We start from the raw sequence: 114961 nt of genomic DNA, 5'->3' as shown, positions 1-114961 counted from the left end.
GCCGGATGCGCGGCGATGCGCGCGAGGACGTCGGCGAGCCAGGCCTGCGGATCGACGCCGTTCATCTTCGCTGTGACGATGAGCCCATACATAGCGGCGGCGCGCTCGCCTCCACGGTCAGACCCGCAGAACTGCCATGATTTTCGTCCCAGAGCAATTCCCCGCAGTCCACGCTCGGCTGCATTGTTCGAGACGCAAACGCGCCCGTCGTCGAGGAACAGCGTGAAGGCCGGCCATCGCTTCAGCATATATTGCATCGCTTTGGCAAGATCATGTCCACGCGAGAGCTTGGCGACCTGTTCGCGCATATAGCTCTCGAGCGCGTCGACGAGAGGTCGGCTCGACGCTCGGCGAACGGCGAGGCGTTCTTGCGCGCTCTTGCCGTTGATCGACCTCTCGATCTCGAACAGCGCATCGATGCGGCGCACGATCTCTATCGCGATCGGCGACAAAGGAATCTCCTTTTTCCCCGCCGCCTTGCGACGGACGTTCGCATCGATGTCGGCCATGACGAAGAACGGGCGCCGCGCGTGCGCCCAACACGCCGCTTCGAGAATCGGACCAGGCTTGCGCTCCGCTGCATACAGCTTGTTGTAGCCGTCATAGGCGTCCGCTTGCAGAATGCCGGAGTAGTTCGCCAAATGGGTCTGCGGATGTTCGCCTTTGCGATCACGCGAGTAATAGAAAATCGCAGCGGGCGGTCCGGCGCCGTCGAAGGGCGCATCGTCGCGCACATAGACCCAGCAGCGGCCGGTGTCGGTTTTGCCCTTCGCCAGCACGGGCACGATCGTATCGTCGCCATGCAGGCGCTCGGCAGAGAGAACATGCTCTTCTATGAGAAGGCGCAGTGGCTCGAGCGCGGCGCAAATGGAGCCGATCGCATCGGCCATGGTCGACAAAGCGATCGGCGCGCCTTCGAGCGCATAACGATCCGCCTGACGGTTCAGCGGCTGATGCTGGCCGAACTTCTCGAAAGCGATCATCGCCAAAAGGCTCGGCCCCGCCCAGCCGCGCGGAACGACATGGAATGGCGCCGGCGGCTGCGTGATCTTCTCGCAGTCCCGGCAGGAGAACTTTTCCCGCACGGTCTCGATCACTTTCCACTGACGCGGCGTCGTCTCCAATGTCTGCGTCACATCCTCGCCGAGCTTGCGCAGGCGCTGGCCGCCACAGCAGGCGCAGCTCGTCGGCGCCTCGATCACGACGCGCTCGCGCGGCAGGTGTTCCGGGAAGGTGTTGCGCTCCGGCCGTTTGCGCGCGAAGCCGGCGACCGCCGTCGTCTTCGCGACCGCCTGTTCCGCGGCGATCTCGTCTTCCGTCGCGCTCGCTTCCAGCTCTTCGAACATGAGCGCCAATTGCTCGAGAAGACGCGCCGACCGCTCCGATTTCTGCCCGTATATCTGGCGCTCCAGCTTGGCGATCTGAAGCTTCTGCGCGGCGATCAGCGCCATGTCTTCCGACGCCTTCGCGCGCGCGACGGCGAGCTCGGCTCTCAGCGCGGCGTTTTCGTCCAACAGGGCTTTGCCGATGGCGTCCATATAGCGAGTGAATCACAAATCTTTCGATTTGTGGCGCCCCAAAATGCGTCCGACCCCAGCTTTTTCGCTCATCCCGCGCTTGCTGGACGCCATGTCGATTGCGGATTTCGCCAATCAATTCCCTCGAGCATATAGGCCATCTGGGCGGCCGAAATCGACACCGCGCCCGCGCTCGCCGAGGGCCAGATGAACTTTCCACGGTCGAGCCGCTTGGCGTATAACGACAGGCCGAGCCCGTCGTGCCAGAGGATTTTTGCGAGATCGCCGCGGCGCCCGCGGAAAATGTAGAGGTCACCGGCGTGAGGATCGCGTTGCAACTGCTCTTGAACCTGAAGCGCCAGGCCCTGCATGCCGCGTCGCATATCCGTATGGCCGGTGGCGATCCAGACCCGGCAACCCGCAGGCAAGGGAATCATGAGCGCAGCGCCTTCAAGGTCGCAGCGATCACGGAAGACGGCGCCGTGGCGCTGATCTTCACACGCACGTCGTTCAGCTCGACTTCGACGACGCCGGCCGCGGATTCTTGCAGCGGCTGTTCCTGTGACGTCGCCACTCGCGGAGCGGGCTCGATGATCACCGGCGAAAATCCGCACACAGCGGCGCTCGCCTCCCGCTGCGCCGCGCGCCGCCATTTGTAGACGAGGCTCGTGCAAACATCCTCGCGCCGCGCCACATCGGCGACCACCGCGCCCGGCTCGGCGATCGCCGCCAATATCCGCGTCCGGTCTTCGTTTCTCCATCGGCGCCGTCGTTCGCCGCCCGTGATCAATGTCATCCGACCCATGCTGTGCAGCTTGCCTCGCTCATAAAGCCGACTTAGCTGCGCAGCTTCGCTCTATTCCATCGATTTTGAAAAGGCGGCCCACGGCGTAGGGATACGGCGTGCCGATGGAAAATCCCGTTCTCGATGTCGATCCAGGATCTGGCCGGTCCGCGCTCCCAAGACGCAGTCAGAATCGCCCCCGGGCGCGAGCCCGTGTAGAGGCCGAGGATGAGGAACCGACAAAGGTGCCGCAGAGGGCGCTTGTCGGTCTGCGCGCCTTCCTGAACCTCGCGAGTGCGCCAGCAAATCCACAAGAGCCGCGCAGCTTCGTCTCGCGTCAACCAGCGCTGTCGCGCCTTGCCTCGTTCAGGGAGAACCACACGCACAACGCCGCGGTGATATCCTTCTTTCGCATGATGATTGATTGCAGAGCGCAGATCTTCGAGGTCGCGCTTCGCTCCTCCACCCTTGCCACGATTGCCGCCGGGGCGTTCGTCGCATCCCTTGCCGTATCGGTCCGCAGCATATTCACGACAGAGCGCGCCGGTGATCTCGTCGAGCCGCCTATGTCCGAAAAAATCCAAGAGCCGATCGCACCGCTCGGCAGTCTTCTGCGGACGGGCATGGCCTGGCGCGACGTCATCCAGATAGATTTTGATCACATCTGCAATGCGAATCTCAGACAGACCGCGCTCTCGCCTTGCCGGCGCGTATTTCGAGGCGATGTAGCACGCGAGTCGCCTTTCAGCTTCCTCGCGCTCTCCCGCGCCGCATCCAGTGCCAATTTGTCTGCCTGCGTCCTTGATGAACCATCTTGCGGCCTTGACGATGGCTCCAGAGCCATCTCTACGGGCCGGTCGCAACCATAGATGGGCTCCTTTGCTGGGACGCGGCACAGATCGAACATCCTTTCTATTTCGGCAATCGAAGTCCAGTCCTTCCCGGCGACTCGCCATATGACGAGCAAACCTTGCTTCGCCTGTTTGCGGAGAGTCGCGGGGCTGATGTTGTAGCGGGCAGCTGCTTCACGTAATCGAAGCCGCGCGTTGATATCGATAGTGTGGGGGAGCTGTGTCATCTAAGCGTTTATAGCGACGAGAGCACGCGATGCACAAAATTCGTCGAACGATGTTTCGGCTTCGTCGACCAACCCGATGCGACAAACGGCAAAATTTTTTTGGAATTTCGCGGCTGTCCGCACCGCCTTCGCTATAACGCGCTTGTGAGCGGTTCGGCGTCCAGCCCCCGCGCTATTTTCCTCGCGCCATGGAGATTTCGAGCTTGGATGAACCCGTCGGTCCAACCCTTCGCCACATTCTTCGCAGTCCTCCATCGAAGATGCGCACTGACGTCGCCGAATGGCTGAACCAATGGCGCTTCGATCGATTCATCACCCTCGCCACGAACGACCCTGTGACGTTCGATGGCCCGCATCGCGGACCCGCTCTCATACGAGATCGACTTCGCGCATGGGACGCCCGCATCAATAGGAAGCTAATTGGACCGAAATGGAGACAGCGCCGCGAAGACCGCATTCGAGGCTTCTACTTTTTGGAGAAACCCGTCAGCAATCCCCATTGGCACGGGCTCGTCCAATTCTTCCCGCCTTGGCCGGAATGCCGAGAAGAATACGAGCTCCAATTTGATCTCTGTTCTCCGGAGATCTGGAAGCAGCTCGTTCCGACTGGAACCGTAGATATACAAAAGATCGTTTGCCAGCGTAGAGTGATAGAATATGCTGTAAAAAGCTTAGATAATAATATATCATATAGTAATTTCGTTATCCCTGACGAATTCTAAAAAATAGGGGCCGGGGATTGACTTGGTTTGCCGCTTGCGACGCTCGGGCGACCCTCTTCTCGGAAATTTGCAAAACCACTGCGGCGTTAGTAGGCTGCAATGGTGTCCTATTGCGGTCAATAGGTGTTGAGAATGCAACACTGAGTTAGACAAAAACGCGATACCTGACACTGACTTTAGAATGCACTGCATGAGCGGACGTGATAGAGCGTGCCACTACCTACATATAGAGATTGCAACGAACATAGGTAAACGGAAATCACAATACGCTTAACACGCCGGTTTTTGTAAATATACTAATATAGTATTAATTTGAAATGACGAAGCTTAACAACTAGCATATGGTTAAAAATCCATTTATTTCGTGCATATGTTAAGCAAGTTATCGATTTTAAGTTAAGACGGCACCGAAAATGTGTAGACGCCTACACCCGTCATTCGGCCAATGTCATCTAGCGACTCATGATAACTTAAGAGAAAGCTCCGGGTCAGGACGGGCTTGCCGAACAAATATCCAAATATACAGTGCCGCATAAATGATCTGGCATATTGGAATAGCAGCGCTGTCTGATTATTTCATTTCGGAGTAGCCTCGGATATCGTCTCGATAGGAAAATACTACCCAAATAGCATATGTGTCGGCTGCCTTTCACGTCCAATCTCTCACACCCCGGCTACGCAGCGCCTGTGCCATCAAACGCCACGGTTCCAGGGTCGCCCCGAGACGAACACCACGCACCGGCCACCGCCCAATATCAACGGGCATGACGGTCAGCTCGCCGGCGCTGGCGCCCATGATGCGATCGTCTCATCCACCTTGGATTTGACCATCTTCCTCGCCACGTCTCGGTTCATTCCGCTCGCGAGCAGACCTTCATATTCCGTGAGCGTATGCCGGACGTAGCAATCCATCGTGATGCCGACGGCTTTTCCGATGTTCGCTTCGATCCAGGCTCGACCGGCAACCCGAGCCACAATGGCGCCTCGATGCTTCGACGGACAATTTGGATGGTGTAACCGCATGTGCTTCAGCACCTGCGGTATTTTGAACCGGGACCTATCAGTCGAGCGCAAGTTAGTAGAGTCGGCCATTTTTCACCGCAAAAATGGGCATTTTTCGCAGGGCGAATAATTCATAAATAGCACATAACATCTAAAATCAACATATATTTTTATATGTTTAAAGAGTGTTATGTTTTGCTATTATCTCCGCTATCGTATGTTAAGTCAGTAATGACTTATATTTGATAATAAGTATATTTTCTGTATATGAATTTGTGTGCGGTATATTTCAGCTTCTGTTCTAAATAGAGGCGCGTCTTCCATCGGTGCTTGGAAGGTGTTCGAAAACAAACTGATATGTTCGCCTCACTTTTTCGTCCCATATTTTCCTGTCATAAGCCAGCTCTTGCCGGATCGTCTCTCAGACATCTGCTTTTTCCGCCTCGCACAGTCGCCAGTCGATTATGAGCTCTTCTCGCTCGAGCTTGGCGAGCAGTGAGCGGGCGATCTTCACGTTCATCTCCTCGGCCTTCGTCGGTCTCGGCTCGGACGGGTGAGGATGTCGAAGACTGCCAGTTCCTCTTCGGTCGGCCCCTCTTGGAGGTGACGCCGCTCTTCCTCGTTCAACGCCCGGGCGAACGCCATGAGCTCCTCGAACAGAGGCATCAGATAAGCGACGCCCCGCGCCTTGAAAGCGTCCTGTGTTGGCGCGGCGAGGCGGGCTGCTGGGCCGCGACTTCAGCTGCTTCTCTGCCTCGGCGAAGCACCCGTCGGCATAGCGCAGGAACAAGAGGTCGAGCACCGGGCGGGAATATTCGGAAGGCTTCAAGCCAGAATTCGCCCGCAGCTGGTCGGCCACCGACCGCAGCCGCCTCTCCGTCTCCGCATCGTCCGAAGCCATATGGCCCCCGCAACTCGCTCGCGGCCATCTTGCCCGTGTCCAGCCGGAAAGCAATATGGTCGAAGAGGCAAGTCTGGCCGAGCCGAAGCGTCCGCTCCTCGACCTGCTGGTGAGGTTATCGAAAGCCCAAAAAGGCGCGCCGGAGGCATGGCGACATAAGGGTTTTTGTAGCCGGCTGGAGCAACTGCGCAAGCGAAGTCCTAGAAAAATCATAAAATATCCTGGGGGATGCAGCCTGGGACCAGCGCGGCGCGCTCGGCAATCCCTATCACCATCCCGTTCGTCACGAGATCGCATCTCCCTCCGCACGATGGAAGGCTTTGATAGTTTGACCGTCGCTTTTTAACGAGCACGGCTAGGCTACTCCGGCTCAAGCATTTGCCCGGCGATCAGAATGAAGTCAAGAACGCTGTAGGGCGTTCGTAGAGACGATCGTAGTGCTTGCGCTACCATGCTAGTGCTTCGGTAAAATAAACGAATGAGCAACGCTTATAGGCCCAGTAAACGACATGCCCACATTGGGGCCCCGCCAAGAAACGCGGTAGGGTGAAGACCTCAGCCTCTTTCGCGGCGGAGTCCCTGACTCCTACTAGCCGCGAACGCCGTAGAGGCTCGTCTTCGCAAGTGACGCCGAAACTCACATAGCCGGGAGCAGAGGGGGGTGCGTTCCGTAATTGCAAGTCGATAATAAGATATATATCTATTCTATTTAATAGAACTATATACTATCGAGTTGCAATAACGGAACGCATCCCCCTCGCGGCTCCCAAAAATCCCGGTTCATGCCCGGATGAGGCCTCGGAGAAGAATCTGGTTTGCCACGCGATGAAAAACACAAACGCAGCCGCGAGCCGGTAGAGCGATGAATAGTCGCGGCGCTACCTCCCCAGCCCGGGAGAAAAAATAACGCACATGTGACGCTTATTCGTGCAGCAAACAGCTATCCGGGGTCAAGGAAGCCTGTAGGTTTTGGGAGTTCAGTAGAGCGACAAGGAAACCGGGTAGATTCCGAGCGCGAGCCTCCACCGAATACGACGATCACGCTCCAGAAGTAAGGGGGACGGCCCGAATTTGATAGAGCTGGCAATCTCGGACGCATCCCCTCGGCCTTCAAACTTCGAAGTCGGCGAGCAGAGCATCGATCCGGTCTTGGTCCACACTGCGAGCACGAGCGATCGCTCGGTGTGGAACCTCCGCCACCCCTCGGTCGATCACAGACGGCTGCCAAGGTCCATCCGGTCCTTCCAGCTTTCCGATCAATGTCAGCCGATTGAGAGCCCATACGCGTGTCTGGCCGACCCGATTGGCCAGGAATACGGCGCCGACGCGACTCGAAGGTTTGGCGCGCTGCGCATGAATATATTGCACCCACACGCTAATGATCTCTTTTTTACGACCACGGAGCGCCCGTCCTCGTGGATGCTGGCTCGCGGTGAATTCGCAGAGCGACTGATATCGGTTAATAATCTCTTCACGCGTGATGCGCACTGTATCGAACCGTCGTCGGCTTTCGTGTAAACGACGGCTATGGAGGAGCGACCAAGCTCGCGAACGCGCTTCCCCTCTCAATCTGCCATCGAGATTGGAATCAACCAATCCGCGTTCAATGGCGATGGCGGTCAGCTCGGCTTCGATTTCCGGAGTTGTCGACGTCCTTCTCCTCGCGGGCATTCGCACGCTTTCTTTGTGGCGCAAGTTAGAATGGTGAAGCCGATCCTTGGTGAACCATATCGCAGCTAAAACGTCCATGGAGCCACTCCCCGTCAGTTGAGCAACTGAGGTTATAGCGGGCCGACAGGCTGGCGCGTTTTCGCGCTGGGGCAGCCGCAGGATAACCTTGCCCTCGCCATGGCTGCGACCCGCTCTTGCTGACGAGGCGCATCAATGGTCCCGCATCCTCCTCACAAAGCCAACGAGGGAGCCTGGTTAGATCAAATATACTCTTGAACAAGCTTCGCGATTGTGATCTAATATTCAAGCCTTACGCGCAGCGCCAAAGCCAACAGCCAAAGCACCGCCGGTGACAATCGGCTCGGTATCAATCGTCGGGCAAAGACGGCAGGGTTGATATCTAAATCGCGCTACTGTGGGATGCTCCAAAGCGCTCGGATAGTCCTTAAGTTGAAGATCGACGGAGCCGGGGTGGCGAATAACCTCGTAAAGCAGTCAACAGGCACATGGCTTCCGCTGGCGCATGTGTGAGGGGCGTAGCGAAACTTTAATAGCCGAGGGTTTTCTTCTACGAGAGTCCTTGTTTTTCCTCGGTGAAGTTTTGTTCGTTACGTAATCTCTCTCCGGTAAGCCGGACGGAACTCCCAGACCAAGTTTTAAAGCGCTTCGGCGTTTTTTTAAAACCTTGGCCTGGGAGTTTCGTTCGTCCGGAGGGTTTATATTTATAAGTTTTCTTACTTAAACGCCGCGGCGACAAAAAGAGCCGCCGCGGCGGTTTTTGTTTTTTCCAATTTTCCGCGGGATTTAATTGACCACAAACTCTACCGGCTCCGACATAGCGTTTGACGAAGCAGGACGCGCTCGCACCTCTGCGGCCTTTCGGGGCCTTAAATGGAATTCAAATAGCTCGGACGGATCATTAAATTTTACCCGTTTTGCGATAGCCGTCCGGGAAACTCGCGCGTTCGGTGAAAGTAGACCTGTGTCATGGACTCTACTCTGCCGGGCCACGCCACGGAAAATGCAATTTTGTCGATCTACGCATTACCAAACAGCCACCCGTGCTTGTTTGATCACGGCCTCCCCCAGCTCTCCTCCATAGCGCGTCACTCCGAACCGTTGACAAATAAGCCGCCTCCGAAATGTCGGTCGCGGCCGATCAAAATTGGTCCTGGAACGGCTCGAGAAAATCGCAGAAGCGCGGTTCCCGCCAGTCCCCCGCGACCGCCGCCGACCTCGACGATCGATATCTCGGGCCTCGGCAGGCCGTTACGTGCTCGTTCGCTGCCGAGATCCTCGGCGAACGCCAGGCGCGCGTCGCCACGCTTCTGGTGTCGCAGAACCCTATAGCGGGTGGCGCTCAGCCACTCTCGCGACGGCGCGAACACGGGGTCGACACGAGGATCGACGGACGCCGGCGACAGACGCAGCAATCCGGCGACGCCGGCCCGTAATTCGATGAATCCGCTCATGGCGCTTTCGAGCCGTCGCCAGTTCTCGGTCTCTCCCGACCGCCGATTTCGCCGCTCGAGCAAATGGGGCGCGAGGATCAACAAGCGACGGCGAGCCTCGTCGAAAACGCAGGCAATATGCTGATGAGCGCCTGAGCGAGCGGGATTCCCATCCTCTTCGTGGCCCGTGAAAAAAAGGGGCAGCTCCTTTTCACTCGGCAAACGGGGCGTTCGCGCCATTATGGCGCGACGTAGAGCGCGGGCGACGTCGATAGGGTCGGCACTCGCCGAGAGACCGCCGTCGATCGAGAACGCGAGCACGCCGTCCGAATGGGCTGCCTCGGGCGCCATGAGGCCGAGGCCGAGCCAGCGGCCGTCGCCGATGACGAGCGGCCCAAAAACCGGAGCAGCGAAAGTAATCTCGACATGCCATAATTGCGCCGGCTCGAATCGCGCGCCCGCGAAATTCTCGGCGCGTGCGCCATTGGCGTCGAAAGGCTCGCGCTGAACTCGAATGGCGAGAGCCGTCTCATGGACGCCTTCATGGCGAAGCGCATCCCGCACGGCGTGCGCCGCCGCCGCTTCCGCCTCCGAGCGAGCGAAGCCGCCGCCTCGTCCCCATCTTCGGCCGACGGGTAGAGCGGCCGGCGTCACGCTGCGCCAAACCGACGCCGCCTTCTCTCCTTCGGCCGCGTAGCGCCTGAGCATAGTGCGGTCCGAAGCAGGAACGAGCGACCAGCTCATCCCCTTGTCCGGGGCGCCTTTCGCTTCGTCTCTTCCCGAGAAAGCCCACTCGATGTCGTCGACGGGCAAGGGACAATTCGCGGGAACGGCGACCAGGACCCGGCGAATGGCGCGGTCGGCATGAACGAAACCGACCGAGGGAAGCGGAATGATCCTGATGCGGCTCGTCTTGTCGGCATCGGTCGCGCCACGGCCGACGAAGACGGGCTCGACGAGCGCGGCCCGCGGCGGCGGAAGCGCGCGGCACAGCCGAGCGGCCGCGGCGTCGCGAAGCGTGACGACGAGAGTCGCGGTCTTGGTGAGCGGCTGCGGCGCGAAGAGCGGATCGCTCTTCTCCACCTCGATGCGGCGGATGTCATAGAGCAGAAGCCGCGCCGGGCTGTCATAGCCGATGATACGAATAAGTGGCTTGGGTGGTTGCGCGAAGACGCGACCTCCCGCGCTTCTTTTGCCGGCGCCGACAGCATCGAGAAAACGATGGCGGAAGGCCTCATGGCGGAGCATGAGGCTGTCGAGGGAGCCATTGGTCGGGCAGGCGAGAGGCAGCGCGCCGCGCGTCGGGGCTGGATAATGCGCGCGCCCTTCGAGATCGAGGCGATGCGTCGCTTCATCGTCCAAGATCACAGCCTGCGCATGCGCCATGTCGACGCCGCGGCCGAGCTGATAGAGCCGCTCCGCGATCGAGCCGATCTGCGCGGCGAGAGCGTGCGCAGGGTTCTCATCGAAGGCCCAGAGATAATGCAGCGGCGCGTCGGCGTCGAAGTAGCGCGGCTTGATCGTCTTGCCGACTCGCAGCTCGCCGACGCGCGTCGGATCGCCGTCGACCGCGTCGAGATCATTATTGGGCACGAAATTGACGAAGCCCGCGCCCTCGCGCGCCGGCGGCGCGAAGATGACCGGCGGAGCGAGAGCTTCGAGCCATCGCAGAGCGCGAATATCGTCCTCATGGAGCCGCGCGCCGCGCGCGGCTCCGGCGACGAGCGCCTGAAACAGCCGCGCGGGGGAGGGCGGCCATTCCGGCCGGCCGTGATAGCGCCCCTCGACGAAGCGCACGGTCACGAGAAGAGCGGGCATGGGCGCGGCCTCAGGCGGTCTCGGTTTCCTTCTCGGCCTTTTTGGCTTTTTTATCCGCCTTCTTGGCGTCTTCCTTAGCGCGCCCCTTGTCGAACGAGACGATGCGCGGCGATGCGACGCCGAAGGCTTTCGCCGCGTCGCTGGCGTAAGCGAGCGCCGCATCGCCGGCGAGATCGATCTCGACGCGCGCGCCATTGCGATCGATTCGCCTCCACCGCGCCGGCGCGTCGATGTCCGGAACGAGCAGGCAACCTTGACGAAGGAAGAGATCGAGCGGCGCCGTGGCGGCGACGAGCGAAAGGCCGAGAATATAGCGGCGCAGGGCTTCGCCGTTTTCGCCCTGCAAGCGTCGCAAGGCGACGAGATTGACAGTCACGTCGCGGCGGATCGGCCCGCGCGCGATGACGCCGCCGGGCGCTTGCCCTGCGGGAACATGAACGAAGCCGCGCTTGGCGAGCGGGCTCTTGGGATCGCCCTCCTGCTTGGCCTTTTCCTCCTCGCCGAACACGTCGAGCGTGGAGTAGTCGACCGCGGGATTATATTGCGCCGAGCGGCGCAGCACATCGACGTCGAAGGCGCGGATCGTCGATTGCACGATACGCGGCAGCTTCGCCTGCGTGTCGCGCGAGTCCCATACGCCGAACACGAGCGAGGTCGGCGAAAGCCGCGCAATGGCCGAGGAATCATTCGCGTCATGGAACAGCTCGAAGGCGTCATGCGCGCTCTTGCGGAGATCGAAGCCGTCCGCTGCGCCGATGCAGCGCACGATGGCGTCGCCGAGCCTGTGGCCCGCCTCGAGGATGGAGATCGATTTCTCATTGCCATAGGCGATGTCGATCTGCGGCACGAGATGGACGTAATCCGGCTGCTTGAAGATCGGCTCGATGCGATTCGCCTGCGCGCCGACGCTGTCGATGGCGGCGACCTTGGTCCCATCGCCGAGCGTGTCGATATTGTAGCCGATCTCCGCATAGGTCGGCGGGAAGATCGGCGCATCCGCGCCTTCGACGGGAAGCAGCTTCTGCTCGAGATGCAGGGCCACCGGCCCCTTCGGATCATTCGCCCAGGAGTCGAGAATGCGCGAATCCAGAACCGTCATTGTGGCGTCTCCTCGACGTGGGTAATGCAGCGAGCTTGATTTTCCTGCCCCGGCCAGCCGAGGCGCATCAGAAAGCTTCGCCGCCGGAACGGAAGCTCGGCGCCGCCGAGCGCGGCGCGCAGAAGCATGGCGTCGACGCGGTGAGGCGGATCGTCGAGCGTCATGACGCCATAGCGATAAGTCAGCTTGTCGATCCGCTGCGGCCGCGCGTGAGTGAGACCGATCGCCGCGAGCAGTTCGACGAGCGGATAGCCGACCATCTTAACATCGGTGTGATCATTGGGCGAGAAGCCCGCGTCGAGCGGGATATAGTCGCGCCGCCAGTCCAGCCGAAAGCTGCTCGACTGCGGCGCGGCGGCGGCGAAAGGGTCGGCGAGGTCGATCGTCATGCCGCTCTGAACGAGCCCGAGCGCGTCGCGCGCGAGAGCGGCGCCCGGATAGCCGCCAGCGCCGGCCCAGAATTTCACATTGTCGCGCCGCGTCGCATCGCCCCAATAATCGATAATAATCCCCCTTTCGCCGTCGCCGAGCAGCGCGGGAAGGGTCGCCGGGCTGTTGGGGTCGGAAAAGGGAAAGGCCTCGCCGCGGCGAAGGCGCAAAGTCTCGACGTCCCACTTCTCCGTCGAGTTCCGCGAGCCCTCGGGGGCGAGCGCGTGCGCTTGCGCTCGTGAGAGAAAACCCACGACCTCGGCGAACGCATTCTCCGCGCCCTTCGCGCGCAGCAGAAAGCGCGCCGGGCCGTCGCGCCAGACGAAGCCGCCTTCGGCCTCGCCGAGCAGGGTTTCGGCCGCCTCGAGAAAGCCGAGGCAGGCGAAGACCTGGCCGGGATTGAACAGATCGACGGGAATTTCAGCGGGCGCTCGCATCGCCGCCTCCCGCTTCGTTCTCTCGAGAGGCCTTCTGATCCGCCGCGCGCAACAGCGCCTCCCACCAGGCGAGGCCCCAGGGACCCCAGCGCTTTTGCAGCCGCGCGAAGCGCAGCGCCACGCGGCGCGCGCGCTCCTCGAGAACGGAGGGCGGCCCGTCGTCGCAGCCGCGCGTCTCTATGACCGGCCGCGCGCGGCCGTGATGCGCGGCGACGAGATGCAGCACGAGATCGCGATGCTCTTCCGACAGGAGGCGAATCGTTTCGTCGGTCTCGGCGCGGCCCAGAGAGCCGAACTCATGGCGATAGCCGTCGAGAGTGGGCTGATGGATCGGGCCGCGCGTCTTCGCGAGCTCGGAGTCGAGCCCGAAGTCACGGCGATCACGCGCCGCGTTGAACGCGCGCTGCCAGCGGTCGGCGCGCTTCCCTTCATCGTGCAACCTACCCGCGAGGGAGAGGGCCTCGCTATAATGCGGCGGCAGAGCGAGCGCCGCGGCGATGGCGTGCGCCGTCGTCTCGACGCAGGCCTGATGAACATCGAGCGTCTGCGGAGTCGTGCGAATAGAGCGCGCATCCTCGCCGCCGCCGCCGCCGAGAGGTTCGACGACGAGAGACTCGCGCGCCTCGCCATCGCCGTCGACCATTTTCGGAAAGCGATAGTCGCGCGGGCGCGTCGTCGCGCCGTCGTCGTCGCCGGTCTGCGCCCGCACGCGAAAGCCGATGATTTCACTCCATTCGGAATCGTCGTCGGCGCAGATGATCGGCGTATCCGCATCCTTGCCGAGCGCGCCGAAGTCGGACAAGCCGCGCAACCGCGCATCGAGCACGAGCGTGTGGCCGATAATGTCGCGCTCCAGCGCCTCCATCTGTCTCTTGTCGCGCGGCTTCGCCAGCTCGGACAGCGAATAGGCGGTGAAGCCGTCGCGCCCGCCGAGCGCGAAGCAGACGATATCGTTGTCGGCGGGAAGATCGTCGTCGTCCTTTCGCCGCACATTCTGAGTCGCCGTCGCGCGAGCCCGCAGCCAGTCGAGAACGCGCCGCGTTTCCGCCTCGAGCAATTCGCTCGCATGGGGCGGCGCGACCTCGAAAAACTTGTCGACCTCCGCCGCATATCGGCGCGGATCGCGCGGCTTGTCCTCGCCCACGGCGCGTCGCACGGGAAGCCATCGCCGCCACAGCAGCGTCGTCTGCGGCTCCTCCTCCTCGATCCAGCCGCGCAACCAGGGCGCGATCTCGGGCCGGCCCTCATGCGTCTCGAGCGAGGTGAGCGACCAAGCGTCGACGAGCGCACGGGTGAGCGCCGGGCGCAATGGCTCGGGGGTCGTCGCCTTCGTCACGCGGTCGGTCGATTGTCGCGCCAGCACGCGCAAGGCGCCGGGAGATGCGTCGAAGCCGTCGCCGAGCTTCGGCAGATATTCGAGCGCTTCTCGCGCGCGAAAAGGAAGCCGCGCGCGCTCCTCCTCCGCCGTCGGCTCCTTCGGGTTCTTCGGCGCGGGCTCGTCGGCGTGGCAGAAGACGAGGACCTCCGACGACGCGCGCTCGCCGCGGCGATTGACGCGGCCGAGGCGTTGCGCCATGCGCTCGAAGGCGACGAGGTCCGAGATCATGTGATCGGCGTCGAGATCGACGCCGACCTCGCCGGCCGATGTGGCGACGAGCACGGCGGGCTTCGTCTCGCCGCGCGCGCCGATGAAGCCGAGCTCGGTCAGACGCTTTTCCGTCGCCTCACGCTCGCGCATGCGGCGACCGCCGGTAAGCGTCTCGATCTCGGGGGCGGCAGCCTCAGCTTTCTTCGCGAGCTTGCCCAGCGCCTCGCGAACGCCGTCGGCGCTCGGCTCGCCCTTCTTCTTCTCGCGCCGATCGCAGAAAACGACGACGCGCGCGGGCTCTTTGGTCGCGAGATCGAACGCCGCCTGCGCGAGCTGCCCGTCCGGATCGGCCGCGAGCTCGCGGAAGACGAGGCGCTTGGCCGCCCTCAGGCGCTTTTGCACAGCTTTGTCCTCCCGCTCGTCCTCGAGCGTGAAGGGCGCGCGATCGAGGCGCCGAGCATCGGCGCGCAGCGTCGCCGACAGCGGCAGCAGGACGAGGCGGCGGACGAGCCTCGCGTCGTCCTCGTCTTTCGGCCAGAGGGCGGCGTCCGTCTCTATGGCGCGCAGCAGATGCGCGAAGGGCGGAACGAGATGCGCCTCGTCGAGCAGCACCAGCGTATCGACGCCGAGAAAGCCGGCATGATAAGGCCGCATCTTGCGCGAGACGCCATAGCCCTCGAACAACAGCCGCGAGCCGATCATGTCGACGGTGCCGACGACGATCGCCGGCGCGGTGGGATCGTCGAGCCAGGCGCGATTGTCGGCGAATTGTCCGCGCAACGTGGAGATGGGGAGACGCCCGTTCCCGAGCCGTAGGCCTTCGCGCAAGGCGGCGGCCTCGTCGCTCGCGAGATTGTCGCGCAGCTTCTCGGCCTCGCGCGTCGCCTGATCGACGACGGCCCGTCGGTCGACGACATAGACGAGCCGCCGCGGCAATGGCGCGCCATGCGCCCGCGCGATCAGCCACAGTGCCATCACCGAGGTCTTGCCGAGCCCCGTCGGCACATCGACGGCGCTGGGGGTTTTGCCGTGGGCGAAGAAATCGTCGTAGAGCCGCCTCTGCCAAGAGAAGGGCGAATGGCCGGTCAGAGTGTGGAAATTAGCCTCGAAGGACATGAGAAACCCGGACGGCTGCAATGACCGCGAGAAAGCGCGCACATTCGAGCGCGACAAATGGCCGAGGTCAAGGAGGGCGCGCTGATGATTCACAGGCGAGCGGCCTGCGCATGAGCGCAAGCCGCCGAAAGTTCTACGCGAGCCTCACCGGCAATTGTCCAGGGCGAGCAGATTGTTCCTCCAAACCCCGTCGGCCCGAGTCTGGATGAATTTTCGTTTCGACACGCCTTCGCGCACCTCGACGTAGACTCGCTTGCCGCCCTCATCGACATAGTAGCGGCGCAGACGACTCTCGATATGCGCGATTACCGTTTCGACCGGCTCACGCCATCGACCTCCGACACTGTTCGGCCCACCGACCTGGGTAATGTGCTCATGCGTGCTTTCGCGGTGAGGCTTGATGACGCAATCGATCCTGAATTCTTGCATGATTTTTCCTTTCAAGTTCAATGGCCTTGCCGAAAAATCACGCCGTGATAGTATGCAAGCGTGCTTACCAAGCATCTATCCCGGCGGGCCCTGCGGCCACAGTCGGGCTAACGGCGCCATGTTCCCGCATGGCGCCGTTTTTCTTTTCGACGGAGCCAAGCTACAGGAGTCGAATCGACTTGTCTACGACGTTCATTGAGACGAACAGCGGTATGTCGCTCATTCCACCCATTAGATCCATTGACCCTATTACGTTGATGCCTCACATAAAATGTGGCCGGGCATCTCCCGGGCGCACGCCCGGGCCTCATTGAAGCGTCTCAATGAAAGTCGTAACGTGACACGCTAATGCAAATTGCCCGGTGTGCCTCTCGCATCTTAGGGTGCGAGAGGCACCAGCATTTTTCTCGTCTGAGGCCCTGAGGTATGTCTGCGCTCACCATCGACACCCTCGCCGTCGCGCAAGCTCTGCGCAAGCGGGGCTTCACGGAAGATCAAGCTACCGGCGTCGTGGAAGCTATGGTGAGCATCGACGCCGGCGCGCTCGCCACCAAAGCGGACGTGCGCGATCTCGAGGTCAAGATGGAAAAGATCGAGACGCGGCTCGAGGGAAGAATCGACTCCAGCGCCGCCAACCTCAAGGTCGACATCCTCCGCTGGCTCGTCGTCACGCAGATCGCCCTCGGCGGCTTCCTCTTCGCGGCGATGAAGCTCACGCGCTGACGCCCGAGCCGGCCCGCCTCTCGCACCATCCTGCGCGAGAGGCTTTTCAATGACCGATTTCGACACACGCAAGACTCCCGCGCAGGGCGAATTGCCCCTGCATGCGCCGCCCGCCGTGCGCGACGAAACTCTCGTCCCGGCGCGCATGATCAACGAATGGCTCTATTGTCCGCGCCTCGCTTATCTCGAATGGGCGCAGGGCGAATGGGCCGGCAACGCCGACACCGCCGCCGGCAAGCGCGCCCATCGCGGCAGCGACAAGGGCCGCGCGCCCGCGCTTCCGGCGCCGGAGGCGCTCGAGGAAAAGCCGTTCAAGACGCGCCGTCTCGCGCTCGCCTCCGAGACGCTCGGCCTCGTCGCCGAGATCGACGCGCTGGAGGCGGAGGACGGCTTCGTCGTCCCCGTCGACACCAAGGTCGGCAAGCGCCCGCATGTCGCCGAGGGCGCCTATCTGCCGGAACGGGCGCAAGTCTGCGTGCAGGGCCTGCTGCTGCGCGAGGCGGGCTATCGATGCGAGGAGGGCGCCCTCTGGTTCGCCGAGAGCCGCGAGCGTGTGCGCGTTCCCCTCGACGAGGCGCTGATCACGACGACCTTGCGCGCCGCCTCCGAGCTGCGGCTCGCGCTCGCCTCCGGCCGCACGCCGCCGCCGCTCGACGCTTCGCCGAAATGCCCGCGCTGCTCGCTGCTGCCCGTCTGCCTGCCGGATGAGGTGAACTGGTTCCGCAAGGGCGCCATCCCGCGCACGCCGCCGCCGCCCGCGAGTCCGGCGCTGCCGGTCTATGTGCAGGTTCCCGGCGCGCGCATCGGCAAGAAGGACGCGACGCTCGTCGTCGAGATCGAGGGCGAGGAGAAGCGGGTCGTCGCGCTCGACGAAATCTCCGAGCTGGCGCTCGCCGGCCCGGTCAGCCTCTCGACGCCCGCCATGCACGAGCTGTTGCGTCGGGAAATTCCGGTCGCCTGGATGTCCTCCGGCTTCTGGTTTCTCGGCGCCACGGGAGGGCAGGGGCCGCGCAGCGCGGCGACGCGCACCGCGCAATATGCGGCGGCGGCCGATCCCGCGCGCCGTCTCGGCTTCGCGCGCGATCTCGTCGCGGCGAAAATCCGCAATCAGCGCACGCTGCTGCGCCGCAATTGGCGCGGCGAGGCGGAGAAGCGCGCCGCGCCGCTCGACGCTCTGACCGGCCTCGCCGATCGCGCCGCCCTCGCCACTGACGCGAGCCTGCTGCTCGGCCTCGAGGGCGAGGCGGCGGCGGTCTATTTCCGCAATCTCCCGCTGCTGTTCACCGACGCCGTGAAAGCCTTGCCGGAATTCGCCTTCGAGCGGCGCAACCGCCGCCCGCCCGCCGATCCGGTCAACGCCTGCCTGTCGCTCGCCTATGCGCTCTTGACCCGCAGCGTCACGGCCTCTCTGACCACTGTCGGCCTCGATCCGTGGAAGGGCTTTTATCACGTCGAGCGCCCGGGCCGCCCCTCGCTGGCGCTCGATTTTCTCGAGCCGTTCCGTCCGCTGCTCGCCGATTCCGCCGTTCTCACCGCGCTCAACAATGGCGAGGTCTCCCCCGGCGATTTCGTCTATGGCGCCGGCGGCTGCAATCTCTCGACCAAGGGACGGCGCGCGCTGGTCGAAGCCTATGAGCGTCGGCTCGATCAGGAGACCACCCATCCCGTGTTCGGCTATCAGCTCTCGATGCGCCGGCTGCTGCATGTGCAGGCGCGGCTGCTGGCGCGCTTCCTGCTCGGCGAGATCGCGAGCTTCCCCCACATCGTCCCCCGCTGAGTCCCGAGGCGACACAAGAGGCGACACATGGCTCTCCCTCGCCGAACCAATTCGGAACATTCCTACATCGTCGCCTATGACATCGGCGATCAGAAGCGCTGGCGCCGCGTGTTCAAGACGATGAACGGCTATGGCCGCTGGGTGCAGCTCTCCGTCTTCCATTGCCGGCTCGACGGGTCGCGACGCGCGCAGATGGCGATGACGCTGGAGACGCTGATCGATCCTCGTGAGGATCACATATTGATCATGGATCTCGGCCCGGCGGAGGATGTCGATTTCGCCGTGGAGAGCCTCGGCAAGACCTTCGCGCCGATCGAGCGACGGGCGATAGTCATCTGACCCGGTTCACGCTAAGCTGCCGAAGGCGCGCGAGCGCTCCGACGGGGCGGATTCGCCGGGGAGCGCTCGCGCTTGTCGCAATTGGTTGTTTTTGCAAGGCTGTTTGTCATCGTGAGCACCTCGGGCCGACGCTCTGGCGACGGCGGACGAGCGGCGGCGATCCACCGCTCGCAAACGAAGGTCTTCGGGCTTTCGAATCCGCCGGCTGCGAGCAGGCGGTATTTCCGGGCTTCACCGCCCGGACCTCATTGAAGCCCGCAGGTGAGCCTGCGGATCGCGCGGTGCCTGCATAGTATTTCCGGGCTTCACCGCCCGGACCTCATTGAAGCCCGGTGAACGTGCCGTGAATCATCCCGTAAAACATGATGTATTTCCGGGCTTCACCGCCCGGACCTCATTGAAGCATAGAATCCCTTATATCCATCCGTCGGGTCGCCGAGTATTTCCGGGCTTCACCGCCCGGACCTCATTGAAGCACAACAAGTCTCTTGCGTTTGGAGATGCGGGACAATGCGTATTTCCGGGCTTCACCGCCCGGACCTCATTGAAGCGCGGAGATCGCCATCACCGCGCCGATCGACGCCGCCGAGGTATTTCCGGGCTTCACCGCCCGGACCTCATTGAAGCGGGTAGAGAGAGCCCTTCCGCTCCACGATCTTATATGTATTTCCGGGCTTCACCGCCCGGACCTCATTGAAGCGTGGTAAGCCTGCGATTTGGTGCCCCGGCGCTCGATGTATTTCCGGGCTTCACCGCCCGGACCTCATTGAAGCCCGAGACGGCGGCGGACGATTCGGACCCCACGCCGCGTATTTCCGGGCTTCACCGCCCGGACCTCATTGAAGCTTCATCGAAGATGTCCGCATCAGGAACCCGCACGCAAGGTATTTCCGGGCTTCACCGCCCGGACCTCATTGAAGCGTGTTTACGCTTGTGTCTCTCATAAGAAGCTATACTCGGGTATTTCCGGGCTTCACCGCCCGGACCTCATTGAAGCGGGCGCGACGGATCGATCGGGTTGACCTTCTCGCCGGGGTATTTCCGGGCTTCACCGCCCGGACCTCATTGAAGCATCCCCAGGAGCAATGTCGCGGTCGTTCCTGTCGCGTATTTCCGGGCTTCACCGCCCGGACCTCATTGAAGCGATGGAGGGATAATAGGCACGCGATGTAGCGACTGGTATTTCCGGGCTTCACCGCCCGGACCTCATTGAAGCGATCCGTAAGCTCTGGGGCCGCATGCGCCTCGGCGGCAAGTATTTCCGGGCTTCACCGCCCGGACCTCATTGAAGCTGACGAACTGCTCTCCGATACCAACCTCTTCGGCGGTATTTCCGGGCTTCACCGCCCGGACCTCATTGAAGCAGGCGGCCAAGGACGGTATCTTTGAGAAGTCGATTCCCGTATTTCCGGGCTTCACCGCCCGGACCTCATTGAAGCTGGCTGTTCTTCGTGATGATCATCATCTCGCCGACAGGTATTTCCGGGCTTCACCGCCCGGACCTCATTGAAGCACGCCCTCGGATCGTGCCCATGCATCCGCACCCTCGTCGGTATTTCCGGGCTTCACCGCCCGGACCTCATTGAAGCAGCTCATAGACGGCTTCGCAGCGCAGATCGTCGCTCGTATTTCCGGGCTTCACCGCCCGGACCTCATTGAAGCGTCACGGGGATATCTGCGGTCTTGCCGCGGACGGCGTATTTCCGGGCTTCACCGCCCGGACCTCATTGAAGCTCGATCTTCGGATCGAACAGCTCGACCCCGTAGTCGTTGTATTTCCGGGCTTCACCGCCCGGACCTCATTGAAGCGTCATCACCCGATTGCCCGTGCCAGTCGCAGCAAGTATTTCCGGGCTTCACCGCCCGGACCTCATTGAAGCGCAGGGTCCGCAGACGTCGCTTTCAGGTTCGTCGCGTCGTATTTCCGGGCTTCACCGCCCGGACCTCATTGAAGCGACGCGCAGCTTTCTCATGCCATCGCCGAGTTGAATGGTATTTCCGGGCTTCACCGCCCGGACCTCATTGAAGCACGATGGGCCGCCATGCGATTACGCATAGCGCAACCGAGGTATTTCCGGGCTTCACCGCCCGGACCTCATTGAAGCCACGAGGCGTAAGCTCGCGCGGGCCGGACGGACGTTGTATTTCCGGGCTTCACCGCCCGGACCTCATTGAAGCCTTGGCGTAGGTGAATGACCAAATCTCATCGCACTGAACGTATTTCCGGGCTTCACCGCCCGGACCTCATTGAAGCCTCGGGCGATGTTAGCCCAAGTTCCTGCTTCACCGCCGTATTTCCGGGCTTCACCGCCCGGACCTCATTGAAGCGATAGGCTCTGAGCCCGAGGCCGATCCGCTCGGCCATAGTATTTCCGGGCTTCACCGCCCGGACCTCATTGAAGCGCGGCGGCTGCGACGGCGGCGGCTTCCGCATCGAGAGGTATTTCCGGGCTTCACCGCCCGGACCTCATTGAAGCTCCCCGGTGCCGCGGGAGACATTGGCGACCGTCGCGGAGTATTTCCGGGCTTCACCGCCCGGACCTCATTGAAGCGTCGAAGAAGGAACGACCTACGGCAAGACCCAGTGGGTATTTCCGGGCTTCACCGCCCGGACCTCATTGAAGCCTCGCCTACGGGCTCGAGGATCTCGTGATGCAGCTGGTATTTCCGGGCTTCACCGCCCGGACCTCATTGAAGCCCCGCCACAGCGGCGGCGCGTTCGGCCATGATTCTCCGCCTCGACGAAGCAAGCGTCGCCACAGCGCAGAGGCTGGGCTTCGGGACGGAATGTTCGGAAGCACAAGAGCGTCCGTCACACGGGCGTCGGTGCTGCGAAAGCCCAATAAGGGGAGCCGGCCTGGCGCCGCCGCCGCGGTTTTCGTAGCCACGCCGAGGTATGGATGTCTTAGAAAACTGCTCGATTCCTCACGGGGGTCGCGCCTGTGCTCGGAGCGCGGGCGGCTCCTGCTCCCGGCGCCTCGCGCCGCCCCGGCCCAACGCTATGGCGCAGAGAGCGCATCGGCGATCGTCGCGGCGACGTCGTCCGCGAGCACGACCCATGTCACCGCTCCTCGCGGATGAACATAGGGGACCGGCCGAGCGAGCGAGACCACATCGGCCAATACCCAAGGGATGCGCCAGCGGCCCTCGAAGGCGGCTTTCTGGCGCTCGGCCGGTATGCAATGTCTCGCCTCTGCGGCGGCATACGCTTCGAGGGATACGATCGCAGGCTCGCAGCCGATCAGATCGGCGAGGCCCACCACCAGACCCGATCCTTTCCGGATCAGGGCGAAGCGGCCGCGATGCGTCGTCCTCGAGGAGCGCATCTCCCAGCTCTTGCGGCCGGAGAGGATCGCGCCGATCCATGGCTCATCGACGATCAACCCTTTCATCGTCTCCCTTCCTTCGCCTCATGCAGTCCGCTCGCATCCGTCCGTCGCGAGAACGAGCGCGCGCGATCGAGAGAGGAGGGGAGGGCCGTCCGGCTCGGCAATGGCTCGGACGGCGCTGCCTATCACCTCTCGTCGGTCGACGAAAGCGCATCGCCTTCTGTCCGACCGAATGCGTGAAACGACGCTCCGAGAAGGTCTTGCATCGATATTCGACGCGCTACGGGACGCTGGAAGATCGCCATGGATCGACGATCGCGACTTCGCACCCCTCGAAATCGCGGACATTCCGCGTCGCCACCGCAGCTCCTCGGGCGCGGGCGATGGCGGCGATCTGGCAATCGGCTTCCATGATCGGCTGGCCCGCCGCCCGACGGGCCGCGGCGATGGCCGCATAAGCTTTGGCCGCACCGCTGTCGAATGGCAGGATGCGGCCCGCGAAATCCTCGCTGATCATGATGTCGATGGTGGCGGTCAGGCTATCGCGGCGCTTGCCGGCGGGAAGAATCGCCGCGCCCGTGCGCAGCTCGGCTTCACTCACCGCGCTGAAAAACAGCCTGGTCGAGTCCTGTGCGGCGAACCAGTCCAGGACCGCCTTCGCCGGCTTCGATCGCATCAGCTCGGAGACGACATTGGTGTCGAGCAGGATAACGGCGTCGCTCATGAGAATGACGGCGGCTCGCGCATCGGGCCGCGCGCGGGAAGCTCCAGCTCCACGCCGCCGATGGCGGCGAAGCGAGCGTGAATGGCCTGACCGAGATTCTCGGGCGCTACGACGCCGCTCACCGCTCGCCGTAAAATTTCGCGCGCTTCTTCCGCATCGTCCGAAGCCATATGGCCCCCGCAACTCGCTCGCGGCCGTCTCGCGCGTGTTCAGCCGGAAAGCAATATGGTCGAAGAGGCAAGTCTGGCCAAGCCGAAGCGTCCGCTCCTCGACCTGCTGGTGACGTTATCGAAAGCCCTACAAGGCGCGCCGGAGGCATGGCGACATAGCGATCGTAGCGTGCTACTGTTTGAAATTGCGACATTTTTTGAGGGGAGCTCGATAAGCGAACGTTGTCCGAAAGTTGCAAGATCGAATGTCAGTAAACAGACAGCGCTTTATCCGATTACAAACAAATAAAAAATTATTGACAGGAGGCTCCGCTTCGCCTGGTTATATAACCACACTACCTAATGAGACGCCCGAATGCAGATGCGCTCCCTCAACCCATTCTTGCCGAAACGCGCGAAGAGTCAGTCGATCCGTTGGCGAACCGGTCCTTCTGCTGGAAAGACGGGCATCGTTATCGAGCCTGCGTCGCCCGTCCCAGTTCAGACGATCGCGCCGGCTCCGGACGTCGACTATCGAAAGGACCCGCGCGGCCGCAAGCCCAAGCTCTGCGCCGGGGAGAAGCCTGCGCCACGCGCCGACGAAAGTCGCGATCCGGCGCGTCCGCGCTATTTCTCGCCGCCGTCCTATCCGGACGCCGGCAAGATCGACTTCTGCAGCGGCGGTCTGCACGGCCGCAGCGTCGCCAGCTGGGCGTCCGCGCTCGACATGATTCCGCTCGATCACGGCCCGGTGGGCTGCGGCGCCTATGGGCAGAGCCTTCGGCTGCGCGCGCCCGGCTTCGCTCAAGGGATCGAAAGCTTCAGTGCGCTGCATTTCTGCACAGATCTTCGCGCGGACGATCTCGAGGACGGCGGCGACGAGCGGTTGCGACGCGCTATGAGCGAAGCCGTCGAATTGTTTCCGCTGGCGCGCGGCTTCGCTGTTACGAGCGAGGACCCCGTGGCGCTGCTCGACTCGAACGTGAAGGGCATTGCGAAAATCGAGATGCGGCGAACGCAGAGGCTCGTGCTGCCTCTCGACACCTACAAATCTTGGGCGGTCGAGACAGCCGCCGCGCTGCAGTCCGCCTCCCGGATCTTCAGCCGCCCCTCCTCGAAGAAGATGCACGTGGCTCTGCCCTACGCGCGCGAAGCGCCGGCGCTCGTCTGGATCGTCTCCAAGCTGCTCGCCGATATGGGCATTGAAACGGTTCACGAGATCACGCAATCCTCGAGCCTAGATCTCGCGCGCATGAAGGATTGCCGCTTCATCATCGGCTTCGCAGGCGCCGTCGATGTGATGGACGAGGACATGCGCGGCGGCTATGCGGATCTTTTGCGTCAATGGCTCTCGACGCCGATCATCTGGACCTGCTTCGAGAGTCCGTCCATGACGACGGCTTCGTTGCGCGCGATCGGTGAGCGTCTTGATCGCCGAACCGCGCGCCGCGCCGAGCAGACGATCGCGCGTGGAGAGGCGCTGGTGCGCGCGACCATCGAGCGCTATCGCCCGCGTCTGCGGAACAAGCTCATGTTGCATTTTCGTCCGATGACGGAGACACAGCTCGAGCCCTATCGTCTCTTGGGACTGCGCATCGGCGACGCCTCCGGCTGGATCGGCAAGACGGGCAAGCGCCGAACGCCGCGCCTCAGATGCGACGCCGATCATCCCGACGAAGCGGCGATCGACTCCTATCTCGCCGAGGCCAAGCCCGATCTCGTCCTGCATTTCGGCGACGGCGAATCGCGCGGCGAATATGAATGGCGAAAGCGCGCGCAGGTCGCTCTGCCCTTCTCTCCCTTCTTTGATCGAAAAGGCAACGCCTTCTGGGGTTACGACGGGTTCGCCTGTCTCGCGGAGGCGCTCGATAAAGCGACGAACGCGACCTGGCGACGCATCGTCGCGACGCCCTGGAAACAGCGCGCCTAATTTTTCAGCTCCACAAAAACCCGGAATATGATCGCTGTCGTCACGGCATCGACGACACGCGTCTGTTCGCACGAATCTTCGAGAGGTGAGAACATGGCCGAGAAGCATCGAACGAGTAGGTCCGACGCCGAATTCCTCCGCTTTGCGCGCTTCGCATGCGTCGCCGCATCCTTCGCGAGTGTCACGACGATCGCACGCGCCGAGAGCCGCCGAGCGCAGGATGCGGACGGTCCGACATCGCTGCCGCCGATCGACGTCGCCGCGCCCGTGCGCACGCCCGACCAAGCGTTGCAGAGCGACGGCTCGGCCGCTGACGGCTATGCAGCGTCGCTTATTTCCGGCGTCGGTCCCTTTACTCAGAGGCGCATCCTCGACACGCCGCTCAATGTGAGCGTGCTCTCGCGCGAGCTCGTCGACAATCTACAGGTCTACACTCTCACCGATCTCGCGAAGGTGTCGCCCTTCCTCCAGAATTACGTGCCCGCGAGCTATACCGATTCGGCTAGCGTGACGATACGCGGCTTCGGCACTGCGAGCTTTGGCTCGAGCAGCGGCGTCATGCAGACACAGGACGGATTCAAGACGCTCGGGTCCAATGTTCAGGACCTCGAGGACAAGGAGCGCGTCGAAGTCGTGACGGGCGTCACCGGCTTCTTGAACGGACAAAATGCGCCAGGCGGCATGATCAATTTCGTGCAGAAGCGTCCCACCGCGACGCCGCTCGCCAATGTGACTCTCGGCGCCTTCAACAACTCGTCCGGCTATGTCCACGGCGACTTCGGCGGGCCAGTTCCGGGACATCCGGAACTCGGCTATCGCGTCAATATCGTCGAGCAATATGGGCCGACTCAAATCTCCGATCAGACGATCAACCGCCAGCTCGTCACCGCGGCGCTCGACGTTCATCTCGGCCCCGACGCGCTCTGGCAGATCGAAGCCGGCTACCGCAACAATCTCATCCATGCCCTCGAAGCGTCCTGGGGAGCCTATTACGACACGCCCAACTATCCGGGGGCGCCTGATTCCTCGCGCGATTGGAGTCAGAAGTGGACCTATAATCACAAGCAGATCGCTCACGCCGACACGACGCTGGCCGTGAAGCTCGCGCCCTTCCTCGGCTCGCGAACCGGCTTCCGCTTCGCGGATCAGCAGTCCTCCTTCCTCGCGACCGAGAATGACTTCGTCTCCGCCGACGGCGCCTATGATCAGACGGTCTGGGCCTCGGACGGGTTCCACACCTCGAGCATGTCGGCCTATCAATATCTCGACGCCAAATTCGACAGCTTCGGCGCGGCTCATACGCTCACCGTCGGCGTCAACGGCGTTTCGCAGAATTTCACGGTTCCGCGCAATTGGTGGTCGGAGGACACGCCCTATTATCCCGGCGCCAGCAGCGTCTTCGCCGGACCTGTCTATATCGCGAAACCTGCTTACTTCAACAGCGTCGACGCATCGGCGCAATTGCGGCAGACCACCCAGAATTTCAATCTTTTTATCGGCGATCAGATCGACATCACGCAATATCTGACAATCATGGCCGGCGTAACACAGGCCACGGTCAAGCAATACACCTATAATCCGCAGACCAATGCGCGACAGTCCGCCTATGACCGTTCCGCATGGGTTCCGGCGGCATCGATCCTCGTGAAGCCCACCGACTGGCTCTCGACTTACTTCTCCTATCTCGAAGGATTGGATCAGGGACAGATCGCGCCCAACAACGCCACCAACGCCGGCGTGGTTCTGCCGCCGACGCGGTCCTCCAGCTATGAGGCGGGCGTGAAAGCCAAGCTCGGCGGCGCGCTTCTCACTTTCAACTATTTCGACACGGAGCGCGGCTATGCTTTCACCCGCTTCAATGGCGACGGCACGCGCACGCTCGTTCAGGACGGCCGCGAACGCCACAATGGCGTCGAGCTGGGAGTTTCCGGAAAAATCCTCGAGGGTTTGACGCTGCTCGGCGGAGTGACCATCTTCGATCCGCGCGTCTCCAACGCCACCAACGCCCAGCTCGAAGGCAAGCGCCCCTGGGACGTAGCCAATCATATGGTGAAATTCTATGCCGAATATGATCTGCCCTGGCTCGCCGGCCTCACCATGACGGGCGGCGTCAACCATGTCGGCAACTTCTATTCGGACATCTACAACACGTTAAAAGTTCCAGCCTACACGACATTCGATCTCGGCCTGCGCTATCAGACGGTTCTCGCGGGAACGCCGTTGATCTTCCGCGTCAACGTCAACAATGTCGCGGACACGCACTATTGGCTGACTGACAGTTATCTCGGCGCGTCGAGAACCGCCGCCTTCTCGGTCGCTGCGAAGTTTTGACCGGTCATGCGCAGAGGCCTGCGAGGCGAATCGATCGAGGAGCCGCCGGCGAACCGCCGGCGGCTCGGCGGCGCGAGCCTGTGCTTTTGTGTCTGCCTGCCCTGCTTTCTCTATGCGCTAATTGGACCGAGCGTCGCGCCGCGCAAAGCCGGATCGAGCATTGCGAGCATCGCCGGCGCGCCGATCATGCTCGATGGACCTGCGCGGCGCGCGGTCATCTACGCACCCGTCGCCTGGCACTATGCGACGCTCGACGGCATCGAACATATCGCCGGCCTCCCTGTAGAAGGGGAGACGAACGAGCTGTCGCGTCGTCTCCTGCGTTTCGTCTTTCCAGATGCTAGCAGGCTCGCTCATGCGCCGACACGGGGGGAAAGCGCCATTCCAGGCGACCCCGAAGCTTTTCTCGCGCTACACGCCGACGCCGCGCTCTCGTGGAGCTGGATGGCGAGCGGACTGCGCGCGCTCGGCGCGCCGGTCGTGCCGCTCGACGCCGACCCCGCACGCACCAATGCGACGAACATGGAAGAGACGTGGCGTCTGCTCGCCGATGTCTCGCGACAACGACCACGTTTCGACGAGCTCGCTCGACGCTATCGGCGCGAGATGAACGAGGTCATCGCGACCGTTCCTCTATCTGGCGCCCCTCCGCGCGTCGCCTATTTCTATCAGCTAGAGCCCGTCGTTCTCGCCGTCTCCTGGACGAGAATCGCCTCGCTGCTCGAGATGGTCGGCGCGCAGAACATCGTCCGCACGGAGCGATTTCCACAGAAGGAGGAGCTCATGGCGCTCGCGCCCGACGTGGTCGTTCTATCGGGCTTCATCGAGAGCGACGCCGTTGCGAGCTTTCTCGCTGATCCGGCCTTTCGCTGCCTCCCCGCCGTCAGGACGCGCCGCGTCTATCGGGAGCCGATGGGCGGGGCGCGAATGGAGGGACTGCTCGAAGAGCCGCTGATGCTGCAATGGCTCGTGGAAATCCTCTATCCTGAAAAGATGGCGCCGAAGATGCGGGAGAAGTTCTCGCGCGCTTATGAGGAGGCGTTTGGCGTCGCATTGTCCGAAGCGGCGCTCGACGAGGCGCTGAGCCTCGAGGAAAATGCGCGAGCGCGCGACGGCGAGCGCTTTGCGCGGACACCGGAAAACGAGAGACGTTGAAATGGGGCGCGAGATCATCATCACCGGCATCACCCTGCACGCGAATGGAACGACCTGCTATCATCATTGCCGCTATTGCCAATTGCGTTCCTACAAAACATCGGGCGTCCTCTTCCCGCGCTATCTCGCGCTCATCGAACGCTTCGTCGCTTGGCGCGCCGCGCATCGTCCCGACTTTGAGATCTGGCCGTGGTTCGGCAATAGTGACGATCATGACGACGAGACCCTGGAGGGAGTGCAACGCATCGACGAGATGCAGAATTGGGTCTCACGTAACGCTCTGCTCGGCGGCGTCGCCCATCGCACGCGAACAGAGATGCGCGAATGGCTCGAGAAGCGACGCCGACTTGGCGTCGACACGATCGTCGCGACCTTCAGCGGTCATGGCGACAAACATGATTATTGGAACAATATGCCCGGCAATTATCAATTCCAGATGGAAACGCTGCGTCTCGCACGCGATATGGGCTTTCGCCTCCAGCAGCGGGTGATTCTGCTCCGCGACAACCTGGCCTCGCTCGAGGCGTTGTTCGACGAATTGGACGGCGTCGGGGGCGCGGATAGCGAACGCTGGTCTCTTCCACTGTTCTATTCCGGCTTAGCGCGGCGCCTCGAAGCCGAGCGGCTGACGCGAAGCGATTTCGAGATGCTCTCGCCCCGGGTCAGAGCCAGCCTGCGCTCTGATTACGCAAATTGGCGAAGCGAGCGGGAATGGATCGAGTTCGTCCGCTCGACGCCCGCGGAAGCCGAGGAAATGGCTGTTGATCTTCGCCTCGACGAAGAGGCGCTGAGCTGGGCCGAGGCCCGCTCGTGCGAGGAGGTCGTGGTGGAGCTATCAGAAAAATGGCGCACCGCTTATCATGCGGCGCCATCGCGACAAGAACTCTGCCTCGTGTCCGGCGACGAGCGGAACGACAGAGTCTATTTCAATGTCGGCCAGATGGAGAAGGCTTGGTTCGATCGCTATCGAACCACCGGCAACTGCGATTTCGATCTGCGCTCGACGCATTTCTTTTGAATGGCTTCGAGCGCTCTAGATTGGTGTCGAGCAGGATAACGGCGTCGCTCATGAGAATGACGGCGGCTCGCGCATCGGGCCGCGCGCGGGAAGCTCCAGCTCCACCCCGCCGATGGCGGCGAAGCGGGCGTGAATGGCCTGACCGAGATTCTCGGGCGCTACGACGCCGCTCACCGCTCGCCGCAAAATTTCTCGCGCTTCTTCTTCCATCGAATGGCCATGCTCGGCCGCTCGCACGCGCAGGCGACGCATCAAATCATCGTCCAGATTACGGATAGTGATGCTCGCCACGACGGCCTCCAGAAGGACCTGTCGGCAAAGTAAGCAATGATTGCATCGCAATCAAGCTCGACCCGGCCTCGATGGAGCCGGTGACGCCAATCCGACGCCCCACGGGCCACCGATTGACCACCGATAAGCCGGAACTAAAAGCGAACGGAGCCTCGCGAGACCGGCAGAAAATCAACGGTTTCGAACGCGATCGCGCACTGTCCCACCGCTCATAACGGTCTGGTTGCAGGTTCGAGTCCTGCCCGGCCCACCAATAAAAGCATTGTTGTCGCGATCATTACCAATCTCCGCGGCGCGGCGCGGCGGCGGTCAAATGTCGCTCTGCCCTTCGACCGGCAAATCGGCGGCGCCGAGCGCGACGAAGCGATCGAGCAGCCAGGCGGCGGCCGGTCCCGGCGGAGCCTCGCGCCGCCAAATGCACGAAAAGCGATAGAGGCCGCCCGGATGATCCGGCATGGCGAGCCGCACCAATGCGCCCGACGCCAGATCGCTCGCGACCATGTACAGAGGCATGTTTCCCCAGCCGACGCCTTCGCGCAGCAAGGCCTGCTTGGCGCCGAGATCGGCGAGCCGCCAGCTGCGCGGGCTGATCACCGAGAAGTCGCGCCCCTCGGTGAAGCGCGAGCGATCGGTCAGCACGAGCTGCGTATGCTCGCGCGCAGCTCCCGGCGGTATGTGCGCCATGCGTCCCAGAGGATGATCGGGAGCGGCGACAGGCGCCAGCGCCACCGATCCGGCCGCTCTGCTCTCGATACCCTCGACGCCGAGCGCGAGCGGACCCGACACGCCGATCATCGCCGCGCCGTCCCGCACCATCGCCGTCACCGCGCCGAGCGCCTCCATATGCAGCCGCAGCTGCACCGTCGGAAATTGCTGCGCGAATTGGCGCAGCACGCCGCCGACCCGCTCCGTCGGCAGCATCACATCGACGGCGAGATCGACCTCCGCCTCGAGCCCATCGAGGAGGCCCTTCACCTTGGCGCGCAGATCGTCGACGCCGCGCGTGATCGCCCGCGCCTCCACCAGCAGCGCGCGTCCCGCCACGGTGAGCCGCGGCTTGCGCGTCCCTTCGCGTGCGAACAATTCTATGCCGAGCTGCGCCTCGAGATTGGCGATCCCATAGCTGATCACCGACACGGCGCGATTGAGCCGCCGGGCCGCGCCGGCGAAGCTGCCGGCGTCGACAATGGCCAGAAAGATCGTCAGCTGATCGAAGCTGGGCGCGCCCGGTTGCGTCACTTTTCGACTTTCTCGAATAGTTCGACCGAAATTATCCGACTGAACAGAAGGGCCCGCAACCCTTAAATCCCGTCTCCACGACAGCGGCCGATCACGCGACAGGAGATTTGCGAGATGATCGAACTGAGACCCTTCGCCAGCCTCGGCGGCGCCGATCACGGCTGGCTCGACGCCAAGCATCACTTTTCATTCGCCGGCTATCATGATCCCGAGCGAATGCATTGGGGCAATCTGCGCGTCTGGAACGACGACACGATCGCGCCTCGCTCCGGCTTTCCGACGCATCCGCATCGCGACATGGAGATCGTCACTTATGTGCGCGAGGGCGCGATCACGCATCAGGACAGCCTGGGCAACAAGGGCCGCACCGCGGCCGGCGATGTGCAGGTGATGAGCGCCGGCTCGGGCGTCGCGCATTCCGAATATAATCTCGAGAATGAGACGACGCGGATCTTTCAGATCTGGCTGTTGCCGAGGGCGCTCGGCGGAGCCCCCGGCTGGGGCTCGCGGCCCTTCCCCGAGGGCGAGCGATCGGGCCGTTTCGTCACGCTCGCCTCTGGATATGAGGCGGACGATGACGCGCTGCCCATCCGCGCCGATGCGCGGGTCGTCGGCGCGACGCTTCTTTCCGGCGAAACCGCGGATTATCCGCTCGGCCGGGACCGCAAAGCCTATCTCGTTCCGGCGCGCGGCGCCGTGCGGATCGACGATGTGCGGGTGAACGCGCGCGACGGCGCCGCGATCAGCGATGTCGAGGTCCTGCGCGTCACCGCGCTGGAAGACAGCGAGATCATTGTCGTCGACGCCGTGTGACCATCGGCCGACGCCGGCCTTCGACGATCGCGGCGGACGACGGCGGCCGCGTGAACTCCAGCGCCAGAGTGAGGCCCAGGCCCGGCGCCGACGATGAAGACGTCGGAGGCGGGCGTCCCGATAATGTCTAGTAATAGCTATATATGTCCGCCACAGGCGCAAGCGCCGAACGCATCTTTCGATCGCGTGAACGCTGGAGCCGCAGGCGACAGGCCGGGTTTCGGGCGATATGTCCTCGACGGCCGCGTTGATCGGTCAGAATCGTCGACGCGAAATTTCGCGCGCTCGGGTCGGGTGAAGAAACGACGGAATGCGTTACGTGACCATGCTCTCCGACGCGAATGAAGTGACAGCCTGCGTTGTTGCGTGCATACTCGCCTTCCGTCTCCGTCGGGCGATCATTCGGTGAATGCCAATATGCTCATTGCGTTCCTCAGTCGCTTCAGCGTCGCGACGAAAATAACCGGCGGCTTCGGCCTGCTCGTCTGTCTGCTGGTCTCGGTCGCGACGGTTTCGTATCAGGGGCTGACCAGCGCCAGGCGGGATTTCGTCGAATACAGAAAAATCGCGCTACAAAACAATGCGCTGTCGGATCTTCAGAGCAGTCTCGACGAAATTCGCCTGAGAGCCGGCGATTGGCTCCTCGATGCGAGAGACGACTCGGTTCGTCGCCTGCGGGCCGAAGCCGATCGCCTCGGCCCGCTGGTGACGGACGCGATACGGCAATTCGAGCGGAATCGCCCAGCGCTCGACACTCTGAAACGCATCGAGGCCGACGGTCGCGACTATGTCGCGACTTTTCTGCAGGTCGTCGCGCTCTCCGCGCCCCGCGCCGTCACACCGAATGAGAATGACGCCGCCGGCTCGACCGAACGCGAGCGGGATCGGCTCGCTCGTGATCTACGCGATCGATTGGGACCCACGATCGAAGGGGCGGTCAATGCGCTGAAGCGCGCCAATCTCGTCCATCAGGGCGATCTCGGGCCGCAAGCGACGAGCGATGTCGAGCAGACCGCGACAAACGCCGTGATCGGCTCTGTCATCGCGATTCTTCTCGGGCTCGTCACGGCGGCCGTGGTGAGCACGGCGATCGTGCGGCCGATCACCGCCATGACGAAGTCCATGCGTCGACTGGCGGAGGGCGATCTCTCTGTCGCGATTCCGGCGCGCGATCGTCGCGACGAGCTCGGCGTGATGGCGGCGGCGCTGCAATTCTTCAAGGAGGCTTTGATTCGCCGCGAGCGGCGCCGCGCGCTGAATGCGGAGCTGGCGGAGCTCTCGATCGCCTTGCAGCTCGCGGCCTCTCCCGCCGCCTTCGCCGACGCGCTGTTGAATTTTCTCGCGCCGCAACTTTCGATGGGGCTGGCGCTCTTCTATGTTCGCGATGCGGGCGGCGAGACGTTTCAGGCTGTCGGCGGCTATGCCTGCGATCCGGGCGTCGCGCTGCGGGAGTCGTTCGCGATCGGAGAGGGTCTGCCCGGCCAATGTGTCGCCAGTCGCCGGACGATCATCGTCGAAGGCTTGCCGACGACGACTCGCGTCATCGGCTCGGGCTTGACCTCGGGCCCCCCGGATATCGTCGTCTGCGTGCCCGTCAGCTCGGCGGAAGGCGTTCTGGGCGTCCTCGAATTCGCCCGTTACGGCGCGTTCGAGGACAGCCACAAGGAGCTGCTCGACCTCGCCATGCCGATCGTCGGGCTCAATCTCGGCCTGCTTCAGCGCAATTTGAAGACCGTCGCGCTGCTCGAGCGAACGCGCCTGCAGGCCGAGGAGCTCCGCGCCCAGACGGATGAATTGCAGGCGTCGGAAGAGGAGCTGCGTCTGCAGAGAGAGGAGTTGCAGATCGCCAACGACCGATTGGTGGAAAAAAAGCAAAGGCTCGAAGCGCAAGCCGAGGATCTGGCGGCGGCGCGACGCGACGCCGAACGTCAAGTGGAGGAGCTGGCCGAGGCGAGCCGATACAAATCGCAGTTCCTCGCCAATATGTCTCACGAGCTGCGCACGCCGCTCAACAGCATTCTGATCCTCGCCGATACGCTCGCCGACGACGACGAGCTCGACGCCGAGCACACCGAATCGGCGAAAGTCATCGGCGAAAGCGGCCATCATCTCCTCGCGCTCATCAACGACATTCTCGATCTCTCGAAGATCGAGGCCGGCAGGCTGGAGCTCGTCGAGGAGAGCGTCCGCATCGACGACGCCTTGGCGTCCATCGCCAGGACGTTCGCCGCCCCGGCCGACCGCAAGGGCGTCGCTCTGACGGTGGAGACGGCGCCGGGTGCGCCGTCCGTCATTCGGGCCGATGGGCGGCGTCTCATTCAGGTCTTGCTGAATCTGGTCGGAAATGCTGTGAAGTTCACTGATCGGGGAGAAGTCCGCGTCACGGCGTCGCCGATGGACGGCGGCGTTCGTTTCTCGGTGTCCGACACCGGCGTCGGCATCGCTCCGAACCAGATCGAATCCGTGTTCACCGCCTTCCAGCAAGTGGACGGCACGACCTCGCGCCGCTACGGCGGCACCGGCCTCGGGCTGACGATCAGCCGCGATCTCGTGACATTGATGGGCGGCCGCATCGAGGTGCAGAGCATTCTCGGTCAGGGCAGCGTTTTCTCATTCATTCTTCCGAACGGCGTTGCCGATGATGCGCGTGCGGCCGTCGACGAGAACATGATGGCGAGACCAACGCCGCCATCGGCCGTCACAGAAATGGAAGTCGAGCCTGGCGAGCGGACCATTCTGCTCGTCGAGGCGGATCCAGATCTCGCGGCCCTCCTCGCGGAGCTCATTTCGGGGCGTGGCTATCGCGTCTCCGTGGCGAGCAGCGGGGCGGCCGCGCTGGCCGCCGCGGCGCGGGCTGCGCCATCCGTTGTTCTCCTCGATCTCGATCTTCACGATATGTCCGGCCTCGACGCTCTGCGTGGCCTGAAATCGGCCGCGAACGGCGCCAAGCTGCCGGTCGCGGTCATCACGGGCGACGCCGAAGCCGCCATTGCGGCGAAAGCCGCCGGCGCGCTCGAAACGGTCGACAAGCCGGTCAAGCGCGACGATATTTTTGCAGCGCTCACGGCGATGATGGAAGCGCGCGTCGCGGCGTCGGGACGCCGCCGCGTGCTCGTCGTCGACGATAGCGCCAGCGACGCCCACGCGCTGAGGAGGCTGTTTCGACGCGACGCCATCGACATCGTCGTCGCCGGCTCGGGCGACGAAGCCATGCATCGGCTGACGGACACGCATTTCGACGCGGTGATCCTCGATCTGATGCTCCCCGATATGTCCGGCTTCACTTTGCTCGAGCGCGTGCATGCCGAGCCGGGCGCGCATCCTCCCGTCGTCGTCTATTCGGCGCATGATCTGACGACAGAGGATATTTATCGGCTGCGCACTTTCGCCGAGAGCATCGTCTTCAAGGGGCGCGCGCATAGTCGCCTTCGCGAGGAAGTGCTCCAGGCCATCGAGGAGCCGAACGGCGATCTCGTCGTCATGGACGCTCCAACATCCTCGCGCGGTCGCCGCGTGCTGGTCGTCGATGACGATCCGCGAAATCTTCTGGCCTTGTCCAAAGGGCTGCGCGCCAACGGCTTCGATGTCGAGGTCGCCGCCGACGGCGCCAAGGCGCTGGCGATGCTGACCGATGGAGCCGTCTTCGATATCGTGCTGACGGATATCATGATGCCGGATATGGATGGCTATGAGCTGATACGGCGCATGCGTTCTCTTTTCGCCCGCGTGCCCATCGTCGCCGTCACCGCCAAGGCGATGCCCGGCGACGCGGAACAGTGCATTCGCTCGGGCGCCACGGCCTATCTCTCCAAGCCGATCGATCTCGATCGCCTATTGACCGCCATGGACCAATGGCTGATCTGACGCTGACGCTCGCGAGCCGTGGCGCGATCGAGGACGTCGAATTGGCGCTGGTTCTGACGGCGCTGGAGCAGCGCTGGGGATATGATTTCACCGGCTACGCGCAGTCGGGCGTCAAGCGGCGTCTGACCCGCCTGTGCGAGACGCAGGGCGTCGCGCGCCCGCTCGATCTTCTCGCCTCCCTGTTGTCGGACGAGGGCGTCGCGCGGACGATTATCAATGGAATGTCGGTTCCGACATCGGAGTTTTTTCGCGACCCGGACGTCTGGCGCTATCTGCGCGAGGTCATCGCCCTCCAATTGGACAGCTTTCCGCGCATCAACGTCTGGCAGGTCGGTTGCGGGCGAGGCGAGGAGACCTATTCGCTGTCGATCCTGCTCTCCGAGCTGGGGCTCGCCGCGAGAATGCGGCTCATCGTGACCGACTTCAACGTCGATCTCCTCGCCGCCGCGCGCGCAGGACGTTGGAGTCGAGGCGAGCTGGAGCAATGGCGATGCAATTACATAGCGAGCGGCGGCCTCGGTCGATTCGACAACTATTTCGAGGGGCGTGGAGCCGAGATTTTCATTGCAGATCGCTTTCGTCATTCGATCGAGTTCGTTCAGCACAATCTCGTGAGCGATGACGTCTTCCTCGAGGCGCAGCTCATCGTTTGTCGCAATGTGCTGATTTATTTCGGGAGCCAATTGCAGGAGCGCGGTCTGGACCTGTTCGGGCGCAGCCTTCAACGCGGTGGATTCTTGTTATTGGGACGAGCCGAAGCTATTTTCGATCCGTCTCGTTCATTCGAGGATTTCGACGTCATGCATGATACTTATCGGATCTACCGAAAGCCCGTGAGGCAGCGAGCGCGGGGGAGCATCTGAAATGGACGAGCTTTCCGTCGATGAATGCTCGTCTCTTGTTGCGACGATCAGGATCCTGGTCGTGGACGATGACGCGCCGACGCGCCTCGCTGTCCGCAGAGCCTTGAGCGGCGCCGCTATCGACGTGCATGAAGCCGCGAGCGGCTTCGACGCTCTGTCGTTGGCGTTGACGCAGGAATATGCGTTGATCCTCCTCGATATCCGGATGCCGGATATGGACGGACGCGAGGTCTGCGCGAGATTGCGCTCCAATGCGCGAACCGCGCAAACGCCCGTCGTTCTTCTGACTGCGGCCCTCGTCGGCGTCGATGACGCGTTGAGCGGCTATGCCGAAGGCGCGAGCGATTATCTCATCAAGCCGATCAGCAACCAATTGCTGCGCGCCAAGGTGCAAGTGTATGCGCGGCTGTTCGTCCAGCAGGAATCCTTGCGCAGAGCCATCGAGACCGCGGATCGCGCAAAGGCCGAAGCCGAGCGCGCGAGCCTCGCCCGGTCGAAATTCCTGCTGGCCGTAAGCCATGATCTGCGTCAGCCGGTGCAGTCGCTGGTGTTGGCGCAGGCGATGCTGCGGCGTCGCAGAGACGCGCCGGATCTGGTCACGAAAGCGCTCGACATCATGGACAGCGCCTTGACCGGATTGAACGGATTGCTGTCCGGCGTGCTCGATCTTTCGCAGTTCGACGCCGGCCTCGTGACGCCTCGGATCGACTCCGTGGACGTGGCGCAATTGCTGACGCGATTGTCGCGCGAATATTCTCTCGCCGCCAATGACAAGGGATTGCGCCTCGAGGTTTTTCACGGCGAGCTGCGGAACGCCCGCGCCGATCCGGTTCTGCTCGAGCGCATGGTGCGGAACCTCATCGAGAATTCGATGCGTTACACCGCGCGCGGCGGCATTCTGCTGGCGGTGCGGCGCCGCGCCGGGCGGATCGCGGTCGAGGTGATCGACACCGGCGTCGGGATTCCGGAGCCGCAGCAGGAATTGATCTTCGAGGAATTCTATCGCCTGACGAGCCCCGGCGGCGACCGCGTCCAAGGCTTGGGATTAGGCCTTTCGGTGGTCGCGCGGCTCGCGCGGCTCGTCGGCGCGGAGATCAAGGTCACGTCCATCGTCGGCCGCGGCTCCCGCTTCTCTATTCTGCTTCCCGCAGACGACGCGACCCGACGAACATCGACGCCTCGCGCGGCGAACAGAGGTTGCGTGTTGTTGATCGAAGACAATCCGGCCTTGCGCGTCGGTCTGCTCACCATGGTCGAAAGCTGGGGTTATGACGTGCTGGTCGCCGCTTCCGGGGACGACGCATTGGATCTCGCGAGGGGACGAAAGCCGATATCGACGCCATTCTCGCCGATTTTCATCTGGGTCGTGGGCCGACAGGAACGGTGGCCGCGTGCCGGATACGCGAGCGCGCCGGGCGGGCCATACCGACTCTCATCATGACGGGCGACACGGATCCCGCGTGCATCGCCGAGGCGCATGCGCGCGGTTTCGAAATGCTCCATAAGCCGATCGGCGCGGAAGATCTGAGGCGCAAGCTGGCGCATCTCATCAACAGCGCGCCCGCCGCGACCTATCCCTGTTCGTCGGCGATCATCTCCTGCACGTCGCCGGCTTGCACTCGCGCGAGAAGACGCGATGACGCAGATTTTCTCTAGAGCGCTTTCCGATCGAACGGAATCGTTCGATCGATCAGAATTCGCTCAAACGAAATAATGCTCTAGCCCCTCGCGAGAGCGACGCCGCAGCGCCGTCGTCGCGTGGGAGGTGGACATGCTTTTCAATGTTCTATATATGTTCTCACGTCGAGACGCGGACTCGTCATGGAACTGCATTGGAGAAGCGACGTGGAGCGCCAGAAGCGCCTTTTCGTGCTCACGGTCATTGCGACGGCGGCGCCCGCGCTCGCCGTCGCCGCAAAGACGGAAATTCACTATGCGCCCGTGGAAAACCTGGAGCGCATCGATCTCGCGCTGCTCGGTTCGGCGCGCCGGAGCATCGACCTCGCGGCCTACACGCTGACGGATCGACAAATCGTGGATGCGCTCGTCGACGCCCGCCGGCGCGGCGTCGCCATTCGTATCGTCCTCGACCCCGGCCAGAACCACGCGGTCGACCTGCTGCGCGGGATCGCGGAGGACGTCCGCATGAAGACGCCCGGTCCCTATATGCATCTCAAAGCCTACGCCATCGACGATCGCGTGCTGCGATCGGGCTCCGCCAATCTTTCCGCGTCCGGACTGAAAAGACAGGACAACGACCTCCTCGTGCTGCGCGATCGCAAGGCCGTCCTCGCCTTCGCCGCGCGCTTCGAGACGATCTGGGGCGCCGCCATCCCCTTCGTTCCGCGGGCGAGCGGCGCCGCGCCTGAGCGGGGCGTGGCCTGCGCGATCAAGGGCAATGTGAATGGCAGGGGAGAGCGCATCTACCATCTGCCCGAGGGACGCGGCTATGCGCGCGTGACGATGAACGGCGCCGGCAAGCGCTGGTTCTGCTCGGAGGCGCAGGCGCTCGCCGCCGGATGGCGAAAGGCGGTGCGTTAGATTCATTGCTGGAGCTATCGCGCGAAGATGCGCGCGGTCGCCGCCATTCCGGGCTTCAGCATCCGGCGTGGATCGGACGCGGTCATGTCCATGGTCGCGGCTTCGCCATTTCGCGCCGGCGCGATCTTCGTCACCTTTCCGTAGAAAGCCTGACCGGGCAGCGCGTCGACCGTGAAGATGGCCTTGTCGCCGACGGCGATGCGGCCGCTCTGCGCAGTGTCCAGCGCGGCGGTGACGCGCGCCTGGTCGGGCGCGACCACGAACAATGGCGCCTTCGCCGAAACCTCGCGGCCCGGCTCGATATCGCGCGAACGAATCCGTCCCTCGACCGGGACGACGATGCGCGTTTGCGCGAGCGCGCTCTCGGCGGCGGCGCGCGCCGTCCGCAGGCGCGTGACATCGGCCTCCTCGCGCTCCACGCCGGCTTGCTGTCGCTCGACCGAGCGACGGAGCCGGCCGATGGTTCGGCCGCCGGCGCCGCGGGCTTCGGCGCGCTGCAGAGCGGCGCGCGTTCGATCGAGCGTTGCGCGAAGCGCCTCGAGGCGAGCCTCCGCGGTTCGTGTCTCACCGCTCCTCTGCGCGACGGCGGCGCGATAGGGCCGCGGATCGATCTCGGCGCAGAGCCGCCCCGCCTCGACATGCATGCCGGCGTCGCAATGCACGGACGCGACGCGTCCCGCGACGCCCGCCTCGATCGGCTGCGGCTCCATGGGAGCGACGACGCCATCGACGCGCAGCGCGCTCTCGGCAGCCACGCCGTCGAGATCCATGCGCGCCATCATGCGATCCGGCATCACATTATGCGCGAGATGCGACATGATCCACAGCGAGCCGCCGACGACGAGCGTGACGATCAGCACGCCGAACGCGAGGGCGAGCGCATTATTGGTGTTGTCCGGCGCGGTGGTGAGATGGAGGAAGAAGACGAGATGCACGCCGATCTGCGCGATCGCCAGCGCGACCAGCGCCATGATGATTCCCGGTCCCCAAATGAACGTCGTGCGAACGAGATAGAAGGACGCCGCGGTGAGCAGGACGGCGAGGACGAAGCCGATCGAATAGGTGAGCAGCCCCTCGCGCAGGCCGTGGCCGGGCGCGTCCATGAAGCCGGGCGCGACATCTTCGGCGCCGCGCTCCTCGATCTCGCTCATCGGCCTTCTCCGATCAGATAGACGACGGTGAATATCGCGACCCAGATGATGTCGAGCACATGCCAGTAGAGATTGAAGCAGATCAGCCGATAGAGGATCGGCGTGAAGCCTTTGACGAAGAGCTGCGCCATCATCGTGCCGAGCCACAACAGACCGACGCCGACATGCGCTCCGTGCAGGCCGACGAGCGCGAAGAAGGACGAGAGAAAGGCGCTGCGCTGCGGTCCCGCGCCGCTCGCGATCATGCCGGCGAATTCATGCGCCTCGAGCAGCAGGAAGACGGCGCCGAGCAGGCCGGTCGCGAGCAGCGCCGCCTGCGTCCAGACATGGCTGCGCGCATTGGTCGCCACAGCGGAGACGCCGCAGGTGAAGCTCGATAGGAGGAGAACGCCGGTCTGGATCGCCACTCGCGTCGGATCGAACAAATCGCGCCCGGCGGGGCCGCCGTCGGTCGCGTTCTGCAGCACCGCATGGGCGGCGAAGAAGGCCGAGAACATGACGATGTCGCTGAGCAGAAAGATCCAGAAGCCGAAGGCGACGACGACGCGCGTCGACGCCGGACCGGCGTCGCCATGGCCGGTCGCCAGCATTTCGGTGCGGTGGACCTTGTAGGGGTCTGCGGGGCGGCCGAGCGCGGGGGCTTCGATCGTCGTCATGTCGTTTCCCTGGTCTGCGATTGTCTCGCGAGCCAATCGGCGCGGCGCTCGCGATGAGCGTGATCGATGCGCTCGACCTCCTCGGCGGAGATCTCTTCTTCCGATATGTCGCGCCACGCATACCAGACGAACACGGCATAGGCCGCAGCGAGTCCGAGCGCCGCCAGCCACCAGATGCGCCACACCATCGCGAAGCCGGTGACGGTCGCGAAGAAGCCGGTGACGAAGCCGGTGGCGTTGTTGCGCGGCATGGCGATCGCCTCATAGCGCGCATCGTTCTGCTGCGTCTCGATGGCGCGCCGTTTGATTTCCCAATATGGCTCCTCGCCGCGCACATTCGGCTCGGCGGCGAAATTGAATGACGGCGGCGGCGAGGATGTCGCCCATTCGAGCGAGCGGCCGTTCCAGGGATCGCCGGTGTCGTCGCGCAGGGAATCGCGCCGGCGAATGCTGACGACGAGTTGGACGATCTGGCAGATCAACGCGATCGCGAAGAGATAGACGCCGATCATCGCAGCCTGCGTCCACGGGCGCCACATCTCCATGTCGTAATGCTGCATGCGTCGCGGCATGCCGAGCAGGCCGAGCATGTAGAGCGGAATGAAGACAGCGCAGAAGCCCGCGAGCGTGAACCAGAAGGCGGCGACGCCCCAGCCTTCGTGCAGGCGAAAGCCGAAGGCTTTCGGGAACCAATAGGCGACGCCGGCGAAAACGCCGAACACCACGCCGCCGATGATGGTGTTGTGGAAGTGCGCGACGAGGAAGAGGCTATTGTGCAGCAGAAAATCCGCCGGCGGAACGGCGAGCAGCACGCCCGTCATGCCGCCGATGACGAAGGTGACGATGAAGCCGATCGACCACAGCATCGGCGTCGCGAAACGGATGCGTCCGCCATACATGGTGAGCACCCAGTTGAAGACTTTGACTCCGGTGACGACCGCGATCACCGATGTGGCGATGCCGAAGGCGGCGTTGACCGTGCCGCCGGCGCCCATGGTGAAGAAGTGATGCAGCCAGACGAGATAAGAGATGATGCAGATGCCGAGCGTCGCCAGCACCATCGAGCGATAGCCGAACAGCGGCTTGCCGGAGAAGGTCGAGATCACTTCCGAGAAGACGCCGAAGGCGGGCAGGACGAGGATATAGACCTCCGGATGTCCCCAGGCCCAGATGAGATTGATGAACATCATCATATTGCCGCCGCCGGCGGTGGTGAAGAAATGAAAGCCGAGATAGCGGTCGAGCGCGAGCATGGCGAGCGTCGCCGTGAGAATGGGAAAGGCGGCGACGATCAGCAGGCTGGAGGCGAGCGCGGTCCAGCAGAACATCGGCATTTTGAGATAGCCCATGCCGGGGGCGCGCATCTTCAGAATGGTGGTGACCAAATTGATTCCGGTGACGAGCGTGCCGATGCCGGAGATGAGCAGCGCCCAGAGATAGTAATCGACGCCGACGTCGGGCGAGAACTCGAGCTCGGAGAGCGGCGGATAGGGCAGCCAGCCGGCGCGCGAGAACACGCCGACGACGAGCGAGATATTGACGAGAAGCGCGCCCGTCGCGGTGAGCCAGAATCCCGTCGAGTTCCAGGTCGGAAAGGCGACGTCGCGCATGCCGAGCTGCAATGGAATGACGAAATTCATCAGCCCGATCGTCAGCGGCATGGCGCCGAAGAAGATCATGATCGTGCCGTGCGAGGAGAAGATCTGGTCGAAATGCTCGGGCGGAAGATAACCCGGCGCGCGATAGGCCATCGCCTGCTGCGAGCGCATCAACACGGCGTCGGCGAAGCCGCGCAGCATCATCACGAGGCCGAGCAGAATATACATGACGCCGATGCGCTTGTGGTCGACGCTGGTGATCCACTCGCGCCAGAGATAGGGGAGATGGCCCGCCAGCACGACCCAAGCCGCGATAGCGATGCAGATGGCGATGACGACCGCGCCGGCGATCAGGGGCAGCGGCGAGTTCCACGGGATCGCGTCCCAAGACAGAGCGCCGAAGAGCTTCATCGCGTCGCCTCCGTGCAGGCGCCGTGCGCGGCGGGCGCCGCGCCAGAGGCGTTGGTGAGCTTTCGCATCGCTATGTCGTCGAACAGCGCGGGCGCGACCGAGCGAAACGTGAAGGGCCGCACATTTTGGCTCGGACGCAGCAGAGCGGCGTAGCCCGCCTCGTCGAGATCGCAGGCGCTTTTGCGCGCCTCCTCGATCCAGCGCTCGAATTCCGCCTGCGAGCGGACGCGCGCAGCGAAGCGCATGCCGGCGTAGCCGTCGCCGCTGAACTGCGTCGACAGGCCCCAGAGATCGCCGATATGGTCGCCCTTCAGATGTAGCTGCGTCACCATGCCGGGCATGGTCGCGATCATGCCGCCGAGCTGCGGCACGAAGAACGAGTTCATCACCGTCGCCGAGGTGAGCGAGAAATGCACCGGCGTGTCGACCGGCAGAACGAGATCATTGACGCTGGCGACGGATTGTTCAGGATAGATGAACAACCATTTCCAATCGAGCGAGACGACATGCACCTCGAGCGGCGCTCTTGCGGCGTCGATCGGCCGGAAGGGATCGAGCCGATGCGAGCCGATCCAGATCAATCCGCCGAGAAAGAGGATGACGAGAAGAGGAATGCCCCAATTGAGGAGCTCGAGCCGGCCGGAGAAGGACCATTCGGGCAGATAGCGGGCGCGGCGATTGGAAGCGCGGAACCAAAAGGCGCAGGCGAGAGCGCTGAGGATGGTCGGCGCGACGACGACCAGCATCGTCCCGAAAGCGTTGAGGAGAATCTTGCTTTCCGCGGCGCCGATCTGGCCCTTGGGGTCGAGCACGCCGCCGGCGCAGCCCGCGAGCAGCAGCATCGAAACATTCGGCAAGACCGTCGTCACGACACGTCGCGAGAGCGGCGTGGCGCGGCGCCGGGCGGAATGACAGGGTCGCATATTGGCGGGCTCTCTCAGTCGATACGCAAAAACCGTCGACGCAAACGTCGCTGCGCGCCGAGCCGTTTCGGCGTGCGCCGACTGCACAACCATTTTGCGAAGGATAGGTTCCGGCGGATCAGGGTCGCGAAACCTCTCTCCTCGGCTTGACCTTTGCGCGCCCTTCCCCTCCTACTGCGGATCGGAAAGCTCCGCTTCCGCAGCGGGGCGCTCGGGCGAGGGGTTTTCGTGGGCGGTTTCCAATATGCGCGAAGCGGCGCGGCTGTCGTGCTCGGCGCGCTCGCGGCTTGCTGCGCGCCGGTGGCGCGGGCGCAGGACGCGCGCGCCGAGCAGGCGCGGCTCGCCGAGGAGACGCGGCTCCATCCCGCCGATTACGAGACCGCTTTTCGCTATGTGATGGTTTCGGCCGAGCTGCGCGATTACGAGGCCGCCATCGGCGCGCTCGAGCGTCTGCTCGCCTTCAACCCCAATCTTTCGCGCGCGCGAAAGGAGCTGGGCCTTCTCTATGCGCGGCTCGGCGCCGGGGAGACGGCGGCGCTGCATCTACGCGCCGCGCTCGAGAGCGGGGCGCTCGGCCCCGCCCAGCGCGCGCAGATCGAGTCGGTTCTCGGCGAGGCGCTGAAGGAGAGCGAGCCGAGCCGCTGGTCGGCGCGGCTGCAGGCCGGGCTGCGCTCGCAGTCCAACGGCTCCTTCTTTCCGAACAACGGCTTGTTCGTCGCCGGCGGCGCCGGCATCGTCTCGCCCTTGCAGCGCCGCGCCGATTTCAACGCCTTCGAGCTCGTCGATGTCGCCAATGACACCGATCTCGACACGCAGAGCGGGGCGCAGCTGGAGACGCGCGTCAAGGGCTACGCCACGCAGCAATTCCACCTTCCGGGATATAATGTCGGCGTGTTCGGCCTCTCGGTCGGCCCGCGCCTCGCGCTCGATCCGGTCGCGGCGCCGGGCGTCGGCGTCAAGCCTTATGTGACCGGCATGACCTCCTATGTCGGAGGCTCCAATTATCTCAATTCCGGCGGCGCCGGCGTCTCTGTCGCCGCGCCCTTGCGCGAGGACGTCGTCGTCGAGCCGGGCGTCGAGATTCGCTATCTCTCGGTCGCCTCGACCGGGCTCTTCCCCTCCGCCGCCGCGCTCGGCACGGGCGGGGCGGTGACCGCCTCGCTCGCCGGACTGTGGGCGCCGCGGGAGAATATCCGGCTCGAGACGCGCGCCGCCTTCACCCGCGCCAACGCCGCCCGCCTGTCGCAGAGCTTCGATCAGGTCGAGGGCCAGGCGCTGCTGCGCTTCGATTTCGATTCGCCGCTCGCCGGCGCGGGGAAATGGTCGCTCGCCCCCTTCGGCCGCGTGTTCCACAGCTCTTATGACGCCGCCGATCCGCTGCTCGATCCGGCGCGGGCGCGGCGCGACACGGGCTGGGCGGCGGGTGTGCTCGTCGAGGCGCCGCTCACGCGATTCGTCGGGGTGACGGCGGCCTTCGAATACGCCCGTTATGACTCCAATTTGCCGAATTTCCGCACCGACAATCTCTCGGTATGGTTCGGCCCCGTGGCGCGGTTTTAAGAATGCGCGCGGCGCTGGATTTGAAAACGGGCGAGAGCGAGCCCGAAGGCTCGCGGTCCAGGGGCGGGCTGTGGACCGCGAGCCTTCAGGCTCGCTTCTCGAAACCACACGAGAGGAAGGCCGGCATGACCTCAGCGGCGAGATTTGCGATCGCGGCCGGCCTCGTCCTCGCCGTATCGGCCGCCGCCGCGGAATCGGTCGGCAGCATCGGCGCCGTCAATCAATCGGCGCGGGGGACGGCGCCGGGGCAGGCGGCGAAACCGCTGGCGCTCGGCGCTTCGGTCGTCGATCGTGAGCGGGTCGAGACCGATCGCGCGGGGAGCGCGCAGATCGTGTTTCGCGACCGCTCGACTCTGACGGTCGGCCGCAGCAGCCAGGTGACGATCGACCGTTTCGTCTTTTCCGGCACGAGCGGCGGCGAGCAGACGATCAGCGCGACGAAGGGCGTGCTGCGGTTCGTCGGCGGCGGCGTCAGCCATGGCGGCGGCGCCTCGATCAAGACGCCGACGGCGACGATCGCCGTGCGCGGCGGCACGGTTCTGGTCGATCTCAGCCGCCCCAGATGCGGCGCGCTGATCGTCGATCAGTTCGGCGCGCTGACCATTCGCACGAAGGGCGGCTCGCGCGTGCTCTCGCGCGCCGGCGCGGGCGTTTGCGTCTCGCCGAGCGGCGAGATCGGCGAGGCCTTTCGCGTCTCGGCCGAGATCGTCTCCGGCCTGCAGAAGGAGCTGGCGAGCGAGCTCGCCCAGCATGGCGGCGCCGACATTCTGCCGACCGAGGAGGAGGCCGAGCGCCTGCTCGGCGGCGACCGGCCGCTGCTCGGCTCCGCCGACAGCGACCGGGGGCCGGGGCTAGACACGCTGAACATGTTCTGGGCGGGCCAGTCGCTCGTGCGCAGCCATGCCGGGAGCGTCCATCAGCCGGCGGCGCCGGCTGCGCCCACGGCCGAGCCTCCGGGCGAGGGCGGCGTGGGGGGCGGCGCGGGCTCCGCCTATTGATGCGCGTGGCCGAGCGCGTGCGCGGGCTGAAGCGGCGCACGCCTCTCTATCTCATCTTGTCCGCCGCCGTCGCGACGAGCGTGCTGACCTTCGGCCGGGCGCAGCCGCGGCTGCTCGACGATCTGCGCAATTTCGTCTTCGATTCGTTTCAGCGTCTGTCGCCGCGCCGCTATGACCCCGAGACGCCCGTTCGCGTCGTCGCCGTGGACGAGGCGAGCCTCTCGGCTTTCGGCCAATGGCCCTGGCCGCGCACACGGTTGGCGGAGCTGACCAGCCGGCTCGCCGCCATGGGCGCGGCGGTCATCGCCTTCGACTGCGTCTTCGCCGAGCCGGACCGTGCGAGCCTCGAGTTTTTCCTGCGCGAGCTGCCCGAAGGGCCGGCCAAGAAGAAAATCCTGGCCGCCGCCGCCGGCGCCGCATCCAATGACCGCGTCTTCGCCAAGGCCATCGCCGCGGCGCCAGTGGTGCTCGGCATGACGCTCTCGGAAGAGGGGGCGGGCCCGCTGCCGCCGCCCAAGACCGGCGTCGCCATCGCCGGCGACGATCCGGAGGAGTTTCTCGTCGCTTTCCCCGCGGTCGTCGCGCCGTTGCCGGAGCTGGCCGAGGCGGCGCAGGGGCTCGGCGCGACCAATTGGCGGCCCGACCGCGACCAGACCGTGCGGCGCATTCCGCTCGTCGCCGTCGGCCCGCAGGGCGTCGTGCCGTCGCTGGCGCTCGAGGCGCTGCGCGTCGCGCAGGGCGCGACGACCATTGTGATCCGCTCCTCCAACGCCAGCGGCGAGGCGGCCTTCGGACAACGCACCGGCGTCAATGCGGTGAAGGTGGGGGAACTCGAGATCGCCAGCGGCGCCGCCGGCGACATCCGCCCGCGCTACGCCGACGTGGCGCCGCAGCGGCGGGTCTCGGCCGCCGATGTGCTGAACGGCCGCGCGCCGCGCGAGGCGATCGACGGGCGCATCATTCTCATCGGCGTCGTCGCCGTCGGCGCCGGCGACATTCGCGCGACGCCGCTCGAGCCCGCGGCCGCCGGCGTCGACATTCATGCGCAAATGCTCGAATCGCTGCTCTCGGGCGCGCTGCTGTCGCGGCCCGACTGGGCGCCGGGGCTGGAGCTTCTCGTCGCCGGGCTCGCCTACGCGCTCGTGGCGCTGGCGCTGCTCGTCGCCTCGCCCTTCGTCTCTGCGGCGGTGGCCGCGGGCGCCGTCGCCGCGACCTTCGGCGGCGCGTTCTACGCCTTCGAGCGCGAGGCGCTGCTGCTCGATCCCGCCTTTCCGAGCCTCGCCGCCGTGATCGCTTATGGCGTCGGCGCCTTGACCTTGTGGCGTTTCGATCAGCTCCAGCGCCAGCGCGTGCACAACGCCTTCGGCAAATTCGTCGCGCCCGCGGTGGTCGACCGGCTCGTCGCGCATCCCGAGCGTCTGGCGCTCGGCGGCGAGACGCGTGAGCTCACCGTGATGTTCTCCGATCTGCGCGATTTCTCGGGGCTGTCGGAAGGCATGAGCGCGCAGGAGCTCACGCTGTTCATGAATGATTATCTGACGCCGATGACCGACGCGATCCTCGACAGCGAGGGGACCATCGACAAATATGTCGGCGACGCCATCGTCGCTTTCTGGAACGCGCCGCTCGACGTCGCCGATCATCCGCGCAAGGCGGCGATGGCGGTGCTGGCGATGCGCGCGGCTCTGGCCGGGCTCAACGCCGAGCGCGCCGCCAAGGCCGAGGCGCAGGGCCATCCGCACCGTCCCGCGGCGATGGGGATCGGCGTCAATCTCGGGCCGTGCAGCGTCGGCAATATGGGCTCGACGCGCCGCTTCGATTACTCCATCCTGGGCGACGATGTGAATCTCGCTTCCCGCCTCGAAGGATTGTGCAAGACGTTCCGCACCGACATCATCGCCTCCGGCGCCGTGCGCGCCGCCGCCCCGGATCTCGCATGGCTTTCGCTCGGCGCGGCGATCGTGGCGGGACGCCGCGCGCCGACCGAGATATTCGCTCTGGCGGGCGACGCCTCGGTCGCGACGGGCGCCGCCTTCGGCGACTGGCGCAGCGAGCATGACGCGATGATGGCGTGCTATCGTGGCCGCGCTTTCGGCGAAGCGCGCGAGCGGGCGGAGGCTTTGCGCGCCCGGGCCGAGCCGCAGTGGCGCGATCTCTATGGCGCGCTGGTGGAGCGTTTCGCCGCGCTCGAGCAGGCGCCTCCTTCCGGCGACGATTGGACGCCGGCATGGGCGCCGGGGCGCAAGTAGAGATTTCTTGGAAGACGCGATGAACGAACCTATTCGCAGACGATTTTGGCGCAGGATAGAAGCAGCGCATGAGCCGGGCGCCTATGCGGTTCTCGACGCCGCTTATCGGCAGGCGCATCGGGCCTATCACACTTGGGAGCACATCGACGCTCTGCTCGTTGGGCTCGAGCGGTTCGAGCGCCTCGCCGCGCGTCCCGATCTCATCGCCATCGCCATTTTCTGGCACGACGTCGTGCATCGCGCCCGCGAGGCGGATGGGCGCGCGCATAGCGATGCGCAGAATGTGCGCGACAGCGTCGAGGCGTTTCGCCGCTGCACGCTGCTGTGCGGAAGCGAGCGGCAGGCGGTCGCCGATCTCGTGACGGCGACCGCCGATCACGCCCATGCGCGGGCGGCGGCGGCGCATTATCCGGGCTTCGCCGGCGATCTCGATCTGTTTGTCGATCTCGATCTCAGCCCGCTCGCTGCGCCCTGGGAGGCGTTCGCCGACAACACGCGCAAGATCAGGACGGAATCGGCCGGCGTCGACGAGACGCAATTCGCGTCCGATCAGGCGAATCTGCTAGAGAGTTTTGCACGCGAGGGCGCGCCGATCTTTCGCCGCCCCGAGACGCGCGCGCTCTGGGACGCGGCGGCCCGCGCCAATCTCGAGCGCTGCATCCCGCGCCTGCGCGCCGCCGGCCGGAGACGGTGAGGCGACATGGTGAAATAAGAACGAACCACGCAACCTGTTCGTCGTCGAAAAGGTCGCTCCCATCTCCTGCAGCTTTGGCGCATCGTGTCGCCGCGTTGGGCAAAGAGCCGGCTGGAGCGCTTTCCGATCGAACGGAATTCGCTCGAACGAAAGAATTTTAGAGCGCTATCCGATCCAATTGGATCGGATAGCGCTCTAGGTGGACGCTACAAAGCTGGCGCAGTCCGACGACGCTCTCGTCAGCTTGACGTTTTGTTGCACGGCGCTGGAAAAGCTCTTCAACCGTCTTTTCTTGTGCTCTGCAACTATATCGGCAAGCGCTGTGCGTATTATCAGCCCCCAGAGCCAATGAGAATATCCTATAGTCATGAGAGCGTACACGAGTGTATCGTAGTATATATCCTCTAGCGCCGGGTTTTTTTGCATAAATATTCGTTTATCATCATCGTCAGTCGTGCTGCTGAGATTCGCGCCGTTAAGGAGCTCTCTCCTTTTATTGCTGAGTGCTACCGCAAGCAAAAATGGGAACCTTCTATCGACTACCGCCTCGTTCCAGAAGCCAAGTTCGCGAACAACTGACGGCGGCATCGCATCGGTCATGGACAGCAGTTCGCGTGCCGATGATGAATATTTCCCCGACCACTTGGCTAGCTTTTCCAGCCGATCCAAGTCGGCGCTGAGGAAATATGAAACTACTCGAACTCCGACGAAGACGATGGAGATGAGTATGAGCAACGAGGTGGAGATGCTCATTTTCCCGCTCCCCTTCCAATGCGTTTGACCACCTGCTCGCTCTTTCGAGCAATTTCAAGGCCGATGGTTTCCGAATCTCGCGCAATGCGGTGATCCAATTCCCGGCACTTGCGAGAATGGTCCTGCCAGTCTCGGATGATCCCCCTGCAAGTTTCTGCGATCTTGTCGCTCTTGATGGCGATTCCAAGTGAGATAATAAGTAGCGCCGCGCCCGGCACGCCTACCATTTTCGCCAACTCAGTCAACGCCGTAATCGTGCCCGCGTCCAAAGCTGCGCCCCCACTTGAAACACCCGGACGCTACATCTTCGTTAAAATTTCGGCAATCCCGCCACCAAATTCCTTTGGACGATAGATCGCTTCCCGCGTCGCCTCTATGTCGACAGCGGAGCTAATTTAGGCGGAGCACATGGTCAATCGCCGGGGCCCGATCACTCTGCATCCGGCTGCCGCGCCGGATGCGCCGCGGCGAAGGCCGGATGCGCGGCGCAATGGGCTTCTATGGCGAGCAGCTTCGGCAGAGCGGCGAGCGGCGTCGCGAAGCGGCGGGCCGCGAACATTTGCGGAATGAGGCAGACGTCGGCGAGCGTCGGCTCGGCGCCGAAACAATAAGGCCCCGGCTCGACGAGGCGCTCGATCGCCTCCAGCCCGCCTGTCAGCGCCCAATGGCGGACCCATAGATCGACCGCCTCCTCGCTCTGGCCGAGGCGCCCGCGCAGATAATCGAGCACGCGGCGATTATTGAGCGGATGAATGTCGCATGCGATGGCGAGAGCGACGCCGCGCACCTTGGCTGCGCGCAAGGGATCTGCCGGAACGAGGCGCGGCGAGGGCGTGAGCGTGTCGAGATATTCGATGATCGCCAGCGATTGCGTGAGCACGGTTCCGTCATCGAGCTCGAGCGCCGGCGCGAGCCCTTGCGGGTTCTTTGCGAGAAAGGCGGGGAGGCGCTGCTCGCCGCGCGCGAGATGCACGAAGACGCGCTCGACCTCGAGCCCTTTCAACGCCAGCGCGATTCGCACCCGATAGGCGGCCGAGGAGCGAAAGTAATCATAGAGCTTCATCGCGAATTCTCCGGCGCCGGGGCTTCAAAATCATCTGCGCAGCAATATGTCGAATGGCGTGTTCGAATCACAAGGAGGCGCGAATGAAGCCTTCTCTCGAAGCTGGAGCGCCGCGCGTTTCCGACGACAATCCGATGGGAACGGATGGCTTCGAATTCGTCGAATTCGCGCATCCCGAGCCCGCCGCGCTCGCGGCTCTGTTCGAGCAGATGGGCTTTGTCGCCGTCGCGCGCCATCGCTCCAAGGATGTGACGCTCTATCGCCAGGGCGATGTGAATTACGTGCTGAATGCGGAGCCCGACAGCTTCGCCGCCGCTTTCGCGCGCGCTCACGGCCCTTCGGCCTGCGCCATGGGCTTTCGTGTGAAGGACGCGGCCTTCGCCTTCGGTCGCGCGCTCGACATGGGCGCGACAGCGGCGCAGACAAAGATCGGGCCGATGGAGCTGAATATTCCGGCGATCGTCGGCGTTGGCGGCGCGCTCGTCTATCTCGTCGACCGCTATGGCGAGACCGGCTCGATCTTCGACGTCGATTTCCGCTGGACCGCGACGCGCGATCCGCATCCGCAGGGCGTCGGCCTCACGACGCTCGATCATCTGACGCATAATGTCTATCGCGGCCATATGGACGAATGGGCCGGATGGTACGAGCGCTTCTTCGCTTTCCGGCAGATTCGCTATTTCGACATAGAGGGCAAGCTCACCGGCCTGCATTCGCGAGCCATGACCAGCCCTTGCGGGAAGATACGCATTCCCATCAATGAGAGCGCCGACGACAAGAGCCAGATCGAGGAATATCTTGCGGCCTACAGAGGCGAGGGGATTCAGCACATCGCCTGCGCTTGCGACGACATCTACGCTACGGTGACGGCGCTGCGCGCGCGCGGGCTCGATTTCATGCCGGCGCCGCCCGTCTCCTATTATCAGCGCATCGACGAACGTCTGCCCGGACATGGCGAGCCGGTCGAGACGCTGCGCGAGCTCGGCCTTCTGATCGACGGAGCCGGCGGCGCTCGTCCGCGGCTGCTGCTGCAGATTTTCTCCAAGACGGTGATCGGGCCGATCTTCTTCGAATTCATCCAGCGCAAGGGCGACGAGGGCTTCGGCGAAGGCAATTTCCGCGCCTTGTTCCAATCGATCGAGGACGATCAGCTGAAACGCGGCGTGCTGAAGGAGGCGGCGCGATGAGCCGCAGGCGAGTCGGCTCTCTCCGCCTGGAAAAAGACCCGCGACGGTCGAGCGCGACTCCTTCTCCCTTGCAGAGAAGGGCCGTCATGGCCGGGCTCGCCCCGGCCATCCACGCCGCGACGCCGAGGTTTCTCGCATGTTTTCGCGCGACGTCGACGTTGCGGCGACAGTCTCCGCGACTCGGCGGTGGCGATAAGCCGACCAATCACAGCCGCTTTCCAAGCATTGTTCCGCGGCGTTGCGTGGATGGCCGGGACAAGCCCGGCCATGACGCGGTAGCCCTTCGGGAGAAGGAAGCGCCCTTGCCTGCGAGAGCAGCAGAGGCGGGCGGCCTATGACCTCCGCCTATCTCTCCGGCTTCGGCAATGAATTCGCGAGCGAGGCGCTGCCCGGCGCTCTGCCGCCCGGCCAGAACTCGCCGCAGCGCTGCCCTTATAAGCTCTATGCGGAGCAGATTTCCGGCTCCGCCTTCACCGCGCCGCGCGGCGCCAATCTGCGCTCCTGGCTCTATCGCATTCGCCCCTCGGTGCGTCATTTCGGCCGCTTCGAGCGCATCGAGATCCCCTTGTGGCGCAGCGCGCCGGCGCGCGAGAGCGATCTGCCGATCGGGCAATATCGCTGGGACCCGCCGCCCATGCCGCTCGGCGATCTTTGCTTCGTCGAAGGCGTGCGCAGCATGACCACGGCCGGCGACGTCGATTCGCGGCGCGGCGTTTCGATCGGCTTCTATTTCGCGACTCGCTCGATGATCGACGATTATTTCACCGACGCCGACGGCGAGCTGATGATCCTGCCGCAAGAGGGCGCGCTGCGCCTCGCCACCGAATTCGGCCGGCTCGAGGTCGCGCCGGGCGAAATCTGCGTCATTCCGCGCGGGGTGAAATTCCGCGCCGAGCTCGCCGGCGCCGCGGCGCGCGGCTATGTCTGCGAAAATTACGGCGCGCCCTTCACGCTGCCCTGGCGCGGGCCGATCGGAGCCAATGGCCTCGCCGAGGCGCGCGACTTTCTCGCGCCCGTCGCCGCCTTCGAGGACGAGCAGACGCCCTCCCGGCTCACGGTGAAATGGGGCGGCGGCTTCTTCGCCTGCAGCCTCGATCATTCGCCGCTCGACGTCGTCGCCTGGCGCGGCAATCTCGCGCCTTACAAATATGATCTGGCGCGCTTCTCGCCGGTCGGCTCGATCCTCTTCGATCATCCCGATCCGTCGATCTTCACCGTGCTGACCTCGCCCTCCGGCGAGCCTGGCGTCGCCGACATCGATCTCGCGATCTTTCCCGAGCGCTGGCTCGTCGCCGAGCACAGCTTTCGTCCGCCCTGGTTCCACGTCAATTTGATGAGCGAATTCATGGGGCTCATTCATGGGCGCTATGACGCCAAGCAGAGCGGCTTTGCGCCGGGCGGCGCCTCGCTGCATGGCGCCATGCTGCCGCATGGACCGGACGCCGAGGCCTTCGAGCGAGCGACGCGCGAGACGCTGGCCCCGGCGAAGCTCGAGGGGACGCTCGCCTTCATGCTGGAGACGCGCCTGCCGCAGCATCTCACCTCTTACGCAGCGACTCTGCCGACGCTGCAGAAGGATTACGCCGACTGCTGGTCGGGCCTGCCGCGCCGCTTCGACGGCGCGCCATAGAGCGCTATCCGATCCGATCGGATCGGATAGCGCTCTAGAATGCTTTTGTTTGAGCGAATTCTGATCGATCGAACGATTCCGTTCGATCGGAAAGCGCTCTAGGGAGACGACATGAAACTCGCTTCGCTGCGCGGCGGCCGTGACGGACGGCTGGTCGTCGTCTCGACCGATCTGACCCGCGCGACAGAAGCGGCGGCCGTCGCGCCCACTCTACAGGCCGCGCTCGACGATTGGGCGCAGGCGGCGCCGCGCCTGGCCGAGCTCGCCGAGGCGCTGGAGGCGGGGCTCGTTCCGGAAATTCGTTTTCGCGAGCGGGATTGCTTGTCGCCGCTGCCGCGCGCCTTTCAATGGGCGGACGGCTCGGCCTATGTGAATCACGTCGCTCTGGTGCGCAAGGCGCGCGGCGCCGAGATGCCGCCGTCCTTCTGGAACGATCCGCTGATCTATCAGGGCGGCTCCGACGGTTTTCTCGCCCCGCATGCGCCCATTCCCTTTCTCGACGAGAAATATGGGCTCGATCTCGAGGCCGAGGTCGCCGTCGTCACCGATGACGCGCCGCTCGGCGTGGCGGCCGGGGCGGCGCTCGGCCATGTCGCGCTGGTGATGCTGGTCAACGACGTCACTCTGCGCGGGCTCACCGCGAGCGAGCTCGCCAAGGGCTTCGGCTTTTTTCAGTCGAAGCCGGCCTCATCCTTCTCGCCGGTGGCGGTGACGCCGGACGAGCTCGGCGCCGCCTGGAGCGGCGGCAAGCTGGCGCTGCCGCTGCTCTCCTTCGTCAATGACGCGCCGCTCGGGCGGCCCGACGCCGGCTGCGACATGACCTTCGACTTCGGCGCGCTGATCGCTCATGCGGCGCGGACGCGCGCGCTCGCGGCGGGCTCGATCATCGGCTCCGGCACAGTGTCGAACCGCGCCGCCGACGGCGGGCCGGGCCGGCCGATCGCGGAAGGCGGGCTCGGCTATTCCTGCATCGCCGAGCAGCGCGTCGTCGAAACCCTGCGCGGCGGCGCGCCGCGCACGCCCTTTTTGAAGCCGGGCGACAGAGTGCGGATCGAGATGCGCGACGCGGCCGGCCGCTCGATCTTCGGGGCGATAGAGCAGGCGGTTGCGGCGCGAGGGGCGTGAGGAGGGGAGCCATGGCGGAGAAGACATCGGCGCTGGAGAGCATATCGATCGACGGGCTGCCCGTGCCGGCGTCGCGCATCGCGCTCGGCACTTGGGCGATCGGCGGCTGGATGTGGGGCGGCAGCGACGAGCGCGCGGCGATCGCCACGATCCATGCGGCGCTCGATCATGGCGTCACGCTGATCGACACGGCGCCGGTCTATGGCTTCGGCCGCGCCGAAGAGATCGTCGGCAAGGCGCTCGCCGAGGGCGGGCGCCGCCAGCGCGCGCTCATCGCCACCAAGGTCGGGCTCGATTGGCGGGACGGCAAGCCGTTCCGCAACGCCAGCCGCGCGCGGATCGAGACCGAGGTCGAGGATTCGCTGCGGCGTCTGCGCACGGATGCGATCGATCTCTATCAGCTCCACTGGCCGGACCCAGCGACGCCGATAGAGGAGACGGCGGCGGGGATGGAGGCGCTGCGCAAGGCGGGAAAAATCCGCGCCATCGGCGTCAGCAATCTCTCGCCCGCGCAGATGGACGCGTTTCGCGCCGTGGCCCCGCTGCAGACGGCGCAGCCGCCCTATAATTTGTTCGAGCGCGGAATCGAGGCCGATGTGCTGCCCTATTGCACGCGCGAGCGCATCGTCACGCTCTGCTATGGCGCTCTGTGCCGCGGTCTGCTCGCCGGAACGATCACCGAGGAAACCCGCTTCGAGGGCGATGATCTGAGACGACGCGATCCGAAGTTCCAGGCGCCGCGCCGCGCGCATTATCTCGACGCCGTCGCCCGGCTCGATCAATTCGCTCGGGATAATTACGGCAAGCGCGTTATTCATCTCGCGCTGCGCTTCGTGCTCGACACGGCCTGGACCAATATTGCGCTCTGGGGCGCCCGCCGGCCCGAGCAATTGGCGCCCATCGCCGAAATTTCCGGCTGGCGCCTGGACGAGGCGGCGATGCGGGCGATCGACGCGATTCTGGCCGAGACAATCGTCGATCCGGTGGGGCCGGAGTTCATGGCCCCGCCGCCGCGCGGCGAAGGGTGATCGTGAGGCGGCGGATGCGAGCCTGAAGACTCGCGGTCCGCCAGCGGCTCCCGATGGCGCAGATATTCGGCGTCGCTTCAATCTGCTGCAAAAACGGTTGTCTAGCCGTCCGAGGGCGGCGCTCCTCTCGGGAGATGAGGAGCGCCGCCCAGTGACGGCCGATCTGAGGAACGCGGCAAGGGACGCAAGGCGAGCGGCGCATCCTGCCGCGAGCCCGATCACGCTGTGACGCTGATGTCGGAGAAGATCCGACCCTTTCGATTCGGCCGACGGATTCCGCGAGCCTCGTCGGCTGCGAACCGCGTCTCGACGCCCATGATCGGACCACATTGGGGGACGCGCCGTGAGGCGCTGCGGGACGATCATGTCAGTGGCGTTCGAGACGCGGGGTCCGCCATCGCAGCCGGCGGGCGCCCGCGGAAATCCTCCGCTTATCGTTTCGTGTCAGGGGGAGCGCGAAACGAGGGCCCTTGGATTCCTGCACATCGGCTACGCCGGGAGAGGCGGTCGCATGCGAGCAGGAAAATTCAGGGAGTGTCGGGCGCGAAACGGCGCCGTCGACGGTCCGATGTCAGGCGAGGACCGGCGGCGCGCGGGAGCGGAGATTGTCAGGACTTTCGTCCAGATCGCGGCCGAGCCGCGCAGCGAATTCGAAACGGGTCGAAATCTCGAACCGATAAACGATATGGGTAATGATGCTCGGCAAAATCGGCGGAGCGCTGGACACACAGGCGTCGCAGCAGACGACGAACGGCGTCGGCGCAGTCCCCTGGGCCTTCTCGCCGTCATGGCAGAAATCAGCGCGATCAGCGAAAATACTGACCCCCGCCCCGCCATGAGCGCGATGAATAGCGAAGCCGAACGCGCCGACGACCACCGTGAGCGCGTAGAGCGCAACGGCGAGCCGTTTGAAAGGGAGCGATCGGAGCATCTCGGCCATAGGGGTGAGCTTTGCATTCAACGGAAGTGGAGTCAAGAAAAGCTTGCCGTCATCTGACGAAAGCCTTTTCACCGGCGCGTGGCGCGGCGCGCCCGCCGCTTCTGCAGCCAGCGAATGAGGCCGGTGACGAAGAGGAGCGGGCAGAGGAGGCCGCTCGCGAGCACCATCAGGCGCCCGGTCATGCCGAACGCCTGTCCCGAGTGGAGCGGCCATTGCCAGCGGAGAAAGGCGTCGCCGGCCGTGCCCTGCGTGACGTCGTGGACCCGCAGGACCGCCGCCGAATAGCGATCCACGGTCAAAGTGCGCGAGCGGATGAAGGGGCCGACGCCGGTCACATCGTTCAGATAGACGGTGAAGGCGCCCTGCGCGTCGCCCGGAAAATCGACCCGCTCGACATGTCCCTGCGGCGAGCGCGCGACCGCGGCCGCCACCGCCGCCGGAAAGCCGATGCTCGGACGTCCCGCCGCCGGCTCGGACAGGCTCGGGACGCGCCCGCCCTCGGTCAGAGGCGCGACATGATCGACGATCCAGAGGAAGGGCGTCGGCAAGTTCATATAGAGGCCGGACATCAGCACGGAGAGCAGCACGGCGGCGGAATAGACGCCGCCGAGCTTGTGAAGATCGTAATTGAGCCGCTCCGCGCGCGCGCCACGTTTCAAGGTGAGCGCCGACCTCCATTTACCCGGCGCCGGCCACCACAGGTAGAGACCGGCGAGCGTCGAGACCATCAGCAGAATCGCCGCGACGCCGACGATGACGCCGCCGTCGTCGGCGAGATCGCTGAGCAGCAGCGACCAGTGCAACTGGAACAGAAAGCCCATCAGCGCATGGCGGAACGGGCTCTCCTTCGAATAATAGAGTCGATCCGCCATCTTCGTCGCATCATAAGGATCGATGCAGAATCGGCGCGTGTCGCCGTCGAGATCATAATAGAAGAGATAGCAGGAGCGCTCATCGCGCGGCGTCCACACATGGGTGATGCGTCCGCCCGGCGGCGTCGCGGCCATCATTGCCTGCTCGATCGTCTCCAGCGTCGTAAAAGCGGCCGCGCCGCCGGGACGCGCCGCGACGACGCGCATTTGCGGATCGAGCCAAGCGTCGACCTCGTGCCAGAACACGAGAATGCTGCCGGTGACGCCGATGACCACCAGCATCGCGCCGGCGACGAGGCCGATGTAGAGGTGAATGTCGAGCCAGAGCTTGCGCCATTTCTTACGCCATGACGGGGCGGGACGCGCGCGCGCGTCGCCGGGTGTCGCATCGATCATGGATCGTCTTCCTTTTCGGCCTGAGGCCGTCATCGCGAAGCGCGGAGCGAAGAAACGATCCAGGGACTGCGGTGCGGCTCTGGATCGCTTCGCTGCGCTGGCGAAGACGGGTCTCGCCTTCACCGAGGCGTCACCATTTGAAGCTCACTTGGCCGAGGAAGGTGCGCGGCGCGCCATATTGGGCCGAGTCGTAGCCATTGCTGTTCACGAAATAGCGTTCGTCGCCGATGTTCTTCACATTGAAGCGGAAGGTCACATCATGCCCGTCCACGACTGTGCGATAGGCGGCCATCGTGTCGAATTTCACATAAGCCGGCATATACCAGCTGTTGTCGTTGCTGCCGTAGCGGCGGTCCATCGCATAGAAGCCGGCGCCGAACTCGAAGCCTTCGCGCGCGCCGGGCGCCGTGTCCCATTTCACCCAGAGATTGCCGACATTGGGCGCGGCGCCGTAATAGCGCTTGCCGACATTGCCATTGTCATTGTCGTCGGTGATCTTCACCGAATTGAAGGTGTAGCTGCCGATGACGCTCAAATTGTCGGTGATCTGGCCGGCGATGTCGAATTCGATCCCGCGGCTCGTCACCTCGCCGACGGCGAGAGAGAAAGCGGGATTGATCGGATCGGGCTGAAGCACATTCTTCTTGCGCAGATCGAACAGAGCGAGGCTCGTCGACAGGCGCCCGTCCATCCACAGCCTCTTGACGCCGACCTCCCATTGCAGGCCGCGCTCCGGCGGGTACATGTCCCCGGCGGCGCTGCGGCCGTTGTTCGTGCCGGCCGAGCGCGTGTAGCTGCCATAGACCGAGGTGTCGAGATCGAGCTTGACGAGAAGTCCGGCGCGCGGCGACAGTGGCGTCGTGTCCGGATTGCTCTTCAGCGGATAGGGCGAGCAGAAGGGATAGCAGCTCTCCCAATTGCCGCCATAAGTCGTGCCATAGCTTTCCTCGGCCTTGTCGTAGCGGCCGCCGAGCAGAAGATGCACGCGATCATCGAGAAAGCTGATCTGGTCCTGGACATAGGCTCCGAAATTGCGCCATCGGCTGGCCCACAGCGTGTTGTTGCGGGCGTTGTCGGCCGCCGAATGCATCAGCGGCCCCACGCCGCCATAGGACGGCGCCCACACGTTGATCGACGGGAACGACGAATAGGCCGTGCTCGGCCAGTCGTCGCCATAATGGAACCAGTCGACGCCAGCGAGGAGGGCGTGATGGACCGGCCCCGTGTCGACCTCGCCGATGAGATTGAGATTCGTCGACAGCTGATAGCGCTTCACGACACCGGCATAGAAGCCGCGAGACAAAGTGGAGCCGTCGAATCCCGTCGAATAGATCGCGTTCTGATTCTCATGCGCGTCGATATAATGAAAGGCGTTCGTCACCTTCCATTCGTCGGCGAAGCGCCACGTCCAGTCGAAGGCGTAGACGGTGCGATGAACGACATAGGGGAACTGAGCCCAGGATTCATTGTCCGCATGATTGAAGCGCCGAGGAAGATTGGCGGGCTGGTCGCTGACGCCCAAATTGACCGGTATCTGTCCTGGCCGGATCGTCTGCATCTGCTCGTAATGCTCGAACTGCACATTGGCTTCGAAATTCTCGGTCGGACGAAAGGTGAGATAGAGCGCCGCCGCGCCATTGTTGCGATGATCGAAATTCACGAAAGAATCGGCGCGATCATAGACGCCCATCAGCCGATAGAGAACGGTCTTCTCGGCGTCGACCGGCCCGGTCACATCGGCGATGCTGCGCGAGACGCCCCAGCTGCCGAATTGCGTGTCGAGCGACGCCGCGAATTCTTCCTGCGGCCGCTTGGTGACGACATTGACGAAGCCGCCGGGCTCGATGCGTCCATAGAGCATGGAGGCGGGTCCTTTCACCACCTCGACGCGATCGGTGAAAGCCATGTCGACCGTGCCTCCGGTTCCATCGACGCGCAGGCCGTTGCGATAGCTGCGCCCATAGCCGCTGCTGAAGCCGCGGATGAGGAAATTGTCGTAGAAGATTCCGGAATTGTCCGCCTGCACGCCGGAGACGTTCTGCACCGCCTCCAGCACGTTGAGAATCTGCCGATCGCGAATGACCTCGCGCGGCACGATCTGCACCGATTGCGGCGTGTCGATCAGCGGCGTTTGCGTTCGCGTCGCGCTGGTGGTCGCGGAGCGCGTATAGCCGGTCTCGCGGGAAGGATCGCCGGCGCCGCGCCCGCGGCCGCCGCCATTGCGCGCGCCGGGCGCGTTCTGCTCGGCGCCGATGTCGATCGTCGGCAGCGTCTCGGCGCCCGCGTCGCTGCGAACGCCGGTGTCGTTCTGCGCGAGGACGATCATCACGGTCTTGCCGTCGGCGGCGACGTCATAGCCGAGGCGCGTGCCGGACAGCAGCTCTTCGAGCGCCGCGTTCAGCGTGCGCGCGCCATTGAGGCCGCGCGTCGTGACCGATCGCGTCAGCGCCGTGTCATAGACGATCAGCACGCCGCTCGCATCCGCGAGGCGGTTCAGCGCCGTCGACATGCGTCCGGCGGGAATCGAATAGGCGCGCACGATCTCCACGATCTCGCGCTCGGGCAATTGCGCATGGGCGCGCGCGTCGTTCGCGCCGCCGAAAGCGAATGCGCTCATCGCCGTCACCAGGGCCGTCGCGCCCATCACTCCACCCTCGACGCCGCCACGTCGCCCCGAAAACCCGCTCCGCATCCACGCCCCCTCGTTCGATCTTCGGGGGCTCATCGAGCGCCCCCATCGAGTTGGACGCGGCTCGCATTCATTCGAGTAGGTCGCGGCGCGCAAATTTTTGCGCGCGCGCGCTCAGCCTCCGAGCAGGACGACGGAGCCGAGCGAATAGAGCTTCAGACCGAGCGATTTCTCGATCGCGCGCAGCGCCGCCATGGGATCGCGCGTCTCGAACACGCCGTTCACGCGACGGCCGCGGATGGTGGGATCGACGATGATGAGGAAGCCGTGATGATAGCGGGCGAGGATCGCGACCACCTCGCCGAGCGGCTTGTCGTCGAAGATCAGCTTGCCGCGCCGCCAGGCGGTGACGTGGTCGGCGTCGACGCCATAGGGCGCGACGGCGGCGACGCCCTTGCCGAAGGCGCTCTGCGCGCCCTCCTCGACGATGACGCTCGGCCCCGCGCCGGCGACGCGCACGCTGTGCCGGGTCACCGTCACCTCGGTGCGCGCGCCCTGGATGGCGATGTCGAAGGCGGTGCCGAGCGCCGTCACCGTCCCGGCCGGAACCGACACGCGGAAGGGGCGCAGCGGGTCCGAGGCCACGTTGAAAAAGGCTTCGCCCTTCAGCAGCGTGAGGCGCCGCTCGTCGGCGGAGAATTCGTTCACGACGGCGGTGTCGGGGCCGAGCTCGACGCGCGAGCCGTCCTCGAGCGTGATTGCGCGCAATTCGGCTGCGCCGGTCAGCGCGGTGGCCCGCCAGCGGATCGACAATTCGTCGAAGGAGAGGGCGAGCGCGAGAGCGACGGCGCCGAGCGCGGCCGCGCTGCGCCATCCCGGGCGCGGGAGCGCGAAGCCGGGGCGCGCCCGCGTCGGCGCCGAGACGGCCTCGCGGATGATCTCGACGTCGCCCCACAGGCAGCAGATGTCGTCGAAGGCGGCCTTGTTGGCGGGATCGCGCGTCAGCCAGGCGGCGAATTGCGCGCGCTCGGCGGGGGAGGGCGCGCCGGCGTCGAGCCGCGTCCACCAGGCGATGGCCGCGCGGCGTCGCTCCTTGGCGGCGATGTCGTCGGCGGCGTCCTTGGTCATGGTGAGGTCCGGGTCCTTTTGTCGCGCCGCGCGGGTCTCATAGATTAAGACGCGCCGCGCCGCCAAACAGGAGGCGCGGCGTGCAGAAATTCAGTCGAGCGCGGCGCGCAGCCGCTCCAACGCCAGCCGCAGATGCTTCTCCACCATATTGCGGGTGACGCCGAGGCGGGCGGCGATCTCGTCGTGCGACAGGTCCTCGAAGCGGCGCAGCACGAACGCCTGCCGGCATTTGGGCGGCAGCGCCTCGACGGCGGCGAGGAAGCGCCGCGCCCGCTCGCTCGCCTCATGCAGATCGTCGGGCGCGATCGTCGGATCGACGATGTCCTCGGCGTCCTCGCCGGCGACGAAATATCGGGCCTCGCTCTCCCGACGGCGGGCGAGGTCGCGTGAGAGATTGACGGCGATCTGCTTCAAGAAGGCGGGCGGGTCCTCGACCGTGTCGAAGCGCTCGCGCCGCAGCGCGCGCACGAAGGTCTCCTGCAGGAGGTCGGAGGCGTCTTCGGGCCCGACCCTGCGGCGCAGATAGTCGAGCAGCCCGCGCCGATGGCGCAGGAACAGCTCGCGAAAGGAGGTCGGCTTCTCGTCTGGCATGGCGGCTCGCGTCGCCGGGCGGCCGCGGCGCGGGCGCCTGTCGTGCAGGGGAGGGGGCGGTCGAGATGCGAGGGGTCGCGGGGAGCCGAGGCTCAGGCGTGCGGAGGCGCGCGCGAGGACCAGGCGCCGGCGCGGCCGGCGGGCGTCAGCGGCGCCGTGGCGGAGGGCGGGCGGCTCGCCGCTATTTCGGCGAAGGGGAGGGGCGCATCGGCGCTCCCGAGCGCCGGCGGCGCGGCCTCGACGATATGCAGGCAGGGGCAAAAAGCGCAAAGATGGGGCGCTTGCGAGGGCGCGGGCGCGCCGCCGCTCCGCTCGACGTGGCAGACGGACCAGCCCTGGCCCTGCGCCGCGACGGCGCCCGGGCCGGCGAAAGCGAGCTGCAGGAGCAGCAGAGCCGCGAGCGCCTTCGTCGCCAGCGCCGTCCAACCGCGAAAGAGCCTCGTTCTCGCCATGAGCCGACAGTCGGCAAAAGGAGGCCGCCCGTCAAGGCTCCGTCGGAGGCGCGATCGCTCATCCATCCCGTTGCCGAGAGTGGGCCAATGAAGCAGTTATTTCGCTGTGTCGCCTCAGAGGCTCGCTCTTCGCTCTCGATTTGCGAGCGTCGCGCCGAGACTCTTGACGCGCGCCCTCTCGCGGGAGTTATTTGCCGCCGCGGCCGTGATGGGGTCGCCATGGCTTCGGGAGGAAATCCAATGTCGTTCGTCGTCGCGCGCCGGGCAATGATCCTGGCGGCTCTGTCGCTCGCGGCGTTCGCGCCGGCCTCGACAGGATTAGCCCATGGCCCCTCGCGCCAGAAGGTCACGGAAACGATCGAGATCGCTGCGCCGGCCGAGAAAGTCTGGGCCATCGTCGGCAATTTCCAGGATCTGAGCTGGCTGCCTCCGGTCGCCAAGACCGAAGGGGCCGGCGGCAACGAGCCGGGCAAGGCGACGCGCCACATCACGCTGAAGAATGGCGGCGAGATCGACGAGCTGCTGACCAAATATGACGCCGCCGATTTCTCGCTCGCCTATCGCATCGAGAAGGTCGACGTGAAGGTGCTGCCGGTCAACAATTATTCCTCCACGATGACGGTGAAGCCGCAGGGCGACAAGAGCGTCGTCGAATGGAAGGGCGCCTTCTACCGCGGCTATCCCAACAACGACCCGCCGCCGGAGCTCTCCGACGAGGCGGCGCTCGCGGCGATCACCGGCCTCTACAAGAGCGGCCTCGCCGCGCTCAAGGAAAAGGTCGAGAGCGGCAAGTGATCGCTCGGCTGGCGAGCCCTTGGACCGCGAGCCTTCAGGCTCGCCGCCGTGGATGCGAGCCTGAAGGCTCGCGGTCCTGGCGCGGGTCGGCGGCGCGAGCCGCCGCTCTCGCCCTGGCCCTGTGCTCGCCGGCCGCGGCCGACGAGGCCTTCGTCACCAATCAGGGCAGCGGCGATGTGACCATCGTCGATCTCGCGACGATGCGTCCCGCGGCCACGCTCGCCATCGGCGGCAAGCCGGCCGGCGTCGCCGTCTCGGCGGACGGCGCCCGCGCCTATGTGACGAGCCCGGAAGGCAAATATCTCACGGTGATCGACGCCCGCGAGCGGCGCGCGCTGCGGCGCATCGCCCTCGAGGGCGGGCCGCTCGGCCTCGCCGTCGCGCCGGACGGCGGCCGCGTCTACGTCGCCGACATGTATGAGGGCCGCCTGTTCGCGGTCGATCCGGAGGCGGGCGCGGTGGTCGCGACGGCGCAGGTCGGCGTCACGCCCTCGGGCGTCGCGGTGACGCCGGACGGGCGGCTGATCCTCGTCTCCATCCGCGACGCCGATCGCATCGCCTTCGTCGATGCGGCGTCGTTTCGCAAGATCGGCGAGATCGAGGTCGGCCGCCATCCCTTCGGCGTCACCATCGACGCCGCCGGCGCGCGCGCCTATACGGCCAATGTCGAATCGGACGATGTGAGCGTCATCGACATCGCCGCGCGGCGCGTCGCCGCGACGGTGAAGGTCGGCAAGCGCCCCTATTGCGTCGCGCTGGCGCAGGGGCGCGGCTTCGTCACCGATCAATATGCCGAGGCGGTGAGCGTCTTCGATCTTACGACGCTCGCGCCGGTCGGCGAGGTGAAGGTCGGCGAATATCCCGAAGGGATCGGCGCCAGCCGCGACGGCAAGACCGTCTATGTCGCCAATTGGTTCACCAATGAGTTCTGGTCGATCGCCGCCGATAGCCTGACCGTGACCGGCAAGGCCAAGACCGGCGACGGCCCGCGCGCCTTCGGCGCCTTCATTCGCGCGATGAACTGACCGCGCCGGCGACATGCTCCGGCCTGACGCCGAGGCCGATGAGCCGCGCCGGCAGGCGCCGCAGGAAGGGGAAGCGGTCGAATAGCCGCAAAGGCAGCGGCGGCTCGATCGGCGCGTCGGCGGCGAGAACATTGCGAATGACGCGGTCCTGGATGATTCGCTGAATGCGCTGCGTCACCCGCGCCGGAAATTCACGGCGCTTCTGCACGGCCGCGAGATCGGCGTCGCGAAGCGTTCCCGCGCGCAGCGGGCCGGCGAGGAGATTGGCCGTCGCCACCGCGTCCTGAATGGCGAGATTGACGCCGACGCCGCCGACCGGCGACATCGCATGGGCGGCGTCGCCGATGCAGAGGAGGCCCGGCCGGCTCCAACGCTTCAGCCGATCCACCTGCACGGTGAGCAGATTGACCTTCTCCCAGCCGGAGATCTCGTCGAGCCGCCCCGCCACGAAGGGCACGGTGGCGGCGACCTCGTCGCGGAACGCCTCGATCGGCCGGCCGCGCAGCTCGGCCGCGCCGCCCTTCGGGATCACATAGCCGCATTGCCAAAAGGCGCCGCGCTCGATCATCACCATCATGCGGCCCGGGGCGATGCGGCCGAAGGTCTCCTGCGGGTCCTCCGGCTCGCGCCGCAGCCTGAACCACAGCACGTCCATCGGCGCGCCATATTGCTCGATCTCCAGGCCGGCGGCCGTGCGCATCACCGAGGTGCGCCCATCCGCCGCGACGACGAGGCGCGCGGCGATCTCGATCTCGCCCTCCGGTCCGCGGGCGCGAACGCCGGCGACGCGGCCGTCCGTCTCGAGCGGCGCTTCCGCCGCGGTGGACATCAGCAGCCGGAAATTCGGCAGCTTCGTCGCCTCGCCGGCGATGAAGTCGAGGAAGTCCCATTGCGGCATGAAGGCGATGAAGCCGCATTGCGTCGGCAGATGGGTGAAATCCGCCATCACGATCTTGCGGTCGCCGATCCAGGCGGCGATCTGACGGGCCTTGCGATGCGGCAGCAGCAGAAAGCGCTCGAGCAGGCCGAGCTCGTGCATCACCTCGAGCGTGGAAGGGTGAATGGTGTCGCCGCGGAAGTCGCGCAGGAAATCCGCGTGCTTCTCGATGACGACCGTGTCGACGCCGGCGCGGGCGAGCAGGAAGCCGGTCATCAGCCCGGCGGGTCCGCCGCCGACGACAACGCAGGTAGCCTCTATTTTTTGCGGCATGGGCCCTCCGAAGCGCGTCCGAGCCGGCGGGCGTGGATGAATGCGGCGGGTCGCGCGTCAAAGGAGATAATCGCGAAGGCTTGTCCGAGGCGCGCGCTTCAGGCGAGATCGGGAAATAATTGTCGCAGGCCTGCCTCGCTCGCCGCGCAGACGCCGCGCTCGGTGATCAGCGCGCCGACGAGCCGCGCCGGCGTCACGTCGAAGCCCCAATTGCGCGCCGGCGAGCCGTCGGGCGTCAGCTGCACGCGCGTCGTCGCGCCATCGGCGGCGCGGCCGCTGATATGGGTGACCTCGCTCGGGTCGCGCTCCTCGATCGGGATCTCGGCGACGCCGTCGCGCATGGTCCAGTCGATGGTGGAGCTCGGCAGAGCGACATAGAAGGGCACGCCATTGTCATGGGCGGCGAGCGCCTTCAGATAGGTGCCGATCTTGTTGCAGACGTCGCCGCGCCGCGTCGTGCGGTCGCTGCCGACGATGACGAGATCGACGAGGCCGTGCTGCATCAGATGGCCGCCGGCATTGTCGGCGATCACCGTATGCGGCACGCCTTCGCCTCCGAGCTCGAAGGCGGTGAGGCTCGCGCCCTGGTTGCGCGGGCGGGTCTCGTCGACCCACACATGCAGGGGAACGCCGTCGCGCGCCGCCTTGTAGATGGGCGCGAGCGCCGTGCCCCAATCGACCGCGCAGAGCCAGCCGGCGTTGCAATGGGTGAGAATGTTGACCGGGCGGCCCGGATGCTCGGCGGCGGCGGCGCAGATCAGCGCCGCGCCCTGATCGCCGATCGCCTCGCAGGCGAGCGCGTCCTCATCGGCGATGGCGGCGGCTTCGCCGAAAGCGAGCGCGCGCCGTTCCAACGGCGGGGCGGCGAGCAGCAGCGCGCGCAGCCGATCGAGCGCCCAGCGCAGATTGACGGCGGTGGGCCGCGCCGCGGCGAGCCGGGCGTGCGCCTCCTCGATGGCGCTATCGGCGGGATCGGCCGCGGCGGCGAGCGCCAGACCATAGGCTCCGGTCACGCCGATCAGCGGGGCGCCGCGCACCACCATTGTGGCGATCGCCGCTACGGCGTCGTCGAGCGCGGCGAGCCGGCGCGTCTCGAAGCGATGCGGAAGCAGCGTCTGGTCGATCGCCTCGACGGTTCCGTCGGCGTGGGGCCAGATCGTGCGGTAATGGCGGGATTGGATGCGCATCGAGATTCGTCGCTCGCGGTTCTGCTCGAGGCCTATCGCGAAAGCGATCCGGAGTCGACGCGCCAGCAGCCGAAAAAAGCACAGCCGAAAAAACAGCGGCCGGACGCCCGTCGTCGACGGGGCGTCCGGCCGCTCGGTCCGCCGGCGTTCAGGCCGCCTTTTTCTCGGGCGCAGAAACCAGCGCGCGCGCATGATCGAGCGCCGCGGAAAGATCGGCGTAGGGCGAGGAGGACTCGGCGGCGACGCTCGTCACGAGTCCGCTCGCGCTCAGCGCCTTCTCGTTGCGCCACCAGATGAAGAAGCAGACCGCTGCGATGCTCGCGAGCGCGGTGAAAGGTTCTCCGGGGAGGAAGGAGAGATCAGGCGTGCATTCCTTTGCGTAAATGCAGGCGTCGGACCAGTCCTGAAACCAGTTGCTGATCGATTCCATGATATACCTCATCCGCCTTCGACACCCTCGATGGCTCGCAAGGCTCGTCGTTGGAGCAGGTGGGAGCGACTGTTGCTCTCGCCTCGGTCGACTTGAATATATTGCGACGCACAAAACCCATCAAGGGATATTTCGTCGCACCCTGAGCGTGCGCGTGCATCCTTAAGATTTCATTAGAAAAAATCGCCTTCGGCGACTCTTCGCATTGCCATAATTTCATCGTGACCCGATTGAAAATTTCGATGGAGCGAAACGTTTTGTGGCGCTTGCAGCCGGACGCGCGAGCCGATGGAGCGTTTTACCCATCGGATGCGTTCGTGCTTCTCCGGCGTGCTCCGAGGATAGGACTGGCCGATGCCGCGCCGTGACTTCAGCTGGCCGTGGCTCTCCGATTTTTTCGTGACGCCTATTCAAGTCTCGGCTGGCTTCTACGAGGCGATGCGAGAGATGTTCGAGGGGCGCGCGCTCGCGTTTATTGTGCGTGCGGCGCGTTACTTCTCACGACGCCGCGCCGGAGCAGCCGGCCCCAGAACCATGCGGAGAATGCCGGACTTGTCTGCGCGCCGAGGCGGCTCCCTACTGCGGCGGGCGCAGCCGGCGAGCTCGCGCGACCGCGTCACATCATCAAAAATGCTTCGAGAACAGGTATTTCGATGCGAACCAACGGAAGCTGGTCCGTCATTGCGCACGCAGCGAAGCAATCCAGAGCCATGGGGCGGCCCCTTTGTCGCTGCGTCGCTTCGCTCCTTGCGCTATGGCTCGTCGCGACAGCGGAGCCGAGCAGCGCCTCGGCGCCGGCTGCTGCAGCGCGATGTCGCTCCATATTCGTCTCGCCCGAGGGCAGCGATCTCGCCTCGGGCGACAGCGGCGCCGCAGCCGTTCGAACTCCCGCTCGCGCAATCGAACTGCTGCGCGCGCTGCGGCGATCCGGGGCCGCCGAGGGCGCCGTCTGCCTCCGCTTCGCGCCGGGCGCCTATCCGCTGCGATCCCCCTTGATGTTGGACGCCGAGACCTCCGGCGATGCGGGGGCCTCGACTATTCTCATCGCGGCCGCGTCCGGCGCGGTCTTCAGCGGCGGCGTCGCCCTTCCTCCGCCTCGGGTCACACGGCGCGGCTTCTGGCGCTGGGACGTCGCCGGGGCGTGTCCGCTCGAAGTCCAACGCTCGCTGTTCGTGAACGACGAGCGCCGGATGCGGTCGCGGACGCCGAAGCAGGGATTTCTGCGCGTGGAGGCCGAGGTCGCCCGCGGCTTGGAGACGGGTGCGCCGCGCGATAAATTTTCCTATGCGCCTGAATTCGACGCGAGCCGCTACACATTCGACGCCGGCTCGGAGGTTGTCGCCTTTCATTATTGGTCGGCGTCGCGCTTTCCTGTTTTTCACATCGATGCGAAGAACCGCATCCTGACGGTGGACGGCGTCACCAGCCATACCGACGTCTGGGCGCGCTTCGGCAAAGGCGAGGATTATTACTTCGAGAACATCGATCGCGACGCGCTGGAGCCGGGCGAATGGGCCCAGTCGGGAACGAAGATCGATTATCGTCCGACATCGAGCGAGGAGAGCGAGCGCGCGGCCGGCCGGCTTCGCGCCGTGCTGCCCTGCACGCCGCAATTGCTCGAGATCGGCGACGGAGCGCATGACGTCGTGATCGATGCGATCGGCTTCGCTCACACCGGCGACCTCGTTCGCAACATCGACCGGACGCCCGCGCAAGCGGGCGTCAGCGTGAAATTCGCTGCAGCGATCGCGGTCGAGGACGCGTCTCGCATCAGTTTCGATCACATCGACGTCTTCGGCGTCGCGAGCCTGGCGATGAGCTTCGCTCGCGCCGCCCATTGTCCTGTCGTGACCAACAGCCGCATGACCGATCTCGGCGGCGGAGCCGTCATCATCGGCGACGCTTCCGACGCCTACACGCCGGTCGTCGCCGCTAAGGATGATCCGGAAACCTGCGGCGTCACCCTGAAGAACAACGTCATGAGCGACGGCGGGAAGATTTGGCCGGGCGCCGCGGCGGTCTGGATCGGCGACGCCGACCGCAACAAGATCGTCGAGAACGACATTCGTCGATTTCGCTATACGGGCATATCGCTCGGATGGATCTGGGGCGGGCGCCACAGAACGCGCCACAATGTGATCGAGCATAACCGGATCAGCGAGATCGGCATGGGCGCGATGTCCGATCTCGGCGGCATCTATACGCTGTCCGATCTCGAGGGCAGCACGATTCGCCATAACGTCATCGATGATGTCGTCGCGCGCCGCTATGGCGGCTTCGGAATTTATCTGGACCGCGGAACCTCCGGCGTGACCGTCGAGAATAATGAGATCAGCAGCGTCTCCAATGCGGGGATCGCTCTGCACATGGCCGGCGGCAACACGCTCGTCGGCAACGAGGTATGCGTTCGCGAAGGCCTGCCGCCGCTTCTCGTGATCAAGCCCGGCCAGTCCCCGAACAAGATCGAAGAGATCGCCTGCCCGAGCAAATAGCTGTTCCGCCGAGCGCAGCCGTCATTGCCAGGAGCGAAGCGATGAAGCATTCCAAAAAGCCGCCCCGCGGCAAGGAGGGAAATCGGGGTGAAGGATAAGAACCCGATCCTCGTCCTGAGGAGCCGCCGCAGGCGGCGTCTCGAAGGGCGGCCGTGGGGCGAAATCTTGAGGTTTCTCCCCGTTGCCGTCCTTCGAGACGCCCGCTTCGCGGGCTCCTCAGGACGAGGGTCGGGGATTTAGTCCGTCACCCGATTTAGCTGCGCCCCACGGCTCTAGATTGCTTCGCTTCGCTCGCAATGACGGCCCGGAGTCCGTGGCTCGTGAGAGCATGCGACGCCGCAGCGCTACACGCTGTTCTGGATATGGTCGCGCAGCACCGGATAGATCTGATTGTCCCAGCGCTTGCCGTTGAACACGCCATAATGGCCGACGCCCGCCTGCAGATGATGTGACTTCATATAGGGCCGCAGCCCGCTGCAGAGGTCCTGCGCTGCGAGCGTCTGGCCGACGGCGCAAATATCGTCCTTCTCGCCCTCGACGGTGAGCAGAAACGTCTTCTTGATCGCGCGTGGCGTCACCGGGCGCCCTTTGAAAAGCAGCTTGCCTGCAGAAAGGGCATTCTTATGGAACACGGTCTCGATCGTCTCCAGATAGAAGCGCGCGTCGAGATCCATGATGGCGAAATATTCCTCGTAGAAAGTGCGGATGCGGTCGGCCTTCTCGTGCTCGCCTTCGACGCGATGGCGGAACATGTCCATGAAAGCGTTGGCGTGGCGGTCGACGTTCATGCTCATGAAGCCGGCGATCTGCAGAAAGCCCGGATAGACCTTGCGTCCGGCGCCCGGAAGGCCGCGCGGCACCACGCCGATCACATTGTCGCGGAACCATTCGATCGGCTTCGACGTGGCGAATTCATTGACCTTGGTGGGCGCGACGCTGATGTCGATCGGCCCCGCCATCAGCGTGAGGCTCGCGGGCTGCGCCGGATCATTGTCCTCGGCCATCGCCGCGACGGCGGCGAGCGCGGCGACCGTCGGCTGACAGACGGCGACGACATGCGCGGGCTGCCCCAGAAAACGGATGAAATCGATGAGATGCTGGACGAACTCGTCCATGCCGAACACGCCTGCGGCGAGCGGTATGTCGCGCGTGTTGATCCAATCGGTCACATAGACGTCGTGGTCCTGCAGCAGCGTGCGGATGGTGCCGCGCAGCAGCGTCGCGAAATGCCCGGACATCGGCGCGACCAGCAGCACGCGCGGGAGATTTTCGGCGTCCTTGCGCGAGAAGCGCAGCAGCGTGGCGAAGGGCGTCGCATAGACGGGCTCCTCGACGACATCGACGAAGGCGCCGTCATGCGTGGCGATCCGATCTATGCCGTAGCACGGACGCTTATGCGTGAAGCCGAGCAGAGCGACGAGCTCGCAATAGGCCTGGAAGCATCGCGCGGGCGACGCATAAGGCGTGGAGGTCCACAGGCGAAGCAGTCGTTCGCCGCTGGCCGCCGCCAGACGGAGACGATTGCTCACGTCGGCGTAGCTCTGATAAGCGTCATACATCATGCGGCTCAGCGAAACCTTCCGTTGCCGATGGGGCGAGTTCAGCAAGCCCCATGCCATGCGAAGGCTCTAGCATGGCACACGCCTTGCTGCTGAGTCCATAACAGGAGGACGCCCCACCCATGCCGGCGACGACGCTCACGATCAGCAGCAAGAATTATTCGTCATGGTCCTTACGAGGATGGCTGATGATGAAGCTGTCCGGCGTCGACTTCGAGGAGGTCGTCGTCAGCCCCGACGATGTGGCGGCGCGGGCGGAGATTCTGCTGTTGTCGCCCTCGATCCTCGTGCCCTGCCTCACCTATGACGGCGCCAAAATCTGGGACACTCTGGCGATCGGTGAGTTCCTGAACGAGATCGCGCCGGCGGCGGGGCTGCTGCCCGCCGACCGCATGCGCCGCGCCCATTGCCGCTCCATCTGCGGCGAGATTCATTCGGGCTTCACCTCTCTGCGCTCGGCGCTGCCGATGAATTTGAAAGCGCATTTTCCGAAGTTCAAAGTCTGGTCGAAGGCGCAGGGCGACATTGCGCGGGTGACGCAGCTGTGGCGCGAATGCCTCGGCGCCTATGGCGGCCCCTATCTCTTCGGCCAGATCTCCATCGCGGACGCGATGTATGCGCCGGTGGCGACGCGCTTCCGCACCTATGACGTGCCGCTCGACGATGTGAGCCAGGCCTATTGCGACCGCATCCTCGCCTGGCCGGCGATGCAGGAATGGATCGCCGCCGCCCAGCTCGAGAAGGAGGAGATCGAGGAGCTGGAGGTCGAGTTCTAAAGACGGGCCATGCTTCGGCCGAAGCCCGGGGCTCCGGGGAAGCTGGGGACATCTCCCTCCGTTATCGAGAGAAAAGACAAACGGCCGCTTGCGCCTACGACGATCAGCGATTATACCCGCGTCACTCGCAGCGCCGCCCCCGGCGGCGCCGGAGGGCGCGTAGCTCAGCGGGAGAGCACTACGTTGACATCGTAGGGGTCACAGGTTCAATCCCTGTCGCGCCCACCATCAAATCAAAGACTTACAGCAAGTCCCCGCAAAGCCTCCAAGCAACTCACCAAAAACTCACCGCTCCTCGGAGAGCTATCGATGGCTCAGCGACCCCGCGCCAATCGGCTAGTTTACCTCGGCAAGAGACGCAATGTCCGAAAAGCATACTTGGATTGGCGATTAGCCCACGGGGAAGGTCCCGAGCGTTGCGACAATTCAAGCTGTCTGCTCCATTCTGGCTCTCAGGATTGGAACGGTAAAAAGATTCGTATGGTTCTAGACCATAAAAATGGAGTCAACGGCGACAATCGGCCCAAAAATCTGCGATTTCTTTGTCCGAATTGTAATTCACAATTAAGCACCCACGGTGGCGGAAACAAAGGAAGAGTGGAACAAAGCTCTGGCGGATTTTCAATTAAAGAGAGTGGAACGAAGCGCTACGAACTGCCTATCGAATCAGGCGATTTTTCATTGAACGGAAAGACAGTTCGTTTGTCGACCAATCAAACCCACAAGAACCCCTCCGGCCGTTCGGTCTCATAGACACTAGGCATGGCGCCATCATTTGACGCGCAAGAGATCGCGATAGCGCAGGCGACCGCGCCGTCGATTCTCTCCTTCGCCTTCCCCTTGGTGAAAAGCCGGTTGCCGGCGCGATCGGTCTCGACGACGACGTTATCGAAGCACCAGCGAAGCACAGGATGGCCGCCGTGCTGGAATTGCCGCCCGACGATCGCGCGTTCCAATTCCTTGATCGCCGGCGCCATGGTGACCCAGCCTTGCCGAACCTCCACAGCCGGGAAGCCGTCTTCGGCCAGATTGTTCAAGGTCGAGCGGGCGAGGTGAGGGTCGAGCCCGATCTCCCGCACGTTGAACCGACTGCATAGATCGCGAACGCAGTCCTCGACGGCCCGGAAATCGACGACGTTTCCGATGGTCGGCTCTATGTGACCTTCATCCGCCCATCGGACATAAGGGACGCCATCTCGATCTTGCCGGCCGCGAAGATTGTCGCCGGGACAGAAAAAATGCGGAAGGACCGCATAGCCGTCACCTACGCGCCAGAGCGCCACGACGACGGTAAGGTCGGAATTGCTGGATAGGTCGACGCCGAGGTAACAGGGCTCGTCTGCCAGCGCCTCGAGGTCGAGCGGTTCCGCGCCCTCGTCATAAATCTGCATGTCGACGAACGGGTCGACGGAATGGTCGAGCCAAACATTGAGGTGCAACTGTTTGAAGGCTTCACGATCAGCCGGGCGCGCCTCGGCCTCCCGCGCAAGCTGGCGTAGGCCCTCGATGTCCGGGAAGCCTTGGGCGAGGCCCGGATTCGCCCGCCGCCATATCCCTTCGTCGCGCCAGTCCGCATCCGCCGCCGTCTCGAATAGAATCGGCAGAGTGCCAGGGTCCTCTATCTCCCCGCGGGCGACCTTTCGGGCATAGTCCACGATCTCGTACGCCACGTTTTGCTGGCCTCGGCCCGCCGTGGTGATGACAACCAAGAGCGAGCCCGGCGTCTTCACCAAGCCCGTGCGCAGCACGTCCCAAAGATCGCGCTTCGGCCATGCGTGCAGCTCGTCCACCAGGGCGAAGGTCGGCGTGCTGCCGTGCTGGCGCGCCGCGTCGCAAGAGATCGCCCGCAAGCTCGCGCCGGACTTCGGATGCTCTATGCGATGGCGATAATCGATGAACCGGAGCGCCTTCTCTATGCGTTCATCCTCGCGGCAAATAGCCGCCGCTTCTTCGAAGGCAATACGAGCTTGCTCCCCATCGGACGCAGCGAACAGCGCCAGCCCGCCCGGTATGCGCTCCGGCCCGATCGCATGTAGCAGGCCGAGGCCCGCGCCGAGCGAGGTCTTTCGGTTGCCGCGGGGAAGCAGCATGACGACATTGCGCACGATGCGACGGCCGTCAGGATGGCACGGACCATAGACGCGCCGGACGATCCGCTCTTGCCAGGGCGTGAGATCGAAGGCTCGCTTCGATAGTCGGCTTTTCGGATGGCGCAGCCGGCGCAGAAAGCCGACCGCGCGCTCGCCGTAACCGAGAGGGTCGGCGATCGGCGAGCCGTCGAATATCCACGACGGGTAGGAGTCTGTCACAGGTCGAGGTCCGAAAGGTCGTCGTCATCCTCGGCGATCGGCGCCTTGTTCCGGCTCGCCGGTGTCAGGCCGAGCTCGGCCGCGAGCCGGCGGGATTCCGTCAAAGCCTGAAAGAGCGTCTGGTGCGCCGGGTGCCGCTTCTTCTCGCCTCGCGTCGTCTCGATCATATCGCCCTCGGCCGCGATGATCTTTTGAGATGAGCGGACCAACCCGCAGGCGAGGCAATAAGCCTCGAGGACCTGTAGGTCTTGGCGCGTGATCGTCTTGCGCTCTCGCAGGCCCGGAACCACGCGCCGCCATTCCGCTTTCGCCTCGGAAGGCAACCACGCGGGCGCCGGCGGAAGACGGGATAGGCCGCCGGCGATGGCTTCAAGCTTCGGTTTTGCTCCCCGCATATAAAGATATCCTTATGTGTGTTTGCTCAATTCTGGTCTATCGAGAACGAGCGGAGGCGTCCGGTTGCCTCTCGCCCGCTCGACCTCGGACCCACCCCCCTGGTGGCGGGTCGGGCGACGGGGCGGCGGGCGAGGGGGACGGGCGCGGCCGGTCATCGTCGGGTCCGGCCGCCGAAGCCGCCGCCGTCGCTCCGGTTCGTCTTCGTCTGGTGACAGGGGCGGCACAGCGGTTGCCAGTTGGTCCGCTCCCAGAACAGCGCCCGGTCGCCCTTGTGCGCTACCACATGGTCGACCACGGTCGCCGGCGCGCCGCATTTGCAGCACGTCGGATGCACCTCGAGGAACTGCGCTCTCGCTTTGCGCCAGTCGTGGTTATAGCCGCGCTCGGTCGCGCTCGGCCGTCTCTCTTCGGCGCGCACTTTCGACTCGCGTTCGCAGTCGGGGCAACGCGTTCCGGTGAACAGCCGATGGTGACGAGAGCAATGGCGAGGCGCGGCGTAGGGCATGTATGGACTCATGTTGAAGGTGCGGCCTTGCGCGATTGAACGGCACACTGCATCGGGAGCCCGCATCACGCTTCTCGCTATTCGGCTTGCCGCGTCGCCGTCAGAAGATGCTCCCGAAGTTTTGTGCGACGGCGCCAGTTCATCCGTGGTCGCCGTCGCTGCCATCGCTGGCAATTACGAAGTCGCCTGCGTCACAGGGGCGCTATGCGGATGGCCGAGCACGGCGACAGCCGACATGAGCGCGGCGCTCGCGTTGCTTGCGGGCGTGATCGTCAAGCGCGTGTAACGCTTCGATCCGATGTAGCCGAGCTTCCGAACCTGATTGTCGGAATCGAACTGAAAGCTCGCCGCAGTCTCCGGCGCAGTTCCACTCGTCTGCGAGATCATGTCAGCATCGGCGACGGCCGCAGCGCCGGTCATGTCCGAGGCGTCGCTCTCCTCGAGGAGAACCGCGAAGGTCGCATCCGCATCGGCGACCGAGCCGATATTGATGACATAGGCCAACGCATCATAGCCCGAGCGGTCGATGATTTGTCCGACCTGCGCCGTGTTGTCGGACACGGACACGGGCGAGAGAACTCGCTTGACGAGGATGTTGTTGCACATATCGCGCATGGCGATCTCTCCTTACGAAGTGGCGATTTTGAGCTTGCGGATAGCCTCGGCGCGAACAACAGCGCCGCCGACGCGACGGCGAGCGTGGAAGCGCGTTAGTCCCGAAGTCGCGACCGAATACGGATCGCGCAACAGCGACAGCGCCACGCGATCATAGATGCGATAGCCCGTCGAGAAGTCGCCAAACGCGAGAGGATAGGCGTTGCCGGTGATGTCGGGCATATCCACGGCCTCGATGAGAGGACGGCCGAGAAGTGTCTCCGGTTGTCCGAGCGCGAGCGACGGCTCCCACAAATAGCGACCCTGCGAATCTTTCAGCTTGCGAATCGCCGCGATGGTCGAGCCGTTCGCGATGAACGCCGCGCGCTGCCGATAGAAGGGCTTCAACCCGTAATAGAGATCGAATATTCCATCGGCCTTGATGAGCGATGCGTCGCCGCCGGGGGTGTAGGAGATATTCGCATCGGACATGAATCCGAGCGGCTTCTTGACGCCATCGCCGGACACGAAGGCGAGCCCTTCGATGCGCCCGAACTCTTCCGCGAGATCGAACGCCACTTCGGCCGCGATATCGACCGCAGCATCCTCGAGGAGCTTATTGCTCACGTCGACATAACACGCCGCCTCTTCGATCGGAATTTCGACCTGTCCGTAAGACGAGCCCGTTGCCGGTCGCGTCTCGGTTTCGCCGGTCCAGGTCGCAGTCGGCGCCCCAGTGCGACGCGGAACGATGACGGAACCGCTCGCCGTCATACCGACGCGCGCAGCCTGCCGAATGGGCGAGAATTGCACGATGTTCTTATCGACCTCGCGACTGAAGTCCGCCGGCGCGAGATAGCCGCCGGCCGTGTCGTCGGACACGCGAAGGCTCTTGAACTCGTTCGGGTCGAGCGCTTCGCGGCCTTTGCGGAGAAACACCGCGAAAGCCTTCGTCTCGATCGCCGGAGCATCATCCTTCGCAGCGGAGCCGCCGGGGCGTTTCAGCTTCAGTTCGAACGCATCCGCGCGCTTCTCCGCATCGGCGAGCTTCTTCTCCATCTCGTCGAGCTTCGCGGTCTTACCTTCCAGCTCCTCGAGCTTGGTCTTGATCTCGGCGACGCTACCGTTGTCGTCTTCATTTTCCATGTTCGCACCTTTGATGCTCGTCACCTTCGCCTTGTCATTCGCGGCGAGCGTGACGATGCTGATCTCGCCGAGGTATGCGTTCCTGATCGTGCGGACGCCGCGCGCATCGCGGGTCGCGTCGATCGTTCGAAAGCCGATCGAAAGGCCCTTGATCGCTCCGCTTTTGATGAGTGAATGCGCTTCCGCGCCGCGTCTCACATTGAGGTCGAGCCGACCTTTAATATGCAGGCCGGCGGGCGTCTCATGCAGCGCGTCGATAACGCCGATCGGCTCGTCCTGCATGTGTTGCCACAAGAGAACGGGCCATGTGCCGGCCGCTTTGTGGTCGGCGAGAGACGCAGCGAACGCGCCGGGCGCAATGACGTCGCCGGCGCTATCGATGTTGCCGTATGCCGCCGCGAGGCCTTCGAACGCGCCGGAATCTTGCGCGCCAGCGAATTTGAGTTCGAGCGTGATGTCTCTTGTTTCGAGCGTCACAGTGTCGGCTCCGTCGTCTGCGGTTGCGGAGCCGACGCGGCGTCGAGCGGCAGCACTTGAACCGATCGCATCGGCTTGTCGCCGCCCTCTACTGGCGGGAGCCCTTCACGCTGGCGCGCCTCGTTCAATGTGAGAACGCCCGATTCAATGCCTGTCTTCAGCGCGGCGAAACGCTTGTCGAGATCGACGCGAACGAAGTTATTGGTGCAGAACTCGATGCAATAGCCGCCGTCGCGCTCTTCGTCGGTCAACAGAGTGCGTTCGAGCGCATCTTCGAACAATTCGAGGATCGGCGATATCGTGCGGTCGAGGAAGAGTTGCGCCAGCGCGGCGCTATTGTTCAATGTCGCGTGCTCAAGATCATTGAGCAGCACGGCGGGAATGTTCAACAGCCGCGCGATTTCTAACGTCTGGAACTTCCGTAGCTCGAGGAATTGCGCGTCCACGCTGGACAATTGCAGCGGCGTGAATTTCACGCCTTGCTCTAGGATGGCGGTTTTGCCGCTGTTGTGGGTCCCCTGATAAACTTGCGCGAAGCTCTCCCGCAGACGAGACATCACGTCAGGGTGAATCTTCGTCGGCATTTCCAGCACGCCACCCGGCCGAGCGCCGCGAGAGAACAGGCGCGTCGCATGTCCCTCGAGCACCAGGGCGAGCCCGATCGCCTCAGCGCCGAGGCTGACAAGACCGAGCCCCTTCGCGCCGTCGAGCGTCTGTCCGCGGAGATGAACCACGTCCTTATATGTGAACGTCTCCGAGCCGCCTTGCTGAAGAGCGACAGTGTAACTCGGCTCGCCGGTCACCATGTCGACGATGATGTTGCAGCTACGCGGGTCGATACGCGGCAGCTCGCGCGGCTCGCCTCGGACGCGATTGACGAGCGCGAGGCCATCGCCCCAGAGCAGCGCATCGGCGACAATCTGGCGCTTCCATTCGGATTCACCGAGCCACGGGACGGGGCGCTCGAGCACGCGCGCGGCAGGATGATCGGTCGGCGCAATCGTCTCGCGGCCGGTCGAAGTCTCGCGAACCAGATGCGCGTCGAGCGTCGCGACCGCTTCGCTTATGAGCTTCACGCCAGCGGCAACAGCCGGCACCCTCAAAGCCGCGAGCGCGTCGACATACAGGCCCGAACCCGACGCAGGCACGCCGAAAACGTCCAACGCCATCGGAGAAGACAGCGGGACGTTGAAGGCTTTGAGAACCAGAGATTTGAGTGAGTCCAGCATCGCGACCATATCGCCGCGCACGCGCGCGATTGGTCAATACTGCTGACGTAGGTTGTTTTTCTGTTGTATTCTCAGGCGTTCGCGGCGTTTCTCAGTAGCTACCTTTCAGCACCAGCCCCTTCAATTCCTCTTGGAGACGTGACGACTCGTCTGCGTCGCCTGCGATGTCCGCCCGGTGAATCTCGACATGTCGCCACCAGACGCCGCCGGGCTGACACCTCGCCCATTCGGATCGATACGCGTCGGGATTGTCGACGCGCTCCTCGAGGTCAGCAAGTCGGACATAGCTCGACGTGCAACGCAGCTTCCCCAGCGCGTAGGAGCGGACGTTGAGCAGGTTGAAATAGACGTTCTCACCGCCGGGTCGCTCTGCATGTCGATATCGCCAGTGAAGGCGAGGCGCCACCTTATCCGCCGCCCGGATGACGGACACACGATGGCGCTTCTCCGGTTGGTTTATGCCAGGATAGGAAATGAGGCACAGTTCGCCGGCCGAGAATGTCGTCGTAGGATGTTGTTGGAACGCGGCCTCGATCGCCCGCTCTATCCGCCCAGGCCCTCGACTCATTTAAGTGTTTCCTTTGCGCAATCTTTGCGGGATGGCAACACATAGCCGGCTAGAACGGCATTTCGTCGCGGAAATAGTCTTCGCTATCGCCGCCATGTCGGGAGAGGCCGCGATCGGCCGGAGCGGCGCGCTGCGGCTCGACCTTCTCTTTCATCTTGCGCGGCTTCGGCGCAGGGCGGAGCGGCAACATCGCGTCCGCGAACACGGTCAGATTGATGCGCGCCTCGCCGCCTTCCGGGTGATATAGTTCGGCGCGCATAGAGCCCTGGACGCTCAGGGCGTCGCCGTCCGCGAGCCGCATCAGCTCGGCGCTGGCGCTCTCGGAAAAGCACATGATGCGCCAAAACTGCGAACCGTCGCCTTCCTTGCATCTGATCGTGGCCGAGACGTAGGGCTTGCCGCTCTTCGCGGTCTTTTGCTCGGGCGCGCGGAACAATGTGCCGGCGATCAAGGCGTGAGCGGTCAATGCATTGTCCTTCCTGTTCGAAGATCGATCGTGATTTCGTCGCCGGTGACGATGCTGCGCATCGTGACTTTGCCGGAGCCGCGCTCCGGGTCCGGCTCGCGCCACCAATCGCGGCGAGCGGCGTTCTCCGCCGCCATCCCGTCCAGCAGGCGGGCGACAGCCGCCTCGGGCGTCTCGGCCTCTGCAACCGGCGGGCGAGCGGGAGGCTCGGGCGCGGGGAGCGGGGCGGGGAATTTTTCTGAGAAAGCACCCTTTGCCGAACTGACGAAACTGACGAAACCATTCGAGCCGCCGTCGGCCGGCCCCGAAATTTTTTCGGTAACGCCCGTTTGGCGAACTGACGAAACTGACAAAACCTCGCCGGCTGGGGTTTCGTCAGTTTTGTCAGTGCCGCCAAACGGCGTTTTCAGATTTTTTTCGTCCGCGTCGGCCCGGGCGAGGGCGAGCCATCGGCCCATGGTCAGCCCTCCACCTTAAGCTGCGGATGCCAGATGTAGGAGGTCGTCGGCCGCCCGCCCGCGGTAGAGGTCGGGACGGGCGCTTCGCGGCAATAGCCACCTTCGAGCAAGAGATCGATCGCAGCCCCGACCGAATCGCGATCGGCAATCCCCGCCCATGCCTTGCGTTGAACGTCCCGTGCCGTGAACGGCTCCGGCAACTGCGCCCTGCGCTCGACGATCAGCTTCGCGCCATTCTCGACCGCAACGGCGCCCGCCGAGTAGAGCCGTCGCGCATGGCTGCGCAGATATTCCGCGAAGTCGAGCGCCCGCCCCGTCGCCTCGGCGCCGATCGCATCGTGCCCGCCGTCCACAAGATGGAAGAGCAGCGCCAGCGACGCGACGGTCTTCGGCATTTTCAGAAGATGGCTCTCCAAGGCCGAGGGGAGCTTGCCGGAGCGCGCTTCCCTCTGAAGCTCGGTCATCCACAAGCGGAAGATATCCTGCGCCTTGGCGGTGAAGCCGAAGACGGCCGGTTCCGCGCATCCGTTCGCGAAGTCGTGAAGATCGCGAAACGCTTGATCGTATCGCTCCCGCGCCAGAGCGCCCGGACTGCGATCGGTCCATGTCCATGAGGAGAGGTCGTCGGGCCAGACGACAAGCTGAAGACGCTGAATCAGCCCGTCGTCGCGCTCGCCGGTGATCGCGCCCTTGACGAGCGGCGCGATGCGCGCCGGCTGGACGCCGCCGATCATAGAGAGTGTCGCGCTGGCGATGTGAATGGTCCCGCGGCCTATGCGATCATAGGTGAAAGCGCCGTCGCCGTTGAACGCCTCGAGATAGAAGGCGCGCTCGGACTGATATTCTTCGGACTCCATGCGGGCGAGGAAGCCGGGCAATTCGTCGCGTATCAGCAGCAGCCCGCGAGGATTTTCATTCAGCAGTTCGCCGAGTTTTTCGACAGAGGCGTCATTGACGATCAATCGAGGGCATGGCGCCTCCTCTTCGTCGTCTTTCGAATGCTCGGCGATCAGACGCTTGGCTTCTTCGCGGTCGCCGGCCTTGATCGCCTTCGCCGCCTTCTTGCGCGCATCGGCGGCGTCGAGATCGGACAGCGCATCCTCGATATCGGCTTCACGCTGCGCAGCCTCCCATTCCTTGCGCAGCGCATCCTGCAACGCATAGACGGGCGCGAGGGCGGAGCGCATAGCCGGCGACTTCATCGCGCTCGGTCGACCGATGATCGCGCCCCAGAGATTCGGGACGACTTCCCAATCATCATGCTGTTTCGGCCGGACGCGCGCAGCGTTGCCGATGATCGAAGCGAGGCCGCAGATTGCTGCGATAGCTGCGAAGTCGGGCGGCGCTTGCTGACGGTCCGCCACGTCGAGCACATAGTCCCTGATCGCCTCGGGGAGGAGATCAGCATCAAGACGCGCCACAGCGGGGAGAGAGGACTCAATCGGCTTCGGCGCGGGCCAGCTAGCTTTCACGCGCTGCTCTTGCTCGGCAAATATCTCGGCGCGGCGACGCTCATTCTCCGCCGCCCGCTTGGCCTCGCGCTCACCATAAGCGCGCGCGCCCTCCGCAGCCCAGGCGTCGCGCTGCGCCTGCGTCCAGGTATCGAATCCAGCGGGAGCGCCCATCAAGCAGCCTCCCCCACCGGAGCGCCGAGGATGTCGCGGAAGGCGCCACAGGCTGCGCGAGCGTGAGCCGCGAAGCGCGCGACGTGGTAGCGCCCGGCGATGACGTTCTTCGCTTCGATCGCATCAGCGGCGACCGTCGCCTCGTGCGCGGCCTCGTCGAGATTGTCGACGATGAATCGCAGCGAGCCGACAAGCTCGGCAATCTCCATTTTACCCTTGCATTCGCTGGCGTTCATGGTCATATGCCGATCGTGGTTTTTGGCGATTTCCGCGCCGCCGACTTCGCGAGAGTCGGCGGCGTTTTCGTGAAGATTCATGCGCGGCCTCCCGCCCTATCGCCGGCCATAGACAATTCAGTAATCCGCCGATCGAAAGCCTCCATCGCAATATCGCTAAGCGCATCGACAACTGCCGTGCGGCCGGCGCGCGGGAGCGGATAGCCGCGGATCAGCTCAGCCGCGCGGCGCTGGCAGGCGAGCGCGAGCCTCTTACCGGCGTTCATCGCGCGGCGCCGGCTCGGATTGCCCGACAGGTCGAGAGCGGCGTTCTCGGTCAGGGCTTTTGTGGTCGTCTTGATATCGTCCGACCACCGCGCCCAGGGGAGCGAAATATCTTTCCAGCCCTCACCCTCTACGATCTCGTCCCACGCAATGAAGCTCGCCTTATAAAGCTGCCCTTTGACGATGATGACGAAGGTCTCCTCCTCTTCGCGAGAGATCATGCCGCTGGAGACGGCCTCGGCTGCGAGCGCGACCGAATGATTGTCGACCGCATCGATAAGGAGCACGTCGGGAGAGCCGCCATCGAGAAACGCAGCTCCGAGAGCAAGCTTCACAAGCAGGTGCGCAGATTCTTCGATGCTCATTGCATGTCTCCAATGTCGGACGTGTTGCTCTTCAGCCGGCCGAGGCGGGCGAGCGCCCATTCGTCCAGAGCTTCGCGCGGGTAGACCGGCGAAACGCCGCACTTGTTGTAGCGAGCGCCGCCGCCGATGCTGCGGAGCTTCGCCATGGTCGCCGGCGCGCATTTCACGCCATGCTGCAACATCAAATATTCAGACGCCTCGAGGGTATTGAGGCGCGGCTTACGCAAGCGCGCGGGTAACTCGAACTGCGGGCAAAGCTCCGCCATGGCGGGTCCAGCCCGCAATTTTTGGATGGTCAAGTGTTTGATCTCCTACGAGGGATTAACCGTCGCCACGACGGACTAATTAACCCTTGAAGACGCGACTGATGCTCGTAAGAGTCGGATCAACCTCCTCAAGGCGAGTTTCCATTTTGATGGACGCCGCCCGATTAGCGACCTCCTGATCAAGAGCTTTCATCGCCTTGTTGAAGATGTGAGTCAGATTCAACGAAATCGTCACGACAGCGTCGGCCTCCGGAGGATCGGCCATAACGTCGTCGTTGTAGCGGATGGAAGTAGCGGAACTCTCGCCCTCATACTGGCGAATGATCAGCTCGCGGATGTTAGGTCCGTAGTGAAGGACAGCCTCAGCCGCCATCGGCGCAAAGGATGAGATTTCGGACGTGAGCACGCCATATGTCGAGGCGCATTTGATCAACGCCAAAGCGAGAACGTCCTTCCTCGAAAAGAGTCTCGCCTTCCCGCGCTCAGCAAAAGCGGCGTCGAAATTTGCGAAGTAGCCGCGATCAGCCCAAGTCGCGAGCGTCCCCTGGGGGATATCCAGCACGCGACAGATGACGCGGGGCGGAAATGTCTCTGATTGGTCGGTCATTCTATCCTCTTTCAAGCACATTAGGTGAATGAATGGATAGCGTTGTCATTGGCGTACGTCAATCACATTATGTGACCGAATGAGGTTTTGAACTAAGAAGGTTTTTCCCGGCTTTTCCAGCCTATTCCGCCGAGGCGCGCAGCCCCGGCGGCTCGGTGCGTTCACAGCCGCCGCAGCTCCGGCGCGAGCAGCCACTCGGCGATGGAAGCGAAGGCCCACGAGGTCCGAAGAGCCAGACGGCCGAAAAAAATACGGGCGGCGTTCATTGCAGCACCATTTTCTTCGGCTCGAAAGAGACGGCTTCGTCCGGCTCTTGATCGAGCCGGGCAAACAGGCGCGGATTGCGGCGGCGCACCTCCTCGAGGAGGTGGTTCGCGCCAGGATCGCCGGTCGCCGCTTTCGCAATGAGGAAGCGCGCCAGAGCCTCGGGGGTTAAGGAGGGGCGCTTTTCCTTGGGCGGGTCGATCAGGCTCATTTCCGCGCCTCCGTGATCGCATAGAACTTATCCTGCAATTCCTTCGCGAGCTTTTCGACTTGATAGATAGAAAACGTCATGAGGTTGGCTTCGCGGGCTGTCACCATGACCATAGGCTGATCGCCGTGCATAAACCGCCTATGCGTTCCGTTGAGTTTGTCTTCAACGAAGCTGCTAACTATGTCCGTTATGTTGCGCAAGTCGCAAATCTCGGATTCGATGTCTTCGTATTTCTCGACGATTTTCTTCGTGTCAGTCATGACCGCGCCCCTTCGATATCCTCGGCCACGGGAGCCGGAGCGGCTTTGTCGGCCTCTGCCGCCGCCTTCGCCGCGCGTTCGGCTTCGAGCGCATTGTCGCGGTTGAAGGCATATTTTGCGGCGCAGGCATGATCCGCGACGGACGACGCAAGCTCGTAAAGTGCGGCTTTGTCCCTGCTGTCGATATCGTTGACGCCCTCGATGGCGAGCCACAGGGCACGCGACAGACTTGCGGCGCGATAGATGTGTTCTTCCAAGGTTGTGACGGCGAGATCGGAATGGAGATCGTCGCGGTTCACCAACCCTGCGGCGGTTTCAGCGAACGCCGCCGCCAGCTCGGCCTTGGAGAGCGTGTCCGCCCAACATTTATCTGTCATTCTATCATCCTCCTATCGGCAAGCCGGGAGCGTTCGCCGGGGCTGAGTTGTCCGGCGTGGTAATCAGCTTGCGAAATCGCTCTGACAATGCGATAACGCTACGGAAACGCGCTTTCGTCAAGCGAAATCGCAATAGGAATGTGAAATGCTACCGGTCCAGTGTAGGATGGCGCGAACTGCTCTAAGCCTGAGCGTCAAACAACTTGCTGATTTAGCTGACGTTTCGACGAATACCGTCTCGCGACTTGAAGCCGGCGAGGAACTGAAGCCCCGCACGGTCGCCGCCATCCGCGCCGCGCTCGAATCCGCAGGCGTGATCTTCGTGGCAGAGAACGGGGAAGGGCCAGGCGTGAGGCTGCGAAAGGGGCAGTAGGCATTTCAGCGGTTCTGCGCAAAAATACGCCAAAGCTCCGCATGAGGCTGGAAGGCGCTTAATCGAATGGCTCTAAAGTTCCCGCCCAAAATGGGTATGATAGTTATTTGCGATTATACGACAGGGTTTCGTGAGCCTGAGATGGTGAAGGAAAGGCTTGCCGTCGTAATTTCCCCGCGGCTTCCATACCGGGACAGACTTTGCACCGTTGTCCCGTTGAGCACGACACCGGCGCGCGCGGGCATTCACTACCAATGCCGAATTGAATTGCCGGTCGACGCTCCTCCTCCTTACGAAGGGCGCATAAAATGGGCAAAAGCGGATATGCTTGCTACGGTCTCATTTGACAGGCTCGGCCTGCCCTATACGGGTAGAGACAGAGCGACCGGCATGCGCAAATATCTTCAAATCACTGTTTCAAATGAAGATTTGCGCCGAGTTCACCGTGCCGTGCTCTTTGCGATCGGACTTGATTCATTGACAAAAGGCATGTCTGAGCCTAGATAAACGACGATTGCGCTCGCGGGAACGTGGTGCGCCTCAAGTCCGCCTTCGGGCGGCGGGTCCTCATTGACGATAACAAGTCCGCAGGACCGACAACCCCGCCTTCCGAGGCGGGGTTTTCTTTTTCCGATAGCGCGTCCAGCCCTCACGCCGCCGTCGCCTCGAATCGTGCGATCTTCGCCAGCTCGGCGCCGGCGGCGCGCTCCACCGTCGCCAGCTCATAGCGGGTCTGTAGGTTCATCCAGAATTCCGCGGTCGTGCCGAAGAAGCGGGCGAGCCGAGCCGCCGTGTCGCCGGTGATCCCGATCTCTTCGGCGGCGATGCGCTCGATTCGCGTCCGAGGCACGCCGCAAGCCTTGGCGACGCGCCCGGCCGAGAGGCCGAGGGGGTCGAGGAATTCCTCTCGTAGCACTTCGCCGGGGTGCATCGGCGGAAGCGTCTCGACGATTTCCATCTCGCTCGCCATGGTTCTACTCCTACTCAGTGATAGTCGACGAACTCGACCTGTTCGGCGCCTGCGTCGGTCCAGACGAAGCAGATGCGCCAGCGGTCGTTTACACGGATCGAATGTTGCCCGGCCCGATCGCCGAACAGCGCCTCGAGCCGGCTGCCCGGCGGAATGCGCAGGTCGTCGAGCCGAGCCGCGGCATTGAGCATTTCCAGCTTGCGCCGCGCCACCTTGAACACGTCCGCGGGATAGCCTTTCGGAGCCGCCCGCGGAAAAGAGCCTCAGTCGCCGGGTCCCGGAATGATCGGATCATAAGCAGCCTTGTTACTGGCCTCTATGTATCGCTCAATGATACGGAGGGCAAGGCGTTTGTATCGCTTGCCGATACGCTTGGCGAGGTTTCGTCAGTTTCTTCAGTTCCCCAAACGGGCGCTTTCTCGGAAATTTTTGCCGCGCCGGGTAGCGAGAGTAGCAGGGGTAGCGGCCTCGACCTCGAAATTAGCGGCTTTAGCAACTTTAGCGGCTACGGACTGCCAAATCCGATTTCACGCCTCGTCCTTTTTCCCGCGCGGCAGCTCGACCACCTGCGCCTCTATCCCGTTCATGCGCCTCTCGATTAGCTTCGCCACCTTGTCCGCGGCCTCTACCAGCGCGGCGTCCGGCCGGCGGATGTAATGCCGAGCGGTGACGCCCCGGCTTGCATGTCCAATGATCGACCCGGCGGTCGCCTCGCTGTAGCCGAGTTCGTCGGCCGTGGTGGAGAAGGTCCGGCGGCAATCATGGCTTCTCGCGTCGTCGACCCCGGCGGCGTCGAACAGCTCGGCGATTCGCTTTTTGAGGTCCGCGGGGCGCTTGCCGCTGCGATTCGGGAATACGAATTCGTTTTCATCGCGGGGCAGGGCGGAGAGAATGGCGACCACCGGCGAGCCAATTGGACGCATAGACCGGCCGGTTTTCGTCTGCTCGAGGCGAAGGCAAGAGCCGGCTGCATCGAACTCGCTCCAGCGCAACCCGACAATCTCCTCGCGGCGCGCGCCGGTCAGCAAGATCAGCCGGACGGCCGCGACCGCGAAAGGAAGAGCCTCCTCCTTCTCCTTCAGCACGGCGCCGAGGCGGGCGAGTTCCGCCGGAGAGAGAATGCGATCCTTGGGGTCGCCTTTCTGCGTCTCGACGCCATGCGTCGGGCTTCGTCCGACGACATGACCGCGACGTTCCGCCCAGGTCCATATCCCGCCGAACAGCTCGACCACGCGGCGGGCGGTTCCGGCGCCGCCGGTCACCACGGCCTTACCGCGCAACTTCGTCTTGAAGGTGCCGGCCGTCTTTCCGGCCGCGATGTCGTCGGTCATCCGCTGGACATCCGCCCGCGTTAGCCGATCGGCCTTCTTTGATCCGATCAGCGGGACGATATGCCGGCCGATCCGGCCGCGGTCGACAGCGAGCGTCGAGGCCCGTTTCGGCTTGTGGAACCGCGTCGTCACCAGACCCTTGTCCGCCGCCTCGAGATAGAGGTCGCACAAATCGGACACGGTGAGCGCCGCCCGTCGAGACGATCGCTCTGTCAGAGGATCGGCGCCCTTCACCACTCCGCCGAGCGCCGCCATCGCCAGCTTGCGCGCTTCTTCGCACGTGATGACGCTATGCCGGCCGAGCGTCATTCTTTTGCGGGAGCCGTCCGCGTTCCGATAGTCCGCGAAATAGGTGCGCTTGCCGGTCGGAAGAATGTAGACGCCGAAGCCCTTCAGCTCGGAACACCAGATGGTGAACTGCTTCGGCCGAGGCTCGGCGGTTTCGACGACAGACTTCGTCAATTTCGGCATTGGGGCGACCCTTACGGTGAGCATTTAACTCACCATAAACTCACCACGAGATCGGAAACAGGGGAAGAGGCGAGCACAGCCGAGAAAAAGAACGAAAAGGGAAATGGGCAGCTAAACAGTTAATTATCGTAGCCGAGAATATGCTGGAAAAGGTGAGAAAACGGCGCAGCGCCGCGTTGACATCGTAGGGGTCACAGGTTCAATCCCTGTCGCGCCCACCATCAAATCAAAGACTTTCAGCAACTCCCCGCAAAGCCTCCAAGCAACTCACCGATGTGGTGAAGGCTGCGATCTGCCTCATGCCGAGCGATCTTCGCCAGCTGGCGCCGCGATGCGCTGGGCGCGACGGCGCAGTCGGGTCTATTCCTCCTGGAAGCTCGGGAAAGGACCGGGAACGAGCGCCGCCGTCGCGTTCGACACGCTGAAATTCTCCTCGAGCTGGGAGCTGGCGGCTTCACTCAGGCGCAGGCGACGGCCGCCGCCGAGGCTTTCGCCGAAGCGAGACGAAATCCGATTTGCGTGATGTCGAGGTCAGGCTCGAGGCGAAGATCCAGACGACGGCCGCGAACCTCAAAGTCGATAGTCTGCGCTGGCTGGTGGTGACGCGGGTTGCGCTCGGCGGGCTCATCTTCGCGGCGCCCAAATTCGCGAAATGACGCCATGTCGCGCGGCGACGGGCAAAAGTTCAGAGCCGCTTTCGGCTATCGTCGCGCGCGCCCGCACGCCGGCGTTCCATTTCCACATCGAGCTCGGCGCCGACGAGCAGCACGATCGTCGAGACCCACATCCACAGCATCAGGGCGATGACCGCGCCGAGCGCCCCATAGGTTTCGTTGAAAAAGATCGCGAGCAGCGCGTAGAAGCTGACGCCCGCCGCGATCGCGGCGGTGCGATGCTCCAGAAGCTTGCAGTGGTTCCGGCCGAGACTCTCGCGCCAGCCGGTCGCGGGATGATCGAAGCTCAAGACCTCCGCGCGCTCCGTCGAAGCCTGCTCTCCGGTCATTGTCGCGCTCCCGCAGGGCGCCCCTCGGAGAAACGATGGGGGAGGGCGTCCGTTCCGGCCGCCTCGCGTCCTCCTGTCCGGGGCGGGTGGCGCGCCCAATTCCTCTCGGACAGGAGGACGGTGGCCGCGAGCGGCGGCCTCTGCGGTTCCGCGAGAGACGATCGCGTCGCGGATCGAATTATTGATAGATGTGATATTGGATCGAGAAATTGCCGAGCTGCGCGCCCGTATCCGTATAGATGAAGGTGCGCAATGTGTGATCGCCCTCGGAGACCGCGCTCTGCTGCTGGCTGAATGCGGCGGATTGGAAATAGGACGGATTGACCAAGCCGAGGAACGGACAGCTCGGGCGATCCATGAACACGCCGTCGACCTGCGTGCAGATGGCCCAGCGATTGGAGCCGCCCGCGCCGCCGGTCACTTGCGCCGCCTGATCGGCCTCGATGCGGCAGACGCCCTTACCCTTCGGGCAGGTCAGCGTCTTGGCGCTGTCCATGGGTTGGAAGCCGGCGCCGACGGTGACCAGCTTGGAGCTCACGGAATAGGATGTCGTGACCAGCGCCGGCACGATCGGCGAGCCGGCGAGCGTCTGAATCGTCGATGATTCCTTCACCGGCATGGGCGCTGGAGACGTCGCCTTGGTGGATGTCGCGCTGTAACCGACGGTCGACGCGAGGCCGATCACGGCCGCGGCCGCCATGGCGAGCGCAAATCGAACAGTGTTCATTTCATTCCCCTATGCTCTTTGACGCGAGACAGGGCGCGCGCAAACGATGCGAGCGGGCGCCCGGGATCGGCTCTTGACTTTGCAAAAACGGCGATGCGCGGCCCCGGCGATGCGTGGACGGGGCCGCGAAACGATCACGTCAGCGAGTAGCAGTACGACGTGACGATGCTCTGGCCGACTGAATTGGTGCGCATGAACCGCACGAAATCACGCATGAGATTGCTCTGCGCGGTCGTGCGCGAGTGGTTGATGAGCATGATCGCGTATTGCTCGATGCGGCTGTGCTTGGGCGCCACATTGTAGGCGTAGGTGTGGTGATAGCCCGAGCTGAAGCGCTTGACGCCGCTGACCACGCGACAGATCGAGGACTGCGCGATGAAGCCCATCGGATAGGTCCCGTTCTTCACCGCGGTGTAGGTCGTGCTGATGTTGTTCTTCACGAACACATGCGCGGTTCCGACGGGCGGATAGGGCGTCGACGGCCACGGAATCGACCACGGCTTGGCGCTCAGCACCTGCGCGGCGGCGGTTCCGTAGGGAGCGGCGGCGGGATTGGCGAGGACGACATCCTGCGTCAGCGTCGCAGGGAGACCGGCGCTGACATCCGTCTTCGGCGACCACAGCTCCAATTCACCGACGGCGTATTTGAACGGCAGGCCGGTGATCAGCGTGGGATAGGTGGTGTAGAGCTGCTGCGGCCGGGTCTTGTCCGCCGACAGGAACAGATCATATTTGCGCGTGCCATTGATGATCTGGGTCTGCAGCACGCTGGACGAGTCCGACGTGAAGGTGATGTTGGTTCCGGGATTGAGCACTTTGTAGGCGGCGATCAGCGCATTCATCGTCGCGGTGAAATTGGCCGCGACCGCGACATTGATGGTCGTCGTGGCGGCGTCCGCTCGCGAGGCCGCCAGCGACGCAACGGCGAGGGCGGACAGCGCCAGGCCTTTGAGCTTGACAGAGGACATATTGACGTTCCCTTGAACTGATAGGTGGCGAAGAGCGCGGGTGCGCGTCGCGCCGCTCACGGAGCGCTCGGAAGCTTGAAGCAGTGCTGGGTGAAATTGATCGCGCCGTCGCCGGTCAGGTATTTGACGAACGCCGTCAGCTCGGCCTCGTCCTCCGCCGCGCGATCATTCTTGATCTTCACGCCGGCCAGAACGATGTCGATCGGCGTCGCGCTGTCTTTGAGATCATATGCATGAAAGAAGCTGCCGGGCTCGAACTCCTCGGTCCCGGTGACGGCGGTGCAGATCTGCGACTTGCCGGTGAAGCCGTAGGGCGAATCGACGAATTCGACCGCGGCGTAGGAGGAGGCCACGTCGTCGACCTTGAGCACCAGTCCACGCGCTTCGGCGTAGCGATAGGTGTCCTTGAGGACCTGCACCGCGGCGACGCCATAGGGATCGCCGTTCGCGGGATCGGGCATCGCGAAACGCTGCAGGCCGCGTGCGGGAAGGCCAGCGCTGATGTCGACATTCTTGCCGGCGCTCGAATAGAGCACCAGAGTGTCCTTCGCATAAGGAAACACATTGCCCGAGACGAGGTTCGGATATTTGCCGGCGAGCTCGAGAGGCGCGACATAGGACTGCGCCAGGAAGAGATCCGGCACGGGCGCCGCGCCTGCGATGATCGCAGTTTTCGTCTCATCGTCGGGAACGACATTGACGGACACCGAATATCCGGCGGTCGAAAACGCTGCGAGAAAATCGGAGACGATATCCGTCACCGCTCCCGCCGCCGTCGGCGCGACCGCGACAGTGATCGACGCCGCATGGGCGGGCGCGCCGCACAGCGCGAAGATCGCCGCCGCCGCCGCCAAAGGTTTGAGCTTGGACACTCGCATTCATCTCCCCTTCAATTACGCTCGATTCCCGCCCCGGCACGCGCGGGGCAAATCTAAAAATGCGACGAAGCCTCTTCGAGGCGTTCGCGCGCCGGATTGCGAATTGCCGCTGCAGTGGCGGCGCCTCGTGTGGGGGAGGAATGCCCGAGACTCGTCGTAGTCGACGACTGTCGTCGTCGACGGTGCGAATCTCTCGGATGAGCCCCCCTGTCGCGCGTCGAGCGCGGCCGCAGATGTGAAGCAGATCCGAAGACTGCGCTCGGAACGACTCATTTGCTGCGACGTGACACGCGCCAACGAACCGCGGCGCGGCTTCCCGACTGAAGCCGCGGATCGCTGTACAGTCACGCTATATAGCGATATAGATGTGGTCAAGTGGCAATTTCGTGCGGTTACTGCACGCGATTCCGGCAGGCGTCGCCGCTATTCCGGGCGATGGCGTATCTTTCCGCCGAATGAGAGCTCTGTTATATCAATTCAGAGCGGGCTTATATAGCGATCGTCGCAGGCGCTCGAGTGGTGGCGGAGTTCGGGGTGTGAAGCGATATATTCTCGTCTTTCGCCTGAAAGGTCGGCGCCTCGTCTCGACGTCGAATGCATGCGCCGCTCGCCTCGAAGGTCGGCTCGCCATTGGCGCGGCTCTCGGCTGTCTCCTCGCCGCTCCTTCGATCGCGTTCGCCGATCCCACCGGCGGGCATGTCGTCGCCGGCGACGCCGACATCGTCTCGGCGGGGAAGACGACGACCATCGACCAGCGCACGACGACGGCGATCATCGACTGGCAGAGATTTTCGATCGCAGTTGGCGAGACGGTGAACTTCCATCAGCCGACGTCGTTGTCGGCGACGCTCAACCGGGTCATCGGAAATGAGCGCAGCGTCATCGCCGGCGCCTTGAACGCCAATGGCAGAGTCTTCATCGTCAATTCGGCCGGAGTGCTCTTCACCAAGAGCGCGCAGGTCGATGTCGGGGGGCTGGTCGCGTCGACGCTTGACATTTCCAATCGCGATTTCAGCACGGGGAAATACGCCTTCTCGGGCGCTTCGACGGCGTCCGTCATCAATCGCGGAAACATTCGCGCGAGCTCGGGCGGCGTTGTCGCTCTGCTCGGCAAGACCGTCTCCAACGAGGGCGTCATCACCGCGACGCTCGGTTCCGTCGCGCTCGCCTCGGGGGAGAAGATCACGCTCAATTTCGACGGCGACGCGCTGCTCGACGTGACGGTCGACAAGGGCGCGCTCAATGCGCTCGTGCAGAACAAGGGCGCCATCAAGGCCGATGGCGGCCGTGTGGTGATGACGGCGCGCGCCGCCGACGCGCTGCTCTCCGCGCAAGTGAACAACACCGGCGTCATTCAGGCGCGCACCATGGCCGGGCTGACGGGCGGCGCGACCAAGGCCGGCGCGGTGAAGCTCACCGCCGTCGGCGGCTCCGTGCGCGTCGCCGGCCGCATCGACGCATCGGCTCCGCGCGGCGGCCGCGGCGGGACCATCGCGACCCGCGGCGACAAGGTGACGATCGCCAAGGACGCTGTCGTGACGACGAAAGCCGCTTCCGGCGCGCATGGCGATTGGACCATCGCCTCGCAGAGCGTCGTCATCGGCGAAGGCGGCGTCGTCGGCGGGGCGCAGCTCGGCCGTCTGCTGCAGTCGAGCAATATTTCCATCAGCTCCACAGGCGCGGGCCGCGAGGGCGATATCGACATCGAGAGCGCGGTGAGCTGGTCGGCGGACACGCGCCTCACGCTCGACGCCGGACGCAACATCAATATCGACGCCGATGTCGCTGCGAGCGGAGCCGGCGGCGGTCTCGCGATGAATTTCGCTGGCGATTACATCTTGGGCGCCGGCCGTTCCATCTCGCTCACCGGGGCGCAGGCGAGCCTCGCCATCAATGGTCAGAGCTATGCGATCATCGACACGCTCGCCGAGCTCGCGGCCCTCTCGGCCGATCCCGATTCTGACGCTGCAGGGTTCTATGCGCTCGGACGCGATATCGACGCCTCCGGCGTCGTATTCCATGGCCCGGTCATCGCTGCGCTGGACGGTGCGCTGGACGGCCTCGGCCACAAGATCGACCATCTCACCATATCGGACCCCGACGGCTTTCAGTCGGATGCGCTGATCGGGACTGCGGGCGCGTCGGCGACGATTCGCGATATCGGAGTCGTGAACGCCTCCATTTTCGCGGGCGATTATCTCGCAGGCGCCCAGCAGGGCTCGGCCGCAGCGCTCGTCTACGACAATTCCGGCGTGATCAGAAACGCTTATGTCGACGGCGGCGCCATCTATGGCGTCGCCAATGTCGGCGGCCTCGTCGTCACCAACAATGGAGCCATCGTCGATTCGTTCAGCAATATCGAAGTGCATGGACGCAGCGCCGTCGGCGGGCTCGTCGGCGTGAACGGACTCTTCGGCTCCATCTCCCGATCCTATGCGAAGGGTCCGATCTTCGCCGGCGCGCCGATGATCGTGAATGACGACCTCACGGTGTCGCTCGACGAGAGCCTCTATATCGGCGGCTTGGTCGGCCTCAATGGCGGGACGATCTCCGACTCTTACGCCGACGCATCGATCACGACGGTCAATAGCGCCAATGTCGGCGGATTGGTCGGCAACAACACGAATATCGGCTTCGGCCTGCCGGGCGGCGAGATCAGCAATTCCTATGCGACTGGATGGATCAATGCGACCTGGAACAGCCGGCTGACATTGGGCGACACGGGGATCGGCGGCCTCGTCGGCGTCAATGACGGCGGGACGATCAGCGATTCCTATTCGCGCCTCGACATCAGCCTCACCAATCAGGCCGGCCTGTTCACGCCCTCGGCCGGCTCCGGCGGCTTCTTCGTGCCGCTGACCGGCATAGGCGGTCTCGTCGGCGTCAACAACACCGCCAGCGACGGAACCGGCGGCGTGATCCAGCGCGCGCAATCCTTCACCAATATCTACAACGACGGCTGGGTCGACGCCGTCGGCGGCCTCGTCGGCAACGCCTATGGCGGCGTGATCACCGATTCCTTCGCGGCTGGAACGGTCACCGCCGGCATGTTCGTCTTCCCCGGCGGCGCGGGCGGGTTGATCGGCAATGTCTTCAATACGGACATCATCTCGGTCAGCGGCAACAGCTGGGACATCGGCGGAACAGGACAAAGCGCCGGCGCTGGCTTCGGCGGAAGCGGATTGAGCGGCGTCACCGGCGTCGGCTCGAAGGGCGCGTCGATCGACGTGGCCGCGGGCGTCTCGGGCGAGACGCGGCTCGCCGTGGCGCAGATCGGCACATCGATTGGAACGACCAACACGCAGAACGCCGCCTCGGCGCCGCCGAGCGCGGGACTCGCCGCTGCGGGCGCCGCTGCGACCGCCGCGCTCTCCGACGCGTCCTTCGCCGATCAGATGACCATAGTCGAGCCGCCCCCGGGGGCGCAGACCCCGAAGCCGTCGCGGAGCGCGTCGCTCGGCGCCGCGGGACGAGCGGGAGCGCAGTCCGAAACGTCGCATCGCGCCGCGCGACCGGCGGCGAAGGCGACGGCTCACAAGCCGAAGGACCCGGGCTATGGCGCGGCGATCCGCAGCATCGAGATCGACGGCCAGCGCTTCGATCTGCAAGAGAAGCCCGGCGGCCCAGGCAAGCCGAAGCCCTGAACATTCGCCAAGGAGCATAGGCGATCTGTCATGATGTCTCGTTATGTGCGCGCATGCGTTTTCGGTCCGACCGTCCTCGTCCCGCTGAGTTTCGCGCAGGCGCAGACGCCGACGCCCCCACCTTATAGTCTCGGCGACGCGGTTCGCTCCGCCGAGCAGGCGCGGCGCGAGGCGCCGCCCCCCGAGCAGCCCAATGTCGCCGTTCCGCAGAGCTCCGAGCCGCGCTTCACAATGCCCGAGGATCAGAAGCTGCTCGTGCGCCATATCAAGATCGACGGCCCCGATCTCGTCGGCGCCGACGAGATTCGCACGGCGCTGTCGTCTTATGAGAATCGCGAGCTGACGCTCGGCGAGATTTATGACGCCGCCGACAAGATCACCCATCTCTACCGAACAAAGGGCTATGTGGTCGCAAAGACCTATGTGCCCGAGCAGGACGCGCGCAAGGGCGAGCTCACTCTGAAAGTGATCGCGGGGAGCTACGGCGAGGTCACGATCGACAATAAATCGCTCGTGCGCAGCGATTATCAGCAGAATGTCATCGATCGCGCGCTGGCGGGCTCGCCCTATATCCGCAGGGAAGAGCTCGAGCGCGCCATGCTGCTCGACGCCGATCTCGCCGGCGCCGGCGCCCCGCGCATCGCGATCGCGCCGGGGCAGCGGCCGGAAACGTCCGATCTCATCTTCAGCCCGCCCGAGGCGCGGCGGATCGAGGGCTATGTGCTCGGCGATAATTTCGGCTCGCCCTATACGGGCCGCATTCGCACCAGCGGCTCCTTCACGCTGAATTCTCCAACAGGATATGGCGACCGCCTGACCGCTTTCGGAATCGTCTCGGAGACCGGCGGCCTGGTGAATGGCCGCCTCGCTTATGCGCCGCCTCCGACCTATGGCGGATTGCGCGGCGAGGTGAGCTTCTTCGAGACGACTTACAAGCTCGGCGGCGTTTATCGCGATTCGCGCGCGACCGGCGAGGCCAACGGATTTTCGATCAACATCGTCTATCCGTGGAAACGGATGCGCGAGGAGAGCATCTATCTGTTCTCGAACTTCACGCACAAATATCTCGACGACAGAGTGTTCGACATCTCGCTGGCGCGCCGCTACATCGAGGTCGGAACCATCGGCGTGACCCATGACATGCTCGGTTCGGTGTTCGACCTGCCCTTCGTCGCCGACACGAGCCTCTCGGCTTCGGGCGGCGTGCTGCGCTTTCCCGATTCCGCCGAGCGCATAGCCAACAAGGCCGGGATCGACACCGCCGGCGCCTATGGCAGGATCAATTTGAGCTTCAATTCGACGCTGGCGCTGACCTCGGATCTGTCGCTGTCCTTTCTTCTGCGTGCGCAAAAGGCCATCGGACGCAACCTCGATTCGAGCGAGAAGCTGGGGTTGACCGGCGTGTTCGGCGTGCGCTCTTTCAACGAAGGTCTCGCGGGCGACAGCGGCGTCGTCACCACGCCGGAGCTGCGCTACGCCTTGCCCACCGTCGACAATTATCGCCACTCCTTCGGCGTCTTTTCCGATTTCGGCGCCATATGGCTCGAGCATCCCGGCTACACATTCACGCAGCGCGCCTTCTCGCCATTGAGCGACATCGGCGCCGGATATTACGCGACCTATGATTTGACCGGTGTCGAATCTTCGCCGGCGCGCAGCCTGTTCTTCAAGGCCCAGGTCGCGCATTCGCTGGGCTGGCGCACGGTCGCGCCGAGCTACGACCAATATACGAAGGGGCTGGTGCAGCTCGGCGTCACTTATTGAATTCGAAACAGAAAGGAATCACGTCGATGAATATGGAATGGGCGTCCGGCCTGATCGATTTCGGCATTCTCGGACTACTTCTCGCACTCAGCGTCGTCGTTGTCGCCATTGTGCTAGAGCGACTCTTCTTCTTTCGATCCATTCGTCTCGACGGCTTCGAAAATGCAAAAATGCTGGAGCTGGCGTTGACGAAGCGGATTTTCATTGTCGCGCTGGTGGCCGCCAATGCTCCCTATATCGGACTGCTCGGCACCGTCCTCGGCATCATGCTGACCTTCTACACGATGGGAGTCGACGGAACGGCGGATGCGAGCCGGATCATGAGCAGCCTCGGACTCGCCTTGAAGGCGACCGCCGCCGGCCTCGTCGTCGCGCTTGTCTCGGTGACCGCCTACAACACGCTTCAGCGTCACATCAAGGTGCTGACCCTGCGCTGGGAGATCGATAATGGATGACAAATCCTTCGAGTCGATCAACGTCGTCCCGCTCGTCGACATCATGCTGGTGCTGCTGACGATCGTGCTGACAACGGCGAGCTTCATCTCCTCCGGGCGCATTCCCGTGTCGCTGCCGCAGGTGACCAAGGCCGATATCGAGAAGCGCAAGGACACGATCATCGAGATTTCGGGCGAAGGGCAAATCTTTCTCGAGGGCAAGGCCGTGTCGAAGGACGCGCTCGAGCAGCAGCTCTCGGCCACGACGGCGCAGAATGGCGTCCTGATCCGCGCCGATCGCTCCATCCGCTTTCAGAGCTTCGTCGATGTGGCCGATGTTCTCAAGCGATTGAAGATCACCAAGGTCGCCGTGCAGACCGAAAGCGCGCGGAAATAGGCGTCCGCGCGGGCTCATGATGCGAAAGTCGAATTTCACGCTCGTTCACGGGCTGCTCGTTTCCTGCGCCCTGCACGCGGGCGCGGCGCTGCTCCTCCTCCTGGCGCTCGAAGGCGCCGGGCCTCCCATCGACGAGACGCTCGTGGTCGAATTTCAGGGCGCCGACTCCGATGTGCAGGCGGAAGAGCAGAACCAGCAGCAGAACAATGGCGGCGACGGCGCCGATGAAGACCAGAATCGCCGTCGCGCCGAGGCTGTCGAGGAGCAGGAGACCGCTGAGCCGCAGCACGAGACCGCCGACGCGCTGCCCGCGCCGAGCAAGCAGAAGGAGGCGGGCGGCGCGAGCTCGAGCGCGCCGGCGGGAGCGCCCGGATCGGCTCGAATCCAGGGCGGCGAGCAGCAGCAGAGCGCGCAGACGATCGAGCGCAGCGCCGAGCGGCAGATGGACGAGCTGCGCAGCTATGTGCGCGGGCTCTCCAAGAAGATTCAGTCGAAGCTGGTCTATCCGAAGGAAGGGCGGCGCGCTGGAATGCAGGGGGTCGCGACCGTCTCCTTCAGGATCATGGCCGATGGAGCCATGCAGGCGCAAACGCTGAAGATCGTCGAGAGCAGCGGCAAGGCGGAGCTCGATGCGAGCGCGCTGAAAACCGTGCAGCTGTGCTCGCCTTTCGCGCCTCCGCCCAAGGAAATCTCGGTGACGATGGCGGTCACCTATGCGCGCAAGCGCGCGGCGCCGTGAAGCGAGCCTGAAGGATCGCTCCTAGTTTCGACTTGCATCCACGAGAAGCCGCAACGTTCGGGGCACCGTCATCTGCGAGGAGCGAAGCGCCGAAGCAAATCCAGGGGCCGCCCCATATGGCTCTAGATTGCTTCGCTGCGCTCGCAATGACCCCTGTTTTCGAACGTCTAGTTTTTGACCGGCCAATCGAAGTGGCGATTGACGCCGAACTGAAGCAGATGTCCGTCGAGCTGTGTCTCGCCGAGCGCGGCGAAACTGTAGAAGCCGGCGGGGTGGGCGACGTCGGTTCGCACGCGAATCTGGCCGAGGTCATAATGGAGATATTCGGCCTTGGCGGTCCAGTTCGGGGCGAGCGCCCATTCGACGCCGCCTCCCGCGGTCCAGCCGAGGCGCGTGTCCTGGTAGAGCGGATCGCCGACCGTCGTCGTGATGCCGCCGACGCGATCGGTCACCATCTCGGCGCTGGAGGTGAGGCCGGCGAAGGCCAGTCCGCCGGTGGCGTAGAGCTGCACATCCGGCGTCACGAGATAGCCGAGCCGCGGCCTTATCGTGCCGAGATAATTGAGCCGCACCGTGGTCTGCCCGAAGCTCAGAAACGTGTTGCCGATCGACGTGCTGGTCCCAAATTGCGAGCGCGAGCCGGAATTGCCGAAGGAGCCGCGAAGATCGGCCTCGAGGCCGGCGACGAAACGAGCGTTCAGCTTCTGGTTTCCGCCGATCTGAAAGCCGCCGACGAAGCCGGCGAGACCCACATCGCCGGACGGAATCGCCGAGGCGGCCGCCACCGGCGCGCTCGGCGCAGCGGAGGAGGTCGGCGCCGTTGCGACCGATGTGCGCGCATTCGCAAAGGCGCCGCCGAGATTGACGCCGACATAGATGTCCTGCCAGCTCGGCGGCGGCGCCTTCGGCTGCTTGTCCGGCTCTCGCGCGAGACCCATCAGCTCCAGCGCGGGATTGCCGGTGATCGGCGTTCCATCGCCGAAGGCGTTGGTGCTCATCTCTAGATAGAAGAAGTCGGTCGGCCGCGCGGTCAGGCCGTTGGTGGTGCTGGTCTCTCCCGAGATGGTCAGAGGATAGAAGGGCTGCTGCTCGAAGGGCGGCGCGAAGCTGGTCGTGAAGCTGCCGGGCCAGAAGCGCGAATAGCTCGCCGAGAGATTGACGAAGCGCGACAGCTTGTAGCGCAGCCGCACATCGACCTCCGTGCCGACGAATGTGCCGCGATCGCCGAGGGATGCGGAGAGATTGGCGCGATCCCATGGCGAGACGGCGCTGGCGAGCCAGAAGGCGCCGAAAGCGGAATCGATCTGCAGATCCTTGGCCGGCGAGAATTCGAGGCGCACCTTCGGCGCGCGTATGTTGTTCCAGGCGAAATAGTCATTGCGCGAGAACGGCTGATTGAAGCCGTAGAAAATGTCGAAGGTCTGATTGGCGTTGTCGTAGAGATTCTTATTGCCGGTTCCATAGGCGTAATTGGCGCTGACGCGCGGCTTCCACGGGTGATCGGGAAATGTGTAGCCGACCTCGAACGCATAGGCGAGCGCGTCCTGCTGCACCGTCGTCTCGACGCCCGGGGTATGGAACTCGCCGACCTCGCCGAACTGCTTGTTCACATCCATGTCATAGTCGAAATCGCCGAGCACGCCATAGACGCGAAGGCCGGGCGCGAGCGTCTCGCGATGCACGCGGAGGGACGCCGTCGTGCTCGACGGATCGGCATATTGCTTGCGGCCGAGAAAATAGGGCTGCAAAATCGCATATTCCGACCAGCGGCGAATGCTGACGACCGTGCCATAGATCCAGTTCTGCCAGTCGGGACGGTCGAAATTATAAGGATCGCGATTGACGGGCCGCATCAGGAAGCTGTCGACGTCCCAGTCATTCTCCTGCTTGCCGATCTTGAGGCGGAAGCCGTCGAAGGAGTTCGTCGTGTTGCGAAATTCGTTCTCGGCGATGAGGCGCTTGTCGAGCAGCTCGAAATGAAAACGTCCGGCGCGCACGAACAACGGACGCGCATTGCCGCGATCGTCCGCGCCGAACATGTCCTTGAAATGCAGCTCGCCATAGCCGGTGATCAGATCGGCCGTGTCGATGTCGTTGCCTTGCAGCTGATACAGATTGTTCAAGACGCGCGAATCCTGGACCTCGAAGGCGAAGCGGAACGGGTCGAGAATGTCATGCACGCCCAAATAGAGGCGCGTGCGCGAGAGCCAGGGCGAGTTGGGCAGATAGCGGCGCTTCTGTGTCGGGGTGGCCGCCGCCCATAGATCGGTCCAGGGACGATAATCATTCTTGCGACTTTCGAAGCGCACGCGATTGTCGAAACCGATGTCGAGCCAGTCCAGGCCCTCGAATTCCTCGTAAATCTTCGAGAGATTGCGGACATAGGATGGAATATCCGGCGCCGGCTCGAGCCGATAGGCCCGCGTCGCCACATAATAGCTTGACTTCGCATTGGTCGGCGCATCGGCCGACGTCTTCGCGCCGCGCATGGGCGCGGCGAAGGGGCGCGCCTCGTCGGGCTTCAGAAAGCGCTGCGCCAGCGTGTCGAGCTGCTCGATCGGGCGCAGCAGCGACGAGGGGTCGCCGTCGAAATGATAATTGACGCCGGCGCGAAGAATATGTCCGTTTATCGGGGTTCGCGGCCGGCCGGCGAGATAGGCGTAAGGAATGACCGGGTCGGCGAGCGGATCGCCGACGGAAAGCGCCATTCCGCCCGCCATGCCATAGAGCGTGTGGCCGCCGATGGAGCCGAGGTCGTAATGGAGATATTCGGCCTTCAGCGACCATTTCGGATCGAACATCCATTCGACGCCGGCGCCCGCCGCCCAGCCGAGCCGCGTGCGGTCGGTCTGGCTCTCGCCATATCCTCCGAAGACGCCGGCGCCCGGCTGCGTGATCTGCGTCCGCGTCGCCGGGCCGCCATAAGCGGCGCCCGCCGTTCCATAGACGAGCAGAGAGGGCGTCGCCAGAACGCCCAGCCTGCCGCGCAATGTGCCGAGATAATCGAGCTGGTTGGCGGTGACGAACACCGTCGACGGCGAATAGGTGGTCGCTTCGCCGTGTCCGCCGACGCTTCCCTGAAAATCCGCTTCCACGCCGACGACATATCTTTCGCCGAAGGCCCAATCATAGCCGAGCTGCAAGCCGCCGATGAAGGCGCCGGAGGCGCTGCGCGCGATGCTGCGCGTGGCGTCGCGCGCGAAGTTGTCGGACGGCGGCACGCGGTCGGGCGGAACATAGAGGAGGGGCGGCTCCAGCGGCGTCACCGTTAATTGCGCCTTGGTGTCGCTCGACCAGCCATAGCCGCCGTTGAGCCCGGCGTGAAAGCCCGTCCACATCGGCGGCGACGCGGCGCCCGCCGATTTTGCCGCCGAGGGCTCGGCGGCGATCGCCGAGCCGGCGCCGAGCGGGCAAAAAAGCGAATACGCAGCGACAGACGCAACGATTCTTTTCAGTTCCACGCTACGCAGCTCCTGATAGTCTTTACACGCACGCGTCTCGTAATGATAATGCATAAGCCATAGCTGTGGATCAAGCGCTATTTAAGCTGTGCATTGAACGCTTTTGCGGCGCCGGCGGGCGCGACGACAGTCGTCGAATCGCCGCGCTCTTGCCTCGCTCCGGGCGCGACGCTTATCTATCGAGCCGCGAGACCTCGTTCCCGGTGACTCGATGCGACTGACACGCCTGCTGCTTCTGCCCTTCACGCCGCGCCTCGTCGTCCTCACCCTCTGCGTCATCGGCTTCTTCGGCTGCGCGGTCGCGGCGCGCGGCGAATGGGGGAGCCCCTGGTTCGCGCCGATGCTGGCTTTCGGCGGCTCGTGCGCGCTCGGTCTGCGCGATCTCCTGCAGACGGAGCACGCCATTCTGCGCGGCTATCCGATCAGCGGGCATCTGCGCTTTCTGCTCGAGACCATTCGGCCGGAGCTGCGGCAATATTTCTTCGAGGACAATAAGGACGGCCGTCCCTTCAGCCGCGATCGACGCGCCATCGTCTATCAGCGCGCCAAGATGAATGTCGATAAGCGGCCTTTCGGGACCGAGGTCGACGTCTATGCGGAAGGCTATGAATGGCTGCGCCACTCCATCGCGGCGCGGCCCGTGTCGCATGAGCCTTTCCGCACGCGCGTCGGCGCGGCTTGCGCGCAGCCTTATGACATGTCGTTTCTGAACATCTCCGCGATGAGCTTCGGCGCGCTCGGCGCCAACGCCATTCGCGCGCTCGCTCTCGGCGCGCGCAAGGGCGGCTTCGCGCTGGACACGGGCGAAGGGGGCTTCAGCCCCTATCACCAGGAGGCCGGCGGCGACATCGTCTGGCAGATCGCCTCGGGCTATTTCGGCTGCCGCACGCGCGAGGGACTTTTCGATCCGGATAAATTCGCCGCCGTAGCGTCGAGCGAGCAGATCAAGATGATCGAGGTGAAATTGAGCCAGGGCGCCAAGCCCGGCCATGGCGGGGTGCTGCCGGGCGCGAAGGTCACGGAGGAGATCGCGCGCATCCGCGGCGTTCCGCAGGGCGAGGATTGCGTGTCGCCGGCGACGCATTCGGCCTTTTCGACGCCGATCGAATTGCTGCAGTTTCTCGCGCGGCTGCGCGCGCTCTCGGGCGGCAAGCCCGTCGGCTTCAAGCTCTGCGTCGGCCAGCCTTCCGAGCTCTTCGCCATCTGCAAGGCGATGGTGGAGACGAAGCTCGCGCCCGATTTCATCGTCGTCGACGGCAAGGAGGGCGGCACCGGCTCGGCGCCGATGGAGTTCATGGATCATATCGGCATGCCGATGCGCGAGGGCCTCGCCCTCCTGCATCACGCGCTGATCGGGATCGGCGCGCGCGATTCCGTCCGCATCGGCGTCGCCGGTCAGATCGTCACCGCTTTCGACATGGCGCGGGCGCTGGCGCTCGGCGCCGATTGGTGCAATAGCGCGCGCGGCTTCATGTTCGCGCTCGGCTGCATTCAATCGCAGTCCTGCCATACGGGCCATTGTCCGACCGGCGTCGCGACGCAGGATGCGAGCCGCGGCCGCGCGCTGGTCGTCTCCGACAAGGCCGAGCGCGTGCGCAATTTTCATCGGGCGACGCTGGTCGCGCTCGGGGAGCTCGCCGCCGCGGCGGGGCTCGATCATCCGAGCGAGTTCGGCCCGGAGCATTTCTGCCGGCGGTTGTCGATGCGCGAAATCGCGAGCTTCGCGGATCTCTATCCGACGCCGGCGCCGGGAGCGTTTCTCGCCGGCGAGATCGATCCGCGTCTCGCCGGCGACTGGCGGCGGGCCCGCCCTGATTCGTTTCGGCCGACGCCGAACGGCTGAGACGGGCGCGCCCGTCATTTAGGCCCGGCGGTTACTGGCAGGCCCCGAGCGGGTCGATGCAAAAGGGCACGTTCACCCAGCTGAACGGCATGGACTTGCTCGGATCGATCGTCAGCTTCAGCCACTCGGCCGGCTTGGTGGTCGAGCCCTGAACCGTGACGCGGGTCAGATTGGGCGTCGGCGCCGCGTTGTGGATTTTGCCGTGCAGGCTGGTCGGATTGGCGAGCGGATGATCGGTCCCATAGACGTGGGAATCGCCGTTGATGAGCAGCACGGGCTTGTTGAAGGCCAGCGTCAACCGGGCGAGCTCCTTGACCAGAGTCGTATAATGATTGAGCCCGTCTCCGCCGGCCGCGACAGCTGAGAGATCCCACATGTCGGCCTGGACGCCGATCACCACGCCGGTCGCCTTCTCCTTGTTGGCGAGACGGAAGGCGGCCTGCAGCCAGCGCGTGTCGGCGGCGGTGCGAGCCTTAACCTCGGCCTTGCGCGCCTCGAGATTCTCGAACGTGCCCCACTTCAAGCCGTCATTGTTCGAGCCGGGCAGGTTGAGCGTAACGAACACCGTCTTGGCGTCCATCCAGATCAGGTTCTCGACATAGGCGGCGTCGGCCGGAACGGACGCATAATCGGCTTGGCTGAACACTTCCCGGTCGGCGAGGCCGAGAGTATGGCCCGGACGAGCAAAGAACAGGGAGCGGATGCTGTCGAGCTCCTTGAGCGGATCGCCGGCGGCGCCGGCCTTGGTCTTGTGACAATCGGTCCACTCATTGTCGCCTGGCGTATAGACGACCGGCGCGTGGAACTTCTGGAAAATGGCGTAGATCTGCTGGTTCCAGCCGGGAACAGACGTCTGGATCGGCGGCAGGATGTCGGCGCTGGTGCAGGGCGCGCTGCCCGAGTGAATGTCGCCGACATGCATCACGAGTTTCACGTCGGGATCCGAATTGATCGAATCGAGCAGCAGATTGGCGTTGTTCAGCAGATTGGTGTTGTAGGGCCAATCGCCGAACACGGCGATCGTGGTCTTGCTCGAATTGACGATTTGCGGCGTGATGACCTTCTCGGCCGCCGTCGCCGAGACGCCGGCGGCGAGCAGAGCCGCCGCGAGCGTGATCGAAAAGCGTTTCGCGTGCATCGAATATTTCCCCCCATCGCGCGCCGGAAGCCGCACAGCGGCGATCCGGCGCTCGGTTTCGTGAGCGCCGGCGCATTCGTCCGCGGTAGCGGCGAAGGCCCAGCCGGTCGGGCCTCTAAGTCACGCTCGTGACAGAGGGATGTCGGCGCCGGGCGCGCTCGGGGAGGGGGAGGCGCCGCGAAAGCTTCTTGCTTTGCGTGGTCAGCAGCTTAACTTATAAGCAGCGTCGACCCTGAAACCCGATGAGAGAGACATTCATGACCTTCGTCGAGTCCCGCCTCGCGGGCTCCGGACGGCGGAGCGGCCAGATCAAGCTCCATGGACCCGAGGATTTCGAGGGCATGCGCCGCGCCGGCCGGCTGAACGCCGAGGCGCTGGACATGCTCGTGCCGCATGTGCGTCCCGGCGTCACCACCAAGGCGCTCGACGATCTCGTCTTCGACTTCGCCATCTCGCACGGGGCCTATCCGGCGCCGCTCGACTATCGCGGCTATCGCAAGTCGATCTGCACCTCGATCAATCACGTCGTCTGTCACGGCATTCCGGACGACAAGCCGCTGCGCGAGGGCGATATCGTCAATCTCGACGTGACGCTGATCGTCGATGGGTGGCACGGCGATTCGAGCCGCATGTTCGCGGTCGGCGAGATTCCACGCCGCGCTCAGCGCCTCATCGACGTCACCTATGAGGCGCTGATGCTCGGCATCGCCGCGGTCAAGCCCGGCGCCACCACCGGCGACATCGGCGCCGCCATCCAGCGCTTCGCCGAGGCGGAGCGCTGCTCGGTCGTGCGCGACTTCTGCGGCCATGGGCTCGGCCGGCTGTTCCACGACGAGCCCAATATTCTGCATTACGGCGTCGCCGGCCAGGGCGTGGAGCTGCGTCCCGGCATGTTCTTCACCATCGAGCCGATGATCAATCTCGGCCGTCCGCAGGTGAAGATTCTCTCGGACGGCTGGACCGCCGTCACCCGCGACCGCTCGCTCTCGGCGCAGTTCGAGCATTCGCTCGGCGTCACCGAGACGGGCGTCGAGATCTTCACGGCTTCGCCCGCGGGGCTCGACCATCCGACAGGGTCCGCCAGCGCCTCATGACCGACCCGGCTGCGCCCAAGGCCAAAGCGGGGGCCGGCCTGCGCGAGGAGGCTCCCCATTTTCACGGGCACCGGCAGCGGCTGCGCGAGCGCTTTCTGGAAGCGGGCGACGCCGCGCTCGCCGATTATGAGCTCCTGGAGCTGGTCCTGTTCCGCGCCATCGCGCGGCGCGACGTCAAGCCGCTGGCCAAGGCGCTGATCGCGCGATTCGGCTCCTATTCCGAGGCAGTGGCGGCGCGGCCGGAGCGGCTGCGCGAGATCGAGGGGCTCGGCGAAGCGGCGATCTGCGAGATCAAGCTCATCGAGGCGGCGGCGCGGCGCCTCGCGCGCGGCGCGCTGCAGAAGCGGCCGGCGCTCTCCTCCTTCATGGACGTCCTCGATTATTGCCGCACCGCCATGGCCTATGCCGAGCGGGAGGAGTTCCGCATCCTCTTCCTCGACAAGCGCAATGCGCTGATCGCCGACGAGGTGCAGGGCGTCGGCACGGTCGACCACACGCCGGTCTATCCGCGCGAGGTGGTGCGCCGGGCGCTGGAGCTCGGCTCCACGGCGCTGATTCTCGCGCATAATCACCCCTCCGGCGATCCGACGCCCTCGACCGCCGATGTGCGCATGACGCTCGACATCATCGCCATCGCGCAGCCCTTCGGCATCGCCGTGCATGATCATCTGATCGTCGGCCGCAACGGCCACTCGAGCCTCAAGGGGCTGAAGCTGATCTGAAGGCGGCGCTCAGTCGAGCCGCAGCGCCATCAGCGCCTCGTCGAGATATTCGCCCGCCGCCGTGCGCACGGCTCGGGGCTCGGCGCCATAAGTCGCAAAGCCCCATCGCTCATAAACCCGCTGCGCGCGCGCATTGCCGGCGATGACCGTCAAAGTCACCATCTCGACGCGCCCGCGCGCCTCGCCCATCAGCGCCGACATCAGCCGATCGGCGACGCCCGCGCCGCGATAGGCTTCGCGCAGATACATGCCCCAGACGAGCGCCTTGTGCCGGGTCTTCGCGCCGGTGGAGAAGGCGAGACCGGCGACGCCGACGAGAGCGTCGCCGTCGAAAGCGCCGAAAACGGCGTCGTGCTCGAGCCGCGCAGCGACCTCTTCGAGCGAGAGGCCGGCCTCGTCCTCGGGCGCGAAGCGGAACTCGCGCTCATGCAGGCGGAAGCCCTCGAGCCGCAGCGCGTGGAACGAGGCGGCGTCGGCGCGGCCGAGCCGCCGGATGGAGATGGACAAGATCTTCCCGGTGGTGCGAGAGCAAGCTTGGGGCTCGCGGTCCAAGCTCGGCCTCTGGACCACGAGCCTTCGAGGCCCGCTCCTTATTCGATGACGCAGACCTCAAGCAAGCTCCGGACCGTGTAGCAGGCCCTCCGATCACTCAAAGCTCGATATCCTCGTCGAAGCGCTCGAGCGGCAGCAGGCGGCGGAAGCGCACCGCGAAGCCCTGGTCAGTCTGGCGGGCGACCTCGGCGATCGTCTTGCGCCCGAGCGTCACCGCGGCGCCGTCGGGAACCTTCACCTCGGTGCGCAACAAGGCGCCGCTGCGGGAGAGGTCGAGGACCTCGCAGGGCAGAGTGACGCCTTGCACCGTGAAAGTGATGAAGCGTCGCCGCGGCGTCAGCCGCTCATGCGAGCGGAACGCCGCCCCCGCCGCATGGCGCGATAGCCAGGCGAGCTGCATCGCGACATGGGCGCGGCCGCGGTCGGCGACCTCGAGGCCGACGGTGAAGCCGCCGGCGAACACCCGAATCACCGCGCCCTCGAATTTGCCCCAGCGCTCGAGATGAAGAACGATGCGCGCGCCGACATCCGGCGCATAGTCGCAGCGCAAAGCCACGACCTCCGCCGACATGTCGATCGCGCGGCAGAAATAATCGCGCCGGTCGGGCGCGGTGAAGCGGCCCTTAAAACGCGGCTCGGCGGACGCCTTCGCCACGCTCCCGGGCTCCCGCCAAGGGCTCAAACTCGACTTTCGCACGGCCGTCGCTCCACATGCGCGGCGCACGCCGGCCGCAGATGGGCCGGAGCGCGAAATGGATCCCACCGACCAGTGGGCCGGTCGGCGCGATCTCCACTCGATTCCGATCCTGCTGCTCCGGGCGCGAGCGTCACATGCCGCGCGCCGGGAACGATCGGGACTCTATCATGGCGGCACGCGAGTAAACCGGTCTTGAATCCGCTCGCCTCAATTTGAAGCCAATCGACGCGAGAGCGACGTGTCGCATGGCGGTCGGCCGTCTCGGCAGTGACGAAGCGACGCGGCTGAGCTAAAAGAGCCCTATGCGCATTCTCCTCATCTTTGTCGGCGCCGGCCTCGGCGGTCTGCTGCGACATTTGGTCAACTCGTTCTGCACGCGCGCGCTCGGCGATCATTTTCCCTGGGGAATATTTATCGTCAATGTCACCGGCTGCTTCGCCATGGGGCTGGCGGTGGGCTATCTCGCCTTCAAGGCGGGTCATGGCTGGTCGCAGTCGCTGCGGCTGTTTTTGACCACCGGCCTGCTCGGGGGCTACACCACTTTCTCCGCCTTCTCGCTGGACGCGGCCAATCTCGTGGAGCGAGGCGACATCATCCAGGCTTGGCTCTATGTCACCGGCTCAGTCGGGCTCGCCATTTTGGCGCTGTTTCTCGGCCTGTCGATCATGAGGGCGCTGTCGTGACCGTGACTTCCCCCGGCTCGCCGTCCGCCTCGCCGGTGCAGACGCTCACCGTCACCGAGGATGAGGCGGGCCTGCGGCTCGACCGCTGGTTCAAGCGGCGCTTCCCGGCGCTCGCTCTGTCTCATCTCGCCAAAATCTGCCGCAAGGGCGAGGTGCGCGTCGACGGCAAGCGCGTCGACACCGCGACTCGGCTGGAGCAGGATCAGAAGATCAGGGTGCCGCCGCTGAAGCTCGAGGCGGCCGCCGCCGCGCCGACAATTCTGCGCGCCTCGCCGGAGGATGCGCGCGCCCTCGCCGATATGACCCTCTATGAGGATGCGAGCCTGCTGGTCCTGAACAAGCCCTATGGCCTCGCCGTGCAGGGCGGCTCCGGCATGACGCGCCATATCGACGGAATGCTCGAATCGCTGGCGAAGGGCGACACGCGCCCGGTGCTGGTGCATCGGCTGGACCGCGACACCTCCGGCGTGCTGCTCATCGCGAAGAACAGGCGGACGGCGGCCGATCTCGGTGAAATTTTTCGCTCACGCCAGGCGAAGAAAATCTATTGGGCCCTGGTCGAGGGCGTGCCCAAGCCCGCGCAGGGCCGCGTTTCGCTCTATCTCGCCAAGGGCGCCGCAATGGGCGACGACCGTCCGCCGCGGCCCGGCTCCGAGCGCCGCGAAGCCGCCGACGCGCGCGAAAAAATGCGGGTGGCGCGGCACGGCGACGAGGGCGCACAGCACTCGCTCACTTATTATGCGATCGTCGAGAAGGCGGCGCCGCGCTGCGCCTGGCTGTCGATGAAGCCGCTCACCGGCCGCACCCATCAGCTGCGCGCCCATGCCGAGGCGATCGCCTGCCCGATCTTCGGCGATCCCAAATATGGCCACAGGCCCGAGGACGAGGTGCGCCGGCGCGATCCCATGCGCGCCATGCCCGAGGGGTTGGAGCGCAAGCTGCACCTTCTGGCGCGCCGCCTCATTCTGCCTAATCCCAAGGGCGGAACGCTCGACGTGACCGCGCCGCTGCCGGCGCATATGCAGACGAGCTGGGACGTGTTCGGCTTCGACGCCTCGCGGCAAGACCCCATAATGTCGGCGCCGGACGCCTGACCCGCCGCGAAAGGAGCGCCGCATGGCCGCCGACAACGACAATTTCACCGATGGCCTGTTCGTCGCCGATGCGGAGCGCAACCCGCTGCGCATCGCCGCCCAGGCCGTGCGTCCCGATCTGCCCAAGCGATTCTATGAGACGGCGGAGGTCGGCGAGAGCGGCCACGGCTTCGCCGTGCTGCTCGACGGCAAAAGTGTGAAGACGCCGGCGCGCCGGCCGCTGGCGACGCCCTGGCGAGAGCTGAGCACGGCGCTCGCAGCCGAATGGGCAGGGCAGGGCGAGCGTCTCGACCCGGTCACCATGCCTTTGACGCGGCTCGTGAATTCTTGCATCGACGGGGTTGCCGAGCGCATGGACGAGGTGGCGGCCGACATCGTCAAATACGCCGGCTCCGATCTCGTCAGCTATCGGGCCGGCGAGCCGGAAGGGCTCGCCGCGGCGCAGGCCGAGGCGTGGGACCCGCTGCTCGCCTTCGCCAGAGACCGCCTCGGCGCGCCTCTGGCCTCGACCGAAGGAATCGTTTTCGTCGCGCAGCCGCCGCAGGTGACGGAGGCCGTGGCGAGAGCCGTGCGAGACTATGCGGGCGCGGACGCCGGCGCGCCGTTCCGCCTCGCGGCCCTGCATGCGATGACCACGTTGACCGGCTCCTGCATCATCGCGCTGGCGGTCGCCCTGCGCGAGCTCGAGCTCGACGCCGCCTGGGCGGCGGCCCATGTCGACGAGGACCATCAGATGCGGGCCTGGGGCGCGGATGAAGAGGCGCTGGCCCGCCGCGCCCGGCGCTTCGACGAAATGCGGGCGGCGGCCCGAATCGCCACCGCGAGCCCGTCCGCCTGAATTGCAGGCGCCCCGCGTAAAATTTCGCCGAGGTCCGGGCCGGCGCACGCGAAGCGGGCGCAAACCCTTTGGCGCGGACGAGCTTCTTCTCTTGCTTTGATCTATACGCTTTGTTACGGAACGCGCGGCCGGACGGCGCCCCGGGTCCCGACCCCCGTCGACACGCGCGCCGCCCTCCGCCGCCAACGTCGGACACAGCCATGCCAGGCCTTCTCGATCAATATCTGCCGCTCGTGATCTTCATCGCCCTCGCGGCGATTATTTCCGGCGCGCTGCTCGTCGCTCCGTTTCTCATCGCCTTCAAGGCCCCCGATCCGGAGAAGCTGTCCGCCTATGAGTGCGGCTTCAATCCCTTCGGCGACGCCCGCATGAAATTCGACGTGCGCTTCTATTTGGTGGCGCTGCTGTTCATCGTCTTCGACCTCGAGGTCGCCTTTCTCTTCCCCTGGGCGGTCGCCTTCAAGGAGGCGGGAGCCTTCGGCTTCTGGTCGATGATGTTCTTCCTCGGCGTGCTGACCGTCGGTTTCGTCTACGAATGGCGCAAGGGAGCGCTCGAATGGGATTGATCACGCGCCAGAGCCCGACTCTCGTCGCGCCATCGGCCAAGGGCCTCGTCGATCCGCGCACCGGCAAGCCGGTCGGCGCCGACGACCCCTTCTATCTCGGCCTCAATGACGAGCTGGCCGACAAGGGCTTCGTCGTCACCGCGACCGACGACATCATCAACTGGGCCCGCACCGGCTCGCTGATGTGGATGACCTTCGGCCTCGCTTGCTGCGCGGTGGAGATGATCCAGGCGGCCATGCCGCGCTACGACCTCGAGCGATTCGGCTTCGCGCCGCGCGCCAGTCCGCGCCAGTCGGATGTCATCATCATCGCCGGCACCCTCACCAACAAGATGGCCCCGGCTCTGCGCAAGGTCTATGACCAGATGCCCGAGCCGCGCTACGTCATCTCCATGGGCTCCTGCGCCAATGGCGGCGGCTACTATCATTATTCCTATTCGGTGGTGCGCGGCTGCGACCGCATCATTCCGGTGGACATCTATGTCCCCGGATGTCCGCCTTCGGCGGAAGCGCTCGTCTATGGCGTGCTGCTGCTGCAAAAGAAAATCCGTCGCAGCGGCACGATCGAACGCTGACGCTGCGCGCCTCGCCCGAGGCGCAGAGAAACGAGGACGAAGCGAACCGACGGCGCGACGAGCCGTCGGTTTCTTCTAGCGAGGTGAGCCTTTCATGAGCGCGGAACTCGAACTGCTCGGCGAGAAGGTGGCGGCGGCCCTGCCCGGGATCGTGACCGGTCTCAAAATCGCCTATGGCGAGCTCACCATCGAGGTGGAGCGGTCGCGCTGGCTCGACGCGGCGCGCGCGCTGCGCGACGATCCGGAGCTTTTGTTCGTCAGCTTCATCGACATCACCGCGGCGGATTACCCCGAGCGCGAGCAGCGATTCGACGTCGTGACGCATCTGCTCTCGCCGCGGCGCAATCAGCGCATCCGCATCAAGACGCAGACTGACGAGGCGACCCCGGTGACTTCGCTGACGAGCCTCTATCCCGGCGCGGATTGGTTCGAGCGCGAGACCTACGACCTCTTCGGCGTGATCTTCGACGGCCATCCGGACCTGCGCCGCATCATGACCGATTATGGCTTCGACGGACATCCGCTGCGCAAGGATTTCCCGATGACCGGCTATGTCGAGGTCCGCTACGACGACGAGCGCAAGCGGGTCGTCTATGAGCCCGTGAACCTGACCCAAGAATATCGGAAGTTCGACTTTCTGTCCCCGTGGGAGGGCGTTCAATACGACCTTCCGGGCGACGAGAAGGCGAGCAAGTGAAGGGGTGAGATGAATATCCACTCGTCCTTCGCCACTCGCTATTCGCTCTTCCCCCGCCTGGGACACACCCGATGAACGACCAGAGCCTCCGCAACTTCAACCTCAACTTCGGACCTCAGCATCCGGCCGCTCACGGCGTGCTGCGGCTGATCCTCGAGCTCGACGGCGAGGTGGTCGAGCGCTGCGATCCGCATGTCGGCTTCCTGCATCGCGGCACCGAGAAGCTGATGGAGGCGCGCACCTATCTGCAGAACGTGCCTTATTTCGATCGGCTCGACTATTGCTCGCCGATGAATCAGGAGCACGCCTTCTGTCTCGGCATCGAGCGCCTGCTCGGCGTCGAGGTTCCGCGTCGCGGTCAACTGATCCGCGTGCTCTACGCCGAGATCGGCCGTCTGCTCTCGCATCTTCTCAACGTCACCTCGCAGGCGATGGACGTCGGCGCGCTCACCCCGCCGCTGTGGGGCTATGAGGAGCGCGAGAAGCTCATGGTGTTCTATGAGCGGGCGAGCGGCGCGCGCATGCACGCCAATTATTTCCGTCCCGGCGGCGTCGCCCGCGATCTGCCCGACCAGCTCGTCGAGGACATCGGCGCTTTCTGCGATCCGTTCCTGAAGGTCTGCGACGATCTCGAGGAGCTGTTCATCGGCAACCGCATCTTCAAGCAGCGCAACGCCGACATCGGCGTCATCTCGCTCGAGGACGCGTGGAAATACGGCTTCTCCGGCGTGATGGTGCGCGGCTCCGGCGCACCCTGGGATCTGCGCAAGTCGCAGCCCTATGACTGCTACGAGGAGATGGAGTTCGACATCCCCATCGGCAAGAATGGCGACTGCTACGACCGCGCGGTGATCCGCATGGAGGAGATGCGCCAATCGACCTCCATCATGAAGCAATGCGTCGAGAAGCTGCTGAAGCCCGAGAATCGCGGCCCAGTGGCGGCGGTGAACAACAAGATCTGCTCGCCGCCTCGCGCCGAGATGAAGCGCTCGATGGAGGCGCTCATCCATCACTTCAAGCTCTACACGGAGGGCTTCAAGGTGCCGGCCGGCGAGGTCTATGCGGCGGTCGAGGCGCCGAAAGGCGAGTTCGGCGTCTATCTGGTCTCGGACGGCGGCGACAAGCCCTATCGCTGCAAGATCCGGGCGCCCGGCTTCGCGCATCTGCAGGCCATGGATTTTCTCTGCAAGAACCATCTGCTCGCCGACGTCTCGGCGATTCTCGGTTCGCTCGATATCGTGTTCGGGGAGGTCGATCGCTGATGTCTACCCGTCGTCTCGCCGAGGAGCAGCCCTCGAGCTTCGAGTTCACGCCCGAGAATTTGGCGTGGCTCGAGACGCAGATCGCCAAATATCCGGACGGACGTCAGGCGTCTGTCGTCGTGCCGGCCCTGTGGCAGGCGCAGAAGCAGAATGATTATTGGCTGCCGCAAAAGGCGATCGAGAAGGTCGCGCAGACGCTCGGCATGCCCTACATCCGCGTGCTCGAGATCGCGACCTTCTACACCATGTTCAATCTCGAGCCGGTGGGAAAGTTCTACGTGCAGCTCTGCGGCACCACGCCCTGCATGCTGAGCGGCTCGGATGATCTCATCGCCGTGCTGGAGCGCCGCGTCGGCCCGCAACGCCATGTGTCGGCGGACGGCCTGTTCTCCTGGCTCGAGGTCGAATGCCTCGGCGCCTGCTGCAACGCGCCGATGGTGCAGATCAACGATGATTATTACGAGGATCTGACGGCCGAGAGCTTCGAGAAGCTGCTCGACGATCTCGCCGCTGGCCGGCCGGTGAAGACCGGCTCGCAGACGGGCCGCATCTCCTCGGAGCCGGCGGGCGGACTGACGAGCCTCACCTCTCTCTACGGCGACGGCGCCAAAGCGCAGGCGGAGTGACCCACATGCTCGCCGATAAGGATCGCATCTTCACAAATCTCTACGGCTATGGCGACCGTGGCCTCGCCGGCGCGCGCAAGCGCGGCCAGTGGGACAACACCAAGGCGCTGCTCGCGCTCGGCCGCGATAAGATCATTCAGGAGGTGAAGGATTCG

The 114961-nt window shown here is 64.4% G+C and carries 104 protein-coding genes, 1 tRNA gene, 2 pseudogenes and 1 CRISPR repeat array (2 of these 108 cut by a window edge); of the genes and pseudogenes, 47 read left to right on the top strand and 60 right to left on the bottom strand.

The genetic code is table 11. The annotated features are described in order from the left end of the window. The 3 genes from tnpC to tnpA all read right to left on the bottom strand — a co-directional run. Window positions 1-1538, bottom strand: the 5' portion of a protein-coding gene (gene tnpC / locus CQW49_RS05860; protein WP_003616133.1) for an IS66 family transposase. Its footprint begins 73 nt before the window's first position; only the first 1538 of its 1611 coding nucleotides appear in the window; the start codon lies at window positions 1536-1538; the stop codon falls past the left edge of the window. Between the two features lie 68 nt (window positions 1539-1606). Then, window positions 1607-1954 (bottom strand): IS66 family insertion sequence element accessory protein TnpB, encoded by a 348-nt coding sequence (gene tnpB / locus CQW49_RS05855; RefSeq protein ID WP_024749862.1) that lies wholly within the window; start codon window positions 1952-1954, stop codon window positions 1607-1609. Beyond that, window positions 1951-2313, bottom strand: coding sequence for an IS66-like element accessory protein TnpA (gene tnpA / locus CQW49_RS05850; RefSeq protein WP_051418692.1), 363 nt, complete (start codon window positions 2311-2313; stop codon window positions 1951-1953). The genes tnpB and tnpA overlap by 4 nt, the downstream gene beginning before the upstream one ends. Window positions 2314-2546: 233 nt before the next feature. On the opposite strand from tnpA, the gene CQW49_RS24405 reads away from it, so the two are divergent. Continuing rightward, window positions 2547-3170 (top strand): hypothetical protein, encoded by a 624-nt coding sequence (locus CQW49_RS24405; protein ID WP_155931308.1) that lies wholly within the window; start codon window positions 2547-2549, stop codon window positions 3168-3170. Window positions 3171-4872: 1702 nt separating this feature from the next. Here the strand turns inward: CQW49_RS24405 and CQW49_RS26285 are convergent. The 8 genes and pseudogenes from CQW49_RS26285 to CQW49_RS05805 all read right to left on the bottom strand — a co-directional run bounded on the left by CQW49_RS26285 (window position 4873) and on the right by CQW49_RS05805 (window position 16042). Next, window positions 4873-5124: a DUF2293 domain-containing protein gene (locus CQW49_RS26285; protein ID WP_420845619.1), complete on the bottom strand. Its 252-nt coding sequence runs from the start codon at window positions 5122-5124 to the stop codon at window positions 4873-4875. 775 nt (window positions 5125-5899) lie between these two features. After that, window positions 5900-6004, bottom strand: a pseudogene (locus CQW49_RS25450) (hypothetical protein); the annotation flags it as partial. A gap of 1110 nt (window positions 6005-7114) precedes the next feature. Next, the gene (locus CQW49_RS24400) at window positions 7115-7753 is read right to left on the bottom strand and encodes a hypothetical protein (RefSeq protein ID WP_003608655.1); all 639 of its coding nucleotides are present in this window, start codon (window positions 7751-7753) and stop codon (window positions 7115-7117) included. Between the two features lie 1028 nt (window positions 7754-8781). Then, window positions 8782-10944 carry a type I-G CRISPR-associated protein Csb2 gene (gene csb2 / locus CQW49_RS05825; RefSeq protein WP_003608657.1) on the bottom strand — a complete coding sequence of 721 codons (2163 nt, stop codon included), beginning with the start codon at window positions 10942-10944 and terminating at the stop codon, window positions 8782-8784. Window positions 10945-10954: 10 nt separating this feature from the next. After that, the gene (cas7g, locus tag CQW49_RS05820) at window positions 10955-12043 is read right to left on the bottom strand and encodes a type I-G CRISPR-associated RAMP protein Csb1/Cas7g (protein ID WP_003608660.1); all 1089 of its coding nucleotides are present in this window, start codon (window positions 12041-12043) and stop codon (window positions 10955-10957) included. After that, window positions 12040-12909, bottom strand: a complete 870-nt coding sequence (gene cas8g2, locus CQW49_RS05815; protein WP_003608662.1) for a type I-G CRISPR-associated protein Cas8g2 — start codon at window positions 12907-12909, stop codon at window positions 12040-12042. The genes cas7g and cas8g2 overlap by 4 nt, the downstream gene beginning before the upstream one ends. Continuing rightward, entirely contained in the window at window positions 12893-15613 is a 2721-nt protein-coding gene (gene cas3g, locus CQW49_RS05810) for a type I-G CRISPR-associated helicase/endonuclease Cas3g (RefSeq protein WP_155931309.1), read from the bottom strand. The genes cas8g2 and cas3g overlap by 17 nt, the downstream gene beginning before the upstream one ends. 144 nt (window positions 15614-15757) lie before the next feature. Next, window positions 15758-16042, bottom strand: a complete 285-nt coding sequence (locus tag CQW49_RS05805) for a DUF3892 domain-containing protein (RefSeq protein WP_003608666.1) — start codon at window positions 16040-16042, stop codon at window positions 15758-15760. 426 nt (window positions 16043-16468) lie between these two features. On the opposite strand from CQW49_RS05805, the gene CQW49_RS05800 reads away from it, so the two are divergent. From CQW49_RS05800 to cas2, 3 genes are read left to right on the top strand one after another with little or no spacing between them, the layout of a single operon-like run. Beyond that, window positions 16469-16765, top strand: a complete 297-nt coding sequence (locus CQW49_RS05800; RefSeq protein WP_003608668.1) for a hypothetical protein — start codon at window positions 16469-16471, stop codon at window positions 16763-16765. Between the two features lie 49 nt (window positions 16766-16814). Further along, entirely contained in the window at window positions 16815-18542 is a 1728-nt protein-coding gene (locus CQW49_RS05795; protein WP_003608670.1) for a CRISPR-associated endonuclease Cas4/Cas1, read from the top strand. A 27-nt stretch (window positions 18543-18569) separates the two neighbouring features. Continuing rightward, window positions 18570-18881, top strand: a complete 312-nt coding sequence (gene cas2 / locus CQW49_RS05790) for a CRISPR-associated endonuclease Cas2 (protein ID WP_003608672.1) — start codon at window positions 18570-18572, stop codon at window positions 18879-18881. Between the two features lie 218 nt (window positions 18882-19099). After that, window positions 19100-21579: direct repeats of the CRISPR family, unit length 37 nt; unit sequence GTATTTCCGGGCTTCACCGCCCGGACCTCATTGAAGC. 301 nt (window positions 21580-21880) lie between these two features. On the opposite strand, the gene CQW49_RS05785 is transcribed toward cas2, so the two are convergent. Both CQW49_RS05785 and CQW49_RS05780 read right to left on the bottom strand, forming a co-directional pair. Further along, window positions 21881-22273, bottom strand: coding sequence for an ASCH domain-containing protein (locus CQW49_RS05785; protein ID WP_003608675.1), 393 nt, complete (start codon window positions 22271-22273; stop codon window positions 21881-21883). A gap of 217 nt (window positions 22274-22490) precedes the next feature. Next, on the bottom strand, window positions 22491-22934 hold the full coding sequence (locus CQW49_RS05780; protein ID WP_003608677.1) for a PIN domain-containing protein: 444 nt from the start codon (window positions 22932-22934) through the stop codon (window positions 22491-22493). Between the two features lie 525 nt (window positions 22935-23459). Between CQW49_RS05780 and CQW49_RS05770 the strand changes: the two genes are divergently transcribed. The 4 genes from CQW49_RS05770 (at window position 23460) to CQW49_RS05755 (ending at window position 29517) form a co-directional block, all read left to right on the top strand. Next, the gene (locus CQW49_RS05770; RefSeq protein WP_003608679.1) at window positions 23460-25013 is read left to right on the top strand and encodes a nitrogenase component 1; all 1554 of its coding nucleotides are present in this window, start codon (window positions 23460-23462) and stop codon (window positions 25011-25013) included. Window positions 25014-25106: 93 nt separating this feature from the next. Next, a complete protein-coding gene (locus tag CQW49_RS05765) occupies window positions 25107-27344 on the top strand; it encodes a TonB-dependent siderophore receptor (protein ID WP_003608681.1) in 2238 nt (745 codons plus the stop codon). A 6-nt stretch (window positions 27345-27350) separates the two neighbouring features. After that, a complete protein-coding gene (locus CQW49_RS05760; RefSeq protein WP_003608683.1) occupies window positions 27351-28499 on the top strand; it encodes an ABC transporter substrate-binding protein in 1149 nt (382 codons plus the stop codon). A 1-nt stretch (window position 28500) separates the two neighbouring features. Next, complete coding sequence (locus CQW49_RS05755; protein ID WP_003608685.1) at window positions 28501-29517, top strand: radical SAM protein; 1017 nt, start codon at window positions 28501-28503, stop codon at window positions 29515-29517. 48 nt (window positions 29518-29565) lie between these two features. Here the strand turns inward: CQW49_RS05755 and CQW49_RS25305 are convergent, their stop codons facing one another. Both CQW49_RS25305 and CQW49_RS05745 read right to left on the bottom strand, forming a co-directional pair. Beyond that, complete coding sequence (locus CQW49_RS25305) at window positions 29566-29808, bottom strand: FitA-like ribbon-helix-helix domain-containing protein (RefSeq protein ID WP_003608687.1); 243 nt, start codon at window positions 29806-29808, stop codon at window positions 29566-29568. 309 nt (window positions 29809-30117) lie between these two features. Next, window positions 30118-31047, bottom strand: coding sequence for a LysR family transcriptional regulator (locus CQW49_RS05745; protein ID WP_003608690.1), 930 nt, complete (start codon window positions 31045-31047; stop codon window positions 30118-30120). Between the two features lie 114 nt (window positions 31048-31161). Here CQW49_RS05745 and CQW49_RS05740 point away from each other — a divergent pair, with 114 nt between their 5' ends. The 6 genes from CQW49_RS05740 (at window position 31162) to CQW49_RS05715 (ending at window position 39128) form a co-directional block, all read left to right on the top strand. Continuing rightward, window positions 31162-31860, top strand: coding sequence for a pirin family protein (locus CQW49_RS05740; RefSeq protein WP_003608692.1), 699 nt, complete (start codon window positions 31162-31164; stop codon window positions 31858-31860). A gap of 417 nt (window positions 31861-32277) precedes the next feature. Next, complete coding sequence (locus CQW49_RS05735) at window positions 32278-35724, top strand: response regulator (protein ID WP_003608695.1); 3447 nt, start codon at window positions 32278-32280, stop codon at window positions 35722-35724. Then, window positions 35712-36587, top strand: coding sequence for a CheR family methyltransferase (locus CQW49_RS05730; protein WP_003608697.1), 876 nt, complete (start codon window positions 35712-35714; stop codon window positions 36585-36587). The genes CQW49_RS05735 and CQW49_RS05730 overlap by 13 nt, the downstream gene beginning before the upstream one ends. 61 nt (window positions 36588-36648) lie before the next feature. Then, complete coding sequence (locus CQW49_RS05725) at window positions 36649-38028, top strand: response regulator (RefSeq protein WP_198586449.1); 1380 nt, start codon at window positions 36649-36651, stop codon at window positions 38026-38028. After that, window positions 38025-38243: a hypothetical protein gene (locus CQW49_RS05720; protein WP_099831750.1), complete on the top strand. Its 219-nt coding sequence runs from the start codon at window positions 38025-38027 to the stop codon at window positions 38241-38243. The genes CQW49_RS05725 and CQW49_RS05720 overlap by 4 nt, the downstream gene beginning before the upstream one ends. Window positions 38244-38408: 165 nt before the next feature. Continuing rightward, window positions 38409-39128, top strand: coding sequence for a phospholipase D-like domain-containing protein (locus CQW49_RS05715; RefSeq protein ID WP_003608702.1), 720 nt, complete (start codon window positions 38409-38411; stop codon window positions 39126-39128). Between the two features lie 14 nt (window positions 39129-39142). Here the strand turns inward: CQW49_RS05715 and cyoD are convergent, their stop codons facing one another. Genes cyoD through cyoA form a run of 4 tightly spaced genes read right to left on the bottom strand, consistent with a single transcriptional unit; the run spans window position 39143 to window position 43786 of the window. Then, window positions 39143-40279 (bottom strand): cytochrome o ubiquinol oxidase subunit IV, encoded by a 1137-nt coding sequence (gene cyoD / locus CQW49_RS25445; RefSeq protein WP_003608704.1) that lies wholly within the window; start codon window positions 40277-40279, stop codon window positions 39143-39145. Continuing rightward, complete coding sequence (locus CQW49_RS05705; protein WP_003608706.1) at window positions 40276-40935, bottom strand: cytochrome c oxidase subunit 3; 660 nt, start codon at window positions 40933-40935, stop codon at window positions 40276-40278. Before CQW49_RS05705 ends, cyoD begins: the two co-directional genes overlap by 4 nt. Beyond that, the gene (locus CQW49_RS05700; RefSeq protein WP_003608709.1) at window positions 40932-42944 is read right to left on the bottom strand and encodes a cbb3-type cytochrome c oxidase subunit I; all 2013 of its coding nucleotides are present in this window, start codon (window positions 42942-42944) and stop codon (window positions 40932-40934) included. Before CQW49_RS05700 ends, CQW49_RS05705 begins: the two co-directional genes overlap by 4 nt. Beyond that, entirely contained in the window at window positions 42941-43786 is an 846-nt protein-coding gene (gene cyoA, locus CQW49_RS05695) for a ubiquinol oxidase subunit II (RefSeq protein ID WP_065083653.1), read from the bottom strand. Before cyoA ends, CQW49_RS05700 begins: the two co-directional genes overlap by 4 nt. 309 nt (window positions 43787-44095) lie before the next feature. Here cyoA and CQW49_RS05690 point away from each other — a divergent pair, with 309 nt between their 5' ends. From CQW49_RS05690 to CQW49_RS05675, 4 genes are all read left to right on the top strand, one after another. Beyond that, window positions 44096-45427, top strand: a complete 1332-nt coding sequence (locus CQW49_RS05690) for a tetratricopeptide repeat protein (protein WP_003608712.1) — start codon at window positions 44096-44098, stop codon at window positions 45425-45427. Window positions 45428-45552: 125 nt separating this feature from the next. Continuing rightward, window positions 45553-46425: a FecR family protein gene (locus CQW49_RS05685; RefSeq protein ID WP_003608717.1), complete on the top strand. Its 873-nt coding sequence runs from the start codon at window positions 45553-45555 to the stop codon at window positions 46423-46425. Beyond that, complete coding sequence (locus CQW49_RS05680) at window positions 46425-48674, top strand: CHASE2 domain-containing protein (protein WP_003608719.1); 2250 nt, start codon at window positions 46425-46427, stop codon at window positions 48672-48674. Before CQW49_RS05685 ends, CQW49_RS05680 begins: the two co-directional genes overlap by 1 nt. A 19-nt stretch (window positions 48675-48693) precedes the next feature. Further along, window positions 48694-49368 carry an HD domain-containing protein gene (locus CQW49_RS05675; RefSeq protein WP_003608721.1) on the top strand — a complete coding sequence of 225 codons (675 nt, stop codon included), beginning with the start codon at window positions 48694-48696 and terminating at the stop codon, window positions 49366-49368. A gap of 195 nt (window positions 49369-49563) precedes the next feature. Here CQW49_RS05675 and CQW49_RS05670 read toward each other — a convergent pair whose 3' ends face one another. The 3 genes from CQW49_RS05670 to maiA form a co-directional block, all read right to left on the bottom strand. Continuing rightward, on the bottom strand, window positions 49564-50121 hold the full coding sequence (locus CQW49_RS05670) for a hypothetical protein (protein WP_003608723.1): 558 nt from the start codon (window positions 50119-50121) through the stop codon (window positions 49564-49566). After that, on the bottom strand, window positions 50118-50366 hold the full coding sequence (locus CQW49_RS05665) for a hypothetical protein (RefSeq protein ID WP_155931311.1): 249 nt from the start codon (window positions 50364-50366) through the stop codon (window positions 50118-50120). Before CQW49_RS05665 ends, CQW49_RS05670 begins: the two co-directional genes overlap by 4 nt. Window positions 50367-50551: 185 nt before the next feature. Then, complete coding sequence (gene maiA, locus CQW49_RS05660; protein ID WP_003608725.1) at window positions 50552-51184, bottom strand: maleylacetoacetate isomerase; 633 nt, start codon at window positions 51182-51184, stop codon at window positions 50552-50554. Between the two features lie 83 nt (window positions 51185-51267). Between maiA and hppD the strand changes: the two genes are divergently transcribed. The 4 genes from hppD (at window position 51268) to CQW49_RS05640 (ending at window position 56154) form a co-directional block, all read left to right on the top strand. Continuing rightward, the gene (gene hppD / locus CQW49_RS05655; protein WP_003608727.1) at window positions 51268-52371 is read left to right on the top strand and encodes a 4-hydroxyphenylpyruvate dioxygenase; all 1104 of its coding nucleotides are present in this window, start codon (window positions 51268-51270) and stop codon (window positions 52369-52371) included. A gap of 334 nt (window positions 52372-52705) precedes the next feature. Then, window positions 52706-54001, top strand: a complete 1296-nt coding sequence (gene hmgA, locus CQW49_RS05650) for a homogentisate 1,2-dioxygenase (RefSeq protein WP_003608729.1) — start codon at window positions 52706-52708, stop codon at window positions 53999-54001. A gap of 111 nt (window positions 54002-54112) precedes the next feature. Beyond that, complete coding sequence (locus CQW49_RS05645; RefSeq protein ID WP_003608732.1) at window positions 54113-55126, top strand: fumarylacetoacetate hydrolase family protein; 1014 nt, start codon at window positions 54113-54115, stop codon at window positions 55124-55126. 11 nt (window positions 55127-55137) lie between these two features. Then, complete coding sequence (locus CQW49_RS05640) at window positions 55138-56154, top strand: aldo/keto reductase (protein ID WP_003608734.1); 1017 nt, start codon at window positions 55138-55140, stop codon at window positions 56152-56154. A gap of 571 nt (window positions 56155-56725) precedes the next feature. On the opposite strand, the gene CQW49_RS05635 is transcribed toward CQW49_RS05640, so the two are convergent. The 6 genes from CQW49_RS05635 to CQW49_RS05610 form a co-directional block, all read right to left on the bottom strand. Further along, window positions 56726-57166 carry a hypothetical protein gene (locus CQW49_RS05635; RefSeq protein ID WP_244441335.1) on the bottom strand — a complete coding sequence of 147 codons (441 nt, stop codon included), beginning with the start codon at window positions 57164-57166 and terminating at the stop codon, window positions 56726-56728. After that, window positions 57163-58362, bottom strand: coding sequence for a PepSY-associated TM helix domain-containing protein (locus CQW49_RS05630; RefSeq protein ID WP_003608737.1), 1200 nt, complete (start codon window positions 58360-58362; stop codon window positions 57163-57165). The genes CQW49_RS05635 and CQW49_RS05630 overlap by 4 nt, the downstream gene beginning before the upstream one ends. A gap of 130 nt (window positions 58363-58492) precedes the next feature. Then, window positions 58493-61006 (bottom strand): TonB-dependent siderophore receptor, encoded by a 2514-nt coding sequence (locus CQW49_RS05625; protein ID WP_003608739.1) that lies wholly within the window; start codon window positions 61004-61006, stop codon window positions 58493-58495. A gap of 159 nt (window positions 61007-61165) precedes the next feature. Beyond that, a complete protein-coding gene (locus tag CQW49_RS05620; RefSeq protein WP_003608741.1) occupies window positions 61166-62119 on the bottom strand; it encodes a FecR family protein in 954 nt (317 codons plus the stop codon). Window positions 62120-62209: 90 nt separating this feature from the next. Beyond that, a complete protein-coding gene (locus CQW49_RS05615) occupies window positions 62210-62710 on the bottom strand; it encodes an RNA polymerase sigma factor (RefSeq protein ID WP_003608743.1) in 501 nt (166 codons plus the stop codon). A gap of 92 nt (window positions 62711-62802) precedes the next feature. After that, entirely contained in the window at window positions 62803-63162 is a 360-nt protein-coding gene (locus CQW49_RS05610; RefSeq protein WP_003608744.1) for a hypothetical protein, read from the bottom strand. Between the two features lie 240 nt (window positions 63163-63402). On the opposite strand from CQW49_RS05610, the gene CQW49_RS05605 reads away from it, so the two are divergent. After that, window positions 63403-63957 (top strand): SRPBCC family protein, encoded by a 555-nt coding sequence (locus tag CQW49_RS05605; RefSeq protein WP_003608746.1) that lies wholly within the window; start codon window positions 63403-63405, stop codon window positions 63955-63957. Further along, complete coding sequence (locus CQW49_RS05600; protein ID WP_003608748.1) at window positions 63954-64982, top strand: YncE family protein; 1029 nt, start codon at window positions 63954-63956, stop codon at window positions 64980-64982. The genes CQW49_RS05605 and CQW49_RS05600 overlap by 4 nt, the downstream gene beginning before the upstream one ends. Here the strand turns inward: CQW49_RS05600 and CQW49_RS05595 are convergent. The 3 genes from CQW49_RS05595 to CQW49_RS05585 all read right to left on the bottom strand — a co-directional run bounded on the left by CQW49_RS05595 (window position 64963) and on the right by CQW49_RS05585 (window position 67809). Continuing rightward, complete coding sequence (locus tag CQW49_RS05595; RefSeq protein ID WP_003608750.1) at window positions 64963-66192, bottom strand: FAD-dependent oxidoreductase; 1230 nt, start codon at window positions 66190-66192, stop codon at window positions 64963-64965. The genes CQW49_RS05600 and CQW49_RS05595 overlap by 20 nt on opposite strands. A 98-nt stretch (window positions 66193-66290) precedes the next feature. Then, complete coding sequence (mtnA, locus tag CQW49_RS05590) at window positions 66291-67379, bottom strand: S-methyl-5-thioribose-1-phosphate isomerase (protein WP_003608751.1); 1089 nt, start codon at window positions 67377-67379, stop codon at window positions 66291-66293. Between the two features lie 148 nt (window positions 67380-67527). Further along, window positions 67528-67809, bottom strand: a complete 282-nt coding sequence (locus CQW49_RS05585; protein WP_003608752.1) for a hypothetical protein — start codon at window positions 67807-67809, stop codon at window positions 67528-67530. A gap of 380 nt (window positions 67810-68189) precedes the next feature. Between CQW49_RS05585 and CQW49_RS05580 the strand changes: the two genes are divergently transcribed. Continuing rightward, a complete protein-coding gene (locus tag CQW49_RS05580; RefSeq protein WP_157926067.1) occupies window positions 68190-70301 on the top strand; it encodes a right-handed parallel beta-helix repeat-containing protein in 2112 nt (703 codons plus the stop codon). 344 nt (window positions 70302-70645) lie between these two features. On the opposite strand, the gene CQW49_RS05575 is transcribed toward CQW49_RS05580, so the two are convergent. Next, the gene (locus CQW49_RS05575) at window positions 70646-71863 is read right to left on the bottom strand and encodes a polyhydroxyalkanoate depolymerase (protein WP_081735752.1); all 1218 of its coding nucleotides are present in this window, start codon (window positions 71861-71863) and stop codon (window positions 70646-70648) included. A gap of 119 nt (window positions 71864-71982) precedes the next feature. Here CQW49_RS05575 and CQW49_RS05570 point away from each other — a divergent pair, with 119 nt between their 5' ends. Both CQW49_RS05570 and CQW49_RS05565 read left to right on the top strand, forming a co-directional pair. Then, window positions 71983-72636 (top strand): glutathione S-transferase family protein, encoded by a 654-nt coding sequence (locus CQW49_RS05570; RefSeq protein WP_003608756.1) that lies wholly within the window; start codon window positions 71983-71985, stop codon window positions 72634-72636. Between the two features lie 153 nt (window positions 72637-72789). After that, window positions 72790-72864: transfer RNA gene (locus tag CQW49_RS05565), tRNA-Val, on the top strand. Window positions 72865-73349: 485 nt separating this feature from the next. Here CQW49_RS05565 and CQW49_RS05560 read toward each other — a convergent pair. The 17 genes from CQW49_RS05560 to CQW49_RS05485 form a co-directional block, all read right to left on the bottom strand. Next, window positions 73350-74945: a terminase large subunit gene (locus CQW49_RS05560; RefSeq protein ID WP_003608757.1), complete on the bottom strand. Its 1596-nt coding sequence runs from the start codon at window positions 74943-74945 to the stop codon at window positions 73350-73352. Then, window positions 74942-75235: a phage terminase small subunit P27 family gene (locus tag CQW49_RS05555; RefSeq protein WP_244593399.1), complete on the bottom strand. Its 294-nt coding sequence runs from the start codon at window positions 75233-75235 to the stop codon at window positions 74942-74944. The genes CQW49_RS05560 and CQW49_RS05555 overlap by 4 nt, the downstream gene beginning before the upstream one ends. Window positions 75236-75492: 257 nt before the next feature. Further along, window positions 75493-75846 (bottom strand): HNH endonuclease, encoded by a 354-nt coding sequence (locus CQW49_RS05550; protein WP_003608759.1) that lies wholly within the window; start codon window positions 75844-75846, stop codon window positions 75493-75495. Between the two features lie 174 nt (window positions 75847-76020). Continuing rightward, complete coding sequence (locus CQW49_RS05545; protein WP_003608760.1) at window positions 76021-76461, bottom strand: hypothetical protein; 441 nt, start codon at window positions 76459-76461, stop codon at window positions 76021-76023. Between the two features lie 12 nt (window positions 76462-76473). Further along, complete coding sequence (locus CQW49_RS05540) at window positions 76474-78063, bottom strand: phage major capsid protein (RefSeq protein ID WP_003608761.1); 1590 nt, start codon at window positions 78061-78063, stop codon at window positions 76474-76476. Then, a complete protein-coding gene (locus tag CQW49_RS05535) occupies window positions 78060-79292 on the bottom strand; it encodes a phage portal protein (protein ID WP_157926066.1) in 1233 nt (410 codons plus the stop codon). Before CQW49_RS05535 ends, CQW49_RS05540 begins: the two co-directional genes overlap by 4 nt. Window positions 79293-79383: 91 nt before the next feature. Continuing rightward, the gene (locus CQW49_RS05530; protein WP_003608764.1) at window positions 79384-79860 is read right to left on the bottom strand and encodes a hypothetical protein; all 477 of its coding nucleotides are present in this window, start codon (window positions 79858-79860) and stop codon (window positions 79384-79386) included. A gap of 49 nt (window positions 79861-79909) precedes the next feature. Next, window positions 79910-80326 carry a single-stranded DNA-binding protein gene (locus CQW49_RS05525; protein ID WP_003608766.1) on the bottom strand — a complete coding sequence of 139 codons (417 nt, stop codon included), beginning with the start codon at window positions 80324-80326 and terminating at the stop codon, window positions 79910-79912. Further along, complete coding sequence (locus tag CQW49_RS24390; protein WP_003608768.1) at window positions 80323-80784, bottom strand: hypothetical protein; 462 nt, start codon at window positions 80782-80784, stop codon at window positions 80323-80325. The genes CQW49_RS05525 and CQW49_RS24390 overlap by 4 nt, the downstream gene beginning before the upstream one ends. A 2-nt stretch (window positions 80785-80786) precedes the next feature. Further along, a complete protein-coding gene (locus CQW49_RS05520; protein WP_003608771.1) occupies window positions 80787-82409 on the bottom strand; it encodes a YfjI family protein in 1623 nt (540 codons plus the stop codon). Beyond that, the gene (locus tag CQW49_RS05515; protein WP_155931312.1) at window positions 82409-82651 is read right to left on the bottom strand and encodes a hypothetical protein; all 243 of its coding nucleotides are present in this window, start codon (window positions 82649-82651) and stop codon (window positions 82409-82411) included. Before CQW49_RS05515 ends, CQW49_RS05520 begins: the two co-directional genes overlap by 1 nt. Window positions 82652-82722: 71 nt before the next feature. Further along, complete coding sequence (locus tag CQW49_RS05510) at window positions 82723-83274, bottom strand: hypothetical protein (RefSeq protein ID WP_003608775.1); 552 nt, start codon at window positions 83272-83274, stop codon at window positions 82723-82725. Further along, entirely contained in the window at window positions 83271-83540 is a 270-nt protein-coding gene (locus tag CQW49_RS05505) for a hypothetical protein (protein WP_003608777.1), read from the bottom strand. Before CQW49_RS05505 ends, CQW49_RS05510 begins: the two co-directional genes overlap by 4 nt. A 79-nt stretch (window positions 83541-83619) precedes the next feature. After that, window positions 83620-84147, bottom strand: a complete 528-nt coding sequence (locus CQW49_RS05500) for a hypothetical protein (RefSeq protein WP_003608779.1) — start codon at window positions 84145-84147, stop codon at window positions 83620-83622. A gap of 262 nt (window positions 84148-84409) precedes the next feature. Beyond that, complete coding sequence (locus tag CQW49_RS05495) at window positions 84410-84622, bottom strand: hypothetical protein (protein WP_003608783.1); 213 nt, start codon at window positions 84620-84622, stop codon at window positions 84410-84412. Continuing rightward, a complete protein-coding gene (locus CQW49_RS05490) occupies window positions 84619-84882 on the bottom strand; it encodes a hypothetical protein (protein ID WP_003608785.1) in 264 nt (87 codons plus the stop codon). The genes CQW49_RS05495 and CQW49_RS05490 overlap by 4 nt, the downstream gene beginning before the upstream one ends. Next, window positions 84879-85181: a hypothetical protein gene (locus CQW49_RS05485; RefSeq protein ID WP_155931313.1), complete on the bottom strand. Its 303-nt coding sequence runs from the start codon at window positions 85179-85181 to the stop codon at window positions 84879-84881. Before CQW49_RS05485 ends, CQW49_RS05490 begins: the two co-directional genes overlap by 4 nt. 223 nt (window positions 85182-85404) lie before the next feature. On the opposite strand from CQW49_RS05485, the gene CQW49_RS05480 reads away from it, so the two are divergent. Together CQW49_RS05480 and CQW49_RS05475 are read left to right on the top strand one after the other, a co-directional pair. Beyond that, window positions 85405-85632, top strand: a complete 228-nt coding sequence (locus CQW49_RS05480) for a helix-turn-helix domain-containing protein (protein ID WP_003608789.1) — start codon at window positions 85405-85407, stop codon at window positions 85630-85632. Window positions 85633-85698: 66 nt separating this feature from the next. Further along, on the top strand, window positions 85699-86139 hold the full coding sequence (locus CQW49_RS05475; RefSeq protein WP_081735753.1) for a type II toxin-antitoxin system PemK/MazF family toxin: 441 nt from the start codon (window positions 85699-85701) through the stop codon (window positions 86137-86139). Between the two features lie 142 nt (window positions 86140-86281). Here the strand turns inward: CQW49_RS05475 and CQW49_RS05470 are convergent, their stop codons facing one another. From CQW49_RS05470 to CQW49_RS05460, 3 genes and pseudogenes are all read right to left on the bottom strand, one after another. After that, entirely contained in the window at window positions 86282-86602 is a 321-nt protein-coding gene (locus CQW49_RS05470; RefSeq protein WP_003608791.1) for a HigA family addiction module antitoxin, read from the bottom strand. A 14-nt stretch (window positions 86603-86616) separates the two neighbouring features. After that, window positions 86617-86897: pseudogene (locus CQW49_RS05465) on the bottom strand (type II toxin-antitoxin system RelE/ParE family toxin). A gap of 232 nt (window positions 86898-87129) precedes the next feature. Continuing rightward, the gene (locus tag CQW49_RS05460; RefSeq protein ID WP_003608796.1) at window positions 87130-88404 is read right to left on the bottom strand and encodes a tyrosine-type recombinase/integrase; all 1275 of its coding nucleotides are present in this window, start codon (window positions 88402-88404) and stop codon (window positions 87130-87132) included. 515 nt (window positions 88405-88919) lie between these two features. Between CQW49_RS05460 and CQW49_RS25435 the strand changes: the two genes are divergently transcribed. Continuing rightward, the gene (locus CQW49_RS25435; protein WP_244441336.1) at window positions 88920-89060 is read left to right on the top strand and encodes a hypothetical protein; all 141 of its coding nucleotides are present in this window, start codon (window positions 88920-88922) and stop codon (window positions 89058-89060) included. A 29-nt stretch (window positions 89061-89089) separates the two neighbouring features. Here the strand turns inward: CQW49_RS25435 and CQW49_RS05450 are convergent, their stop codons facing one another. From CQW49_RS05450 to CQW49_RS05435, 4 genes are all read right to left on the bottom strand, one after another. Then, the gene (locus tag CQW49_RS05450; protein ID WP_003608798.1) at window positions 89090-89407 is read right to left on the bottom strand and encodes a YhjD/YihY/BrkB family envelope integrity protein; all 318 of its coding nucleotides are present in this window, start codon (window positions 89405-89407) and stop codon (window positions 89090-89092) included. Between the two features lie 178 nt (window positions 89408-89585). Next, complete coding sequence (locus CQW49_RS05445) at window positions 89586-90134, bottom strand: hypothetical protein (RefSeq protein ID WP_003608800.1); 549 nt, start codon at window positions 90132-90134, stop codon at window positions 89586-89588. Between the two features lie 134 nt (window positions 90135-90268). Then, complete coding sequence (gene modA, locus CQW49_RS05440; protein WP_003608802.1) at window positions 90269-91102, bottom strand: molybdate ABC transporter substrate-binding protein; 834 nt, start codon at window positions 91100-91102, stop codon at window positions 90269-90271. A 56-nt stretch (window positions 91103-91158) separates the two neighbouring features. Further along, window positions 91159-91974 carry a molybdate ABC transporter substrate-binding protein gene (locus CQW49_RS05435; RefSeq protein ID WP_157926065.1) on the bottom strand — a complete coding sequence of 272 codons (816 nt, stop codon included), beginning with the start codon at window positions 91972-91974 and terminating at the stop codon, window positions 91159-91161. A 542-nt stretch (window positions 91975-92516) separates the two neighbouring features. Between CQW49_RS05435 and CQW49_RS05430 the strand changes: the two genes are divergently transcribed. Genes CQW49_RS05430 through CQW49_RS05410 form a run of 5 tightly spaced genes read left to right on the top strand, consistent with a single transcriptional unit; the run spans window position 92517 to window position 98958 of the window. Next, entirely contained in the window at window positions 92517-95624 is a 3108-nt protein-coding gene (locus tag CQW49_RS05430; protein WP_003608807.1) for a two-partner secretion domain-containing protein, read from the top strand. A gap of 30 nt (window positions 95625-95654) precedes the next feature. Next, a complete protein-coding gene (locus tag CQW49_RS05425) occupies window positions 95655-97388 on the top strand; it encodes a ShlB/FhaC/HecB family hemolysin secretion/activation protein (RefSeq protein WP_003608809.1) in 1734 nt (577 codons plus the stop codon). 26 nt (window positions 97389-97414) lie between these two features. After that, window positions 97415-97843 (top strand): TonB-system energizer ExbB, encoded by a 429-nt coding sequence (gene exbB, locus CQW49_RS05420; protein WP_003608811.1) that lies wholly within the window; start codon window positions 97415-97417, stop codon window positions 97841-97843. Next, a complete protein-coding gene (locus CQW49_RS05415; protein ID WP_003608813.1) occupies window positions 97836-98219 on the top strand; it encodes an ExbD/TolR family protein in 384 nt (127 codons plus the stop codon). Before exbB ends, CQW49_RS05415 begins: the two co-directional genes overlap by 8 nt. 16 nt (window positions 98220-98235) lie before the next feature. Beyond that, window positions 98236-98958, top strand: coding sequence for an energy transducer TonB (locus CQW49_RS05410; protein ID WP_003608815.1), 723 nt, complete (start codon window positions 98236-98238; stop codon window positions 98956-98958). A gap of 167 nt (window positions 98959-99125) precedes the next feature. Here the strand turns inward: CQW49_RS05410 and CQW49_RS05405 are convergent, their stop codons facing one another. Then, entirely contained in the window at window positions 99126-102419 is a 3294-nt protein-coding gene (locus tag CQW49_RS05405; protein WP_162150818.1) for an alginate export family protein, read from the bottom strand. 211 nt (window positions 102420-102630) lie between these two features. On the opposite strand from CQW49_RS05405, the gene CQW49_RS05400 reads away from it, so the two are divergent. Then, entirely contained in the window at window positions 102631-104262 is a 1632-nt protein-coding gene (locus CQW49_RS05400) for an FMN-binding glutamate synthase family protein (protein WP_003608819.1), read from the top strand. Between the two features lie 31 nt (window positions 104263-104293). Here CQW49_RS05400 and CQW49_RS05395 read toward each other — a convergent pair whose 3' ends face one another. Further along, window positions 104294-105400: a metallophosphoesterase gene (locus CQW49_RS05395; RefSeq protein ID WP_003608820.1), complete on the bottom strand. Its 1107-nt coding sequence runs from the start codon at window positions 105398-105400 to the stop codon at window positions 104294-104296. A 257-nt stretch (window positions 105401-105657) separates the two neighbouring features. Here CQW49_RS05395 and map point away from each other — a divergent pair, with 257 nt between their 5' ends. After that, complete coding sequence (gene map / locus CQW49_RS05390) at window positions 105658-106494, top strand: type I methionyl aminopeptidase (RefSeq protein ID WP_003608822.1); 837 nt, start codon at window positions 105658-105660, stop codon at window positions 106492-106494. Continuing rightward, window positions 106491-107216, top strand: a complete 726-nt coding sequence (gene radC / locus CQW49_RS05385; protein ID WP_003608824.1) for a RadC family protein — start codon at window positions 106491-106493, stop codon at window positions 107214-107216. Before map ends, radC begins: the two co-directional genes overlap by 4 nt. A gap of 9 nt (window positions 107217-107225) precedes the next feature. On the opposite strand, the gene CQW49_RS05380 is transcribed toward radC, so the two are convergent. Both CQW49_RS05380 and CQW49_RS05375 read right to left on the bottom strand, forming a co-directional pair. Continuing rightward, window positions 107226-107723 carry a GNAT family N-acetyltransferase gene (locus CQW49_RS05380; protein ID WP_024749968.1) on the bottom strand — a complete coding sequence of 166 codons (498 nt, stop codon included), beginning with the start codon at window positions 107721-107723 and terminating at the stop codon, window positions 107226-107228. A gap of 142 nt (window positions 107724-107865) precedes the next feature. Next, entirely contained in the window at window positions 107866-108423 is a 558-nt protein-coding gene (locus CQW49_RS05375) for a hypothetical protein (RefSeq protein WP_003608828.1), read from the bottom strand. 344 nt (window positions 108424-108767) lie between these two features. On the opposite strand from CQW49_RS05375, the gene crcB reads away from it, so the two are divergent. The 9 genes from crcB to nuoF form a co-directional block, all read left to right on the top strand. Beyond that, window positions 108768-109148, top strand: coding sequence for a fluoride efflux transporter CrcB (gene crcB, locus CQW49_RS05370; protein WP_003608830.1), 381 nt, complete (start codon window positions 108768-108770; stop codon window positions 109146-109148). Further along, entirely contained in the window at window positions 109145-110242 is a 1098-nt protein-coding gene (locus CQW49_RS05365) for an RluA family pseudouridine synthase (RefSeq protein ID WP_003608833.1), read from the top strand. Before crcB ends, CQW49_RS05365 begins: the two co-directional genes overlap by 4 nt. A gap of 22 nt (window positions 110243-110264) precedes the next feature. Then, on the top strand, window positions 110265-111080 hold the full coding sequence (locus CQW49_RS05360) for an ATP12 family chaperone protein (RefSeq protein WP_003608835.1): 816 nt from the start codon (window positions 110265-110267) through the stop codon (window positions 111078-111080). Between the two features lie 200 nt (window positions 111081-111280). Then, entirely contained in the window at window positions 111281-111646 is a 366-nt protein-coding gene (locus CQW49_RS05355; protein WP_003608837.1) for an NADH-quinone oxidoreductase subunit A, read from the top strand. After that, entirely contained in the window at window positions 111637-112221 is a 585-nt protein-coding gene (locus CQW49_RS05350) for a NuoB/complex I 20 kDa subunit family protein (protein WP_003608838.1), read from the top strand. The genes CQW49_RS05355 and CQW49_RS05350 overlap by 10 nt, the downstream gene beginning before the upstream one ends. Before the next feature lie 94 nt (window positions 112222-112315). After that, window positions 112316-112918 carry an NADH-quinone oxidoreductase subunit C gene (locus tag CQW49_RS05345; protein ID WP_003608840.1) on the top strand — a complete coding sequence of 201 codons (603 nt, stop codon included), beginning with the start codon at window positions 112316-112318 and terminating at the stop codon, window positions 112916-112918. A 71-nt stretch (window positions 112919-112989) separates the two neighbouring features. Beyond that, window positions 112990-114180: an NADH-quinone oxidoreductase subunit D gene (locus CQW49_RS05340; RefSeq protein WP_003608842.1), complete on the top strand. Its 1191-nt coding sequence runs from the start codon at window positions 112990-112992 to the stop codon at window positions 114178-114180. Further along, window positions 114180-114806, top strand: coding sequence for an NADH-quinone oxidoreductase subunit NuoE (gene nuoE, locus CQW49_RS05335; protein WP_003608844.1), 627 nt, complete (start codon window positions 114180-114182; stop codon window positions 114804-114806). Before CQW49_RS05340 ends, nuoE begins: the two co-directional genes overlap by 1 nt. Before the next feature lie 5 nt (window positions 114807-114811). Beyond that, window positions 114812-114961, top strand: partial view of an NADH-quinone oxidoreductase subunit NuoF gene (gene nuoF, locus CQW49_RS05330; RefSeq protein ID WP_003608846.1) — the 5' portion only. The gene runs 1155 nt beyond the window's last position; 150 of the gene's 1305 nt are visible here — the first part of the coding sequence; the start codon lies at window positions 114812-114814; its stop codon lies off the right edge, out of view.

The organism is Methylosinus trichosporium OB3b (assembly GCF_002752655.1).
Lineage (GTDB): Bacteria > Pseudomonadota > Alphaproteobacteria > Rhizobiales > Beijerinckiaceae > Methylosinus > Methylosinus trichosporium.
This window is presented reverse-complemented; position numbering and strand designations above follow the sequence as displayed.

Excerpts from the sequence above, each read along its gene's own strand:
- tnpB (WP_024749862.1), bottom strand. The coding sequence starts at position 1,954 with ATGATTCCCTTGCCTGCGGGTTGCCGGGTCTGGATCGCCACCGGCCAT.
- tnpA (WP_051418692.1), bottom strand. The coding sequence starts at position 2,313 with ATGACATTGATCACGGGCGGCGAACGACGGCGCCGATGGAGAAACGAA.
- CQW49_RS26285 (WP_420845619.1), bottom strand. The coding sequence starts at position 5,124 with ATGCGGTTACACCATCCAAATTGTCCGTCGAAGCATCGAGGCGCCATT.
- CQW49_RS24400 (WP_003608655.1), bottom strand. The coding sequence starts at position 7,753 with ATGGACGTTTTAGCTGCGATATGGTTCACCAAGGATCGGCTTCACCAT.
- csb2 (WP_003608657.1), bottom strand. The coding sequence starts at position 10,944 with ATGCCCGCTCTTCTCGTGACCGTGCGCTTCGTCGAGGGGCGCTATCAC.
- cas7g (WP_003608660.1), bottom strand. The coding sequence starts at position 12,043 with ATGACGGTTCTGGATTCGCGCATTCTCGACTCCTGGGCGAATGATCCG.
- cas8g2 (WP_003608662.1), bottom strand. The coding sequence starts at position 12,909 with ATGCGAGCGCCCGCTGAAATTCCCGTCGATCTGTTCAATCCCGGCCAG.
- cas3g (WP_155931309.1), bottom strand. The coding sequence starts at position 15,613 with ATGTCCTTCGAGGCTAATTTCCACACTCTGACCGGCCATTCGCCCTTC.
- CQW49_RS05805 (WP_003608666.1), bottom strand. The coding sequence starts at position 16,042 with ATGCAAGAATTCAGGATCGATTGCGTCATCAAGCCTCACCGCGAAAGC.
- CQW49_RS05800 (WP_003608668.1), top strand. The coding sequence starts at position 16,469 with ATGTCTGCGCTCACCATCGACACCCTCGCCGTCGCGCAAGCTCTGCGC.
- CQW49_RS05795 (WP_003608670.1), top strand. The coding sequence starts at position 16,815 with ATGACCGATTTCGACACACGCAAGACTCCCGCGCAGGGCGAATTGCCC.
- cas2 (WP_003608672.1), top strand. The coding sequence starts at position 18,570 with ATGGCTCTCCCTCGCCGAACCAATTCGGAACATTCCTACATCGTCGCC.
- CQW49_RS05785 (WP_003608675.1), bottom strand. The coding sequence starts at position 22,273 with ATGAAAGGGTTGATCGTCGATGAGCCATGGATCGGCGCGATCCTCTCC.
- CQW49_RS05780 (WP_003608677.1), bottom strand. The coding sequence starts at position 22,934 with ATGAGCGACGCCGTTATCCTGCTCGACACCAATGTCGTCTCCGAGCTG.
- CQW49_RS05770 (WP_003608679.1), top strand. The coding sequence starts at position 23,460 with ATGCAGATGCGCTCCCTCAACCCATTCTTGCCGAAACGCGCGAAGAGT.
- CQW49_RS05765 (WP_003608681.1), top strand. The coding sequence starts at position 25,107 with ATGGCCGAGAAGCATCGAACGAGTAGGTCCGACGCCGAATTCCTCCGC.
- CQW49_RS05760 (WP_003608683.1), top strand. The coding sequence starts at position 27,351 with ATGCGCAGAGGCCTGCGAGGCGAATCGATCGAGGAGCCGCCGGCGAAC.
- CQW49_RS05755 (WP_003608685.1), top strand. The coding sequence starts at position 28,501 with ATGGGGCGCGAGATCATCATCACCGGCATCACCCTGCACGCGAATGGA.
- CQW49_RS05740 (WP_003608692.1), top strand. The coding sequence starts at position 31,162 with ATGATCGAACTGAGACCCTTCGCCAGCCTCGGCGGCGCCGATCACGGC.
- CQW49_RS05735 (WP_003608695.1), top strand. The coding sequence starts at position 32,278 with ATGCTCATTGCGTTCCTCAGTCGCTTCAGCGTCGCGACGAAAATAACC.
- CQW49_RS05730 (WP_003608697.1), top strand. The coding sequence starts at position 35,712 with ATGGCTGATCTGACGCTGACGCTCGCGAGCCGTGGCGCGATCGAGGAC.
- CQW49_RS05720 (WP_099831750.1), top strand. The coding sequence starts at position 38,025 with ATGACGGGCGACACGGATCCCGCGTGCATCGCCGAGGCGCATGCGCGC.
- CQW49_RS05715 (WP_003608702.1), top strand. The coding sequence starts at position 38,409 with ATGGAACTGCATTGGAGAAGCGACGTGGAGCGCCAGAAGCGCCTTTTC.
- cyoD (WP_003608704.1), bottom strand. The coding sequence starts at position 40,279 with ATGAGCGAGATCGAGGAGCGCGGCGCCGAAGATGTCGCGCCCGGCTTC.
- CQW49_RS05705 (WP_003608706.1), bottom strand. The coding sequence starts at position 40,935 with ATGACGACGATCGAAGCCCCCGCGCTCGGCCGCCCCGCAGACCCCTAC.
- CQW49_RS05700 (WP_003608709.1), bottom strand. The coding sequence starts at position 42,944 with ATGAAGCTCTTCGGCGCTCTGTCTTGGGACGCGATCCCGTGGAACTCG.
- cyoA (WP_065083653.1), bottom strand. The coding sequence starts at position 43,786 with ATGCTGCTGCTCGCGGGCTGCGCCGGCGGCGTGCTCGACCCCAAGGGC.
- CQW49_RS05685 (WP_003608717.1), top strand. The coding sequence starts at position 45,553 with ATGACCTCAGCGGCGAGATTTGCGATCGCGGCCGGCCTCGTCCTCGCC.
- CQW49_RS05680 (WP_003608719.1), top strand. The coding sequence starts at position 46,425 with ATGCGCGTGGCCGAGCGCGTGCGCGGGCTGAAGCGGCGCACGCCTCTC.
- CQW49_RS05675 (WP_003608721.1), top strand. The coding sequence starts at position 48,694 with ATGAACGAACCTATTCGCAGACGATTTTGGCGCAGGATAGAAGCAGCG.
- CQW49_RS05670 (WP_003608723.1), bottom strand. The coding sequence starts at position 50,121 with ATGAGCATCTCCACCTCGTTGCTCATACTCATCTCCATCGTCTTCGTC.
- maiA (WP_003608725.1), bottom strand. The coding sequence starts at position 51,184 with ATGAAGCTCTATGATTACTTTCGCTCCTCGGCCGCCTATCGGGTGCGA.
- hppD (WP_003608727.1), top strand. The coding sequence starts at position 51,268 with ATGAAGCCTTCTCTCGAAGCTGGAGCGCCGCGCGTTTCCGACGACAAT.
- hmgA (WP_003608729.1), top strand. The coding sequence starts at position 52,706 with ATGACCTCCGCCTATCTCTCCGGCTTCGGCAATGAATTCGCGAGCGAG.
- CQW49_RS05645 (WP_003608732.1), top strand. The coding sequence starts at position 54,113 with ATGAAACTCGCTTCGCTGCGCGGCGGCCGTGACGGACGGCTGGTCGTC.
- CQW49_RS05640 (WP_003608734.1), top strand. The coding sequence starts at position 55,138 with ATGGCGGAGAAGACATCGGCGCTGGAGAGCATATCGATCGACGGGCTG.
- CQW49_RS05630 (WP_003608737.1), bottom strand. The coding sequence starts at position 58,362 with ATGATCGATGCGACACCCGGCGACGCGCGCGCGCGTCCCGCCCCGTCA.
- CQW49_RS05625 (WP_003608739.1), bottom strand. The coding sequence starts at position 61,006 with ATGGGCGCGACGGCCCTGGTGACGGCGATGAGCGCATTCGCTTTCGGC.
- CQW49_RS05620 (WP_003608741.1), bottom strand. The coding sequence starts at position 62,119 with ATGACCAAGGACGCCGCCGACGACATCGCCGCCAAGGAGCGACGCCGC.
- CQW49_RS05615 (WP_003608743.1), bottom strand. The coding sequence starts at position 62,710 with ATGCCAGACGAGAAGCCGACCTCCTTTCGCGAGCTGTTCCTGCGCCAT.
- CQW49_RS05610 (WP_003608744.1), bottom strand. The coding sequence starts at position 63,162 with ATGGCGAGAACGAGGCTCTTTCGCGGTTGGACGGCGCTGGCGACGAAG.
- CQW49_RS05605 (WP_003608746.1), top strand. The coding sequence starts at position 63,403 with ATGTCGTTCGTCGTCGCGCGCCGGGCAATGATCCTGGCGGCTCTGTCG.
- CQW49_RS05595 (WP_003608750.1), bottom strand. The coding sequence starts at position 66,192 with ATGCCGCAAAAAATAGAGGCTACCTGCGTTGTCGTCGGCGGCGGACCC.
- mtnA (WP_003608751.1), bottom strand. The coding sequence starts at position 67,379 with ATGCGCATCCAATCCCGCCATTACCGCACGATCTGGCCCCACGCCGAC.
- CQW49_RS05585 (WP_003608752.1), bottom strand. The coding sequence starts at position 67,809 with ATGGAATCGATCAGCAACTGGTTTCAGGACTGGTCCGACGCCTGCATT.
- CQW49_RS05575 (WP_081735752.1), bottom strand. The coding sequence starts at position 71,863 with ATGATGTATGACGCTTATCAGAGCTACGCCGACGTGAGCAATCGTCTC.
- CQW49_RS05570 (WP_003608756.1), top strand. The coding sequence starts at position 71,983 with ATGCCGGCGACGACGCTCACGATCAGCAGCAAGAATTATTCGTCATGG.
- CQW49_RS05550 (WP_003608759.1), bottom strand. The coding sequence starts at position 75,846 with ATGCCCTACGCCGCGCCTCGCCATTGCTCTCGTCACCATCGGCTGTTC.
- CQW49_RS05545 (WP_003608760.1), bottom strand. The coding sequence starts at position 76,461 with ATGCGCGATATGTGCAACAACATCCTCGTCAAGCGAGTTCTCTCGCCC.
- CQW49_RS05535 (WP_157926066.1), bottom strand. The coding sequence starts at position 79,292 with ATGCTGGACTCACTCAAATCTCTGGTTCTCAAAGCCTTCAACGTCCCG.
- CQW49_RS05530 (WP_003608764.1), bottom strand. The coding sequence starts at position 79,860 with ATGAGTCGAGGGCCTGGGCGGATAGAGCGGGCGATCGAGGCCGCGTTC.
- CQW49_RS24390 (WP_003608768.1), bottom strand. The coding sequence starts at position 80,784 with ATGGGCCGATGGCTCGCCCTCGCCCGGGCCGACGCGGACGAAAAAAAT.
- CQW49_RS05520 (WP_003608771.1), bottom strand. The coding sequence starts at position 82,409 with ATGGGCGCTCCCGCTGGATTCGATACCTGGACGCAGGCGCAGCGCGAC.
- CQW49_RS05515 (WP_155931312.1), bottom strand. The coding sequence starts at position 82,651 with ATGACCATGAACGCCAGCGAATGCAAGGGTAAAATGGAGATTGCCGAG.
- CQW49_RS05510 (WP_003608775.1), bottom strand. The coding sequence starts at position 83,274 with ATGAGCATCGAAGAATCTGCGCACCTGCTTGTGAAGCTTGCTCTCGGA.
- CQW49_RS05505 (WP_003608777.1), bottom strand. The coding sequence starts at position 83,540 with ATGGCGGAGCTTTGCCCGCAGTTCGAGTTACCCGCGCGCTTGCGTAAG.
- CQW49_RS05500 (WP_003608779.1), bottom strand. The coding sequence starts at position 84,147 with ATGACCGACCAATCAGAGACATTTCCGCCCCGCGTCATCTGTCGCGTG.
- CQW49_RS05495 (WP_003608783.1), bottom strand. The coding sequence starts at position 84,622 with ATGAGCCTGATCGACCCGCCCAAGGAAAAGCGCCCCTCCTTAACCCCC.
- CQW49_RS05490 (WP_003608785.1), bottom strand. The coding sequence starts at position 84,882 with ATGACTGACACGAAGAAAATCGTCGAGAAATACGAAGACATCGAATCC.
- CQW49_RS05480 (WP_003608789.1), top strand. The coding sequence starts at position 85,405 with ATGCTACCGGTCCAGTGTAGGATGGCGCGAACTGCTCTAAGCCTGAGC.
- CQW49_RS05475 (WP_081735753.1), top strand. The coding sequence starts at position 85,699 with ATGGCTCTAAAGTTCCCGCCCAAAATGGGTATGATAGTTATTTGCGAT.
- CQW49_RS05470 (WP_003608791.1), bottom strand. The coding sequence starts at position 86,602 with ATGGCGAGCGAGATGGAAATCGTCGAGACGCTTCCGCCGATGCACCCC.
- CQW49_RS05460 (WP_003608796.1), bottom strand. The coding sequence starts at position 88,404 with ATGCCGAAATTGACGAAGTCTGTCGTCGAAACCGCCGAGCCTCGGCCG.
- CQW49_RS05450 (WP_003608798.1), bottom strand. The coding sequence starts at position 89,407 with ATGACCGGAGAGCAGGCTTCGACGGAGCGCGCGGAGGTCTTGAGCTTC.
- CQW49_RS05445 (WP_003608800.1), bottom strand. The coding sequence starts at position 90,134 with ATGAACACTGTTCGATTTGCGCTCGCCATGGCGGCCGCGGCCGTGATC.
- modA (WP_003608802.1), bottom strand. The coding sequence starts at position 91,102 with ATGTCCTCTGTCAAGCTCAAAGGCCTGGCGCTGTCCGCCCTCGCCGTT.
- CQW49_RS05425 (WP_003608809.1), top strand. The coding sequence starts at position 95,655 with ATGATGTCTCGTTATGTGCGCGCATGCGTTTTCGGTCCGACCGTCCTC.
- exbB (WP_003608811.1), top strand. The coding sequence starts at position 97,415 with ATGAATATGGAATGGGCGTCCGGCCTGATCGATTTCGGCATTCTCGGA.
- CQW49_RS05415 (WP_003608813.1), top strand. The coding sequence starts at position 97,836 with ATGGATGACAAATCCTTCGAGTCGATCAACGTCGTCCCGCTCGTCGAC.
- CQW49_RS05410 (WP_003608815.1), top strand. The coding sequence starts at position 98,236 with ATGATGCGAAAGTCGAATTTCACGCTCGTTCACGGGCTGCTCGTTTCC.
- CQW49_RS05400 (WP_003608819.1), top strand. The coding sequence starts at position 102,631 with ATGCGACTGACACGCCTGCTGCTTCTGCCCTTCACGCCGCGCCTCGTC.
- CQW49_RS05395 (WP_003608820.1), bottom strand. The coding sequence starts at position 105,400 with ATGCACGCGAAACGCTTTTCGATCACGCTCGCGGCGGCTCTGCTCGCC.
- map (WP_003608822.1), top strand. The coding sequence starts at position 105,658 with ATGACCTTCGTCGAGTCCCGCCTCGCGGGCTCCGGACGGCGGAGCGGC.
- radC (WP_003608824.1), top strand. The coding sequence starts at position 106,491 with ATGACCGACCCGGCTGCGCCCAAGGCCAAAGCGGGGGCCGGCCTGCGC.
- crcB (WP_003608830.1), top strand. The coding sequence starts at position 108,768 with ATGCGCATTCTCCTCATCTTTGTCGGCGCCGGCCTCGGCGGTCTGCTG.
- CQW49_RS05360 (WP_003608835.1), top strand. The coding sequence starts at position 110,265 with ATGGCCGCCGACAACGACAATTTCACCGATGGCCTGTTCGTCGCCGAT.
- CQW49_RS05355 (WP_003608837.1), top strand. The coding sequence starts at position 111,281 with ATGCCAGGCCTTCTCGATCAATATCTGCCGCTCGTGATCTTCATCGCC.
- CQW49_RS05350 (WP_003608838.1), top strand. The coding sequence starts at position 111,637 with ATGGGATTGATCACGCGCCAGAGCCCGACTCTCGTCGCGCCATCGGCC.
- CQW49_RS05345 (WP_003608840.1), top strand. The coding sequence starts at position 112,316 with ATGAGCGCGGAACTCGAACTGCTCGGCGAGAAGGTGGCGGCGGCCCTG.
- CQW49_RS05340 (WP_003608842.1), top strand. The coding sequence starts at position 112,990 with ATGAACGACCAGAGCCTCCGCAACTTCAACCTCAACTTCGGACCTCAG.
- nuoE (WP_003608844.1), top strand. The coding sequence starts at position 114,180 with ATGTCTACCCGTCGTCTCGCCGAGGAGCAGCCCTCGAGCTTCGAGTTC.